Origin of the sequence: Vibrio sp. J1-1 (assembly GCF_021728395.1) — a bacterium.
Classification (GTDB): Bacteria; Pseudomonadota; Gammaproteobacteria; order Enterobacterales; family Vibrionaceae; genus Vibrio.
Genome location: NZ_JAKKCM010000002.1, coordinates 1 through 115,343, shown reverse-complemented (window position 1 = coordinate 115,343; position 115,343 = coordinate 1). Strand labels below are relative to the sequence as shown.

Below are 115,343 nucleotides of genomic sequence, written 5' to 3'. Positions count from 1 at the left end.
ACAGATTCATCCTTAGCTTGTGCTTTCGCCAAGACTGCGCGAGCTATTTTGGGGCTCTTGAGTTGACCATATGGACAGGTTTTTAACAATAATGAATAGAGGAAGTTATGTTAGAGCTCATGATTAATAATGATGTCGTTACAGTGACATCAGCAAAAGCAGACACCATGCTTTTGAACTACTTGCGTGAACAAAAACACATGACAGGCTCTAAAGAAGGGTGTGCCAGTGGTGATTGTGGCGCTTGTACGGTAGTAGTCGTTGATACCGATGACGCAGATAAACTGAGTTATCGACAAATCAACGCCTGCATCACCCCGATTCATGCTCTGCACGGTAAACAGATCATTACCGTGGAGCACCTAAAACAAAACGATCAGCTTCATCCTGTGCAGCAAACCGTTGTTGATCACCACGGTTCTCAATGCGGCTTTTGTACTCCAGGAATTGTGATGTCGCTCTACGCACTGTCAAAGCAAGAAGTAGCGCCGCATAACCCAGCTCACTTTCTGTCAGGCAACCTGTGTCGATGCACGGGCTACGGTCCACTGATTGAAGCAGCGAACTCGATTGCTGCAAGCCATATTGATGATCCGCTTAGCGTTCATGAAACAGCCGTCAAAGCATGGATGGCTTCAGTGGCAGAATCAAATGAGCCAAACTACGCGCGCCCAAAAAATCGTCAGCAACTCGCTCAGGCAATCAAAGAGATGCCAAAGGCAAAAATGATCGCGGGCGGTACGGATTTATCGCTAGAGGTGACACAGCAACACAAACCTCTGCCACAACTGATCGATTTGTCTCACGTCGATGACTTACTGACGATCACAGACACTTCGGCAGGTTGGCGTATTGGTGCAGCCGTGCCAATGACGCAAGTTCATGAGTTCATTAAACAACACTTCCCTACGGCTGATGAAGTGATTGAACGCTTAGGTAGCTTGACTATTCGCCACAGAGCAACGCTTGGTGGCAGTCTCGGCCACGCCTCACCAATTGGCGATATTGCCCCGCTACTTATCAGCCTGCATGGCCTGATTGAACTAGATGATGGCGAAGACAAAGTGCTGCTAGCCCCAGAGGAATACATTACTGGCTATCGTCAGACTGTACTTCAGCCTAACCAGTGGATCAGTGCGATTCACTTGCCTCAACTTGCTAAAAACGAGCGCCACGCCATCTATAAAGTCAGTAAACGCTACGAGGATGATATCGCCACGGTCACGTTAGGACTGAACATGGCATTTGATTCCAACCAATGCGTCACTCACTGCATCATTTCTGCTGGCGGAGTAGCCGCTAAGTCAGTGCGCCTCAGCAAATTAGAAGTCTTATTTGTTGGTAAACCATTGTCGCTTTCTGTCGTAGAGCAAGCGCAGGAAATGGTGCCTCATGTCATTCAGCCACTAAGTGATGTACGAGGCAGTAATACTTATCGAGTCAGGTTGGTTCAGAACCTACTTAAACGGTTTTATTTGGAGTCTCAGAGTATTGAGACAAGGTTGGTGCAAGATGCGTAAGTTAACTCAGGTTGAATCAGGACAAACCATACTCCCTGAATCCCAACAAGTCGTAGGGAAACCTTACAAGCATGAAAGTGCCGATAAACAGGTCAGCGGTGAAGCGCTTTTTGTCGATGACTACGCCATTCCGGCGGGATGTGTGCACGCGGCCGTTGTTACCAGTACCATCGCCAAAGGTCACATTACACAGCTCAACTTATCAGACGTTGAGCGCGCAGAAGGTGTCGTTAAAGTACTGACAGAGACCTCGATTCCCGGAGAAAAAGACATTGGTACCATTCTCAAAGGCGATCCATTACTGGCGATAGATAACGAGATTAAGTACTTCGGACAGCCTATTGCCCTAATTCTGGCGACGACGCACGAGCTGGCATGGAAAGCCGCAAGTCTGGCGAAGGTTGAGTACACCGAAACAGACGGCCTGGCGCTGACTTATCCAACAGCCGCATTACAAGCTCCCCTGTTGCCTTCGCACCAGATGGGTAAAAAAGTCGAACAACAAGTCTTTGACCAAGCGCCAGTTTATATTCAAGGCGACATCTATGTCGGCGGACAGGAACACTTCTATTTAGAAGGTCAGGTAAGTCTTGCGGAGCTAACCGAAGATGGCGGTATATTCTTACGTTCTTCAACCCAAAATCCGTCAGAAGTGCAGAAATTAGTCGCCGAAGTATTGGCTATAGACTTTAACCGCGTCACGGTTGATATGCGCCGTATGGGCGGAGGCTTTGGTGGTAAAGAAAGTCAGGCGGCTCAATGGGCGTGCCTGGCAGCTCTTGGGGCGCACCATACAAAACGCGCAGTAAAAATGCGCCTCCCTCGTTCACTGGATATGACGGCCACGGGTAAGCGTCACCCATTCTACAACCGTTACCAGCTTGCGGCAGACGCTCAAGGCCAGATCTTTGCCGCGAATATCGAAGTGAACGGTTTGTGTGGCCACTCTCCTGACTTGTCAGATGCGATTGTCGATCGTGCCATGTTCCACGCAGATAACGCTTACTCGTTAGGCCAAGCATGTGTAGTTGGGAACAGGCTAAAAACCGATATGGTTTCCCACACAGCATTCCGTGGATTCGGCGGACCTCAAGGCATGATCGCGATTGAAAAAGCAATACAAGATTTAGCGCTTCAGGTTGGACAGGATTCGCTCGATGTTCGTTACAAAAATCTGTATCGCGACGAAGCACACACCACACCGTATGGCATGGAAGTCGAACAGCGTGATGCAATGCTAGACATTATGCGACAGCTTGAGCAGCAAAGTGATTACCGCGCTCGTCGTGAATCAATCAAACAGTGGAACCAAAGTAACCCGGTACTGAAAAAAGGGCTGGCATTAACCCCAGTCAAATTCGGGATTGCGTTTACTGCAACACACCTTAACCAAGCGGGCGCGCTGATTCACGTCTACACCGATGGGACACTTCAGGTATCACACGGCGGGACAGAGATGGGACAAGGTCTGCATACGAAAATACAACAGATCGTTGCTCAGTCTTTCGGCATCGATATTAACAAAGTGCTTGTCACCTCAACCCGCACAGACAAAGTGCCGAACACCTCACCGACAGCCGCCTCTTCTGGTGCCGATCTTAACGGTATGGCGGCGCATAATGCAGCAATGACGATTAAACAACGCTTACTTGATTTCGCTTGTGAACATTATCAAGTCGAAGAGGCAGACATCGTCAACGGTGAGCTTGTCGGTATTGAATCATCACCGAAATACCAACAACCCGTCAGTTGGGCGGAGTTAGTTCAGTTGGCGTATATGAACCGTATTTCCCTTTCTTCAAGCGGATTCTACCAAACGCCAAAAATTGGTTATGACCGCAACACTGCCACTGGTCGTCCGTTCTTCTATTTCGCCCTGGGTGCCTCCTGCTCAGAAGTCACGATCGACACCCTAACAGGCGAAATGCGCGTAGAAAAAGTCGACATTCTTCATGATGTAGGTAACAGCCTGAACCCGGCAATCGATAAGGGACAAATTGAAGGCGCATTCATTCAGGGGATAGGCTGGTTAACCACAGAGGAGTTAGTCTGGGATGAAAATGGACATCTGCTGAGTAATAGCCCGATGAACTACAAAATCCCGACCATCGGTGACTACCCTAAACAGATGCACGTGGATCTGTACGATCAAGCCAATCCGGAATATAGCATTTACCGTTCCAAAGCAGTTGGCGAACCACCATTCATGCATGCGAACAGTGTCTGGTGTGCTATTTACGATGCCGTTGCCTCTATCAGTCAACATCAATGTACGCCAGCACTGCACGCGCCTGCAACGGGTGAAGAAATCCTAAATGCTTGTGAGCATCAGCAACAGTGGCTCGCGGAGCAGCCAATGCAGGAGGAATCTTATGTCGTCGAAGAATGAGGCCTACCTGTCTAACTCAGGTATGAACTGGTTAGCCGCCTGCCAGCAACTTGAGCAACAAGGTCAGGCTTACTGTATTGCAACGGTTCTGGCTTATGTGGGCTCTGTACCGCGCTCTAGTGGTGCGAAGATGGTTATCTCGGCTCAAGGTCAGTTCGATACTCTTGGCGGCGGTAACCTCGAATACCAGGTGATCGCCAAAGCGCGTGAAAACCTAGCGCTTCAACACGCTGAACCAATTATCGAACGCTTTGCCTTATCTGCGGATCTTGGGCAGTGTTGCGGCGGAGCGGTACAAGTGATGTTCGAATTCTTCCAGACGCAAACTCCGCAAGTGGTGATATTTGGTGCCGGACATATTTGTCAGGCACTCACCAGCATTCTCAATGGATTGCCTTGCCATGTAAAAGTCATCGATAGTCGCTCAGAATGGCTAGCGCCTTTATCGCAAAAAGGAATAGAGACAGCGCTACTTATTAATCCGGTCGATGCAATTGAAACACTGCAAGACCACACGTTCGTGTTGATCATGACTCAAGACCACGCGCTTGATTTTGAGCTGACTCAGCATGCGCTCGAAAGTCAGCGCTTCGCTTATGTGGGGTTAATTGGCTCGCAAGGTAAAAGCCAACGTTTCAGATTCCGCCTTCAAGAACAGCTGAGCAACGTCAACTTGCTCGACCAGCTCACCTGCCCGATTGGGAATCCAGACATCACTGGCAAATTACCAATGGAAGTGGCGGTCTCGGTTTCTGCCCAATTGATGGCACGGTTTAAGCAGCATCAAGCTAATAAACAACACAATGAAATGCAGCCAGACGTAAAACAACATAACGAAGAACAATGGCAACAAGCCAATCTTGCGCGCAAAAATATCAAGGAAAATCATCAATGAGTACAGTAAACCTTGCCTTGAACCTGAGTGACGAACAGCTAGAGAGAATTTGCACCAGCCAACGTTGGCAGCAAGAAATGAAAATCCGCATGCCGTTTGACTCAATAGATTCTTTACTTCGTAGCGCAGAGATTGCCTTTACCAAGTTAAAAGAAAACGACTGGCTGGAAGCATTTGCAGGTCACCCGATGATTGGTGATCTCAATAGCCTGAAAAAGAAATACTCACAAGGCAAAGACCTCAGCGAAAAAGAGCAAAAGAACGTTAAACAGGCTTCTACCGATGTGTTGCAAGAACTGCTTAAGCTCAACCGCGAATACCACGACAAATTTGGCTTCATTTTTATTGTGTGTGCCACCAACAAGACTGCAGAAGAGATGCTCATCCTACTCAAAGGCCGAATCAATCGCTCGCGGGAGGAAGAGCTACATCAAGCAGCAATAGAACAACAGAAAATCAGTAACATCAGAATGGAAGCCTTGTTATGAAACAACTCAGTTGCCACGTTTTAGATACCGCAAACGGAAAACCAGCCACCGGTATTCAAGTTCAACTATTTAGCCTCAATGACCAAACCTGTCTCGCAGAAGGCACCACCGATCAAGATGGTCGCGCCAAGTTCCCAGAAGTAATCCTGGAAAAACAGGGTTACACGCTGCGTTTTCTTGTTGCACCTTATTGTGATGCGCAATTTGGCAGCGCTTTCTTTCCTCTCATTGACGTGAATTTCAACGTTTCTGACGAGGGTAACTATCACATCCCTCTTCTACTTTCCCCATTCTCTTATTCGAGTTACCGGGGAAGTTAACAAGAGAGGATTGTGCTTCAGTGAGGCAGTTTGGCGAAGTCCCCTCGCAAAGCGCAATCCAACATCAATAGGACATAATTTCAAAGAGTAAGACGTTAATAAGGAATATTACGATGTGGCCACAACTTTATGAATGGCTGGCGCTGTTTATCAAATGGTTTCATGTGATCTGTGGCATAGCATGGATTGGAGCGAGCTTTTACTTTACTTGGTTGGATAACAACCTAGAAACACCGCCAAAATGGAAAAAAGACAAAGGCATCAAAGGCGACTTATGGGCGGTGCATGGCGGTGGATTTTACGAAGTCGCCAAGTATCAGGTAGGTCCGGAAAAAATCCCGGAAAAACTGCACTGGTTTAAATGGGAAGCTTACGCCACATGGCTAACTGGCTCTGCGTTGATGATTTGGATGTACTACTTCAACGCCCAAGCTTATCTGATTGACCCGCGTGTCATGGAGCTAACGTCTCTGCAAGCAGTCGGTATTGGCGTTGGTGGGATTCTATTGGGCGTGGTGGTTTATGAAGCGTTAATGCGTTCACCTTTGAGCCGTAACACGGCCCTATTCAGTGCAGCATTACTCGCGTTTGGTGCGCTATTTTTCTACGGCTTTACCCAGCTATTTAGTGGTCGTGGCGCATTTATTCATATGGGCGCACTGATCGGGTCGATTATGGTCAACAACGTGTTCCACAAGATCATTCCTGGCCAGAGAAAAATGGTGGCGCAAGTTACCGCAGGTGAAACCGTTGACCCAGCTCCGGGGTTAGAAGGTAAACGACGCTCAATTCATAACAACTACTTCACTCTGCCAGTAATCTTCTTGATGATCAGTAATCACTACCCAATGATCTATCAACATCCGCTGAACTGGCTGATTGGCTTTTTCGTTATGATCATCAGCGCGTATATCCGTCATTACTTTAACCTCAAACATATCGGGCAAAATCGACCAAGTGTCATTCTAAGCGGTGCTGGTGCAATGTTAGTGCTGGCCGTTGTTGTGAGTTGGCAGTCAACGTCGGGTAAAACGACACAAGATACAGTGACAAGTACAGAGGGCCATCATGAAGACGTCACCAGTCAGGTATCGCTCACTGAAGATCAGATGATTGCAAAAAAAATCATTGATAAGCGCTGTAGTCAATGCCATAGCTCAACACCAACGGATGATGTATTCAAGGTCGCGCCAAGCGGTGCCGTATTCGACAGCTGGCAAGATATCGAGCGTTGGAAAGCAAGAATTCTGGTTCGCTCGGTTGAAAGTGCTGATATGCCATTTTTGAATAAAACAAAGATGACTGACGAAGAGCGACAACGCCTAAAAGAAGTGCTGAATTAACCTCTCGATTCATTCATCAATTGAAGCCACCTGAATTCCAGGTGACTTTTTTATGATAAATTTTTTATGGAAAATTCAATCGATTAAGTGTGCGTAAAGCGGAAAAGTGACTGGTTGTGCATGCACTTAATTGAGCATTATTGCACCAATACAAAACAATATTTTCATTCAATTCAAGAGGGCTCTCTCCTAAACCACTGGAATAACTTGACTAACCAGTCAGGAAGTTTGTGGCACAAAGATTGCTCAGATGTATTCATAAAATAGTACACAATAATGAATACAAGGAAGTCAGTATGTCTCAACAGGAAACCCACGACCTCATTTATGGATTAGAAGACAAACCCAAAGCCGGCGCAGCATTTTATGCAGGTCTACAACACGTGCTTGCAAGTTTTGTCGGAATCATTACTCCTACCCTAATCATCGGCGGTGTGCTTGGATTAGGAGAACATGTCCCGTACCTCATTAGCATGGCGTTAATCGTTTCAGGGGTTGGTACATTTATTCAGGCACGCCGTATCGGCCCTGTTGGTGCGGGTTTAGTCTGCGTTCAGGGCACCAGTTTTGCGTTTCTGAGTTCTGTCTTGGCGGCTGGCTTCATCGTTAAATCTCAAGGTGGTAGCCCAGAAGATATTCTGGCAATGATCTTCGGGGTTTGCTTTGTCGGAGCGTTCGTCGAAATCATCCTTTCTCAGTTTATCAGCAAACTTAAACGTATCATCACCCCTGTCGTTGCGGGCATTGTAGTAACAACGATAGGTATTTCGCTGATAAAAGTTGGTATGACCGATCTTGCAGGTGGATTCAACGCGCCTGATTTTGGATCGTGGAACAACCTTGTTTTGGGGACAGTTGTTTTAACCACCATCATCGTGTTAAATCGCTCTAAAAACCTAATGGTAAGATTGTCGTCAATCCTGATCGGTATGGTTATTGGCTATGTCCTGGCGGCCTTTATGGGCATGGTCAACTTAGAAGGGGCCTTTAATCAGCCTTTGGTAAGCATTCCGGTTCCATTCAAGTACGGGTTTGATTTTGATTGGTTTGCATTCGTACCAATCGCTGTCATTTATGCCATCACGGCGATCGAGTCAGCAGGCGATATCACCGCGAACTGTATTATCACCAAACAACCCGTGTCGGGACCACAATACCTTAAACGAATTAAAGCCGGTATTCTTGGCGATGGTGTGAACTCACTGATTGCTGCGGTATTTAATACTTTTCCAAACACCACTTTCAGCCAGAATAACAGTGTGATTCACCTTACCGGCATAGCAAGTCGTTACGTTGGCTACTTTGTCGCGCTAATTTTGGTGGCTCTCGGACTGTTTCCACTCATCGGAGCGATCTTAACCACTATCCCTAAACCAGTGATCGGCGGAGCAACGTTAGTTATGTTTGGTACGGTCGCCGCAGCAGGTATCAAGATCATTGCCAATGAAGAGTTAGATCGCCGCAATTTAATGATCCTGGCGGTTTCCTTCGGTATCGGTTTTGGCGTAATGCTCGTCCCTGAAATTCTGGAAGGTATGCCAAAAATCATGCAGAGCGTTTTCGGCTCTCCGGTTACTACCAGCGGTATTGCGGCCATTATCATGACCATTGTGCTACCTCAAACATCAACAGAAAATGTGCAGGAAGCGAGTCATAAAGAAACACAAAAGACGCTTTCTAAACCAGCGTTAGAAAAGTAACAAAGCTGGAGCCAGTCAAAACTAAACCACAACGGCCACTCCGATGATAACTCACGGGGTGGCTTTTTATGACCTTACTGGGCTATTTGGCTATTTGAAACATAAACAATTACAACATTTCCGCGTCAAAACGAGCAGTTCGGGCTTGGGCAATAGTGCAGTTGGTCTCTGCCATTAACTCGGCCAAGGTAACATTGGGATTCTCGACAATTAAACGAATCAACTTCGCTTCCAGCGGCTCTAACTTATCTTGGTGCGCCGCGAGTCCGACTTCCATCTTATTGATAACAAATCGCAACGCTTCTGATTCTTCGGATTTAATGTGCTCAAGAAAGCGATGCAAATCCATTGCTTCACCTGTCACCATCCAATTCCTCGAACGTCGAACACGCTTCAACTCGCACTTCTTCTCCATCGCAATCATTTTGGCTCGTTTTGCGTGATCGCCACCAATACGGTGAACCAAAGAAGGCAATGAAATGGTGAGCTTGTTTGAATTCATAGAAGACGTCATATCATCAGAAATAGACGAACATTTTAAACTTAGCGAGCTGATTTTTCATCTTTTCGCCACACAGAGAATGAAATGTCGTTAACGCATTGAGTTAATAAAAAGGCCTACCTTGCTAAGCAAAGTAGACCTTGTTGTTTTAACGAAACGACTTTATCCGCAATTAAAGCTCTTCACCATAGATATCGAAGGAGAAGTATTTCGCGGCAATCTTGTCGTAAGTACCATTTGCTCGAATGGTTTTGATCGCTTGATTAAACTTCTCAGCCAATTCTTTGTCGTTTTTACGCAGTGCTAGTGCAGTGCCTTCTCCGATGTAAGCTTTATCTGTAACGGCTTCACCCACAAACTCATGGCCTTTACCGATGTCTTTTTCTAAGAACGCCAGCGCCAGTTGGTCTGAGTTGCCAAACGTAGCATCCAAACGACCATTGGCCATATCTAAATACACTTCATCTTGGCCTGAATAACGTTTGATGGTTGCAACCGATCCAAATTTGTCCGTCACGTACATATCGTGAATCGTACCGCTTTGCACACCAATCACTTTGTCTTTTAAGCCATCTTCACTGATTTCAATTTTACTGTCTGCTTTAGCCACAAAGCGCGCTGGCGTTTGGTAATACTTGTCAGTAAACAACACGCGTTTTTTACGATCCTCGGTAATACGCATCGAAGCCATGATCACATCGGACTTACGGGCAAGCAGATTCGGGATAAGAGAGTCCCACCCCTGTGACACCCAAGTGCACTCAAGCTTCGCTTCTGCACATAAAGCGTCTGCAATTTCGATATCAAAACCAACTGGGGCACCACTCGCATTCTTATAATTGAACGGTGGGTAAGTAAAGTCAGAAGCCAGACGAACTTCCTTTGCCATCAAAGGAGTCGATAGTAGTGCAGCGGTGCAAGCTAACGCGCTGAGCATTTTTTTCATGTGGAATATCCTTATTATTTCAATTGATGGTGTCAGTTGATTGGTTTGGTTGCAAGTTACAAATAATTTCTGCCACTTCCTGCATGCTCTTTTCCGAGCCGATAGTGATTCGAACACAGTTTTGCAAACTTGGCTCATGCGTTTGGTTACGCGTTACGATGCCTTGCTGGCGTAAGTATTCAAAAAGATTCACACCCGGTTTAGTGCGAATTAATACAAAGTTGGTCGCAGACGGATAAATCGTTTCTATCCACTCAAGCCCTTCGATGCTTTCAATAAAACGCTGACGAGATTCAATCAAGGTACGGGTATGAGCCGCTACCTTTTCTAGCCCTTCAGCACTTAATGCTTGGAGAACAATCTCTGCCGAGCTGTCCGGCATTGGATACGGTGGAATCAGCTTGTAGACATAATCCATAACCGATTGCTGAGCGATAACAAATCCACAGCGTACTGCAGCCAGACCAAAAGCCTTCGATAGAGTACGAACCACAACCAGGTTTGGATAACGGTCAATCAACTCAACGACACTTTGGTCAAGTTCAAATTCAATATAAGCCTCATCAACAACCACAATTGCGCTTTGCTGTGTCTGCTCTAACACGTCAACGATTTTTTGAGAGCTCAACAACTGACCGGTAGGATTGTTTGGCGAGCATAGGAATACCAGGTTCGCCTTCTCTGCTGCTTGAACAACGCTCTCAACGTCGAGTTCAAAGTTCGGTAAAACCAACGGACAGTCGATAACATCAATCGCCAATGATTCTGCACAAAACTCGTACATCGCATAAGTCGGACTGCATATCGCGATACTGTCTTTACCTGGCTGGCAGAAGGTTCGAATGAGCAAATCAATTGCTTCGTCCGCACCACGAACCGCCAATGTTGGCTGTGACGTTGAGCAGTAAGCTTGGTACGCAGATGCTATATCATGCGGCAAAAAATCCGGATAGCGGTGCAGCGGAGATTGGTGCTCTTTGTACAGCAGCGGCTCTTCCAATTCGTTCGCGTTAAGCCACAATCTCCCAGCGCCACCAATACGTCTTGCAGACTGATATGGTATTAACTTTTTTATGCTCTCAGGCGCTAACTTCTCAGCTAATGACATTATATTTATCACTCCAACATGAATACTTAATCATTTTTTAGCATTCAATCTGTATTAAATTTCTTTATTGGTAATAAATTAGTCAAGAATCGCTTTTGGTTAAATCGAATTAAAGGCATACTAGCCATGCAAAAAAATCATGGATAGATGAGATGCAAAGTAGACTCCCTTCGACAAAAAACCTGCAAGCGTTTTTAGCCACAGCGCAGCATCTGAATTTCACCCACGCAGCAGAAGCGCTTAACATGACTCAAGGCGCGATCAGCCGCCAAATCCAGTCGATAGAGAGTCTGATGGGTGTTGCATTGTTTTATCGTCAGGCACGAGGACTGGCTCTGACTCCAGAAGGCGCGAAGTTTATCCCTCTCGCAGAAGAGATCATTCATCGCTTACAAATGTCGATTCGTGAAGTGGTGGATAGTGCAAACCGAATCAAGCTGAACGCACCTAGCTGTATTACTTCCTGGCTGTTAGGTCACATCGCCGACTTTCAGCAAGCTTATCCTGATGTGAATGTCGAACTGACCTCAACCACCAAGCATCAGGCGATACCCAACTTCGACAGTTTTGACTTAGTCATCTCTTACGGTAAACCCATCCGCAATAAAACCATTGAACAAGTATTATTGTTCGATGAGCTTCTGGCTCCATTATGTGCGCCACTACTGTGGGAAAAGATAGCCTCGCAAGGGTCAGAAGAAACAATAGAAATAGATGAACTAAACCTACTCAAACGTTGTACTTGGCTTCATGCGAATACGGAGCAGTCAGACTGGTCGATGTGGCTGGCGTCGCGAGGATATCGCAACGTTCAGGGCAAAGGTAACCAGACTTTTGCCACGCTCGATCAGGCGGTAAATGCAGCCCAACAAGGTTTTGGCATGGCGATTGGTGACATTACGCTAGCTGAGCAAGACTTAAAATCAAAACGCTTAATTCAGCCGTTCGATAGCTACGTCGCTTCTGGAAATGGTTATCACCTGCTCAATCCAAAACACGAACGCAATACTATGGTAGGCAAACTGGTCAGTTGGTTAGCGGAGCAAAGCGAAAGAGAGCGTGACTAAAACTAGTTAGTTTCAAAAAATCACCTCTATTGGGAAAATCTTAGGCAAGCACTGGAAAAGAGGGCTGGGAGTTTGATTGATAATAAATGTGAATATATCGGGAACGTGATCATGATGCGGAATCTGGTGATACTTACACATCACAATCACCATAAGAACTCGATTTAGTTCTTTATAATATTACTGATTCTGTTTAAAGAAACGTTCAGCACTGGCAAAAAGAGATTCGCAGAGGTTTTTCTGCTTGTTGTACTCATCAGAACCTGCGTCCATTGAGTTTAGGACTTCTTTGGCATTATGGTATTCTTTAACCATCTGCTCAAACTTCGCTTCATAGCCGCTTTTTTTATATTTTCTTGGCGATTTATCTTGTCTTTTTCGCATTCTTGTTCCTGTTTGAACATATTTATCAAAAGTATATTAAACATGCAGGCTATATTTTATATATCCACCTGCAATGGCTTTAATAAGCCTGATTCAACATACTACTTTAGTAATCATTAACGATGATAAATAAGCGTTTCAATAAATGATAAGTTATCTAAATGATCATAACACTTACGACTGAAAGACCTTTCAGGTCATGTTCAGTTCTGAATGCTACTTTGTGACCTTCAGATAGAGACTTAAACATTCTGAAGCTACTTTTGAACCCTCGTTAATAGTTAAAAACAAAACTGAGACTATTTAATGGAAGATAAAGAATAAGTTGCTATGGGAGTTGTATAACGATATGACTCGAAAGAAAACTGAGAAGAGACTCGAACTATATGTTTCATCAATAGCTCACGTTTCGGAGCTGGGCTCACTATACACTCATTACAATAAATAGATAGATATTTTCTATTTTCCTCATAGAAGCAGAAGCTTCTCTAGGCTTTATACGGTTTTATCAAAAACCCAAAAAGCACCACTAACCCATAAAATCAGTATGTTAACCACAACTTCGAGCATAATCATAAAAATTTCTGAGTATGATTGCTTTACAGACGCTAGTGCTATGAAGCATTCACAGACTATAGTTTGACCTCTGCATTGCATTTTCTATCGCAAAGAACGAATGCTTAAAGTACAAGGGAAAATAAAAAATAAAAAGCTAGCCTTTATCAATTTTGTCGGTATACTGCACATCAGCTCTTAAGAAAAGAGCTATTTAATCATTTTAAGATCAAATTTCTCTCAGTTCCTCATCGATTTCCTCGTTTACGTTCCTGCGACAAAATATATCTCTAAATCATATAATAGCGCTTATTAGCTAATAAAATTAATATTAAAACTATCAAAAATAGAGGTATCTATGTCTAATAAATCAACTGGTTCAGTAAAGTGGTTCAACGAAACTAAAGGCTTTGGTTTTATTTCTCCTGAAAATGGTGGTGAAGACTTGTTTGTTCATTTTCAATCAATTGTCTCAACTGGTTTCAAAACACTAGCTGAAGGCCAAAAAGTCTCGTTTGTTGTCGAGCAAGGCAAAAAAGGCCTTCAAGCAGGCGAAGTTACTGTAATGTAATCAGCTATATGGCATCGACATTCGTTGGTGCCTCTTCTCTCCTCTTTACATCATCGCAAATCTTTCATTCAAATTTATATACCCAAGTAACTTGAACTTAAACGTTAAGATTCAGTTTTCAACGACAATAAACCTATAAAATAAGTCATTTCAGTATATATCTTTGGTGGAATGCCAATAAATAACCCCAAATAATAACTAATATGATTCATACATGAATCATTTCGCCTAGTGCTTTACTCATATAAATAGGTTTATATAAAAAGCGATTGGCGAATAAAAGAGAATTAAATGAAAATAAATATATCCGCTCAATCAATAAACCACACTACATATGACGACATTATTCCTAGCCGAGATTTTATTCTTAGCCTATTCGACAAAGTAAAAAGCTATTTAAGCCATGAACAGATTTCTCATTCTGCTGGCTTGGATGAGAAACCACAAAAAGACGCTTTAAAAAAACGTTTACGTGCAATGGAGCGAGATGGACAGTTGATTTTTACTCATCGCAGAGGTTACAAAAAAGTCGATCAGACTTTTTTAGTTTCAGGGAAAATAAGTACTCACGCAGACGGCTTTGGCTTTGTCACTTACGACAGCAATGAAAAAGACCTTTTCTTACCTAAACATCAACTAACTCATGTCTTCGACGGTGATGTCGTGCAGGTTTTGAAAGGCAACGCTCAACAACAAGGTCGTTCAAACCATCGCTTGATCAAGATCGTGGAACGTAAAACGACTCATATTGTGGGCTTGTTAAAGAAAAAAGGTTCTAACTTCTATTTAGTGCCAGAAAGCGCGAAACTGAATCAAACCATCCATGTCACCCCAAATGAACTGATAGCTAAAAATGTAGGTAAACTCGTTTATTGTAAAGTCACTGCATACCCAGATCACAGACAATCAACCACGGTTGAAGTCGCTGAAGTATTGGGTCGTGCAGGAGAGGCAGGCATCGAAGTTAAATTGGCGTTGCGTCGCCATGGCATCAATGACAAATGGGATAAAGAAGTACTGCATGCTGCTTCCGCATTTGGCTCTCATGTAGAAGAAAAAGACAAAACATCACGAGTGGATTATCGAGACTTACCTTTCGTCACCATCGATGGTGATGATGCTAAAGACTTTGACGATGCTGTTTATGGGTATCAAATGGATAATGGTCAGTGGAAGCTGTTCGTCGCAATCGCTGACGTATCTCATTATGTTCAACCAAACGACCATTTAGATCTTGAAGCACAGTCTCGTGCAACGTCCGTTTACTTCCCGGGATGTGTCGTGCCAATGCTACCAGAGTCATTATCTAATGGTTTGTGTTCACTTAATCCTAATGAAGACAGATTAGTGATGGTATGCGAGATGACCTTTGATGGCGATGGTAACATGCTAGATTCAGAGTTTTCTGAAGGGATCATTCACTCACATGCCAGATTAACGTACAACGAAGCTAACCGCATTGTTATGCAATCTCCGGCGAAAACGAAATACCAAAGCAGCAATCCCAAAAATAACATCTCTCAGCATTTGGTGAATCTTCATTGCCTATATCTGAACTTATCAGGTCAGCGTAAAATCCGCGGAGCCATTGATTTTGATACGCAAGAACTTGCTTTTACGTTAAACAACAAAAAGAAGATTGCTTCTATCGTTCCAGTCGTTCGAAATGACGCTCATCGAATGATCGAAGAGTTTATGCTGTGCGCCAACGTTGCGACAGCACAATTTTTAGAGCGACATAAAATACCGAGCCTATATCGCGTGCACTCTGGCCCTCAGATGAAAAAGTTATCTTCATTGAGAATGTTGCTTGCAGACAGAGGGCTAACGTTAGCGGGCGGTGATAAGCCAACTTCTCACGACTACAACTCTCTATTAGAACAAGTTCGAGATTTGGATGAGTGCGACATAATACGCACTTTACTATTGCGCTCTCAAAGCCAAGCTGAATATTCGCCTAAAAACATGGGCCACTTTGGTTTAGCGTATGATGCTTACTCACACTTTACCTCGCCAATTCGTCGTTATCCTGACTTACTCGTTCACCGAGCTATTCGCGCCAAACTTCGAGAGAAAAATATTGGCAAGCTACGTAGTTTGATAATGAAGCTTAAACCTATCCGTCAACTAACAGGCGTGGCGAATAACTATCCTTACGACACAAAAGAGATTGAGCAACTCAGCGCGCACTGTTCACATCAATCTCGCCAAGCTGATGAAGTAAGTCGAGAGGTAGAGTCAGCACTGAAGTGTCATTACATGAAACCATTCATTGGACAAAACTTCATGGGGACGGTTTCTGGAGTGACACACTTTGGTGTATTTGTAGAGCTAGAGGAAAACCGGATAGAAGGTCTCATACCTTTATCAAGTTTCCAAAATGGGGAGTTTGAATTTGATGCGATCAAACAAAAAATTTCCGGTCAATCCACTACCTTCACACTAGGTACTCAAGTCAAAGTTACCGTGAAAGAAGTCGATTCTAAGCAAAGAAAAATTATGTTTAATTTAACGGACTGCGTTGAATAGTCACTAAACCAAATGACTCTTTTTAGCACAAGAAAAAGTAGACCGAACCACTGCGCTTAGAACTGAACACACCGTAAAAAATGCCCTGCTCTGGCAGGGCATTTCTGGTTACTAGTGATTATCTCATTTCAACCCAGTACTCTTTATTCGCTTCAAGTAAATCTTCTAGAATATCTTTCGCTACTTTTGCACTTGGAATGGTCGCGGACAGAGTCAGCGCTTGCCACAGTTTTTGTTTAGAGCCTTCTACGTGTGCTTGCACAACCAGTTTTTCTACTGATACTTGTTGGTTCATCATGCCTTTTTGGAACTCTGGGATATCACCAATTTGCAGAGGTTTTGCGCCCGTATTGTCGACAATACATGGGATCTCAACCATCGCAGTTGGGTCAAAGTTACTAATTGCACCATTATTAGGGACAATAAGCAGCATACGCTCCTTGGTGTTAAACGCGATGGCTGTCGCTAAGTCAACAATGTACGAAGCGTGCTCTTCCACTTCGATGGTCGTATCTGTCGCAGTGCCATTAGCGATAATGCGGTGACACTCGGTAAACACTTCCTTCTCACGACCTTCCATAACTTCGTTCGCACGGGTGTGTTCTTTGTTCGAGTGTTCTACGACGTAATCAGGGTACATATAGTATTTCAGATACGTGTTTGGAATGGTTTCTGGATCCAACGCATAAACATCACGAACTTTTATGAAAGTCTCCTTCCAGGATTCGTCGGTATGCTGAGTGCCATTCATCGCACTTGGTGGCAAATAGCCATACTCTGTGATGTATTCTTTGATGCGCGGCATAAGATCTTCACCTGTTGCTGCGTCTTTGAATTCTTTCCACCAACCAAAATGGTTAAGGCCGTAGTACATGATGTCGAACTGTTTACGATCGTCATAACCTAGGATCTCTGCAATACGCGTCTCGATACCAATAGGCATGTCACAGATGTTAAGTACTTTTGAGTTAGGACGCATAACTCGGCAAGCTTCTGCAACAATTGCGGCTGGGTTTGAGTAGTTCAACATCCAAGCATTTGGCGAGTATTTCTCCATGTAATCAATCAATTCGATGACTGCAGGAATAGATCGTAGACCATAAGCCATACCACCAGCGCCACATGTTTCTTGCCCTATACAGCCGTGACGAAGTGGGATCTTCTCGTCTTGCTCACGCATGGCGTACAGGCCAGCTCTAATGTGAGCCATACAGAAATCAATATCAGTAAACGCTTCTTCTGGATCCGTTGTGTAAGAAAACTCGATATGCGGAGCACGTTCTTGAAGCAATATTTTACAAGCTTCAGCCACGGTTTCCTGGCGCGACGCAAAGTTATCGTAGAACTTCAGTTGACGGATAGGAAAACGCTCTTGGTTTTCTAGCAGCATCATGACGATGCCAGGAGTAAATGTTGAACCGCCGCCTGCAATAACAACTGAGAATTCTTTTTTCATAATATGCCTCTCTTTTATCGGGCGACGCCTCCGCCGCCCCTACAATACTGGTTTAAAATTCTTTGATTAATCGTCTGGTCTTAACGAGCCGGGCTAAGAGTTAATTCCGATGCTTGTTGTTCTGGCTCATACTCATTAACAATCTTTTCGCACTCCTCACGTAACTGGGGCACATTCAAACCGATGATGACTTGCACCGCATTGCCACTTTTTACTAAGTTCACCGCGCCAGTACTCATAAAGTATTCAGCGGACTCGACTTTATCTGCATCTTTCACCGTCACGCGTAAACGAGTCGCACAGTTACTTAAATCTGCTATGTTTTCGACACCACCTAATCCATGAATAGTCTCAAATGCTTGGATTTGTAGTGGGCTGCCACCTTGATAGCCTTTACCCGTAATCCCATGTTTTTTATTAAAGTCTTCTTTGGTATGCAGTTTCATCTCGGCCTCTCCTCGACCTGCAATTGGCACATCAAACTTGACGATCAAGTACTTAAATACGAAGTAGTAGAGAACTGTAAAACACAAGCCAATCGCGATTTGCGTCACCACCATACTGGTATGGTTACCTAGCAGTGGGATCCAGGTACCCGTAGCAAATTCAATTAAACCGCCTCCCATATTGCCCACCACACCGAAGCTGTACATCACCATAGCCATCGTGCCGGCAAGCAAAGCGTGAATGGCAAATAGCCATGGGGCAATAAAGAGAAAAGTGAATTCAAGTGGCTCAGTGATACCCACCAACACCGCGGTCAATGTGGCTGGGATAAGTAACGCAGCAACCTTTTGACGGTTTTCTGGTTTGGCAGTGTGGTACATCGCGAGTGCGATACCTGTGCAACCAAAGAGTTTGGAGTTTCCGTGTAATGCAAAGCCACCAGCTGGGAAAAGGTCTTTCATCGCTTGGCTAGATTGCGTGAACACTTCTAGATTGGTAAACCAGTCCACCGCAATTCCATTTGGCGTTGCTACATTACCGAACACAAAAGGGGCATACACAAAGTGATGTAAACCTGTTGGGATTAAGATGCGCTCAAGAAAGGTATATAACCAAACACCAAAGGAACCCGACTCAACCATAAAGTGCTGTAAATTTAAAATCCCATGTTGAATTGAAGGCCACACATACAACGTTAACCAAGCAGAAGGAAGCATAGCGAAGAACGAGAGCATCGCTACAAAAGAAGCACCTTGGAAAATGCCTAAATATGCGGGTAGCTGTTTTTCAAAGGTACGGTTATGAATCCAGGTAACCAAAGCGGAGATTATAATGGCGCCAAAAATACCAGTATCGATGGTTTTAATGCCCGCAATTTCGGTCAATCCTGAAGTGCCACCGATAGGTTGAGAAAAGTCGACACCGAAAAACTCTCCCCAGAAACCTCCCATTGCACCAATAAAGTAGTTGAAGGATAAGTACGAAACCATCACAACCATGGCAGCTCTGGCATGAGCGGTTTTTGCTAAACCAATTGGTAATCCAACGGCAAACAATAGCGCCATATTACGGAAGATGGTCCAGCCACCTTCTTCAATAACTTGTAACACTTGATAATAAAGACCGCTTTTATCGGCTAAATCACCAACAAAAACCGGGTTTTTAAGAACAATGGTTAGCCCTACTAATATCCCGACAAACGGAAATAGTAAAACTGGGGTAAACATTGCTCCGCCTAAACGTTGTATCGCACTCAACATGGCAGGATCCTTAATTTGTTATTTACTCATCTTCGCAGTGTTCCGTCTTTCGACACATTCAAATTACTCCCAGACACAAAAAGAGACAAATCAAATACAAGTAAAACGTGATCGAATACAAATAAAAGATATGTTTTGAGAAAAAGCTCACAAAACATAACCTATAGATAATCTTTATACGTATATTGTGTGCTTTAAAACCGAATAATTGCGATACAACTCAGTAAAGGTTATTGATTTGTATTATTTGCGATGTGATAATTTCATCAGATATTAGAGAGGTAACTTATGCTGTATAAACAAGTCATGCAGGAGCTAAAAAACCGAATTGATTCCGATGAATTCGCGATTGGTGACACGCTTCCAACTGAAAAGGCATTGGTTGATCAATACTCTGTCAGTCGCATTACCATCAGAAAAGCAATTGAAGAGTTAGTAAAGCTTGGTTTAGTGGAAAAGCGTCAAGGGGCCGGAACGACCATAATTGGAAAGACCATGGTCGGCTCTATGCTGGAATTGAAAAGTACAAGTGAATACTTTACGGATGCCAGTAGCAGTCTTGAGTACAAAATTGTTGAGTTTGCTTTTATTGATGCCGACGAAGATCTAGCCAAGATCTTAAACATTGAAAGTGGCGAAAAAATCTACTTTATCCGTCGTTTCAAACTAATTAATGGCGTGCCTTCTGTTTACGAAGACTCATACATGCCAATGGCGATGTACCCCAAAATGAAGGTGATGTCGCTAGAAGGCTCTAAATACGCCTATCTAGAAAACGAACTCGGTTTTGAAATTGATGGCGCATTTCAAGACTTTGAGGCCATAATGCCCACTCAACACATGTGTGAGATATTAGGCGTAAATGAGAACAAGCCGCTATTGTGTATCTCATCCGTTGGTATTCTTAAAGATGGACGCGTGTTTGAATATACACGCATTGTTTCGAAGCCAGAAACGATGTCTTACAAACATTACCTCAAACGCGGTAAATAACCGACCAGGCTCTCCGGTGAAATGCAACGATCCCAGCATTTTCGTTAAAAACGGCGCTAATATTGGGGTTACTCTCGCTATTTCAGACAACATCAAATACTAAAGACGCCACACAAGAGAGGCGTCTTTGGTCAGGTCACTTATCAACGTATCGTACTAATGAATACATAGCCTGACATTCTTGGTCAAAATGGAGTAGAAGTAGAATAAGACCACTTAAAACAAAGCATAGATTGCTGTTACATCCCGTAGCGAAATACCTTTCCCAAAGCGACCATATCACGATGAACTGGAGCCAATGCCCGCGCATAACTGGCGAGTAACGTCAGTGTATACTGATTACGCTGATGCATCGCTTGGTCGGTACATTGGTGGTCAGTAGTGATCAATTCCTCTACATTGCGAAAGATTAAGTGATCCGGTAAAAAGCACGCGTGGTTGTTCTTGTTTCCCGTCATGCGCAGTTCACTGATCGGATACACGCCATTTACACTAGCTGACACGCTGACTAAAAGTACTGGCTTGTGTGCCAATTCTTCATCGGTAGACAACAGCAAAAAGTTCTTGAGCGCTGGCGTCGCCATTCCATGCCACTCTGGGGTAATAAGAATCACAGCACCCGAGTGTTTAAGTGTCTCGGAAATTGGTGTCCATTGCTGCCACTCTTCAGTTTGTTGCCAAACACCTTCGTTCCAAAATGGAAGGTTAAGTTGATGCAAATCCAAAATGTCCGCGGTATTGAAATGCTCTAAAGAAAGTGACTTTAAATAGCGTGCAACTTGCAGACTTTGCGAGTTTGCACGTTGGCTACCAGATACAATTGTAATCTTCATATTAATTCCTTTTTAAAGCTTGGAGAAAGTAAGTCATTAGATTTATTAGATGACGCAGCCACGCGAGGAGCCGCCAGAACGATAGCAATTAGGACAAACATCGCCCCTAACAGCTGAAGCCAAGTAAGGGTTTGATCGAGCATGAGATAGCCCAATACACATGCAGATACGCTACTGAGAAAACCGAGAAAAGAAACCGTAATCGGTGGCAGCTTCTCGATTCCTCGAAACCATAGGGAGTAGCCTAAAATCGCACCAATCACACTTAGATACAAATACCCAATGTAATTTGGCAAGCTTAAGTATTCAGGTAGCCCTTCAACCCATAAAGCTATTGGCAGCAACATGAATCCACCAAAAAGCAGTTGCCAGCCCGTAAAGCCCAATAAGGTCATGCCTTGGGGTCTTTGCCACTTTTTCGTTAATACAACACCTGTCGCCATACTTAATGTGCCGACAGAAGCCACCGCCACCCCCGTCAAATTGATCTGTACAGCACTGTTGATGACTAATAAGACAATGCCCAATATTCCGACCGCACTAGCCAACATTTGACGTGATGATAGCTCTGATTCAAGCCACTTCCAGCTAAGTAGGATCACAACCATAGGCTGAATAGACATCACTATCGCCGCCATCCCCCCTGGTAAATAAGTAGCAGCGAAGAATAGACAGTAGAAAAACAAACCGATATTTAGAAAACCAAGTACCGCAAGACGCAGCAGCCATTTGCGATCAGGTAACGTCTTACTAATTAAGACTAAAAACAGACCTGCCGGCAAAGCTCGAATAGTCGATGCAAGCAACGGGCTTTCCGGTGGCAATAACTCTGTTGTAACAATATAAGTACTTCCCCAGACAATCGGTGCTATCGCGGTCAAACCGATTGTCTTTATCTGATGTAATCCTTGCATACTGACTTCTCCAAAATTCTTTTCTTAAAGTATCTTTTATGAAAGATACTTTTTATAAAGTAATAGATGTTTAATTTACAATCAAGTATCTTTTTAAAAAGATATTTACACAGGAGATAACAATGTCATTGGATAGTGTCGATTCCATTCTGGCTCAGTGGAAAAGTGTCAGACCAGATCTGGATTGTTCTTCTATGGGGGTTATTGGACGTTTGCGCCGAACCAGTAATGCTTGGAAAAGTAAGATGGATAAGGTGTTCAAAGAACATGGCTTAAGCAGCATCGAGTTCGACATCTTAGCAACGATGCGTCGCAGCGATCCTTCTGGTATCACACCCACAGAGTTATATAAGACACTCATGCTTTCTTCAGGTGCAGTCAGTACGCGTTTAGAGCAGTTGGTAAAAGAAGGGTTGGTAGAGCGTATTTCTAGCGAACAAGACCGACGAAGCTGCAAAGTCACCTTGACCTCAAAAGGTGTTGAGCTGGTTGATACTGCATTAAACGCGCATGTTGAAAACATGGATAACATGCTGAATGCATTAACTAAAAAAGAGCAAAATCAGCTAGCCGACTTACTACGTAAAGTATTGGTTTGTGAAGAAAACGAAAAATGATAGTGAAGTAAAAAGCTTCGGTTGAAAATCAGATAAATCGTTTTCGAAATCCTCGCGGAGTTAATCCAACAATATTGGTGAAGGCTTTTCGGCACGCGATACCATTACCAGCTAAGCCTGTCACCGAAGCAACTCAGAGATGATAGCTGCACTACATTGATATTCAGTTTTTATTTGCACGTAAGTCGAGAGGATCAACGATTCCAGCCACAATCGCCATACCCACTAATTCGGGTAGATGATTGGTCTCAAGGCGTTTCATAATACGAGAGCGGTATAAGTCGACCGTTTTGATACTAATTTCCAACTTTTCAGCGATCTCTCGGCTCGTATACCCTTGTATCAATGGCAAAAAAACATCCTGCTCACGAGGAGTAAGCGAAGCAAGCTTTCCCTCGATTATCTGTTGAGCATTATTTCTGATCACACTCGGCTCGCTTTGAAGACAATCCTGAACACTGTCTAGCAATAACTGATCGTTGTAGGGTTTTTCGATAAAGTCGACAGCACCCGACTTAAATGCACGCACAACAATGGGTACATCAGCGTGACCACTAACAAAAATGACTGGAAGATTAATGCCACGACGACGCATTTCTTCCTGTATGTGTAGCCCCCCTATACCCGGCATGCGGATATCAAGTAGAACACATGCATTGGCGTCGGGATCACATGACGACAAGAAATCTTGTCCGGAAGAAAACGGCACGGCTTTTAACCCTACCGACTCAAACAACCAAACCGTTGAATCCAGCATTCCCGGATCATCATCAACCACATATACAATCTGTTCACTCTGCATGTCTTACTCCTAACAAGCGTTGCTGCGGGGACCACTGTTCTCCCCTGATCTATCTTTATTGCTACGCAGTGGCAATGAGCAACAAAACGTTAATCCTCTACTATCAGAAGGCTCAACATCAAGACTGCCGCCAAAACCTTCCACGATTGTTCGACTCATCGATAACCCAAGCCCAAGTCCATCCGGTTTGCTGGTATAAAACGGGGTAAAAAGCTTGTCACTCTCATCCGGCTTTAGCCCTGGTCCCTGATCCTTAACGCGAATAAACAACCAATGCGGATTTGTACTCACATTAATCTCTACCTGGGAGTCTTGTTGGGGGTGCGCACTCCAGTTGGCATCAATGGCATTTCGCAGCAGATTAATCAACACCTGCTCCAACAATACGGCATCACCATATACAAGTGGACGTTTCTCATTTTCTGCATTTCGATAATTAATAGTGACTTTATACCGACTGGCTTCGATCGCACAAAGTCCCACGGCGTCCCACACAACCATATCAATATCTAACGGTTGAATATTTCGTGGGCTCTTGCGCAAAAAGCTTCGGAGTCGGTTAATGACAGCGGACGCATGACTAGCCTGGCCACAAATCAATTGAAGCCCTTCAGCTACACGAGCCACATTGTTAGGAGTCTGAGGAAGTGTTTCTAAATAACGCTGGCTAGCGTTAGCATAGTTAATCACGGCAGCTAGAGGCTGATTCAACTCATGAGCTATACCAGATGCCAATTCCCCCATCGTAACCAAGCGTGCAGTATGCGCCAACTCATCCTGATGGCGCCTCTGTTCTGCCTCGCGCAATTCTCGCTCAGTCATATCCCGAGCTACCAGCGATGAGTAATATTGTCCCCCGGCTCCTTTGTGAGCGAGTAATACTAACGATGCGACAAAACCTGTTTTCTGTTTCAGCGGGGTTAACTTCACTTCAGTGGTCCATGCGCCCTGCCGAATAGCCTCCGCCCAACCTTCCTGACAAAGCCTATCAAAATCCTGAGGGCTCAGAACCTCAGCCAGATTCGGCAGTTCAACCTCTTCACATATCCCCAACGCCTCACGAGCAGAAGGGTTCATCATGGTCAACTGCCACTTCGAATCCGTAAACAATACCAAATCCGTATTGGCCCTGACGACTTCCGCCAAGCGTCGATTTTCCTCTTCAGCTCTTACTCTGGCGGTGATATCCCGTGAAATACCGACAATTTCCACCACATCACCAGTATACGTTTCCCGAATGCCACGAAACGCAGTTTCAAACCACAAGTAGTGTCCATCACGATGGCGAATACGATAAGTCAAAGTCAGGTAGCCATCTCGCTCCAATGGTTCAAGCATTTGCAAAAGGAGTAAGTCTCTATCGCTAGGGTGCACCAACTCTCTAACTGACATGCTACGTAACTCTTCAGGCCAATATCCCAATAGAGTCCAAGAGGCCGCGGAAGCGTCCAAAAAGCCCCCATCGGGATTATGGCGGGAGATCAAGTCTGTCGTATTTTCCGTGATCAGGCGATAAAGCCTAGAGGCAGTTTCAGCCTCTCTTTTATTCAAAATCTCTTCCGTTGCATCTCGACAACGAACGATGACAGACCCCATTGAAGGGTCGGGGAAAAACTGCCATAGCAAGTACTGATCGTCTAATTTAGATTCTACTTCTCCGATGGCTCTTTCTTGATTAAGGCAAGAGGCGATTAATTGAACGTAGTTAACTGGCAACAGATCTGGCAGTGACAAATCAGCTCGACAAAACAGGAGATTCTGCATTGAAACATTCAGGGCCTTGGGCTTAGCTTGCTGATCAAAACACACCGTAGGAAACGGATCACTTTTCAGCAGTCCCTCAGATGGTTGCTCCGAGCGATTTGCCAGCAGAGTTTTTAATAAGGCTCCCATCGCAGCCAGAGGCTCGACATCACTAGGCTGCTTGGTTGAGATAACCAGTATCCCTTCCCCCTCGGCGGTTTGCCCCTTTGGCATCAGAGAAATCACCCCTCCGTTTGCTAAACCAGAACGACGTAAACGCCCGGCAAGCCAAGAGTCCCCAAGTCGAATATCTTGCAATGGCACACAGATTTGACTCTGCAATTGTTCGTGTATTCCAGCATCGCTGGCACGAAGCGGATTACCTTGCCCAGGCGGAAGAGCAGGCGCGCCATCATCATGAGTATAAACCTGATCAAACGGTTGCCAGGTGAGCCAAAAGGCCTTTTCAACACCAGGCCAAGTAGAGACATAGCGACGCAAGGCTGAGGCCTGCTCTGCGGCGGACCCTTGACTCAATAAACTCAGCCATAAATCGAGATAAAGTTGTGCACGTTCACTTTCCATGCCGTCTTCCAAAGATGCGGTTATCAAAACATTCATCCCTCAAACCTTACGCTATTTTGTACCTAGCATAAGGGTTTATAGGATAAATACTATAAGACTATAGGCTATTACTATAACTCGTATAGGTATGTTATAAATTACCACATGTTAATAAAACATTAAATTTAAAGAACTGAGTTGTTAACAGGAAGTATCTAACAACGGAATCACCAACAGCTAAAAAAGGATCTTTAATGTCAATCTATGATAACGATCTTACTCACTGCGCAGTGAATCACATTGCCCTCACTCCACTGAGCTTTTTGGAGCGAACTGCAAACGTCTACCCTGACTACCCTGCTGTCATTCATGGAAATATTCGCCGTAACTGGTCAGAAACGTATCAACGCTGCCGTCAACTCGCTTCGGCTTTATCCGGTCGTGGTATCGGCAAAGGTGATACCGTTTCAGTGATGCTACCGAATATACCAGCGATGCTAGAAGCCCATTTCGGTGTGCCTATGATCGGGGCGGTGCTCAACACTCTGAACGTCAGACTTGATGCCGAAACCATCGCTTTCATGCTGAAACATAGCGAAGCTAAAGTACTTATCTGCGACCGCGAATTTCATGCTGTGATTACGGAGGCGTTGGCTTTGATCGATAATCCGCCACTTATTATCGACGTCAACGATCCAGAGTACGGCGGAGAAGAAGCCACAAGTGATCTCGATTATGAAGCCTTTCTGGCTGAAGGCGATCCTAATTACGAATGGCAATGGCCAGAAGACGAATGGCAGGCGATTTCTCTCAACTACACATCAGGCACGACTGGTAACCCCAAGGGAGTCGTCTACCATCATCGTGGCGCTTACCTGAACTCACTCGGCAACCAAATGACTTGGTCAATGGGGCATCACCCTGTATACCTCTGGACCCTGCCGATGTTCCACTGTAACGGCTGGTGTTACCCGTGGACCATTACCGCTTTAGCTGGAGTACATGTGTTCCTTCGCCGAGTTGACCCACAAAAAGTGCTGACTCTGATCCGTGAGCATAAAGTCAGCCACTTATGTGGGGCACCCATTGTTCTTAATGCTCTGGTTAACATGCCCGATGAAGCCAAAGCAGCAATCGATCACCCGGTTAACGCTATGGTTGCTGGCGCAGCGCCACCAGCAAAAGTCATTGGCGATGTGGAAAAAATGGGCATCAATATTACCCATGTTTATGGTTTAACCGAAGTCTATGGGCCTGTCACTGTCTGCGCATGGCACGAAAGCTGGGATGAATTCAGTCTTGAAGAGCGCGCGACGCTAAAATCGCGTCAGGGCGTACGCTACCCTACCCTTGAAGGTGTCATGGTGGCAGACACGCAAACGCTCAAACCAGTCGCCAAAGACGGCAAAACGATCGGTGAAGTTTTCATGCGAGGTAACACCGTAATGAAAGGCTATCTGAAAAACCCGGTCGCTACAGCAGAAGCCTTTGAGGGTGGTTGGTTCCATACCGGAGACTTAGGAGTATGCCACCCTAACGGCTATATAGAGATCAAGGACCGCCTTAAAGACATTATCATCTCAGGCGGAGAAAACATTTCCACCATCGAACTGGAAGACGTTCTCTACAAACATCCCGATATTCTCGAGGTTTCCGTCGTCGCTAAACCAGATGAACGCTGGGGCGAGTCGCCATGTGCTTTTATCACGCTTAAGCAAAATAAATTCACGAGTGAAAATGAAATACTCGATTACTGCCGTGAGCATTTGGCTGGCTTTAAAGTTCCGAAGACCATTGTCTTCACCAACTTACCCAAAACGTCCACAGGGAAAGTGCAGAAGTACATTCTTCGCGACTGGGCAAAAGAAATCTAACTAAATAATAAGTCTAAATAAATAAGTAAAGCGGGAGGCATTGCTTCCCCACCTTTTACTGCAACACAGCAAAGTAATACTCCCCCGATCACGTCAACAAGGAAGACGCCATGCAAGTTTATAAACGACAGCAGGGAACCGAACAACCATACTGGCCACTGGGGCCTTTTAAAATTCGACTGCCTTTCATTCACTACCGCTGGGAATTTGCGGAAATGCTACAAGCGTTAATTATGTTTGTAGTGAGCTTAGCGATGATCCCCCTTTTAGAGAAATATCTCGGACTACCTTATGACATCGCTCTGGCCTACGTAGTGGTATGCGGAATTGGCTTTATGATTCCAGCGATGTTAGGTGTACCGTTTGTGCCAGGCTGGATCACTCCGGGTATTCCGGTGGTTTTACTGTTTCTTGGAGACTTCAAGCCGGGGCCAGAAGCGATACAAGCCCTGTTCGCTCTTCAACTACTGGTATTTATCATCTTCTTAGTCCTAGGCGTGACTCGTTTAGGCTCCGCCATGGTTAAACTGGTGCCGAACTCGCTCAAGGCAGGGATCATCATCGGTGCCGGGATCGCGGCGATAATGGGAGAGATCTCCAGCGGCGGACGCCTGGCTGCCACTCCTATCTCTCTGAGCATTGGTAGTTTGGTCTGCCTGTATTTGATGTTCTCAGTCTCTTTCAAAGGATTGATTGATAGAGTGCCACTGGCGAAAAAAATCGTTAATTACGGCATGGTACCGGGCATGCTCATTGCCATTTCGGTGGGCATTTTGGTCGGTGAATACCCAATGCCTGATATCCAATGGGGAATCACTCAACCAGACTTTGTCGGAATGTGGCAGTACTTACCAATCAATATTGGTTTCCCGGATTTAGATGTATTCCTGATGGCTATTCCAACTGCAGTCATTGCTTACATTATTGCCTTCGGGGACATCATTGTAGGTCAATCATTGATGCAGCGAGCGGATGAACTGCGTACCGATGAAGTGATTGAAAACAATATCGACCGTGTTCATTTAGTCACCGCTATTCGTAACGCCTTGCACGCTTTCTTCGCGCCATACCCAGGGCTAGCCGGACCACTGTGGACAGCGGTTGCTGCGACGATGGCCGAACGCTATAAACACGGACGCGAAGCGATGGATTCTATCTACAGCGGCGCTGGTACATTCTGGATCACCGGTTTTATTGCTCTTTTTGCGCTTCCACTGGTTAGTTTCTTCCAACCTGTATTACCTATCGCGCTGTCGTTAACTCTGCTATTAACGGGTTACATCTGCCTGATGGTAGGACTAGAGCAGCTCAACAACAATACCGAACGTGGTATTGCCGGAATGATGGGCGTTGTTCTTGCTGTCTATGGTGCAAGCTGGGGACTAGTAACTGGGGTTGTCCTTTATGTTCTTATCGAGCGTACCCATATACTGCGTTTTCAGGTCAATAAGAAAGATAGAGAAACCGTAAGCGACAACTGATAGCTTAAACCAGTAAATAAACGCAACAGGTAATGTTCCCCTGCTGCGTTTCTAACATCACCTTCACCGTCATGTTTACCCCACACCTTCGATCCTCGATCAACTTACCACCGACACATTTTCTCCGACCCAAGTCAGCAAATGCTTGGCCGCTTTGGATAACACCTGATTCTGGCGCACGATGTAGCCAAAGTCTGTGTTAGGGAAGCTTGGCAACGGTATCACTTCTCTAGTTAACTTCAGCCTTGGATCAATTGAAAAGTCCGGAACAATCGCGGTACCAAAACCGGCTTCCGCCCAGTCTATTTGTGCTTCCACACTGCCTACTTCCATCACTCGGTGCTTTGGCAGCTTCAGTTCCGGCAAAGAAGCATCGATCAGTTCACGGGTACGTGTATCGTGCCCAAGCAGAATCAGTGTCTGGCTTTCCTTTTTGTTTTCTTGCCACTTAAAGATATTGTCGCCAAAAGCACACCAATGAATTTGGGTAAGAGGGGTAAAGTGGAGTGGTTGACTCTCTTTTTGAGCAATAACAAAACCGATATCTGCACGAGCACGTTTAACTAAATCCACCGCTTGAGATGAAGTGGTGTTAAATAGTGCTAAATCGATGCCCGGATACTCATTTTTGAATTTTTGAAATGGCTTGATAAGTAACAAGCGCGAGACAATATCGCTGGCAGCAATCGAAAGTGTTCCCTGAGTAAGATCATTAATCGCATTAAGATCTGACTGACAGATCTGCAGCTCGTTCAGCATGTGTTGCGCGGTTTTCAGCAACCGCTTTCCAGCTTGAGTAAGTTGTACAGGGTTTCGTTCAATTAATTTAGTGCGTGTTGCTTGCTCAAGTTGCTTGATATGCAGGCTTACATTTGGCTGAGTCATATGCAGCTCTGTTGCCGTTTTACCGAAATGCTTAACTTCAGCCAACGTGACAAACGTCCTCAACCAATTCAAATCCAACATTGCTCACCACCCGATATGAAATTCTTATCAAGGTAATGAGTATAATTAATTTCTCTTATTAAGGCGAACAACATAAGATTTTTCGGTCTGTTATTGGAGTACAAATTATGTCGTCTATCGTTGTTGTGGGTGCAAACTGGGGTGATGAAGGCAAAGGCCGCATCGTTGACTTTTTGGCAGAGCAAGCTTCTGCGAGTATTCGTTTCCAAGGTGGTAACAACGCGGGTCACACCGTCGTTAACGACCTAGGCACGTTTAAGCTACACCAGCTTCCAAGTGGCGTATTCAACCCAGACTGTTTGGCAGTTTTAGGTCCGGGTATGGTTATCAGCCCTGCGTTGCTGTCTCAGGAGATTGCGGAAGTTGAAGAAGCGGGCGTAAAAGTGAATATGCGCATTTCTGATCGCGCAACACTGTGTCTACCTCTACATGCACTTGAAGATACGCTAGAAGAACAGCGTTTAGGCGACAAAGCATATGGTTCTACTCGTCAAGGTATTGCACCTGCGTACGGTGACCGTGTGATGAAAAAAGGCATTCTTGTTGGTTGGTTAAAGCAACCAGAAGTATTAGTTGAACGTCTTCAATTTATGATGGATTGGAAACTACCTCAACTACGTGCGCTTTACCCTACATTTGAGTTTGAACAGACGGCAGAAGAGTTAGCGAACTGGTTACTAGAAGTATCTGCACCTTGGCGTGATGCGATCTGTAACGTAACGCTTCCACTTAAAGAGCTGCAAGCAGAAGACAAGACACTGCTATTCGAAGCGCAGCTTGGTGCTGGCCGTGACCTAGTTTACGGTGAATACCCATGGACAACGTCTTCAAATGTTGTCTCTATGTATGCAGGTATCGGTAGTGGCCTACCAGCCCTTCGTCCAGAGCGTGTGATTGCGGTGGCGAAAGCATTCAGTTCATCAGTAGGTACTGGCACTCTGATTACTGCAATGGAAGAGCAAGATGCCTTCCGCGAACTTGCAGGTGAGTTCGGCGCGACAACAGGCCGTCCACGCGACATGGGTTACTTTGACGCAGTCGCAACCAAAAACGGGGTTGAGCTGCAAGCAGCGACTGAAATCGCACTAACCAAAGTAGACTGTCTGACTGGTCTTAACGATCTTAAAATCTGTGTTGGCTACGAAGGCGACCACAGCGAAAACCCAATCTGGCCTCAAACGGCGGCACTGGCACCAATCTACGAGAAAATGGAAAGCTGGAGCGAAGACATCACAGGATGTCGTCAGTTTGAAGAGCTACCAGTAGCGGCACAGAAATACGTACTGCGTATTGAAGAACTAATGGGTGTACCAGTGAAGATGGTGTCTGTTGGTCCTGGTCGTGAGCAAATGATTATGCGTTAAGACGTGACTTAACACGTCTTTTGGCAGCGGCTTCTATCTGTTCCGGGGTGAAGCCGCTTTTTTTTATCGTTTGAAACCTGACTGAAAGCCGTTTCGTTTTAGAACGGTTTCCTTTTAAACCAACCGGCGCTTCATTCCGGCCTTTTCCAGAATTCGAGTCGAAATTTCCTCAACCGAAAGCGAGGAGGTATTGATATAAGGAATCGCTTCTCTTCGGAACAACGCTTCAACCGTATTCAACTCCAACTTACACTGCTCTTCACTGGCGTAGTCACTGCCCGATAAACGATTTTCACGAATTTCATTCAAACGTTCAGGGGTTATGGTCAAGCCAAATAGCTTATGACGATGCACCTCAAACTCAGGCAATAAACGCAGCATTTTTACGTCTTCCGCAATAAACGGGTAGTTCACCACACGCAAACCAAATTGCATTGCCATATATAAGCTGGTTGGGGTTTTGCCACTGCGCGATACACCCAGAAGAATGATATCTGCCTGCTCCAAACCTTTTAATGTAATGCCATCATCATGGGCGAGCGTATATTCGATTGCAGCAATGCGATCAAAGTAGGTATCGGAGTCTTTCCCCACACTTCGTGAACGCTGTAACTTTGGCGCGGGTGCCATCTGAATGTCGTCCTGAACCTTTTGCACAATACTTTCAAGCACATCGTAACTGAAAGCCGGGGCAGCGTGCAGCATTTCCCGTATTTGTGGCACAACTATTGAGAAAAACACCAGAGGTTTAACGCCATTTCGACGATAGGAAGCTTCTATTTCTTTTACAACATCCAATCCTTTGTCTGGTGTTTCCACAAAAGGAAAGGTTTTTTCATTAGGAATGAATGAAAATTGACCGAGAACAACATGGCCTAATGTCTCACATGTTATCGCCGTACCATCAGAAACATAGAATACATCACGACTTTGGGTATTTGTTTGCATTTTTGTTTAATATTTCAAAATATTTTGAGTAGGATGGTCAACATAATATTAATAAATCAGTTTGGCTTTCAGTTAGGTTCCCCACAGCTTTGAAAATTCGTTGAGTTTTTTTTAGCAAGAACGTAATCGATTGCCTTTGATATCAACCTGAACAAGTAAATGGTCGAAAATTGTGCGGAAAAAGTCGCTCATAGTGAATCATAGATTGCCGTAGCTCATTACTCTGGTTACACAATTTATAACAACACCATCAGTAATTTTAACTGACAATAACGAGTAAGCATTTGTTTAGATTGACTTAAGTCCCCCTACAAAAGCTGCAATGTTTCTGGAGAAAGACATGCAAAAGAACACCCTCTGGTTCAATGGCCTATCCATGAATGATGTCGACAAAGTCGGCGGTAAGAACGCTTCGCTTGGTGAAATGGTTTCTAACCTAGCTAACGTTGGCGTTTCTGTTCCAAATGGTTTTGCGACAACCTCATACGCGTTCAATAAATTTCTGGACCATGAAGGTTTGGATGATCGTATTCACCAACTACTCGATGAACTGGATGTTGAGGATGTGGAAGCTCTGCGTAAGACAGGCGCAACCATCCGTCAATGGGTTTTAGATGCCCCTTTCCCGGCGGATCTTGAACAAGATATCCGTGAAAACTATCAAGAATTGGTTGAAGGTAACCCTGAACTTTCAGTTGCAGTTCGCTCTTCTGCAACAGCGGAAGACCTACCTGATGCATCCTTTGCTGGTCAGCAAGAAACCTTTCTAAACGTAAAGGGTATTGACGCAGTAATGGAAGCAACGAAGCACGTTTACGCTTCTCTATTTAATGACCGCGCTATCTCTTACCGTGTACACCAAGGTTTTGACCACCGTGGTATCTCGCTGTCAGCAGGTATTCAGCGCATGGTGCGTTCTGACAAAGCTTCTTCAGGCGTAATGTTTACTCTGGACACAGAATCTGGCTTCGACCAAGTGGTATTCATCACTTCGTCTTGGGGTCTGGGTGAAATGGTGGTTCAGGGTGCCGTTAACCCAGATGAGTTTTACGTTCACAAGCCAATGTTAGAAGCGGGTGCTCACCCAATCGTGAAGAAAACATTCGGTTCTAAACAAATCAAAATGATCTACTCAAACAACCAAGAGATTGGTAAACAAGTAGACATCATTGATACGTCAGATGAAGAGCGCAACACTTTCTCTCTAAACGACGAAGAAATCAAAGAGCTTGCAAAACAAGCGATGATCATCGAAAAACACTACAAACGTCCAATGGACATTGAGTGGGCTAAAGATGGCATCGACGGTAAGCTTTACATCGTTCAGGCTCGTCCAGAGACCGTATGCTCTCAAAGCGAGAAGAACGTTATCGAGCGTTACGAGCTAAACAACAAAGCAGACGTTTTAGTTGAAGGTCGTGCGATCGGTCAACGCATCGGTAAAGGTAAGGTACGTTTAGTAGATTCGCTAGACCAAATGTCACTGGTTAAAGACGGCGACGTACTGGTTACTGACATGACTGACCCAGATTGGGAACCAGTAATGAAAAAGGCGTCGGCTATCGTAACTAACCGTGGCGGCCGTACTTGTCACGCAGCGATCATCGCACGTGAACTTGGCATCCCGGCTATCGTAGGTTGTGGTGATGCAACCAGCAAACTGACTGACGGTATCGAAGTGACCGTTTCTTGTGCAGAAGGTGAAACAGGTTACGTTTACCAAGGTGACCTTGATTTTGAAGTGAAACGTTCTTCTGTCGATGAACTGCCATTGTTACCAACCAAAGTAATGATGAACGTGGGTAACCCAGATCGTGCATTCGACTTCGCTCAGATTCCAAACGAAGGTGTTGGTCTTGCGCGTCTTGAATTCATCATCAACAAGATGATCGGTATTCACCCGAAAGCGCTACTGAACTTTGACGATCAAAGCGATGAGCTAAAAGCGGAAATCACACAGCGTATCCGTGGTTACAAAGATCCTATCGATTTCTACGTAAGCAAGCTGACAGAAGGCATCGCGACTATCGCTTCAGCTTTCTGGCCAAAACGCGTCATCGTTCGTATGTCTGACTTTAAGTCGAACGAATACAGCAACTTGGTTGGTGGTAAATCATACGAACCACATGAAGAGAACCCAATGCTGGGCTTCCGTGGTGCATCTCGTTACATCTCACCAGTGTTTGAAGACTGTTTCGAGCTAGAAACGCAAGCAATCAAACGTGTTCGTAACGAAATGGGCCTGAAGAACGTCGAGATCATGATCCCATTCGTTCGTACTCCAAGCGAAGCAGCGTCAGTTATTGACCTATTGGCTAAGTTCGACCTACGTCGTGGCGACCAAGGTCTGAAAGTCATCATGATGTGTGAGCTACCGTCAAACGCGCTACTGGCTGATGAGTTCTTGAAGTACTTCGATGGCTTCTCTATCGGTTCAAACGATATGACTCAGCTAACGCTTGGTCTGGACCGTGACTCTGGTGATGTCGCTCACCTGTTTGATGAGCGTAACGCAGCAGTTAAAATCATGCTGAAAATGGCAATCGACGCTGCAACCAAAGCAGGTAAATACGTAGGTATTTGTGGTCAAGGTCCTTCTGACCATGAAGATTTAGCGGAATGGTTGATGGAACACGGCATCAGCTCAGTATCACTTAACCCAGATACGGTTATCGATACTTGGTTACAGCTAGGTAAAGTTAGCAAATAATTCGCTGTAGCGTTACCTAATCTTAAGCCCTCAAACTTCGGTTTGGGGGCTTTTTGCATTCTGTAGCAAGATATTATGTCAATATTGCGTGAGTTCGTGACAATATTCTCAACCTAGAGTCACCCATAATTTTCCCACTGCGAATTTTCACCTAGAATGAAAAGAAATCCATTTCGCAAGAGATTGAAGCCGATGAAAAAGCCGATCGTTATCTTAACAACACTTATGTTACTTGCCTCACCCGCCCACGCAGACTGGGATAAAATCTCCACTAAAATGTCTGAACTGGGTGATGCGGTTGCAGAAGGCGCGCAAGAGGCTTGGGACAGTACTAAAACGTTTTCCAAACAAGCTTGGCAAGATTTTATGAACTGGTCAGAAGAAGCGATAAATACGGCTGGTGAATGGACAGATGCAAGTATTGAAAAGAGCAAAGAATGGATTGATATCGCGGATAAAAAGATTGATGAACTGATGGAGGGCGACACGCCAGAAGAAGCACGACAAGCAGTCGATTTGATGGCTGACAGCACCATGTTCAAACTCTTCAATGAAAATCCGGAAGCGAAAACACTCTACGACCAAGCATATGGCTACGCGGTATTTGACTCTCGCAAGTTGTCTTTACTGTTCCACACCAACTCAGGCTCTGGCGTGGCAGTAAATAAAGAGACAGAGAAACGCACGTACATGAATTTGTTCGGGATGGGCTTAGCACTCGGCGCTGGCGGCAAGTTTTATCAACAAGTGGTTCTTTTTGAAAACCAAAAAGATTTCGACTCTTTCATCAGTGATGGCTGGGAAGCGTCCAGCGAAGCAACGGCCCTTGCAGGCGAAGAGGGTGAAGAACTCAGCACGCACTTTAACAGTGGTGTAGCGGTATACCAGTTGAACTCAAAGGGCCTGTTAATCGATGCCAATGTGTCTGGCTCTAAATACTGGGTCAACGAGGAGCTAACCAACTCTCAATAAGCAAGCTATGAAATAGAAAATAGAAACTAAGGGGAGCATCGTCAAAGCAAACGGCGACGCCCCCCTTTCTCGATGAATCGGTTTTCGTTATGCTTACATGAAATCACTTCATTTCAACTTCGCATGCCTGACACTCACTTTAACCCGCTACTCGCAGATGCTATTTCTGCCTTAAATACGCCCAACTTCACTCCGAAGTTAATGCGGGTGATCAGCGCTTTATTCGATTTTGATTGCGCAGTGATACTGGGGTATCGTGAAAACAAACACCCTATTTATCTTTATGATTCGATTGAAAATGAACGTGAACTTTTATTCCAGCGTTACCTCACAGCGTCATTCCAAAACGACCCTTTCTATCAAAAGCTAGATGCCAACAAAGAACAAGGCATCTTCACGCTCAAAGATGTAGTACGTAAAGACCTCGATTACCAAGCGTATTGCGAGCAGTTCTACCATCAAACAGGTTGGAAGGACGAACTTAGCATGCTGATAGAGATAGAGCCAACGCGTTGGGTGATGCTCTACTTCGGCTTTATGCGAGAAGACAAGCGCTTCACCAAGCCACACGTCGCGAAGCTCAAATCTTACTTCGTTATCATCCAATCTTTATGTCAACAGCACTGGAAACAAACGGAGTTCACCCTCGCCGAGCCCGTGTTCAGTCCTAATGCTTATTCAGGACAAATGCGCGCGGCAATTGAATCTGCATTGGCGTCTTTTGGGCAAACGCTGCTAACCAAGCGTGAGCAGGAAGTCGCCACACTGCTTGTTCAGGGGTTTGATACTAAAGAAATTGCGACTCGACTGGATCTGGTGCAAGGCACCGTCAAAAATCATAGAAAACGCATCTACTCGCAACTAAAAATCTCTTCACTTGGCGAGCTGTTTCAACTGTTTTTAAATCACCTGATTACCCGTAAGAGATAACAAACTATCCCTTTAGGGATATGTCGATCAGTACTGTCGCGCATTAGTCTGAATGAAACAATAATTCATGCGGATAAGACAATGACATTGATTGAAGATTTACAAGCGCGAGGACTCATCGCACAGGCCAGTGATTTAGAACAAATTCACACTCTTTTGTCAGAGCCACAAACCATATACTGTGGTTTCGATCCAACCGCAGGCAGCCTGCATATAGGACATCTTGTACCGCTAATTATGCTCAAGCGCTTTCAAGATGCAGGACATCAAGCGATCGCTTTGATTGGCGGTGCAACAGGCATGATTGGCGACCCTAGCTTTAAAGCCACCGAGCGCAGTCTTAATTCAGAACAAACCGTTGCTGGCTGGGTAAATGACCTTTCCACTCAAATCCAAAAATTGATGAACCCTCAACTGGCGACGCCAATGCTGTTGGTTAACAATGCAAACTGGATGCAGCAGATCAATGTGATCGACTTCTTTCGCGATGTGGGTAAGCACTTCTCTATCAATACTATGATCAACCGTGATTCAGTGAAACAACGCCTGCAGCGCCCTGAGCAAGGGATCTCTTTTACAGAGTTTAGTTACGCGCTTTTACAATCTTACGATTTTGCCGAACTCAACCGTCAACACGGCTGTCGATTACAGATCGGCGGAAATGATCAATGGGGTAACATTATCAGCGGAATAGACTTAACACGACGTCAAAATGGTGAGCAAGTGTTTGGCTTAACATTACCGCTTATTACCAAATCCGATGGCACCAAATTTGGCAAAACCGAAGGCGGCGCAGTTTGGTTAGATCCAAGCAAAACCTCTCCTTACGCGTTTTACCAGTTTTGGCTGGCAGCGGAAGACGCCGATGTATACCACTTCTTACGCTACTACACGTTCTTAAGTTGTGAAGAGATTGCCGCAATAGAGTCAAAAGATAAATCAAGCCAAGGTAAGCCCCAAGCACAACGCATTCTTGCGGAACAAATGACACTCTTTGTTCACGGTGAAGCAGGCTTAGCGAGTGCCGAGCGCATTACTCAAGCGCTGTTTAGTGGTGATGTACAACAATTGAGTTTAAGTGAATTAAAACAGCTTGAGTTGGATGGCTTACCAGGCATTAAAAGTAATCAACAAGATTTGGTGGAACTGCTGATTGAATCAGGCTTAGCAAGTTCAAAACGCATCGCCAGAGAGCTGATTGGGAACAATGCCATTAGTGTTAACGGAGAAAAAGTCTCCAGCGAGAAGCCGAGTCTGAGTTTTCCACTTTTCGACCAATACTGGCTACTACAGCGCGGCAAGAAGCATTTCTGTTTGGTGACGCGAGCCGTTTAGTAGATAAAAAATACCCCTCATCACATCAATGATGAGGGGTGTTCAGAGTCCTGAACGAAGCGATTTCAAGTTGGCGCAATCGCGCCTGTTATCGTTATTGAGTTCTTAAGTTCTGCCAATATTTCTCATAAATCGCCAAAGTTTCAGCGCCAACATCGTTAATGAACTCGCCTTTTTCCAAGTCGTCTTCCGCAGGGAAAATAGTCGCGTTATTTTTCAGTTCATCAGGCAACAGATTACGTCCAGCATTCGTTGCAGAGGCGTATCCTAAACTATTGACGATTTCTGCTTGGTTTTGCGGCTGGTACATAAAGTTAATGAACTTATGAGCCAACACTTTATTTTCGCTACCTGATGGAATGGTGAAATTATCCATCCACAACACTGCCCCTTCTGCTGGCATCACGAACTTCAGCTCTGGCATTTCTGCCTGACCTTGGTAAGCATTACCGTTCCACTGCATTCCAACCGAGGTTTCTCCCGACACATACGGAACCTGTGGTGCATCTGAATTATAAAGCAGTACATTGTTTTTCAACGCCACCAGCGATTCATAAGCTTGCTTGATTTCCGCTTCATTTTTGCTGTTCACACTGTGGCCGTTCATTTTTAAAGCCATGCCGAAAACATCGCGAATGTCATCAATCAACATCACCTGTTGCTCATACTGCGCATCCCATAAGTCTGCCCATTTTGTCACAGGTTGCTCTACCATCGATTCGTTGTAACTGATCCCAGAGACGCCCCAAATATACGGCAGTGAGTAATCATTGTTAGGATCGTGAGCTTGCCCTAGCAAACCTTGCATTGTGTCTTGCATGTTTGGCACCTGCTCATGGTCGATCTTAGCTAACAGGCCTTCTCTTCCCATTTTTTCAATGAAGTACGCAGAGGCAAACACAACGTCATAACCTGAGCCTTTGAGTAATTTCAGCTTGGTATACATTGATTCATTATTCTCAAAGGTCGAATAGTTAACCGTCACACCTTCTTGTTTTTCAAATGCTTTTAATGACGCTTCCGGCAAATATCCGCCCCACGCATAAACGTTCAGTGTTTTCGTTTCTGCATGAGCAAACATACTGAGAACAAGTGCACTCAGCCCCAATCCTTTGATAATAAGTTTCATGGTATGCAATCCAACCAGTCCAGCGACGCGCTGGGATTCGGGTGCATAATTAGTTAATAATTAACCAAATAAAAGAAAAATAAATTAATCTTTAAAAGTAAAAATTTTTATACTCGAGCGATCTCAAGATGCAGGCTTCAGAGCTTCATCACTTTAGAAACGCCCAAGTGACGGGCACCTTGAAGTCGTTTGGATATAAATGTTTAAATTGACGTTTAAATATTGGAGTACTCTGATGAGAGTTGATGATTTAAAACTGTTCACGAAAGTGGTTGAACTAGGCAGTTTTACGGCTGCTGCACATGCTCTCGATCTTCCTCGCGCCAATGTCAGTCGACGCATTGGCGAACTAGAACGCCATCTTGGTACTCAACTGTTTCACCGCACCACGCGAAGCTTGTCACTCACGAACAAAGGCAATGTGTATTACCAGGATCTGCAAAAAGCTTTGACATTACTCGACTCCGCCAATGAACAAGCCAGTAGTGAAAGCGTAGAAGTACGAGGCAAAGTGAAACTGGGTCTTTTACCAGAGACCTATGAGTTGATTCAGCCCATATTGTTTGACTTTCAAGATCAATACCCTCAGGTCGAGTTGGATGTGCGCAACATTACTAATGGCTTTATCGATATGTTCCAACAGGGGTTGGACATTGCGGTTCATGGTGGCGCATTGTTTGATTCTGATATCGTGGCGCGAAAAATTTTGACCTTAGATCGCTGTGTGGTTGCGTCACCTAAATACCTCAAGAAACATGGCACGCCAACAACTTTGGAAGAGCTGAGTGAACACCAATCCATTTGTTTTCGTTGGCCAAGCGGCGCTATAGATAATAATTGGCACTTCCAAGAACAAAATATTGTGGTGAACCCCAAGCTTATCTCCAACAATATTGGCTTTATTAAGAGCTCTACAGTCCTTGATCGAGGCATTAGTTACATCGCCAAAGTACTGGTCGAAAAAGAGATCGAATCAGGGGCTTTAGTGCAAGTATTGCCTCACTACTCTGTCACTAAAGAGACGGGCTGGCTTCTTTACCCTCAACCAAAGACATTGAATCAGGCCAGTCGATTACTTATCGAACATTTGTGCAATAGAATACCAAAACATCTGTAGCACGTTTTTATTGTCACAATTTTCGTGACATTGATTCATGCTCACACATGATTATCTAAGAACCTCCCATCTATAAGATAGCGCCGAACTTATGGAGCTATCTTATGAATCACGTAATAAAAACAGCAGCACTGAGTAGTGTTGCTTTTGCTTTGTTTGGCTGTAACCAAACGCAACAACCTCTTCAGGAATCCTTTGTATCACGACCAATCCAAGTAATTGAGGTATCTGGCGACAATTCAACGCTGGAAAAATCATTCAGTGGGATTGTCGAAGCCAAAGACATAGCGGCTCTCTCTTTCCGAGTACCGGGCACATTATCCAGCGTATTGGTAAAAAAAGGGGATCATGTCGAGAAAGGGCAAGTGATCGCTCGTCTTGATCCACATGACTACCAAGTGTCGCTAGATGAACTTGAAGCACGCATGTTAGAAGCAAAATCGGCTCATAAGTTAGCGAAAGCGGAGTTAAAGCGTGTTAGACAAGCCACATCGGAAGATGCCATTGCAAGCGTGAACCTTGACCGTGCGATCAGCAACTACGAACGCAGTGTGTCGTCGGTGAAAGTGGTTGAGAAAAATATTCAACGTGCGAAAGACTCACTGGGTTACACCGAGTTACGCGCTCCGTTCTCTGGCATCATTGGCGAAGTCAACGTAGAACAATTTGAGCAAACCAGTCCGGGACTATCGGTTGTGACGCTACAGCAGGATGGAAACTGGGAAGTCGATATCGATGTACCAGAGAACATGATTCAAGATTTCTCCTTAGGTCAAGATGCTGCGTTAACCTGGTATGGTACAGAACAATCCTATAGCGCTATTGTCAGTGAAATTGCACCTAAGAAACACATGCTGAAACAAACCTATACCGTGACTTTAGATGTCGACTCAGCATCTACCGACTTGTTTAACGGTAAAGCGGTGACGGTGAATACCCACTTCACGCAACAGGCATCGAGTCACTGTTTCCCTTACTCTGCCGTATTGGGCGAAAAAGCTAGCCTGCACGTCAATGTCGTACGCGACCAAATTGTACACGAAGAACCCGTGAATCTGGAATCAATCGACGCCTATCAAGCATGTGTCACTGGCAACTTTGTGCAAGGTGACTATGTCGTCGTCAGTGGCAGCCACTACCTGAGCGAGGGTGACGTCACCCCAACGCTAACCATCAAGACCCTATAGGTGCGACTCCATGATCAATTTAGCTGAATTCGCTATTCGTCAGCGCAAATTCGTACTCTTCTTCATCGTATTAAGTGTGATTGCGGGTATCTATTCATACTTTGACTTAGGTAAGTTGGAAGACCCAAGCTTTACAGTAAAAACAGCCGTTGTTGTCACGCTCTACCCAGGCGCTTCGGCAGAAGAAGTCGAACAACAAGTGACCGACACCATCGAAACCAAATTGCAGGAAATGGCTGAGCTCGATAAGTTACGTTCTCTCTCTCGTCCAGGTCTTTCGATGGTGTTTGTCGACCTCAACGAGAGCCTCAATTCCAAAGGACTCCCTCAGCAGTGGGATTTACTGAGACGAAAAGTCGAGGACGTGAAACTCCAACTGCCATCTTCAGCTCAAATCAGCATTGTGCAGGATGAGTTTTCGGAAGTGTATGGCATGCTTTTCTCCATCCACAGTAAAGATGCCGCTCCAGAAGAGCTACGTCGTTACGCGGAAGAGTTACAACGTCAAATCAAAGCCGTTGATGGGATCAAAAAAATCGAACTGCATGGCGTACAACCGCGTGTGGTTAACATAGACATGCCTGACGAACGTCTGGCGCAGTACGGTCTGTCTATTGCTCAGGTTTGGAATCAGCTTAACTCGCAAAACACCACCTTTGAAGCGGGCAAATTTGATGCGGGCACTGAACGTATTCGCATCGCGCAAACCAGTGAGTTTCAGTCTCTGGAAGACATCCGCAATCTGGTGATCAATGGCGGTACCGGTGACCTTGGCTCTGGCTTAATCCGATTGGGCGATATCGCCGATATTACCATGGGCTACCAAACACCAGCCTTGTCAGAGAATCGCTACAACGGTGAACCCGCCGTGACTCTGGCGGTTAGTCCCGTTGAGGGCATCAACGTGGTCTCTCTTGGCGATACGATTCAAGACATCATTGCTAATTACCAAGCGTCACTTCCACTGGGAGTCGATATTTCAACGGTCGCCTATCAGCCAGAAGAAGTGCAAAAGTCGATTGATGACTTCGTGGGTAACTTGCTTGAGAGTGTGCTGATTGTTTTTGTGGTATTGCTCGTCTTTATGGGCTTTAAGAGTGCAACCATTGTTGGAGCGAGCTTACTACTGACAATTTTGCTGACGTTGAGCTACATGAACATTGCAGGCATTGATTTGCACCGAGTTTCGCTCGGTACGTTTATCCTTGCTCTGGGTATGCTGGTAGATAACGCCATTGTTATCACCGATATGATGATAGTGAAACTCAACAAGGGCATTGAGCGCACTCGCGCAGCGATTGATTCAGTCAAAGAAACCGCGATACCACTACTAGGCGCAACGGTGATTGCGATAATGGGCGCCAGTCCGGTTCTATTCTCAAAGACAGATTCTGCAGAATTCGCCAGCTCGGTATTTTACATTATGGCGTCTTCACTGCTGCTTTCATGGATTGTGGCAATGACTTTTACCGTGCTGATGGTTTGGATGTTCGTTAAACCAAAAGCGGTAAAAGAAGAATCCAAACCAAGCCGTTATAAGCAATTGGTCTTTTGGACAGTCGACAACCCAGTTAAAGCGTTATCAGCGTTAGTTCCACTGATCATTGCGACGGCATTAGCGGTCCCTTATGTGGCAGTGAACTTCATTCCGCAATCTGATCGCTCAATTGTGTTCTTAGATTACTGGTTGCCAAATGGTGCGAAGATCGAACAAACCTCGGCAGATATGCGCAAGGTCGAGAAATGGCTGGTCGAACAGCCAGAAGTCGAAAGTATCTCAAGCTATATCGGAACAAGTGCCCCACGTTTCTCTGTAACGGTAGAGCCCGAGCCACTTGACCCTGCATATGGTCAGGTACTGATTAACACCAAAGACTACCCGGGCATCAGCAGCTTAGTTGCTCGCGGTGATGAATGGCTTAAAAATGAGTTTCCGAATGCAGAACCTCGTTTCCGCGCCCTGAAACTCGCAACAAAAGACAAGTTTGCTGTAGAAGCCCGCTTTTCTGGACCTGATGAGGACGTATTGCATCAATTAGCCGCAAAAGCGAAGACGATTTTTGCCTCTCTCCCAGATGCAAAATACATCCGCGACGATTGGCGCCAAGAAAGCAAGGTGCTCAAGCCAACCCTAAATCAGGACAAGATGCGTCACGCTGGCATCAATCGTACAGACGTAGCATTCGCATTGAAACGCGCTTCGGACGGTATGCCGTTGGGTCAGATGAACCTTAATGACGAGCTTATCCCAATCCAATTGCGTGGTACTTCGCAGACTATGGCTTCGCTAGAAACGTTGCCAGTACGTTCGCTGATAGGGTTCAGCAGCGTTCCGCTTGGTCAGATCGTCGATGGTTTTGAGCTCGTCACCGAAGAGAGCATGATTTGGCGTCGTGACCGCGTGAAAACCATAACGGTTCAGGCAGGAGTTAACCGAGAGTCAACGCCAGCCAACGTTAGAAACGCGATTAAAGATCAAATTGAAGCGATTGAACTGCCTTCTGGCTACAGCATGGAATGGGGCGGTGAATACTATGATGAAAACAAATCCGTCACGGACATCATGAAGCAGCAACCGAAAGCCATGCTGATCATGGTGATCATTCTGGTGGCAATGTTTAACGGCTTCAAACAGCCAATCATCATCTTGGCGACTCTGCCATTGGCAGCGTCAGGGGCGGCTTTTGCTCTGCTCGGGTTTGATAAACCATTTGGTTTTATGGCGATAATCGGTGCGATTACGTTAACGGGGATGATCATTAAAAACGGAATCGTATTAATGGATCAAATTGAGCTGGAACGAGCAAACGGTATGAACCTGTCAGACGCTATTAAAGAAGCGACAGTGAACCGAACCATGGCGATCTCGATGGGCGCATTAACAACGGCGCTGGGCATGATTCCGCTACTTTCGGATCTGCTGTTTGACCAAATGGCAGCAACCATCATCGGTGGTTTAGCAGCGGCAACGGTATTGTCTTTGTTCGTAATGCCTGCACTTTATCGCCTTGCTTACAAAGACAAAGAGCCAATAACCCAAACCAACACTAAGCCACAGGAGGCGTCATCATGAAAAAATTCATCCTTGCGCCAATTGTTCTGGCACTGAGTTTAACTGGTTGTGCGGTGGGTCCCGATTATCAGGGTCCAACCACCAGCATTGCAGAGACTTACCTTAACAGCCAGGACTCGGGGCTAAGCACCGAGTCGCAAACCATTCAGTTTTGGTGGACGGAATTCAACGACCCAATCTTAAATCAACTGGTTCAAGATATGCAGAGTCAAAGTATTCCGCTTAAAGTCGCCGCGGAGCGTGTAAAAATGGCCAACAGCTATAAGACGATGGTGGAATCGTTTAAAGTGCCGACCATCAGTCTCAGCGCGGGCTATATGAATTATCGGTTCAGCAAGAATGACTCATCAATGGGCCCAATTTTAAATCCGTTAAGTGATTCGGTATCAGGCTTACCGCCACAAGTTGGCAATGTCACCTTGATGGATAATCAGCACGATGGTGTCTTTGCCGGAGCGAATATCTCGTGGGAGATGGATTTATTTGGGCGAATTGACCGTCAAGCGAATGCGGCGCAAATTCGCCTGGAGCAAGCTGAAATTTATCAAAGTGGCTTAACCACGGTGATTACGGCTGATTTAATTCATAACTACCTTCAGTACCAAGGTGCGAGCGAACGCCTTGAACTGGCGAAGTCAAACTTAGACGATCAGAAACGTACAATGAACCTGGTCGAGAAAGTGGTGCAAAGCGGCTATGGCTCTGACCTTGATTTAGCACAAGCGAAAGCAACGCTCGCAGCCATGGAGGCGATCATTCCTCAGCTAGAAATTGCTCAACAAACGCATAAACATCGTATTACGGTGCTACTTGGCGAACCACTGACAAAGGTTGAAACTCGTTTGGCACAAAGCCATGGTGTGCCGAGCATGCAGAATATGGTGCCCGTCGGTTTACCCTCGGATTTATTGAAGCGCCGTACCGATATTCGTCTGGCTGAGCGTGAAATGGCTGCATTGAATGAAGAACTCGCGGCTAGTATTGCCGATCAATACCCTAAGTTTTTCTTAACGGGAGCTCCGGGCTTGTCCGCATCGAGCTTTGATGATCTGTTCAGTAGTGACTCTTTCGGCTGGATGGGCGCTGCAGGCGTAAGTTGGAACTTGTTTGACGGCGGGCGTGGGGAAGCAATTGAAGCCATTAACCAAGCACGATTTGATTCGGCGACATTGTCTTATCAGCATACGGTGGATGCAGCATTGGCGGAAACTGAATCAACACTGTTCGCCTACGGCAGAAGTCAGGAGAACCAGCGTCGAGTCAATGATGCGCTGAAGGCGACGGATAACGCAGTGAGCAAAGCGAAGTCACTTTACCGCGCTGGTCTGATTGACCATTTATCGGTGTTAGACGCTCAGCGCCAGCAACGAATGATGCAAGACCGACGTGTCGCGGCAAAACTACAAACGGCGCAAGCGACGATTGCGCTTTACAAATCGCTTGGTGGGAATTGGACACTCAATCAGCCGACCAACTCAGAAGGTTGATTGCCCGTCAACGTTGATTCTTCGAACTAACTGGAATCAGACTCCATTTGTCCATAAAGAGGTTGCTTCAGTAACCTCTTACTTTACGCCTACAAAACTACTATTAATCCGATAACTGCCCAAATAACCACACACCTCGTGGTTATTTGGGTATATAATACCGACCCTGAAATATTTTGTTACGTTACTTAAGTAACACTTGAGAATAAACATGAACAACAGCAGATGGTTCGGCTTATTGAGCGGCGTGATCTTTCTCCTTAGCACAGTGCTGCTTTTTGGGTCTTCGGTCCATATTGCTTGGTACGACTTTCCTGTGGAAGCGGTCAACGGCATTGCGTTTACATTCGCCTTTGGCATTGGCCTTAACCGAACTCTCGCCTACACCGCAGCGTCAATGACACTCGCTGCTCTATTTTACATCGGTTATGTGTTTGGTTATCGCATACATCAAAAGCTAAGAGAATCCTCTTAACTTCAACGTCATCTACTCCAAAAATCAGTGTCTTGGCTGATACACGAACAATGAACTTAAATCTACGGTTAAATTCATTATCTCGACATGCTAATATCTGCGACTTTTTGAAGTCCTTCACACTTTTCATTGACTGGATGTGAGGGGAAATACACGGCCTCCGAGCCCTCAAAAGCGAAGTACTTATGTCAAATATGACGAATACCGCCTCCCATGCTCCTGTTCAGGAAGCAGACTATGCCGCGATCCACCCTCCGTCCCTAATTAAGCGACTCGAACTCACTAACCCAGTATTTTGGTTAAGTGGTAGCTTTCTTACTCTGTTCGTTCTGCTAGCTCTGACGAGTACAGACTCTCTAACCGCAATGGTTAACAATGGCTTTGGATTTGCCACAAAATATTTCGGCGCTTACTGGCAGGTATTGCTTCTTCTCAATTTTTTAATTGGTTTGGCTCTCGCTTTTGGACGTACTGGTGATGTACGTTTAGGAAGTTTAGCGGAACCAGAAATCGATAATTTCAAATGGCTATCGATTGTACTCTGCACCCTACTCGCTGGTGGCGGTGTTTTTTGGGCAGCGGCTGAGCCTATCGCCCATTTCGTTACTGCTCCACCACTCTATGGTGACGCCTCTCCCAAAACCGCCGCAATCAATGCGTTATCTCAGTCCTTTATGCATTGGGGTTTCTTAGCCTGGGCGATCCTTGGTGGCCTTTCCTCTATTGTTTTGATGCACCTCCACTACGACAAGGGGCTACCATTAAAACCACGTACTCTGCTGTACCCTGTTTTAGGCGATAAAGCCATCAATGGCTGGATTGGTAACTTAGCTGATGCGTGCAGTATCATCGCGGTAGCCGCTGGCACGATCGGTCCTATTGGTTTTCTTGGCCTACAAATCAGTTACGCCCTGAATTCACTATTTGGATTGCCAGATACCTTCTTTACGCAGAGCATGGTGATCATTGCTGCCATTCTGATGTACACCCTTTCCGCGCTAAGTGGCGTAAGTAAAGGCATTCAAATTGTCAGTCGTTACAACATCATCTTATCCGTTGTTTTGATTGGATATATTTTGGCCGTAGGCCCAACCACGTTTATTGTCGACGGCTATGTCCAAGGTATTGGCCGTTTGGTAGATAACTTCTTTCCAATGGCACTCTACCGTGGTGACACAGACTGGTTAAGCTGGTGGACCGTTTTCTTCTGGGGTTGGTTTATTGGTTATGGCCCAATGATGGCGATCTTTATTGCGCGTATCTCTCGTGGTCGCACGATCCGTCAATTAATAATGTCAATTAGCATTGCTGCACCGCTCATCACCTGCTTCTGGTTCAGCATTGTTGGCGGTAGTGGACTGGCGTTTGAGTTAAGCAATCCAGGTGTAATTTCATCCGCTTTCGAAGGCTTCAATCTTCCTGCTGTATTACTGGCGATCACATCAGAACTGCCATTCCCGATGATCATTTCGGTGCTTTTCCTTATTTTAACCACGACCTTCATTGTCACCACTGGTGACTCGATGACGTACACCATCAGCGTTGTAATGACAGGCTCTACGGAACCTAACGCGATAATTCGTACGTTTTGGGGCTTGATCATGGGCTTAGTAGCGATTGCTCTGATTTCGATGGGATCAGGTGGCATCTCGGCGTTGCAGTCCTTCATCGTGATTACCGCAGTGCCAGTATCTTTGATCATATTGCCAAGTATTTGGAAAGCACCAAGCATTGCAAAGCAGATGGCGAAAGAGCAAGGTTTAACTTAGTTGCTTAATTTATGATTCCCGGTAATTTTTTGAAAAATATCGGGAATCTCTTACTCACTCCACGCTGTCAATGCGTATTCTCACCGCATCCGGACGCCAGTACTCCAGTTCACAGTCCATCAACTCCCCATCTTGGTTGTAGTTCACCCGACAGATTTTAAGAACAGGCTGCCCTTCAGCCAGATTCAGGGGCTTTGCAACATGAGCAGGGGCTGACGTTGGAATCACATCAAATCGGGAGCGTTTGGTTTCAATTCCAAATTTTTCCCGATAGATACCAGTCAGTGACAAGGTCAGGTTTTCCGCTAAGATTCCCTCAAACAATTCCGCCTTCAGGACATTTTCTACAAACAGCACCGCGCGGCCATCAATATGGCGTAATCGCTCGATAATATAAATTGGCGTGATCTGTTCGACTTCTAAAACCTTGGCATACTCACCAGACACCATTTCACTGCGCACATGGATTAACTTGGTTTCCGCTATGCGATTCTGTTCGCGAACCATTTGATGAAAATGTGCGCGGGACAATGGGTTGTAGCATACTCTTGAGGGAGACACATACCAGCCTCGTCGCTCCTCCCGGTAGATGATTCCCTCTGTTTCTAACGAAACTAAAGCATCCTTAATGGTGATTCTGGTCGTTGAAAAAAGCTCGCTTAATTCGCGCTCTGACGGCAATTTTTGCCCTTGCACGAGAATTCCTGAATGAATTTGTTCACGAAGCGTCGCTCTAATTTTTCCTAGTTGCGTACTTGACTGTTTTCCCGAGTAAGAGGTGACCAATGTATTCATTGTTGATCTAGTCCACAGATTATTTGATGGACAAGATAGGTCAGTTGGATAACAAAAATATGACAGCCAACAACTGGTTAGCCTGCATGCAGGTGAAATATAACTGCCACAGAAATTCAGCATAACTGTCAAATTATCTGCGCTAAATCGTCACACTCCATCCATAGGATAACAATCGAACTTACTGACCTAGTCCAGAAGGATGGAGACAATGAAAACTTTGCTTAGCCGTTCCGCTGTAGCATCAGCCACTCTGATTGCAGCAACACTATCTGCCTCTGCGTTTTCCGCAACACAAGACAAAGACGCCAACCTAGACACATTGGTAAAAGCTGCTCAACAAGAAGGCGCGGTTTACAGTGTGGGTATGCCTGGTAGTTGGGCAAACTGGAAAGACACATGGGCGGACTTGCAATCAAACTACGGTTTGAAGCACCAGGATACGGACATGAGCTCAGCTCAGGAGATCGCAAAATTTGAAGCTGAGAAGAAAAATGCGACTGCGGACATTGGTGATGTGGGTTTTGCCTTTGCGCGAGTAGCGGTAAAAAAAGGGGTAACACAGCCATATAAACCAACAACTTGGAACGATATCCCTGATTGGGCAAAAGATAAAGATGGTCACTGGGCACTTGCTTATACTGGCACAATCTCTTTCATCTCAAACAATAACCTAGTGAAAAACGCACCAAAAACCTGGGATGACCTACTAAAGGGCGACTACAAAGTAACGGTCGGTGATGTCGGTGTGGCCGCACAAGCCAACAATGCAATACTTGCGGCAGCGTTTGCCCATGGTGGTGACGAGTCAAACTTAACACCAGCTATCGAGTATTTTGCAAAATTAGCCAAGCAAGGTCGTTTGTCATTTACGGACCCAAGCATTGCAAACCTTGAAAAAGGTGAAGTCGAAGTTGCTATCCTTTGGGATTTTAACGCGTTGAACTACCGTGACCAGATTGACCGCGACCAATTTACCGTAAACATTCCTCAAGACGGTTCTGTGGTTTCGGGCTACACAACCATCATCAACAAATACGCGAAGAACCCGAATGCAGCGAAGCTAGCACGTGAATACATCTTCAGTGACCAAGGTCAGATAAACCTTGCAGAAGGTTATGCACGTCCGATTCGCAGCAACATCACCCTACCAAAATCCATTCAGGACAAGTTGATCTCTAACGACCAGTACACGAATGCTAAACCGGTTACGGATTTCTCTGCATGGGAAAAATCGGCACGTAAACTGCCGCGCCAATGGCAAGAGAACGTACTGATTCATCAGCAGTAATACCAAGCAAGAAGTAACGAGAAAATATCATGAGCAATAAGGTTATCCTTGTTGTTCTCGATGGACTGAATTATCAGGTAGCCCGTGATTGTATGGGCTACCTCAACGGTCTGTTAGAGCAACAACGCGCAACACTGTATCCAGTGCAATGTGAACTACCTTCGATGTCCCGCCCACTTTACGAGTGCATCCTAACTGGTGTTCGTCCGATTGATAGCGGCATCGTCAACAATCATATCGTTCGTTTGTCTAATCAGGATTCAATCTTCAGCTTGGCCAAGTCTCAAGGCAAAGTGACCGCAGCAGCAGCTTATCACTGGGTGAGCGAGCTTTATAATCGTGCCCCATATAACGCCGTCCGTGACCGCTTCACCAATGATGAAACACTGAATATCCAACATGGCTGTTTTTATCACTGGGACCAGTACCCTGATGAAGCTCTGTTTTTAGATGCTGAACATTTACGCCGTGCGCATCAGCCGGACTTCTTGCTGATTCACCCAATGAACATTGATGATACGGGCCACAAATTCGGCTTAGATTCTCGTCAATACCGCAATTGTGCGCGCGGCGCAGACATCATCCTTTCCAACTACATCGATCAGTGGCTTGCCGATGGTTACCAGATCATCGTGACCAGCGATCATGGCATGAACAACGATTTATCTCATGGCGGCGTACTGCCAGAAGAGAGAGAAGTACCGCTGTTTGTGATTGGCGATACGTTCACCCACCAAGATTGTCACGTTAAACAAACTGAGATTTGTGGCTCGGTTTGTCAGCTTCTCAACCTTGACCACTCGAAACCTTATACTCAGGAATTGTTAGCACTATGAGCAGTTCTGCCATCTCATCAACAACCAATAATGAAAGCACGAACAAGCGTCGAATGAGTTGTTGGTTAAAACGGAGTAAGCCTGCATTGTGGCTTGCGCCCTTCGCTCTGTTTTTCTACCTGTTTCAGCTTGCACCGATTGTTTGGGTGCTGATTAACAGCTTTATTTACGACGGCGAGTTCGCGTTCGATAACTATCTGGAAGTGTTTGATTCAACCTTCATGATGCAAGCTTTTGGCAACAGCTTATGGCTCTCATTTTGGTCGAGCATTGTTGGGTTACTGGTTGCAACCGTACTGGTTTCTTCATTACGTCGTGTCGATTCAAAAATCCGTGACGGTGTCATTGCCTTTACCAACATGAGCAGCAACTTCGCTGGCGTGCCTTTGGCGTTCGCATTCATCATCATTTTAGGCACAAACGGTGCGGTCACTTTACTGCTTAAACAATACGGTTTGCTCGGCGATTTCGACCTCTATGGCAAATGGGGATTGATGGCGATTTACATCTACTTCCAGATCCCATTAGCAGTATTGTTGCTCTACCCTGCATTCGATGCCCTAAGTGACGATTGGCAAGCGGCAGCAGCATTGCTTGGCGCAAAAACCTCACAATACTGGATACGCATCGCCTTGCCCGTGCTTTCTCCTGCGCTGCTGGGTACGTTAATCATCCTGATCGCAAATGCCGTTGGCGCTTATGCCAGTGTGTATGCGTTAACTTCCGGGAACTACAACCTCATCACCATTCGCATTGCGAGCTTGGTCTCGGGCGATCTGTTCCTTGAACCTAATCTCGCCGCAGCAATCTCGGTTATTTTGATGGCAATGCTGGCCTTTATCACTGTGATTAACCAATGGCTCATTACTAAGAGCTACGCAGGTAAACAAGCTAATGCAAAACGTTAATACTCGCTTCCACAAAACCGTGGTGTACTCCATTGTCGGCATTATGCTGATCCCAATATTGGCAACCTTCGTCTATTCGATATCTTCCCGCTGGGGAGCGACGATTCTGCCGGACGGATTTACGCTGGATTGGTACATCAAACTGCTGACCGATCCACGCTTCCTGCAAGCTTTTGGTCGCTCTCTATTTGTCTGTATTTCAGCACTGGCACTGAGTGTTGTTCTGATTCTGCCTGCGATTTTTGTGGTGTTTTACTACTTCCCAAAATTCGACAAACTGATGAATATTCTGATATTGCTTCCGTTTGCTGTACCGCCAGTGGTGTCGTCGGTTGGCCTTCTGCAACTTTATGCCAACAGCGACATTTCCTTAATTGGTACGCCTTGGATTTTGATTGGCACTTACTTCACTATCGCTTTACCTTTCATGTATCGAGCGATTTCAAACAGCTTCGAAGCCATCAACCTGCATGACTTGATGGACGCTGCGCATTTACTTGGTGCAAGCACAACCAAAGCATTTTTACTGATCATTTTGCCAAACTTGAAGAAAGGCTTAATGGCGTCGCTGTTTCTCTCTTTCTCCTTCCTGCTAGGTGAATTTGTGTTTGCCAATATTCTAGTCGGCACACGCTATGAAACTTTACAGATCTACTTGTACAACATGCGTCAGACAAGCGGGCACTTTACGTCTGCGTTGGTCATGACCTATTTCTTATTTATTTTCTTACTGACTTGGCTGGCAAGTCGTTTCAGTCGAGGCGCTAAATCATGAGCTACGTAACCGCAAAAAACCTAACCAAACGTTTTGGTGAGAATACCGTATTTGAAGGTATCCAATTCACTATCGAGCAAGGCGAGTTCATTACTCTTCTTGGCCCAAGCGGATGTGGCAAATCCACTCTTCTCCGCAGCCTGGCGGGGCTTAATCCTGTTGAAGGTGGGGAAATTTTGGTTAACGGTGAGGATATCACCCACCAAGTACCGCAAGAACGCGGCATCGGCATGGTGTTTCAGTCTTATGCTCTGTTTCCCAATATGACGGTTGAAGGAAACATTGCGTTTGGCCTGAAAATGAAGAAACTCGCCGCGGAAGACATCCAGCGTGAAGTGGCGAAAGTGATTGAGTTGGTAGACCTGAAAGGCAAAGAAAAGCAGTACCCGCATCAACTTTCAGGTGGGCAGCGTCAGCGCGTAGCATTAGCACGTGCCTTGGTCGTGAAACCACGTATTCTGCTGCTAGACGAACCTTTGTCAGCTCTGGATGCTAAAATCCGTAAGCACCTTCGCCAGCAAATTCGCGATATCCAGAAAGAGATGAACCTGACAACTATCTTCGTTACCCATGACCAAGAAGAGGCCATGATCATGTCTGATCGCATCTTTCTGATGAATAAAGGGGAAATCGTTCAGACTGGTACGCCCGAAGAGATTTACACGCAACCAGCCAACGAGTTTGTTGCCGGTTTTATGGGACACTACAACCTGGTAGAAGCCGACCACGCCAAACAGCTTTTTAATATCAATACTCAAAGCAAAGTAGCTATTCGCCCTGAGTCCATTTATGTCAAAGAGCAAGGCCGTCAGTATGGTAATCACATTTCCGCACCACAAAGCGGTACTATTAAAAATCACCAGTTATTGGGTAATGTGATCCGCTATCAGGTGCACGTTAACGAGTGCGAACTCACCGTTGATTTACTCAACCGTTCATCTGAGCGACTATTAGCAAATGGCAGCCAGTTAGAACTACTCTTTAACCTAAACGAAATTCAACCAGTGAGAGCTTAAGATGTCCAAACCTTTGTATGTTTTTGATATGGACGAAACCTTAATCAACGCTGACTGCGCGATGATTTGGAACGCATTTTTGGTCGAAAAAGGCATTGCGACACAGCCTAACTTCATCGAAGAAGATCATCGCCTCATGAAGCTCTACGCAGAGGGGAAAATGGACATGGAAGACTACCTTGAGTTTTGCATGGCACCACTTTCCGACATGCCTATCGAGCAAGTAAAAACCTTGGTTGCAGAGTGTGTAGACGAGCAGATTCTACCCAAGCAGTTTAAAGAGTCCAAAACGTTAATCGAGCAACTCACCCGTGATGGTATTGATATGGTGATCATTTCCGCCAGTGTAACTTTCTTAGTCGAAGCAGTAGGGCAACGTTTGGGAATTCCAACTGCACTTGGCATCGACTTGATTGAGCAAAAAGGCACTTATAGCGCTGCAATTTCGGGCATACCTAGCTATCGAGAAGGTAAGGTTACCAGACTGCAAAAATGGTTAGAGGAGCAGTCAGAGTCGTATTCAGAAATTCACTTTTATACGGATTCGATCAACGACTTACCGCTCTGTCAGCACGCAGACTACGCCTATCTGGTCAATCCATGTCCTCGCCTGAGAGAGCATGCAAACCAGCCAAACTGGACGGTATTAAGTTGGAATTAGATAACCATATTTGGATGATATTTCACCTCAAGCCAACCAAAAAGAGCAGTACGGAAACTGCTCTTTTTCTTCGCGTAAAATAGCCTAAGCATCCGCAAGATGAATGCGTCACAGCCAAAACATGCTGTTAACAAAATCAATCAATTTAGTCGCTTTACGCAGGAGAAATATAACCCATCACCATACACAACTGAACTCACATAAATAAAAAACACAATTAATATACCGTTTACAAATCGAAATGTTATCAAAACCTTAGCCTTAGCCTTAGCCTTAGCACACACAAAATACAGAACAACAACATATTCGCAATTATAGGTAACAATAATGAAATCATTGATTGAGAAATTAACATTTCAACAATCGTTACAACAATGTTAACTTTAGCCCAGTTGGTCGCGCTGGTGGTAAGCCTCTCACCAAGCTATTGTCAGTTTTATAAGGATGTTTGACCATCTCCATAATGAATAGACACCGAATTTGGTGCCCTTTTTCGCCCGCAAAGACTTTCCTTTGCGGGCTTTTTTCTGCCTGCTATTTAGCGATAGACACAAAAAAGCCAGCTTTTATAAGCTGGCAAGTAGAGCAACAAGATCAGCGCCTACTGCTAACTAGCGCTGAACATGTATTAGTCGTCATTCTTTATTTTGACAAAGGCCACTCAGAAACTATGACTTACTCGCTTCTGATTTTTGGCACGCAACCTTTACCAATTGTGCCTGTTCTTCTTTAATACGTTTAACGATTCGTGCATCTTGAGCATCAATCTCGTCCGTATTCATTTGCTGAACATCTGCTATCGCTTCGTGCTTCATTGCAGTAAAGTCTTGGCGTAAATCAGAGCTCCACTCCTCCTTGTCTAACGTGTTAGCAGCAGCGATTGGTGATGACATTACAGCAATAAGACCAAGAGTAGAAAGAAATACGCTTTTCATAGCAAGCTCCTTGAGGATTAGCAGTTTATTTTGGGTACGTGTTTTACATTGCACGTACGATGCCAACTTATTAACCCCATAATTTCAGTAACTTACTAAACTTTATATTTTATCACTGAAACCTTCATGGTAAATTTCGCACACTGAATGTTAAATTTGCCATGACTATATTTTCTTTTTATTCTATTCATTAAAGCTATAGCACAAATAATCCTTTCTCGTACTTTTGTGGCTGCTGCTATTGGAGAAAATAAAAAGAGCAGCCCGAAAGCTGCTCTTTTTATTATTAACGGAAAAGTAACTTAGTTAGAAGTATTAACGTGAGCTTCTGTCGCCTCATCCTGCTTTATGAAACGAGCAAACATGCGAGAGAAAAAGCGCTTAATCGCTCTGAAGATGTTCTTGATGTCCTCTAACATCAGATACAAACAAGGCACCAATACTAACGTCAATATCGTCGCATAAAGCACTGCGAAGCCTAACGCGGCCGCCATAGGAATGACGAAGCGCGCCTGTAAACTCGTCTCGAACATAATAGGCAGAACACCAGCAAACGTCGTAATTGAAGTTAGAGTGATCGCGCGAAAACGTGCACACCCCGCCTCAACAACCGCTTGTTTAATATTCATCCCTTTTTCTCGAACTTGGTTTACATAGTCCGTCATGACAAGCGAGTCATTAATTACCACGCCCGCAGCCGCAATAAGGCCAAATGTCGACATCATACTGATGTCTAAGCCCAGCCAGAAATGCCCCCAAATCGCGCCCGTCAAACTGAAAGGAATCACCGACATCACAATCAGCGGCTGCGTGTAACTCTTCAGTGGCACCGCAAGTAGGATATAAACGATGATCATCCCGGCAATAAAGAAGAGAATCTGCTCGTTGCGCTGCGCAGCTTGCTCCTCGATGTCCCCACCCAACTCAGTTTTAACACTTGGGTACTGTTCCTTCATATCGGGCATGATGCTTTCATCGATGATTTTCACCACTTCTTCTGGCTCAATCAGCTCTTCATCAATGGAACCATAAACGTAAACCGTTTGATATCCGCCCTCACGACGAATCGTGCTCACGCCCGGTTGTTCATTGATTTGGACTACATCACCCAGCATGACTTTTTTACCTGCTGGCGTTGTGATGACGGCATAGCGCAGCGATGAGAAGGCTTCACGCGTTAATTGCGGATAACGAACCATCACTTTGATTTCTTCGCCGTCACGGATCAATCGCTGTGCTTCACCACCATAGAAACTGCCACCCACTTGCTGAGCAATCATGGTGAGATCCAAACCAAGATCGTAGGCAACAGGCGCTAGCGAAAGAAGCACTTCTTTACTACCTGAATCAATCGAAGATGAAATATCGTACAGACCGTCCTGCTGCTGCAGTCGGTCAATTAAATAACGTCCCGCTTCATTCAGCTCATTGATATTCGAGCCAAACAACAGATATCCGAATTCATCTCGATCACCACCACCCGCACTCTGATCACGAATTTTAATGCTCTTCATTCCCGGTATGGTTGGCATAGCTTCACGCCAACGACGGGCAAGTTCGAACGTGTTGAAAGGACGCAGTTCCTCATCAACAAGCGGAGCCAGAACACGGCCTTCGGTACGGCTTCCGTTGTACGAAAGGACATCACGAATCATTCCCTGACCATGCTCTTCGATAGTCTGAGCTTCGACCTCCTGCATGACACGCTCTATAGTTTTGAGTGCACCAATGGTCTGCTCGCTCGATACGGTATCATTCATTTCAATCGTGATAGACGGATAGTCGGTCGGTACCTTCGGGTTGGGAATGACACGTACGTAGTTTGAGTTTACTAAAGCGGCGCTGATTGCCAGTAAACCACAGAACACGGCGAAAACACTCCAACGCCAATGAGTACACAGAGTGACAAAACGGCGATAAGTACCTTTAACAAAGCCAAAGAAGCGCGTATTGAAACGATCTCGCCATCCACCAACCTTAATCGGTTTGAAATGCGTGTGCGCAAGGTGGGCAGGCAAGATTAGCTTTGACTCAATCAGACTAAAAATTAGACATAAGATAACTACGCCTGCAATGCCGTAGAAAAATGCGCTATCAATACCGCTAGAGAGTAAGAAAGGAGCAAATACAGCGATGGTCGTCAGGACACCAAATGTCGCGGGCGTCGCGACACGTTTAACACCACGTACAACGTTCTCGACACCTCCACCGTTTGCCTCAATTTCAGTGTAGGCGCTTTCTCCCATGACGATGGCATCATCAACGACGATTCCCAAAACCATAATAAAGGCAAATAGAGAGACAATATTCACGGTAATGCCTAACGCGGGCATTAACATGACCGCACCAAGGAAACATACCGGTAAGCCAATCATAACCCACATGGCCAAGCGGAAGCGCAAGAAAATGCTCAGCATAATCGCCACCAGCGCCGCACCCTGCAACAGGTTTTTCAGCATCATGTCGAGACGACCGTTAAGGTAATAGGTCATGTCGACCAGAACCTTAAGCTGAACATCACTTGGCAGTGTTTTGTTTTTCGCCTCAATATATTTATGAACTGACTCAGCAACCGGAATAATATTCTGATCGCGCGTCGCTTTCACGGACATATAAGTCGCGTTTTGTCCCGAATACTCAAAGTAACGCTCTTCTTCAGTAAAGCCATCTTTGATTGTTGCAATATCCTGCAGCAGAACTTTCGCGCCGTTTGCCCCTAACTTCACCGGAATATTTCTGAACTCATCACCGTGGTAGTACTGGTTCTCAATACGTACTGCAATCATCCCAGAGTTGGTTTTGACTTCACCAGCAGAGAAGTTGGCAGAGTAACGTCGAATCGCGTCACTCACATCATTCAACGTGAGGTCGTACTTACGCAGCACAAGAGGATCGACTTCAATTGCAATCTCTTCTTCAGGTGCGCTTAAATATACCAACATGACGTTTTTCAGTTGCAGAAGCTCATCTTCAATTTGCTTTGCGATTGGCTTTAACTCTTCGAGTGACCTATCGCCAACGAGGACCATCTCAATCACTTCCTGACGCCACTCAACCTGATAGACATTAATTGGCTCCATACCTGCAGGTAAATTGGATAATGTATCAATCCGTTGATTCACATCATCAAGCACACGTTTGATGTCAGCATTTACGTCAACTTCGATGGAGACATAAGCACTGCCTCGACTTGCTCGGGCGACGACTTTCTTTATGCCCGTAACGTCTTTGATCGACTCTTCTACTTTGACGAGAATACTCTCCTCTATTTCCTGAGGAGAGGCACCAGGATAGGTTGCTCGTACATCAATGTAGTTAACTTCGATGTTAGGGAACATCTGTCTTTGAATGAATAGATAACTCACGATACCCATGATGATGATGAATACCATCAGCAGGTTTGCGGCCACAGGGTTATTCGCAAAATAGGCAATTAAGCCCTTTTGATTGGTCTGTTCCATGACAAACTCCTACTTATTGTACGACGGTTTCGGAGTCGTCATTCTTTTTTGCGATTTGCACCGCCATTCCTTTTTGCGGGTACTCAGGCAGAGTTAACACAAGTTTATCGCTCTGTTCTAAACCATCCCCCACCAACATAAACTCACCTTCGGTTCTGAGTACTGTCACAGTTCGTGGCTGAAGTTCGTTTTCATCATTGACTACCCAAACAGTACGATTCTTAACCAACTCTTGAGGGAGACGATAAATGTGTTTGAGCTCTTTACCTGTAAAACTGACTTCTACATAAGAGCCAAATTTGATTGGTGGCTTTTTACTATCAATACCGTACGGATCTTCAACTTGGATCACCATATTGATCATACGTGTCGCACTGTCGATCATACCCAAGTCACGGACCACCTTGCCTTCACGTGTTGTCGACAAAATGCCTTGCTGAGTAACAGTGGCATGGAGCTCATTAATGGATTCCGGTAAGAACGCACTATCAAAACCGGCAATCGGCACATGTATTTCCGCGACCTCAATATTGTTGAGAGTAGCAATACGCGCTCCGGATGTGACAAACTGACCGACACCAATATCGCGCTCAACAACTAACGCATCGTATGGCGCAATGACTTTACAATTTTCAAGATCACGCTTAGCGCGTTTCAATGACGCCTGCGCAGATTTCACCTGTGCTTCTGCACTTAACACATGTGGCTTACGTAAATACAAGTCCGTTACTTGCTTATCACTGAGTTGCTTGGCCTGACGTTTTGCTACTTCTGCTTTCGCTTGCTCCTCGATCAATGTTGCGCGAGCACTAGCCAAATCAGCTTCAGCTTGAAGCACTGCCGCTTCGTAGTTATCGCTTTCAATCGTAAACAACACTTCACCGCGCTTCACAATACCACCAGTGACAAAATTAGGATGCCAACTGATGACTTCACCGCTCACTTGTGCGGAGAGATGAGTTTTCTCAAATGGAACCATTTCGCCATGACTGGTTATCACCACTTTGTGGTCGGTAGGAAAAAGTGAAGATGCTTGAACAGTCGGTTCTGCAATGGTTTCTTTCGTTGACTCTTTTTCTGGTGCGGTTGCGGCTATTGCGGCGTAACCTGCATAGGAGCCACCAGCGACAACGAATGGTAAAAGCCAACGTAACATAGGTTTTGATAACATCAAAAAATCCTTTTTATTGTTTTTTTCACCGCGCAATACTTGAACCGACTTACAGTTGTAACAGTCTGTTAGCCAACTCAAGTACCTCTGAAAGCGGTGAGGTAGTGATAGCAATCTAAATAAGTCGTTAGGAATTTTTGTTGGTCAAAATCGCTTGACCATATACTTATCCAAATTGCTATTGCATCTGAAATAGACAATTTCTGTTCATCTCCAAGTAACGGTAAACATTGAAGTAACACCACTACTTGGGCTAAATAAGGAACAACATTTACAAAGGTTTAAGACCCTTAAACACGGTAAATTATCCTTTAAAAGTTTATAAAATTAACAAAATTTTAACTCATTTCGCAAGTTGTGTTCTCTTACTCACACATCACAGAAGCAAGCAGCATGCCAGCCAAATAACCATTAAAAATCAATGCCTTAACCAAATTGGCGCAATTGCTCTAGTCATGTATAGGTAAGAAATGCCAGATATTAGTGAATCCAACCAATTAGAGTAAAGACATTAATTAAATAAATGATTTTGTGCGTCTTAAAAAGCGAGCAAGCACAAAGTTCTGATAGAAAAAATCAACTTGAGTCATAACTAATTTGGTTCTTAATCACCCACAGCTAAAATTCTCTAACTAATGTGCGTGATTGTGTATTGAACCCTGCACGTTGAAATCATTTGCGTATATACTCAGCCTAAGTAACGTTTTGTATTACAAGGATATGTTCATTGTCTCATATATTTACTAAGCTCATTTTCACCTGCATGTTTACTTTTCTGTCGGCTTGTTCAGCAATTGAGTACAGAGAGCCTAGTGAGAAGTCCACTACATTTCAGTACGGTTACCAGTCGGATTCAGCACTGGCACAATATTTTGAGGTGTACGGAAAAGACCCGAAAACGGAGACTGGTTTTTATCCTCTAAACCAAGGTCACGATGCACTTCTTGCACGTACCTCACTGATTGAATCCGCTCAGAAAAGCTTGGATCTTCAGTACTATATCTATCGAGGTGATGAGACCAGTAATTTCATTACGTGGCGACTGTACGAAGCCGCAAAACGAGGGGTTCGAATTCGCTTACTGCTTGATGACATGCAAAAGCGTAACGATAAAATGATGGCCGCGATGAACGCCCATCCAAACATCGAAATCCGTCTGTTTAATCCTCATCAATTTCGCTCTGCACGGTTATTTGGGTTTGCGACAGACTTTGACCGTCTGAACCGCCGCATGCACAATAAATCACTCATCGCTGACAGTGTTGCAGCGGTAGTAGGCGGAAGAAATATAGGTAATGAATATTTCTCTTTTGAGTCTGAAGTCTCATTTGGCGACTTCGACCTGCTGCTTTATGGAGAAGCAGTTCAACAAACGGCGGACCAATTTGATCTCTACTGGAACAGCGCTTATGCCGTGCCGATGGAGTGGGTTTACCCAGGCTCTGAACAAATATCGGAAGCCACGATTCAAAAGCAAGTCGATAAACTTCAACTGACAGATAAATTTACCCAGGGTCGGTATAACTTCAATATGCTCGACATGTATCAAGAGTTGAAGAAAGGCCAACTCACACTTTATTGGGGTAAAGGAGAAATCTGGTTCGACTTACCAGATAAAATAGCAACACAGGAAAGCCAACTGGTTAGTAACTTGACCGAGTTACTCAAAAGTGTGGACCACTCGTTTGTGCTTATCTCCCCATATTTCGTTCCAACCGAGGCAGGAACAAAAGCGCTGACCAACGCTGCTAAACGAGGCGTGGATATTACGATCGTCACCAACAGCCTCGCTTCTAACGATGTTTTTGCTGTGCATGGTTGGTATTCAAAGTACCGAGAAGACCTCCTCGCCTCTGGTATCAAACTATGGGAAGTAAAATCCAGCGCCAAGCTTAAGAGCAAATGGAGTTTAACGGGTAGCAGCCGCGCAAGTTTGCATGCCAAAGCGATGCTAATAGATAAAGAGACGCTTTTTGTGGGTTCTATGAACTGGGATCCACGCTCGGCCAAACTCAACACCGAAATGGCTGTCGTAATTAAGCAACCTGAATACGTGCAAGATTTTTTAGCCGCCTTACCTGAAATACTAAATAACAATGCGTATCGCGTGACACTCCATGACGGTGATATGGTATGGACTGATCATAAAACAGGAAAGGAATATAACTCCGAACCCGAAGCGAGCATGTGGCGTAAAGTGGGCTCTTGGTTCTCAGGAGTTTTACCTATCGAAGATCAGCTTTAACTTACTGCGATCTTAAACAGCGCCCTTAGTTGGCGCTGTTTTTTATTTAATCCAAAGGATAAACGACTTTAAACCGCTCTAAGACCAACAATCGTTGCTCATGCCACTGAATACCCAACTCATCGCATTCTGCTTGGAAGAAGCGGGTATGGGCTTCGCGCCACCACTGTAGCGTTCTATCCCCTTCACCTTCTGCTCTTGCAAAGTCCTCTCCTACCTCGATGTATGGGCTGGTAGAAACTTCGGTAATTTCAATCACACAAACTGGTTCACCATCCCAGTTAGTCACGACCTGAAGGTGCCCAGCTTTAGGCATGGCCTCTCCGTGCTCGCTATACCAAAGCTCCATGCTGCAAGACGCTGTTTTTTGCCCCGTGCGAACCAGCTCCGCGCATATATTCGCGTTGTATTCATCGGCACAGTAATAATCCGCACTCATTGATGGAATGGCTGCTCGTTGCTGAGAATTAAGCAATACTAAGTATTGATCGAGGTAACTTTTAGCTTTGATGTCCATAACAATTTCCATAACAATCAATAAGGTGGAAGAAGTTTAACGGCTCATAGAGTAAAGAACAATATTCTAGAATCTAAAAGGTGAACCGTACTCTGCTGTCAAAGCGTACAGTTGAACTGCGAAGGCAACGGAAAGTAAGGTAAATATTTCTTTTGTGAGAACTTTGCTAAACGTTTGTGCTATTTGCTATTGTTGCATGGTCTATCTGTATTCCTAACGCAAAAGGACGTTTTATGCGCTTATTCATCGGTATTTTTTTTACACTGATTCTGTCACTGCCAACCTTGGCGTCTGAAGAAAAATATTCAGAATCCGACTTGTTAGATAGACCGCTTATGGAGCGCTATATTTTAGACGAGCTTAAAGCGCTGCGTCAGGACTTCCAAAGCTTAGAAAAACGCACGATTACCGAAATCACCGACCGTGAACTTAGCGTCGCTGATAAATCGTTAAACTACGCCAATGTAACCGTGACGTACTTCTTTTACATCATCGCAGGTGTGGCATCGCTGATTGCTTTCGTTGGTTGGCAGTCACTGCGTGAATTTAAACATAACACCAAAGAGATGGCAGATAAGCGACTCGACAAGATCGCGAGCGAATATGAGAAAAAGTTTGTTGCACTGGAAAGAGACTTAAAACGCAAGACTCGCATCATCAGTGAAAACAACAAAGAAATCGAGAAAATAAACGAAATCCATAACTTATGGCTGCGAGCACAAAGCTCACAAACGCCAGAGCAACGAATTGAGGTTTATGATGAAATTTTGGTTATTCGTCCAGGTGATTTGGAGGCGCTCACTTACAAAGCAGACGCCGCAATGGAAATCAACGAGTACCATTGGGCCCTGAGCATATGTAATCGTGTTTTAGAAGTGGACTACACTAATGGCCCAGCACTTTATCAACGCGCCTGTGCCTATTCTCGATTAGGTGTTGAAGAACAAGCCATTGAAGATTTAGAACGTGCAATTGAGTACAGCCCTTCGATTCGTGACCTGCTAGCAGAAGAGCGCGATCTTGAATTTCTGCACGGCAACGAACGATTTGAGAAGCTGTTGCAACTCCATCACGAGTAACGGAATAAACCTCATGAGTCGTCACTTTAATCTAGAAGATGCCAGCCAAGTATTGGTTGGCGCTTTTGCCCTTGCAGTACCGATTTCTTTTTCAGAAGAAGCATGGCGTTTGGGTGAAAGTTTACCGATGGCAAATCTGATCATGTTGTTAAGCCTCTCGGTCATCTTCCTCAGTTTTTTCGCTTATCAGAGTGTGTTTCAAGGTCGGATTCGGCACCGAGTATCCATCTTTATTTTCCGCGTTTTCATCGCGTACTCAATTGCTGCGGTTGTGGTTGCACTGGTACTGCTTTGCCTCGATAAACTTCCAATACTGACAGAGCCTTTGGTGGCGATAAAACGTATTATTGTTATCACGATGCCGGCATCAATGGGGGCTATTGTCGTAGACAGCTTCGACAAAGAGTAAAGCCGTTTTACTCATCCAACGTCAGGTTTGAGCCTGAATGGTCTTTGCCCAATACATCTTCTGGGTTACGCAAAGTGCACGTTTCAAGTGACAAACAACCACAGCCAATACATCCACCCAAATCATTTTGTAACGCTTTCAACTTCTGAATTTTTTGCTCTAATTGTTCGTGCCACTGGCTCGCCATACTTTCCCATTGCGCTTTATTAGGCGCTTGATGCTTGGGCAAGTTATCCAGCGCTTGTTTTATCTCTTCTAAAGATAGTCCCACCTGCTGCGCTGCCTTAATTACGGCAACACGGCGTAACACACTTCGATGATAACGACGTTGATTCCCCTGATTGCGCCAACTCGAAATTAAACCTTTTTGTTCATAAAAATGCAGTGCCGACACTTTTACTCCAGAACGTTTCGCAACTTCACCTACGCTGATTTCCATCCCTGACTCCCATACCAATCATTTTTTGTATAAAAACACTTTACCTCAAGTTTACTTGAGGTTTTAGAGTAAGGCCAAATGAATTAGCGAGGCACAAATATGAAAAACAAAACTCAGCCTTATTTAATAGGAAGGTTCTTCGACAGTATATCGTCAGGCTTATTTATGATGGCGCTTCCATGGGTGATGCTGGCTTCCCCTGGAATGGGGACATTTGTCGCGTTGGTTTCGCTTAGCTGTACGGCCGTTGCTTTCTTGGTCACGCCTTTCTTTTCCACTTTGACTGACCGCCATTCGCGTAAAACACTGCTGATTGTTAATCAATGGGTACAAGCGGGAATGGCCCTGATGGTATTTGTTGCTTACTGGCTTGATCTAGAGTCCCACTGGCTATTAGCTTTTGCACAACTGGTGTACTGGGTTTCCAGTAATTTTGCCTGGGCAACCAATAATGCGTTTACTCAAGAGAACTACCAGCAACATGAATACGCCAAGGTCTCTAGCCAACAGGAAATCGTTATGCAATCCACGACTCTGGGCGCTGGTTCGCTTGGCATCATATTGTTAGAAAAGTGGGGAATGATGGAATTCGCTCTGTTTGCCGCTACCGCTTCATCGTTGGCCGCCATTTTCTATATGGTAACCCCCTATGCACGCCGATTGCAGGAGTCACATTCGATTTCTTTCATGAGCCAACTAAAAGAGAGTAAGCATATCTTTAACCGTGAGCCTTACTTTTTCGGGTTCATTTTACTTTCCTGCCTTTCTTATCCGGTACTGACGTACTTGAGCAAGTTAGTCCCGATTTGGTTCTCAGAGCAAGGTATTACTGGTGATTGGTTTGCAGGCTTTAACATCAGCTTTGGGTTAGGCTCTTTGTTTACCGGGCTGATTGTCACCAAAATACTCAATCGTCTGCCACACGGCAGCATTATCTTGGCATCCATGACCGTATTGTCCTTAACCCTAGTAGGTATGAGTTTCTCAATGTCTCCTTTAGGTATATTGATGTTGATAGCCCTATTTGGTGTATTTAACGCATTAAACCGAATTGCGAGAATTAATTGGATGCATCACACAGTGTCGATCGATCAGCGCGGTCGAGTTGATGGCGGAATCAGCATGTTCAGTACGACGGTGCAGTCACTTAGCTATGTCGTCATTGCCGTGCTGAGCCACTATGACATGACACGCTATGGCTTTCTCTGCGCCGCGGTAGGAATGATGGCAGCAGTAGGAGCGATGTGGATACTGCATAAACATATTACGCACAGTAACGAGTTCGCCCTCCAAACTATAATGAGATGAGCCGAACTTAACTTCATAAATAAAAAGGATGGCAGCCAAAACTGTCATCCTTTTTGTTGTTAAAACTTAAACTAGCAAAACCTTAGAACCAAGTTTCCATCTGTAGAGCAAACACGGTCTCACCACCACGTCCCATCGTGCTTGCGCTGTCATCTACGCTCACTGAGAAGTTATTTAGATCATCACTCCAGTCAACATAGCTTACCGCGAAGCGCAGTTCAGGACGGTCAAAGAAACCCGCAGCCGTCGCTAACTTAAGCGTTGGTGCTACCGTCGCTTTGTAGAAACCGCCACTCGCTTGCTCAACACTGTTGTCCAAGTCCATGTACTGATAGGTTCCTTCATAAACCATTTCAAAGTTTTCTGTAAGCTCTTGAGCCAAACGAACGTTTAGAGATGCCCACATAAACTCATCATCAGTTTTCACACGATCTTGGCTGTACTCCGCCATCAGCGCTGGTGCGATTCTCCAGTTATCCGCAAAACGAGTCACACCGTATGAAAACGCTCGAACCGCCTGTGCATCATCATTCAAATCGCCATTTGAACCAATGCCTTTTAGCTCAGCACCTAGTCCCTGACCAATCGAGAAACCCGTTTTAGAGAAGCCGTCATTCACACCGTAAAAACTATCAGCATGATATGCAAACAGAGCATGAACACCGTTTTCTGCACGCTCAGTTGGTGACGTGTTGCTAGATGTTCTATCTTCATTGTCAGACGATACCATACCACTCAACATCACCTGGATGTTGCCAATGCGGTTATTCGTCGTCGCAATGTAATTTTCGATATCAGTACTTGAGCTGTCTATCTCACCGAAGTCACGACCATAGATAGAGAAGTTCGACTTCCACTCATCGGAGATCTGAACATCATAAATACCCGCACCAGTACCAGCTAGGAACACAATATCCGAATCGAAAAAGTGAATATCAAAGTTGTCACGGTCAAATCGTTTACCAGCCCAAACTGTCGCATTATCAAATGCGCCACTGAAAGAAGGTAAGTTTTTCAGCTCTGCATACACCTGACGAACATTTAATTGGCTATCGCCAGCTGTCCAATCGTTGCTGCTTTCAACACTGTCCGCCAACATGATATGGAATCTAGCACTCGAACCATCATCCATATAACGGTTGTGGATCAGGTTTGCTTCTAAGTAGTTATCATCCTCCAAACCTAAACGGCCAACCGGAGCACCAATCGCGCCAGCGGCAGTCATGTAAGGTCCTGTTCCTGTAGCTCCGTTCAGGTCATCATTAATCAAAATACCTGCACGCGCATATCCATGGAACTCGAATTGCGACGCTGTGCTGTCAGCCTTGTTCGCGACCTGCTCAGTTTGCTCTAGTCTGGATTCCAACTCGCTAATACGAGCCTCCAAAGCATCCATACCTTCATTTGCGTAGGCAAATGTTGTAGGTAACAGGGCTGTTGCGATACTTAGTGCCAATACATTCGCTTTCATTATTTATTTCTCCAACATTAAATTGATTATTTCGAGATTGGGCAAACGTTCCCGACAAAATCGATTAAATGTGGAATTAAACTCAATAATAAAGACTAAAAACCTATCAATAGTCATCCTTACTATGAGTCAACGCCATAAATAACTCGTAAATGACTATATAAAACAATTCGGGAACGATCCCGATTATTGATAAGAAATATTAACACCATCACGATTTATTGAGTGAACACTTGGTACTGATCACAGATTTGCAAGGCTGCTAGAGTCTGTTCAACTTTGTCAGTCAATTTCTGTTCAAACCAGGACATTCACAAGAACTTTCAAGTTTATGATCTCGATTAGAAAACAATCAGCACCAGCATGAAATAAGTCACATAAAAAACAAGGGTTTTAAGCCATGCTATATAAAACCAAGTGAATTATTTTTGTATGAATGCGCTGATTTCTGCCAACAAATTGCTTTAAAACTGGTCAGCAACTTCTAATATCGTAATAACTCTAGTCTGCTTCCCTTAGTAAGGCGGTTGTATGCATAAAGTCATCCGGAAAATGACATGGAAGACGAATAGGCGGTAAACCCGCCCTACTCCAATGCAGTTCGTGACCTAATAACAGGTTCCCTCACGTCATCTTGCAAGGAGGCTTTATGCCTATCAATAACATCCGCAACATCGCTTTTGTTGGTCAGACAGGAACCGGCAAAACGACTCTCGTCGAAAAACTGCTCTTCACATGTGAAGCAACCCACCAATTGGGAAGCGTAGAAAAAGGCGATACCGTTACCGACTTCGACCCCCAATCTATTCAATATCGACACAGTATCGAAGCAACCCCTGTCGCGTTACGCTGGAACAACCACCGTCTGAATATCATTGACACTCCAGGGCAGAGTGAATTACTCGGCAGAACGCTCAGTGTTTTTCCGGCCGTTGAAACCACTGCACTTATTGTCGACCCACAAACCCCACTCAACCAAACCTCCGACCGCTTATTTGCCTTTGCCCAAGAGCAGCAAAAGTGTCAGATGATCATCATTAACAAGCTCGACAACCAAGGTAACCAGTTACAAAAACTGATGGATGACATCGTTGAGCATTTTGGTGATAAATGTTTACCAATTAACCTACCTTCTGCCGATGGTCAGTCCGTTATCGATTGTTATTTTGAGCCTGAACTAGAGCGAGAAACACAGTTGGCAAAAGTGACTCAAGCGCATGAAACCTTAATTGACCAAGTCATCGAAGTTGATGAAGAGTTAATGGAACTGTATTTAGAACAAGGCTCAGAACTCACAGCAGAACAACTGCATGACCCCTTTGAAGAAGCGCTGAGAACAGGCCACGTCATCCCCATTTGCTTCGTTTCTGCACAAACGGGGGCTGGGATCGAACTCCTGCTTCGGACTTTAGCTGAAATCATGCCGATGCCAAATGAGGGTAATCCGCCACTGCTTGAAAAAAACGGCAAGAAAATCAAAGTCAATTGTGAGTCTCTGGAACATACCGTGGCACATGTTTATAAGGTTAGTGTCGATCCTTATATGGGTAAACTTGCTTACCTACGAGTATATCAAGGTGAGATTAATGCCGGCAGTCAACTTTACATCGGTGAGAGTAATAAGGCGTTCAAGGTTGGACACTTGTACCAGCTACAAGGTAAAGAGCGGACAGAGATTCCCCGTGCGATTGCAGGTGACTTCTGTGTATTAGCTAAAGTGGATGATCTTGAATTTGACTCTATCGTTCATGATTCACATGACGAAGATGGCGTTGAGCTAAAAACACTCAATTTCCCAGACTCTATGTACTCTCTGTGCTTAAAACCCCTAAAACGCGGGGATGAGCAAAAACTGGGCGACGTACTTAACAAAATCGCCAGTGAAGATCCTTCATTACGCATTGAACATCGTGCAAGAACCAACGAAACCATCATCAGTGGTCAAGGCGAATTCCATCTCAAAGTTGCATTAGAGAAAATGGCTAACATATACAAGCTAGATGTCGAAACATGTCAACCAAGTGTCGAGTACTTCGAGACCATAACTAAACCTGCCGAAGGCCATTATAGGCATAAGAAACAGAGTGGCGGTGCAGGTCAGTTTGGCGAAGTTCAACTAAGAGTTCGCCCTCTAGAGCGTGGAGCTGGGTTCACGTTCATCAATAAAGTGGTTGGTGGCGCAATTCCTACCGCCCTTATTCCTGCCGTAGAGAAAGGAATACTACAAGCTCTGGAAGAAGGTGCTATCTCTGGTAACCCTATCAAAGATCTTGAAGTAACGGTCTATGATGGCAAATACCATTCGGTCGACTCTAAAGAGATAGCCTTTATCATTGCGGGTAAAAAGGCGTTCTTAGATGCTGTTAATAATGCCGATCCGATTGTTCTTGAACCTATCATTCAGATGGAATTACACATTCCAACCATTAACGTAGGGGATGTATCAGGTGATTTGTCTGGTAACCGAGGATTAATTGAAGGCACTGAGCCTGTGGATAATAACTTCACTCTGATCAGAGCCAAGTCTCCAGTGAATGAGCTTCAAGACTACGCCCGAAGATTACGTGCGATTACCGGGGGTGAAGGCAGTTTCAGCATGACGTTAAGTCACTACGAACCCGCGCCACCAGCGGTGCAGAAACAAGTATGTCAGAGCAGTACCCAACAGAACTAATTACTGAATAAAACGCCGTAAATGAAAGCGCCCTCATATTGAGGGCGCTTTCTTTCGATTTGTGTCAGTGACCATTAATCCAGTCACTTTCAGACATAGCTATTTATCGAGCGACAATCCAATTTGACTGATTTTACTTTCGAACTCTTCGATACTTTCCGCTTTATAAGTCGGTGAACCGTTAAAGTAACGTGGTTTCTCTGGCAGCATCGCATTTTTCAGCTCTATTTCTTGATCATGATTATCATGATAAACCGTCACACGATGTGGAATATCCTGCTTCATTACAGCCATATTGGTTCTCCTTTGTTAACACGAATTTTAAGCGTAGACCGAAATATGGAGACCGACAAAACCCTAGAGCAAAATTTAGACACTCATAGAAATCAAAATTCAATCGATTGCATATTTTCATCGCTAAATTGGCATCAACAACACAGATAATGAGACAGGGCTAGGTCAAGTTTACCTGACTGGGTCGAGGGCATGAGTGGCCGGGCGACCAATTAATTACTACGATCGGTATTCGGCTCTGAAATTTGATACAAGCGACGCTTAGATTCAGAACATGTAGTTTCACAGTCACACACTTTATCGACACCAACATTATTCAGGCCACCACAGCTGCCTTGAATGCGCTTGTTGTGAAAAATTACGCCAAGTGACATCAACAAAATAATTAGGAGAAAACCAACAAAGGTAAATACCCAGACCATGTTAACCAACCTTGTTATCCGATACCTTTAAACTAAGTATAGCGGGGCTGGAGTTTGCTGCGAATAACGCACCGGTCTGCTGCGGACGAGCCAACAGCGACGGTTTGGATTGTTTACCACCACAACCACTTGAACCACAAGCACCTTTTTTGTTGTGACTAGCCGAAGGTCGACCTTGATACGCGTCGGTCAGCGGTGTTCTGGCAACGCCCAAAACGTCTTCTATAGAGCTACGAGTAGACAACCGAAATACCTGCTTTCCATTACGCAGTAATTTTTCCAGCGCTCGTTCACCAATATTACGAACTAACACTGCATCGACGTTGTACTGATTCAATGACTGGATCATCTGAGATTTTGCTTTACAGCCAGACTGCGGCATCGCAGCAATATTCGCTAAATTTTGCAGCATTCCATCTTCATCGGAATAAATAGCGATATAGGGCGCTTTGACAAAGTGGTTGGCTACGCGCTCACCATCATTAGGAATAGCATAAATCATAAGTTCGACTCCTCATTGGGAAAAACCAGTGCATGACCTTCAACTAAACTTTTTGCAACTTTAAATCGTGCTCTTTTTACCGTGTTGCCAAAAGTTTGTCTCGAAATACCCATTTGATCGGCGGCTTGCTGTTGACTTAACCCTTCTAAATCAGCGAGACGCAGTGCTTCGAGTTCTTCGGGCAGTATGTTGACTTTTTCCAACTGCTGAAACGGCACACCATTTGGTTTGAAGCAATGATGGGCAGCTCGTCCGCATATTTTCCGTTCTATTTTTGGCCTAGCCATCGCCATTCCTCTTAATTCTCAACAAACCCAATAACTCCAAGAAACAGGTTATTGGCATACACGTTACGCCCGTTTATGGCATACGCCAACAATATTATTGGCATATGCCATAAAGCTAAGTTTGCAAAAATCGTAGTTAAAGAGAAAACAGGAAGCGTCTTATAAGGGTAAACAGTCTAAATTAGTGACACTTTTGATACTTGTGCAAAATAAATACGCAATAAACCCGTAAGACGCCACAACTTTACACTGCTCTGATTGTTCTGACATTTTCATGCCAGTAACTGATTCTTATTGACACAACGATATCATTCCCTTGCTTTGTTATGACGTAAATTTCATAAGTGGGGCTAACATTAACGGTATACATAATCTTTATTGAAAGAGGGATAAAATGAAAAAGACAATGTTGGCAGTAACGAGTGCGGTTATTATTCTTGCGGGCTGCCAAGACGAAAAACCAGCAGAGATGACTGCGGTAGAAACACCTCAAGTAGAAGAAATGCAAGTCGCTGAAGCAACTGACGCAATGCCAGCACCAGAAGAGCAAGCAGTAGAAGAACAAGGCATTTCAGCAGAAACGTTTGTCGACAATGAACATAATGCAAGTAACGCTCTTGATTGGAATGGCACTTACCAAGGTACACTTCCATGCGCAGACTGCTCTGGCATTGATATCAGCATCACTCTAAATCAAGATGGTACTTACCTGCTTGAACAAAGCTACCAAGGCAAAGAAGATGGTCAGTTGAAGTCTGAAGGTCAATTTAGCTGGAATGAAAGTGGCAACACGGTAACTCTGACTAACGAAGATTCACCGAATCAATACTTCGTAGGCGAGAATATGCTTATGAAACTAGACATGAACGGCGAGAAAGTACCAGGTGAACTTGCCTCTAACTACAACTTAATCAAGCAACAATAAGATCTACGCTTTTTGATTAAGCTTCGAAGCCGAGCATCCCCCGCTCGGCTTTTTCATTTCAATTTAGTTTTTTTTGCGCTCTAAGACCTCTCATTAGCGACGCAGATGATTGCAGCCAGACGGCCATTCACTTATCTACAAGCATTGCTGCTTCAACCAGTTGGTTAACTTTATGATCTCGGCTTGCTTCGCTCGACTCTTCTTATGCACAAAGTAAAAACTGTCGCCCGTATCTAAGCCATGAGACGGTATATAAACCAGATCATGCGCCATATCGCGCTCATTGAGCATAAAGTCGTTCGCGAATGCGATACCTTGGTCATAACGCGCAGCCTCTATCGCTAACAGCATATGGCTAAAATGCTGCATATCGACATTACTTGGCAAAGTAAGTCCGCCCGCTTTACACCACTCAGACCAATCCTTTCCGCGCTCGCGATAGACAGAGTCGGTGGATAGAAGTGGATACTGCCAAAAAGCTTCTGGCATCGGCTTCTCTTGCATCTCTTTCCATATTTTATGGCTACAAACGGGATATAAAATGTCTTTATACAAGTGAACAGAGACATAGTTTCGCTTTGGTTTTTGCACTGTGATGAAACAATCTCCAACACTCTCCGTTTGCTCTGGATCTCCCGCCATCATGTTAAGCGTAAGCTCAATCTCGGGATGCAAGCGTTTAAAATCAGACAAACGCGGAATCAGCCATTTCACCGCTAGCGAGCTATAAATCGCCAAACGAATGCTGCCCTTTTCACCTTCACGAACCTTCTGGCTCGCCATTGCGATGGCGGTGATTGCAGGGCTGATATCTTCCAGATATTGCGTACCAGTATCAGACAAAGAAAGCTTCCTACCTTGGCGAATAAACAACGACTCTCCAAGGTAATCCTCGAGCAAACGTATCTGATGACTCACGGCACTTTGCGTCACATTGAGCTCTTCAGCAGCAAGTGAAAAGCTCAAATTTCGCGCCACGGATTCGAAGCAGTGAACCGATCTTAGAGGGGGTAATTTCATTATCTAAAAATCTCATACTTAAACCAATAAATATCACTTCACTTCATCCTATGACATCACCTACTCTTGCGCAAAGAATGAGGAGATAAAAAGTGAAAGTCACATCTGTCGGAGCAGCAATGCTGCTATTAATTGTTGGAAACCTTATTGCGGTAATTTCAGACGCTTTGATTAAAAGCGTCGGTAAGGATGTACCTGTGTTTCAGTTCGTGCTATTCCGACAAGTTTCGGCTGTGCTGTTTCTGCTGCCTTTTTGTTTACTGAGTCGACCAACTCATTTTATGGAAGGGTTTAAATGGCACGCTATTCGTGCTCATGTATGGCTACTGGGAGCCGTATTCATGGTCTTTGCAATTTCTTCTTTGCCCCTAGCGACTGCGAACGCTATTTTCTATGCCGCCCCATTAATTATGTTGCCTATTGCAGCACTGTTTTTCAAAGAGCAGCTTTCGAAACAATCCGTCGCAGCTGCCATCATGGGCTTTTTAGGCGTGTTAGTCATCATTCGTCCAGACCACATCGACTGGGCGGCGATTTCAGCATTTGTTGTGGCGGTGTGTATTGCAATCAATAACTTATTGATTCGTAAAGTACCTAGAGAACAGTCCGTGATGCATACTTTACTTATGACTAATCTAGCGGGCGTTCCAGTCGCACTGTTGCTTGTATTCATTGAAGCAAAACCTTGGGATTGGAGTGCTTTTCCAGTTGCCGCAGGTTCCAGCTTATTTATCATGATATATGCGGCGACGTGCGTACTCGCATACCGTTCAATAGAAAGTAATAAGATAGCCAGTGCGGAATACAGTGGCTTGATTGGCGCGGCCGTCATTGGCTTTATTTGGTTCGACGAATTGCCCGATATTTTCATGGCCATTGGCACGATCATGATAATAGTACCGTTGATTTGGCTATCGAAGCGGGAACGTCGTATTCGAAAACAACAAGCTCAAATTCAAGTCAATCAGGAACAGCAACGACCGCAGGTTACCTGATAGCAAATAAATAAAAACCCCTTTGTCCAAAAGACAAAGGGGTTTTTATTTATATTTACCCTGAAGCCCAATTATTGTGGTAGAACGACATTACCATCTTGGATTGGGAAGCTCTTCGTCGCAGGCTTACTTGCTAAACGAACCGTTGTCGGTGTACCTGCAACTTCATAGGTGACATCATAGCCAATCACTTTTTCTGACGTTGTATATTCAGTGTGACATTGCTGCTTCGTCGTCGTAACCACATCGCCTTTTTGTACATTTTCTTGGATCTTACGACCTGTTAATGCGCCAGCAATAGTCCCTGCTGCCGTAGCAATGATCTTACCGGAACCACCACCAATCTGGTTGCCGAGCGCAGCACCCGCCGCAGCGCCACCAACAGTACCAAGAATTTTATTGTCATCTGTTGGTGCAACTTGCTGTGTTACCACCACATCTTTACACACTTGATGAGGGTTCTTAACTGTTTCTGTGACTGCCTCAATCAAAGTGATGTTAGCTTGAGTCGGAGCTGGCGGCGTTTTCTCCTTACAGCCTGCTAATACAGCAACAACCACGGCCGCAATTGCAATAGATTTAGTATTCATGGTTTACATCCCAGCATAGTTTATTCTATGTCCGGTATAGTAAGTCGGAAGTAAAAATACACATCAAGCGAACATGGGCGCTCTGTCATTAGAACGTTAAAAAACAGCGTTTTTTAAAAATGGCGTTAAGAAATAACTAACGGTATGTCAATTGAGCCGACATTGCATCAACGACACCTATCACTGATGCAATCTCATTAAGCAAAACTGATTGATACTGAAGTTCAGGCTAAACTGAGGAACAGTTCATCGTCTGATAAGTATTTATGTCGGTGACTCATGCTACGTAGGTGCATAAACATAAAATCTGGAAACCCCGGGGCAATAATGTTGTTTGGTTCCCAACACAAACCACCAACAAAAATGTAGCGGTCTTGTTTTTCATCATCATGGAGCGGGTTATTAATAGGCGAAGATAGCTCCGCACGGCAGCCTTCAACTACGCACACGATTTGTCCTTTGAACAGGCCAATTACCCGTCTCACCAAGTTGGCTTTGATCCCACATTTCCAAGCCTGACGAGTCGCCATTTCATAGCCGTATTTTCTTATTGCTTTCTTCTGCAAATGTACAACTAGATTCATTTTTTACTCCTGATTCAAGCTATTACGTTGAAGCCCAAAGTCATCAAGAAGCAGTTAGACACACAGTTAAGCGAACTCGCTGTGGGTAACGTTGGGTAACGCTACTATAACGAAATCACCCTCTACGTTAGCCTAACTAATTTTTGTCGACACGATAGAGGGTGGTTATCAAGTAGGCATATAGAATGGAGATTAGGCATCAATCAGATAGTTTTGCCCTTCATTCTCTAAGCGATCAATGAGATCACGGCACTCATCCAAATCTAAAGGCTGTTCAAAGCGACGCTTTAGATTCATCAAAAAGAAAATGTCTTCACACATCGCTTTTTCTGGTTCGTCACTAATTTTCGCGACAGGTGAGTCGTTGCAGGAGACCATTTTAATCACCATGGATAAAGGCTTATAAGCCTCGCCTTTGCCATTAATATAATCGCCCATGTCGTTGGCCAAGAAAGTACCAATACCGAAGCTAACCTGAACTCGACCCTGAAAATGCTCACAAATGTCTAATGCTTGTTCAAAATTAAGCCCGTCGGTAAATACCAGAGTCTTGGTCATAGGATCGATATTCAAAGATCGATAGTGCTCAATCATTTTTTCGCCCCAAGCATACGGACAACTACTGTCGTGACGCACGCCAAAATAGGCATTACTAAACTCTTCATCAAAGTCTTTAAGGAAAGCATCAATACCGATCGTATCCGTCAGTGCAATGCCTAACGCACCGTTAAACACTTCCTGCCAACGTTGCAACGCTATTTTCTGCGAGTCACGGACATTCACTAACGCCTGATGCGCCATGAACCACTCATGAGCCACAGTACCAATCGGGGTGAGGTTCATTTTGCGCGCTAAATGGTAATTACTCGTTCCTGTCAGGCAATCTGGTAACTCCTGACACAGATACTCCAACATGGTTTTCTGAGCCTTAAAAGAAAATCGTCGACGAGTCGACATATCAGAAAACTTAAAACTGGTGATATTGCGACGCTTCAGTTCAGATTTAAGATAACGAACTTTATCTTGCAAAACCGTCTGGAACTGCTGTAACGGAATATCAGACCAGCGCAGACGACTGCGAACTTCAGAAACGATACTCATGATGATGGTTTCGTACAAAATGGTCTCTTTCCACAACCCTCTGATCGTGATGCGTAGTTGGCTTGAACCATCTGCCATGGTTTTATTATGCAAAGACACATCATTTTGGGGATTAAAGCGGAAGTGGCGTAATGCATCGACAAACTCTGGCTTGAGGTGTGGTGCGGCACCTTTCATATACCTGATTTCATCGTCTGTAAAACAAAGGTCTTGAAGCTTAAGGATTTCTGCTTCTACCTCAGGCAATAAATCAGACAGATCTTCTTCACTACGCACGATAAATTTGTATGACACCATCGCATCAGGATACAGAGCAGCAACAGCGCTCATCATATTCACTTTGTAGACATCAAAGTCCAAAGCACTTTGAATGATGCGAGAAGAAAATAGATTGGTTGTCATTCGGTGCCCTTCCACATACCCTTACCTGAGTATATAACTTTTTGTTACTAACTAATTTGCGTAAACAATAAACACCCATCTTTAGTTTGTCAACTTTTGTTACTAACCACTCTTTTTAATAAGGTTTTTATCTTTAAGAAACGGATACCAGTTGTGAATAACTCAAAAATATCGTTAATCTCATCCCCAAACTGAACCCTCAACAAAGCAAAAATGGTTACGAACAAATTGTTACTTACCCATTGAATGAACACTTATTATGCGCTAGATTACTTACAACTTATTATTAGGACCCAACCATGATCGTAACTGTCGACATCATTCCATTCAGACTTTCTGGCTGTGCCAATAAAGGATTGGAAGTGTTGCTGATTAAACGTTCAAATCCGAACCGACCATACCATGGCGTATGGGCCTTGCCGGGAGGATTTGTCTTTGATAAAGATTTGACTCATGAAGGCGGACGTCCAGCAGATGAAAATTTCGAAGCAGCACGTCGCCGTATTTGCCGAGAAAAAATCCATACTTACCCTCGTCATTTTAGTGAAGCGTTTATTGACGGTGATCCGAAACGAGATCCAGACGACTGGAGTTTGAATATCACCCACTACGCATTAGTGGACCGAAATAATGTCGAGCAAATCAATAACGCTGGTGTTGCAGAATGCCACCTAAAATGGTTCCCGTTGCAGGCCATCTTAGATGGTGAGGAAACGCTGGCTTTTGACCATCAAAATACCATCGAAAAAGCCTGGCAAAAGTTGCGTGCTTCTATCGAATACACCTCCGTGCTTCTGTTCGCGTTAGACAAAGAGTTTTTGGTTGCCGACATCATTTCTGCTTATCAGGAATTTGGAATCGACATCAGCCGTATGACCATCAAACGCCGTTTGATCGACTCAGGCGTACTGAAACCAACCAACAAAGTCGCTTCCACCAACAAAGGCAAAGGTGGTAAACCGGCCATGGTGTACACACTCACTAGCGACGAAGTCACTTTTTTCCAAAACTGTTTGCGTGGATAAGCGCAGGCAACCAGACAGACAAGGAGTCTGCCATGACTGTTCGAGTTAACTATCAAACCACTGCGGTATTCGATGTGGATCCTGAGAAAGGATTCAGTGAGCTTTGCCCTGACGAACTACCCGTAGAAGGCGCCCTTAAAATAGTACCGGAACTACTCAAGAATCACGCAAAGGGTCGTTTAAAATTGGTGAGCCGCGACTTACACCCACCTAAAGCAGCTTGGGACGCAGAAACGCCAGCCAATATGCTAGAGCCCGTTGGTTTGCCAAACGTCGACGTAAAATGGAATCGTCACTGCGTACTAGGCACGGCAGGTGTGGAACTGTTAGACGGATTACCGCCTGTTCTGGAGTATGATTTTCAGGTCAACAAAGGGATGGATCCAGATGCGCATCCATACGGGGTTTTCTTCCATGACGTCGCTGATACCAAAACGACTGGTGCGAATGAGTTCCTGAAATGTCACGATATCGATACGCTTGTTGTCGGTGGCTTAGCGCTCGATTTCTGCGTCAAAAAATCGGTGATGCAGGCATTAGATCTCGGGTTTAAAGTCGTTGTGAATCTTGCTTCAACACGTGCAGTACTACCGGATACCGTTGAGAGTGTCGTCGCAGAGATGGAAGAAAAGGGAGCGGTATTTGTAGACAATGCAGATGAGATCATCGTAGAAAAGTTTGCGTAGCAAGCAAATAATAGGAAAATCACGATGCATCAACACGAAAAGTTAAACTACGTAGAGTTTGGCAGCACAGATTTGAGTGCGACAAAGAATTTCTTTGAGCAAGTATTTGGCTGGACGTTTATCGACTATGGTCCAGATTACACGGCGTTTTCTGATCAGGGCTTAGACGGCGGATTTTTTAAATCCGAATCAGTTAGTAACACAGAAAATGGTGCTGCACTGCTGGTTTTTTACAGCTCAGACATTCATGCAACATTGTCCAAGGTGGAACAACATGGTGGGCATATTCTTCGCCCCATCTTTGAGTTTCCCGGCGGCTGCCGATTCCACTTTGCAGAGCCAAGTGGTAATGAGTTTGCGGTTTGGTCAGAAAGTCACTAACTCAACCGCCATAAAAGTACTCTGGTGGTCTGATTAGCAAGTCACGCCTTGCACTTGACTCTGTTGCCACGACATAATGCGCCAAACTTACAAGTAGACAGATTTATGCAAGAGATTTACTTTGCGGGCGGTTGCCTGTGGGGCGTGCAAGAATTTATGCGCCACCTTCCTGGTGTAATTGCAACTGAAGCCGGTCGTGCAAACGGCACCACAAACTCCACATCAACTGACTACGACGGTTATGCGGAATGTGTGCGCACTCAGTTCGACCCTTCACTAGTTTCACTGGAAGAACTGATGGGGTACTTCTTTGAAATCATCGACCCTTACAGTGTCAATAAACAAGGCGAAGACGTCGGTGAAAAATACCGAACCGGAGTGTACAGCCAAAGTCCGCAACACCTCGACAGAGTAAGAAGCTACATCGAAAAAAGAGAAGATGCCGACAAGATCGTGGTCGAAATACGTGAGTTAACCAACTACGTGCCAAGTGATGACGAACACCAAGACAGGCTAACTCGCTTTCCGAACGATTACTGTCATATTCCTTTGGACTTATTACATAAGTATAAGAACCGCTAACAACCAGTATTAGCTGAGTATTTTTCAGATGGATTTAAAAATAACAAAGGGAGCACAGGGCTCCCTTTTGTTTTTTTACAATCGTGACTGCTTAGCGAAATTTAACGAGCACCTTCTGCTTCCAATTCCTGTTCCGCCACTGACAACATCGCAAACTCTTCTTCGGCAGTAGTCGCAACCAGTTTGTTGCGGCTGTAGAGTCCGTAATACGCCCCACCGATAACAAACAGTCCCATGGTCATAAAGAACGCTGAAGGATCGAAAGCGTATACGCCAGTCATCGCAACTAAAGAAAGCACCAGTGAAATACCAGAAGTAACAATACCACCTGGTGTTTTGTATGGACGCTCCATTTCCGGTTGCTTGATTCGCAGTAAGATATGGCTCAGTGACATCAAGGCGTACGATACCGTTGCACCCACGACAGCCATTGCCAGAATCAAGTCACCTTCACCTGTCAACGAGACCAAGAAGCCAAATACACCCGGTACAAATAGCGCTCTTGAAGGTACTTTTTTCTCTGTCGTCAGTGACAGGCTTTGTGGCAAGTAGCCTGCACGAGAAAGCGCGAATACCAAACGGCTATAGCCGTAAATGATTGAGAAGAAAGATGCAATCAAACCAGCTAATCCAAGAATATTGACGGCCGTTGCAAGCGTCGGGTTACCCGTCAGTTTCAGTGCATCAACCAAAGGCACCGCACTGTCACCGATAACTTGTGAACCTACCGCACCAGCTAATAGCACAACCACAAGAGTCGCAGTAAGTAGAAGGAATAGCATTGCACCTATAATGCCTTTTGGCACATCTTTCGCTGGGTTTTTCGCTTCTTCTGCTGCTAAAGGTACGCCTTCAACCGCGAGGAATAACCACATTGCAAATGGCAGTGCGGCCCAAACACCATACCAACCAAACGGCAGTACCTCAGTCGCCTGCGCAGTGGCTGGCGCGATATCAAACAGATTATTCATGTCGAAATCGCCAATCAGTACACCTGCCGTCACCAAAATCGCCAACACTGCTAAGCCGCTGATGACCATCATGACCTTAAGTGCTTCACCCACACCAGCCATGTGAATTCCGATAAAGACGGCATAAAAAAGTGCGTAGACAACAGGGCCATCAATACCAATCAATTCATTCACCGCCGATCCAATGAATATCACAATCGCAGCAGGAGCAAGCGCGTATTCAATAAGCACAGACAAACCGGTGAAAAAACCGCCCGTCGGTCCCATTGCCTGACGTGCAAAGCTATAGCCACCACCAGCAGCCGGAATCGCCGCCGACATTTCTGCCAATGATAAAACCAGCGTTAGGTACATCACCGCCATCGCAATCGCTGCGATAAGGAAACCACCCCAGCCTGCCTGAGCGATACCAAAGTTCCATCCGGCAAAATCACCGGAAATAACATACGATACGCCCAGCCCCGCAAGCAGAATCCAGCCTGCGGTCCCTCTTTTTAACTGTCTTTTAGCCAGATATTCCTGATGATTAGACATAGTAAATCCCTCTACATTTTAGAAATTAAGAAATTGTTGTTGTGCTTATCTTCGAGGTCGCTACCACTCTCTTCGTCAATGGCAGAACGGTCCTTTAAGTTCACGCCTGAGAGTTGGAGTCTTCTAGCCTCTTTAAGCAAATAGAATGCGCGCTGACAGGCATCGTCATAATTGAGCCCTTGCGGTCGCACGTTAGAAATACAGTTTCGGTCGGAGTCCTTCGAGCCGCGTTTCGCTCCCCAAGTCAGGTACATGCCCATACTGTCTGGCGATGTTAGTCCCGGCCTTTCGCCGATAAGAACCAACACGGCTTTGGCATGAAAACACTCGCCAACATCGTCTCCGACCGCGACTCGCCCCTGCTTCACGACAGCAATTGGAGCTAAATTCCATTGGTGTTCTTCGTCGCCACTCAATAGAGAAACTAAACGGCTGATAACCGCTACGGCATGGTTCTGGATCGCAACAGAAGAGAGCCCATCAGCGACAACGATTGCCAAATCGAGCTCAGCATTGTGCTCTTTGGTAACGGCTGCAAGTTTTTTCCAAGAGGCTTCATCGAGCTGGCGCCCTAAATCTGGTCGCTGCAAATACATGAATCGATCAGTGACCTTACTCGTCACGACAACAGGTGGCTCAAGCGTCTGTTTAAGAATCGAGTACGAATCTGTCAGTTGAGCGACCAATGAATCCACATTGAGCGAGCAATGCACCGCGTCCATCGCTTTCGCGTGATCAAGCTGAAAAGAGAGCAATTCATCCGTCGGAACACTGTTGCCACTGCGACCCAGAGCGATACGCGCAGAAGTAAACTCACGTAATTTATCCCAAGGATTGCGTGTCACGACTTTTGCCGTTGCGCCATCTGAGATAGAAACCACTTTACCCATGAGAACGCCCCTTATTCAGCTGTGAAATTGCTCCGGCAAACGAATGGGAAATGCGGTCGTTTAAACGCACCTCGTGTACGTCTTCGAAAATTTGCATGTCGGTAAGCCACTGTTCAAACTCAGGCGCTGGCTTTAAGCCCAACACTTTCCTCGCGTATAACGCGTCGTGGAATGAAGTGGTTTGATAGTTGAGCATGATGTCATCTGACCCGGGAATGCCCATGATGAAAGAACACTCAGCAACGCCTAATAGTGTCAGCAGATTGTCCATGTCATTTTGATCAGCATAAGCGTGATTGGTGTAGCAGATATCGCACCCCATCGGCAGCCCGAGTAGCTTGCCACAGAAGTGATCTTCCAACCCGGCTCGAATGATCTGTTTTCCATCAAACAAGTATTCAGGCCCGATAAAACCAACCACCGTGTTCACCAACAAAGGATCAAACTGCCTTGCGACGGCATACGCACGAGTTTCACAGGTTTGCTGATCGACACCATGGAAAGCGTTTGCTGACAAAGCCGTGCCCTGTCCGGTCTCGAAATACATCACGTTGTTACCAACCGAACCTCGGTTAAGTGAAAGCGCTGCTTCGTGCGCTTCTTTTAATACAGCCAAGTTGATACCAAACGTGTCGTTGGTGCCTTGTGTGCCACCGATTGACTGGAAAACCAGATCGACTGGTGCACCCATCTCGATTGCCTCGATGGTGTTTGTCACGTGAGTCAAAACGCAAGACTGGGTGGGAATTTGATAGTGCTGAATTACCTCATCCATCAACTTCATCAATTTAACTGCCTGAGGTACGTTGTCGGTTGCCGGGTTGATGCCAATTACTGCATCACCGTTGCCATACATCAGACCATCAAAGATCGTCGCGGCAATGCCATTAAGAGAGTCGGTCGGATGGTTGGGCTGCAAGCGAGTGGATAAGCGGCTCGGTAATCCGATGGTGTTACGAAATGCCGTCACTATCTGGCACTTTTTCGCAACCAGAATCAGGTCCTGATTACGCATAATTTTGCTCACTGCCGCCACCATTTCAGGCGTTAGACCGGGACGAATTTTGGCTAAAGTGACACTATCAGCTTGCTCACTTAGCAACCAGTTACGAAAATCACCAACCGTCAGGTGTTCTATCGGTTGAAAAGCTTCACGGTCATGAGTGTCAATAATCAAGCGTGTGATTTCATCGCTTTCATAAGGGATCACCACTTCGTTTAGAAAGGTTTTTAGTGGCAGTTCGGATAATGTCATTTGCGCCACTACGCGCTCTGCAGAAGACTCTGCACACACACCAGCTAGCGCATCTCCTGAGCGCTCCGGAGTTGCTTTCGCCATCAAGTCCGCCAATGACTCAAAGGTATACACCATACTTCCCTGTTGCCGACGATAAGTTGCGGTCATGATTCTTCCCCTTCAACTACATGGTTCAGTTTTTGCAGTTTTTTTTGCTGATAGTTCTATAAGTTTCTATAGGGATTAAAGCGAAATGCATTCCCGATGATTATCAAAAAACGGCAATGTTAAAAAAGGCTTTTTAAACAGTACATTAACTATGCTTTGCCCTACTTTGATTCACTAAACAGGCATCGGAAGTAAATATGATGAATGATGAACAGATCTCGGTCGCACCAACTTTGTGCACAAATCCCACAAAAGATGCAAACCAACAAGCGGCAAGCCTGATCAATTGGCAACAGGAATACGACCAAATCAGTGATGGTCGCTTCCTAGGGCAAATCAGAGAGCGACGATTCAACAGTGTGCATGTATTTCGTGAAGACAGTAACCGCGCACTGAGACAGCAATGCCGTATCGAGGAAGGGGGGGTTTGGCTGGGGATAAGCGTTGAAAATAAAGCGCTGCATATCAATCATTCGCAACTTGATGCCGACAAGCTATTACTCCGCCACGGGGGAGTAGACTTCGAGTTAATTACGCCAGAAGCATTTTCGATTTATGGTATGGTGCTAAAGCAAGACTTTGTTCAGAAGCTTGAAGAGCAACTTGAGCTTGACGATGTTAAAGGGCAAGAACTCTACTTGTCAGGCTTAAGCGAACGCCACACTCAACAACTCAAATACTACTTGGGCATATTGCTTGATCCCAACCAGGCTCGATGGTCGTGCGAAACGCATCAAACTGTCGTCAAAGATGTCCTGATGGAACTGTTTTCGTTAAGCTCACAGCAGGAAGTCTCGCCAAGAGCATCCTCTCAGAGACAAGTTGTGATGAACCGCATTCGACAATATTTGGAAAATCAGGATTACAGAACCCCTATTACCGTAAGTGAACTGTGTGAGGCTGTACATGTTAGCCGTCGAACATTGCAATATACGTTTGAAGCGTGCTGCGATACTTCTCCGAAACAATTTATTCATCGAATGCGACTGAATCAGATACGCCGTATACTGCAAAACCCTCAAGAGACTCGTAACATCGCAGAGATAGCCTTTGATTTTGGCTTTTTTCATCTCGGCCAATTCGGCCAAAGTTACAAGCAACTGTTTGGTGAAACTCCCTCAGAAACAAGTCAATGCATCTGATGAAATGAGATTTTTCAGAAGTAAGTAATCACTTCGGCTAAAGCTCTTTCAATCTATACACGCTTGCAAGGCTTAGATATTCTGAGCAATACGCCACAGACCACAACTTGGGTCAACGTATTAACCAATTTACGTTCCTAAAGTGGCATTGCCACTCATTCGTTCTAATATCGGGATATAGAGACACAAAAGCTCGGTAGATTCTTTACACAAACGGAACTTACTCTTAGCTTAACGTGATTAATAGGAATCACTTCCGGTAGATAGAAACTCTGCCAATATAAAAGTCAAAGGATAGAATAGTAATGAATAAGGTAATATCTCTCTTTCTAGCGATAATCGCGACCTGTCTGCTAGCTCCAACTGCAATAGCTTCTGAGCGCGCGGAACAAGGTTGGCAGCTGATTGAACAAGGCGCAATGATCGTTGATGTTCGTACACCCCAAGAGTTCGCAGAAGGCCACTTAGACGATGCGGTTAACTTTCCGCTTTCAGAACTAGACAAACATTTTAAAGACGTGAAAAAGGATCAACTGATAGTTTTATACTGCCGCAGTGGTTACCGCTCAGGTCAAGCTTATCAGCATCTCCAATCACAGGGCTTTACTAATCTGCACAATGCTGGCGGTTTAGATGAACTGCAACAAGCAAAATAGAGCAGAGCTGCAATTATAAAAACGGAGCACAACATTTTTGAGCTCCGTTTTTACAACTCGCTTCGGGCGTATTTCTATTTTGGTCCTTCTTCAAACTGAGTCAGGTTGTCAGAAATGAAGTAAGCTTGTTGATATAAGAAAGCCAAGCAGCGAGCTTGGCTTTTGGAGATAAACATTGAGCGTTTTCAGCTCAATTAGAAAATACAGTGTTTCGTGTAGCTAGATGCTTCATTCGCTGTCCAGTCGCCTTTTGGCTTCTCTTTCAGGTCTTTACACCACTGTTCACTACCCACGCCATCTTGAAGGACACAATGCTTGGCAAAATCCATAGCACCTTCTGTTGTCCACTCAGTTTTTGGTTTGTCTCGCATGTCGTTACACCAACTCTCGGTGCCAACTTCGTCGCTACAAGCAGTTAAAGCCGCAGATGCCAACAGTAGCATTACCAGTTTTTTCATAAGATTTAAGTTCCAGTGTCAAATAATATTCTAGACAAGTAACGCCCAGATGAGGCAATCCGACATAGCTGTCGAACACAACATCTTGAAGCGAGTTTTGTATAAACTATAACTAAATTATCAGCCTACGTGTTAAGACATCGACAATTTATCTAAAAATCATTGGGGTAGCGCACACATAGTCGTTTAACTATAAACGCTTCGCTGTAGGCAAAGAAAATAGATTCGCAGATCCTGTTCCGAAACACGCTAAACGTAATTCCAGTGCCATTTGTTCGAAATGCTCAACAACGTTTTGAGTACTTATTGTCGCAGCTTTAAGCACAGCGCCAGCCTGGCCAACCAAGTTGGCACCCAAGTGGATAGCTTTGGCTGCCTCTAGCCCGTTGTGAATACCTCCAGATGCGATTAAAGGTAACGCAGGGTACTGAGCGCGAATTTGTTCAAGACAAGTAGCGGTTGGTATTCCCCAGTCACGAAACAGCTCAGCTGCACGCTTCATACGGGCATTATCCTGACAGAAACCTTCGACAGCACTCCAACTGGTGCCGCCTGCTCCGGCAACGTCAATGGCTTTAACACCTGCGTCTACCAGTTTTTCAGCCATCGAACCGCTAATCCCAAACCCCACTTCCTTCACAAGGATCGGTACATCCACTCGTGATTGTAGTTTTTCAATCGCATGAATGACACCAACCCAGTTGTGGTCGCCGTTTGCCTGAAAAGCTTCTTGCATCGGGTTCACATGCACGATGAGAGCATCGGCTTGAATTGCATCTACCGCTCGTTGTGCATTGTCCAAATTCTCTTTATCACGCAGTTGAGCCGCACCTAAGTTAGAATACAGAGGCACACCTTTCGCCAACTCTCGAATCGTTCGGCCTAAACCTGCGTTCAAACTCTGTTCCAGACTAATACGTTGAGACCCTACGCCCATCGCAATGCCTAGTTCACTTGCCGCTTCAGCCAAACGGCAGTTGATCGCTTCCGCATCTTTCGCTCCACCTGTCATCGAACTGATTAAGAATGGCAGAGCCAGTCTTCGACCTAAGAACTCGGTAGACAGATCGATGGCGTTAAAGTCACATTCTGGCAGCGCACAGTGCTCAAATTCGACAGACTCGAAGCCCGCCGTTTTATGTTTCATGCTCATGTCATGATGTAAAACAGCGTCTAGATGTAAATCTTTTCGATTAGTTTGCGAAGCCATAATGTCACCCTAAAGTAAATCAGTCGCGCAGTATTGCGATCCTTGTCAGTAACGTCAATGCGAAATTTCTGAAATAGCCGCAGTACTTTTCTCAAACCCGCAGAGGCTATTGATTTACGCTGGTGTTTTGCTCTACAGGTTTAAAACGCGTGAGACTAGCAACTGTTATAAGCTTGGATAACAAATTAGCAAGATGCCAATACATTGATATCTAAAAATGCTATTGGCCGTTGTTTGGCATAATCAAAGACACAACCGTGCTAGTCGTAGCTGGTGCAAACTGTTCGGGATCATCACAGAAGTAAATTTTGCCCTTTTCTTCCACATGAAACAGAGGAATGATCAAATTGCTGTTGTGATGCGCCATATAATCCTGATAGGTGAAACTGCCACTTAGCTTAGTATGTTTTATTTCCGCACCACGGCTCAACAAGCTCGCCAATTGGCTGTAACTGACATTACCGCCCATCAGTAACCTGCCATGATATTCCTGTGCAACAGTGTGTTTTTCATTGCCATTGCCGTTTGTTTTGTTTTTTTGCAGACAATGTACTTTATCTTCGCCGAATTCGTCGACAAACTGCATGCAAGCCATAATATTGAAGTGTTGATCCGGTGTTAGGGCAACAACCTGACCAATACCAATTAGGTTGAGGTTATCGTCTGCATGGCTGGATATCGGATTCCCGTAGTAATAGTCCAAACCGAGCATACGAACTTGACTGATGTATTCCCAGTTTGAATCCGTCATGAGAACACGCCTGTCATAACGCGCTAATGCCTGACCGATTTCTCTAGCCACTCGGTTCGCGCCAATCAGTAAGAAACCTCTCGGCGCTGGCTCTGCAACCCCCAAGGCAATCGCGACAGGGCGAGCCGTGGCACTTTGTAGCACAACGGTTCCAATAATCACCATGAAGGTCATTGGTACAAGCAGGCTAGCGCCGCTGACACCATATTCGATTAGCTTGATAGCAAAAAGAGACGAGATAGAGGCCGCTACAATACCGCGCGGTGCAACCCATGACAGAAACAGTTTTTCGTTGAGACCTAAATTACTACGCATCGTAGCAAGGAATATTGATAACGGACGCGAGACCAGCTGCATAAATACAAACAGCAACAGTGCACCGCTACCAAGCGCCGCAAAGTCATCCAAGCTGATGCGAGCCGCGAGGAAGATGAACAGACCAGTAATGAGTAAAATGGTCAAGTGCTCTTTGAAGTGCAAGATCTGCTGGATATTGATCTCTTTTGCATTCGCGAGCCACATCCCCATAACGGTGACGGTAAGCAGCCCTGCTTCAGACTCTAAATGATTTGAAACCGAGAATACTCCAAGTACCACCATTAACACGGCAAACGGCTGCAAATATTCTGGCAACCATGCCCTACGTAATACAGCTGAAACTGCGGCGCCAGATGTAACACCAAGAATGACACCAACCGCGATGATCTTGGCAAATACTTCGACGCTATTTACCGCGCTGTGTGACACGATGAACTCGTAAATCATGACGACAAATAACGCCCCAAGCGGGTCAATCAGAATACCTTCCCAACGCAGAATATTTGCCAGCTTGCTGTTTGGTCTCACGGTTCTTAGCAGCGGAACAATCACGGTAGGCCCCGTGACAACGGTTAAGCTACCGAACAGCATTGCCAGTTCCCATGAAAAACCCAAAAAATAATGTGTCGCCACACTCGTTACTGCCCAAGAGACAATCGCGCCAAAAGAGACAATACTCCATACTGAGCCGCTCACTCCGCGAATTTCTTTAAAGTTTAACGTTAAGCTTCCCTCAAACAGAATGACCGCCACGGCCAACGAAACCAAAGGAAAGAGTAAGTTTCCTAATATTTCATCCGGCTTTAGCCACTGCATTAATGGTCCAACAACAAGGCCAGCCAAAAGTAAAAACAGTATCGCTGGCAAACGCAGTCGCCAGGCCAGCCACTGACAACCTAAACCAATCACCCCAACCGCTGAAAGCACCAGCGCTTCATTACCAACTTGCATTTATCGTCACCTATTTTTATCGTTGTTTTCGCGTAAACACGCAAGAGACAATCTTATTCCTTGAAATTACTAATATAGTTGAGTTCACGTTTACTCCACCGTTCAACACACTAAAAATCACGATAAAGAGAAATATGAACCCCAAATCATCGCACAAGCATATGAATTAACGGCATTTTTCCCTACAGATACTTACCCACACAGATTCGACATGTAGAATGATCATTCAGTGTTTCTAAAAATTTCAGGCGGAACCTAACATCCCAACGCTCACAGGTATAGACCGTGAACTAAGCTTTAACTTGGGTGCTCAAAGTTAAGAATCCTCATGAAGCAGCTGAAAGACCAAGATAGGGAGAAAAGCACTTGTTGACTTCATTAGCGGTGATAATGGCGTTCTTTGCCTTGCTGATTACATTGAAAGCAGTAAAACGAATTTCAAACCTGGAAGACAAAATAACGCAGCTCCACAAAGAGCTGTCGGATTTCCGTTCACGATGGTTAGATCAACAGAGCCAACCAAATACAGGTGAAATGCCTTCCCCCGTGGCTTCTGAAATCACTACCGAGACTTCAAGCCAAACGGAGATTCACTACGCAGGACCGTCGCAATCTCAAGCAGAACTTGGTGATACCCTAGAGTCACCTGCAGAGCCGCTATTCGCGCAGCAGACAAATCAGGAAGATATTCAAATTGCGAGCTTAGCCTCTGACGACGCAAGTCAATGGGACAAACAAACCGGAAAACTACTCTCCAGTATTCAAGAAAACTGGCTAGTATGGGTAGGCGCTCTTGCTATGCTGATTGGTGGTGGATATCTGGTACAAGTCATTGGCAGCCACATCGAGTTTTCGCCCTTCATCCGTGTCGCTTTTGCTTTTACCCTGTCTTTTGCCATGATTGCTGCAGGCGAGTGGTTTCACCGAAAAGAACAGTGCAATCCAGAGCGAGCAAAACGAGCTCAAGGTTTTACTTATGTTCCAGCAGCCATCACGGGAACTGGCCTGACTGGCGTTTACTGTACGGTTATTTTTGCGTTTGTTGTCTATCAGATGCTGACACCAAGTATCTCATTATTGATCTTAGCCGCCGCTGCATTTTCCAGCCTAGCTTTGTCATTACGACAAGGACCATTAATGGCAGTTCTGGGATTAATCGGCGGCTACACAGCGCCGTTATGGATCAGCGGTACTGATCCCGATTATTTCCTGTTGGCGGGTTACATCAGCGCAATCTCCATTGCAGCCACTTTGCTTATGCAGAAGGTACGCAGAGCCTGGATCTCACCAGGTAGTTCCATACCACATACGCTGTGGATGCTCATTCTTATAGAGAGTATTCCGACAGAAAGTTTATTCTCCTGGAGTTATATTTACTTATCGCTCACGTTGTATCTGATTTATGCTGTGCCGAGGTTAGGTTGGACACTCAACCCTCGTTATCGCCATTGCCAGAATAAATGGACAAGCCCTCCCATCATTACGTCTCTGGCTATCGTATTACTGACCTTTTCTGCAATTACTAGAATGCCTGAGCTTAACGTCTTCCAAATGGCGTATTGCTACATCTTGCTTGTTGCGACTATCTGGCTGCCCGCCTTGCGTGAGGGTTGGTCAATGCGAGTTTTCCTGCCTTCGATACTGGTATCAACAACCGCTATCTTGGTTGTATCAATCGCTTTTGACACACTCTATATGTCACAGAGTGAGGCTAGTATTCTGCTAGCGTTAGCACTGAGTATTGTTTTTGTCGTGTTAAGAACCTACTTACAAGGGCTCAATGACCGTTCCCCGATGAGCAGTATATTGTTGCTTACCCTCGCGCCTTCGATGACGCTAATCGTCCTATTTTACGCACACGAGTTTATGCACAGTCACGCTTGGTACTGGACATTTTATACGGCTTTAATTGCGGTCTGCTATGTTCATTTTGGCCTGCGTTTAAGGCAACTCGCCTACGAATGTTCAGCGGTCATCCACGTCATCATCGCTGGTTGTTCTTTTGTATGGCTTAGTGATACGTGGCTAACTACTGCGATTTCGGCACAAGTGGCGTTGATGGCTTTGCAAATACAGGCTGGTTATTTTCGTCCTGCCAGTTGGGCGGTCAAAATAATGATGGGCGCTTTGGTTGTCCGCCTGACGCTACTGCCATTTATTCCTGAGTGGCAGCCTGTCGAAACGGGGCACTGGGCGTGGGTGCTACTCAGTTATCTACCTGCACTAGTTATCCTTGCTTATGCTCGCTCTGTGCTAACCAGAACAGACGTTGATCTCGCCAATTGGTTTGAAGGTGCATTTCTGCACGTCTTTTTAATGGCGCTTTTCACACAAACCAACTACTGGTTAACGGGCCAATATGGCTACCTAGGCCACATCGACTTTACCAGTACCATTGTCTTTGCGAACCAGGCTTTAGTCATGGGCTTTGTATACAGTTATCGCAGTCAGTTCGCCCAGCAACTCACTTACGTGTACCAGACTTACAGTTACTTACTCTGGAGCATATTTGCTTTGATGACCTTCTTGCTCAATACGATTGAATCGCCTTTAAACGTTGATAACGTCTCCGCTCAAGCAATTCCTGTTTTCAATATGTTGAGTTTAGGTTGGCTGCTTCCAGCATGCGTTCTTACCATCACAGTATCTAGGAAATGGAACACATTACGTATTCACCCTCATGTGATTTCAAGTATCGGGTTTACTCTTGCAGCATTATGGTTAGGCATGTCTATCCGACAGTTCTGGCAAACGAGCTCTATGACGTTGTATCAACCGACTAGTATGGCGGAACTGTTCAGTTATTCAGTGGCAGGGTTGCTTGTCGGAGGTTTACTGACATGGGCAGGTGTGATGCGCAAATCAATGAACTTGCAGCATATCGGTCTTATCATCCTAGCGTGTGTCGCTCTAAAAGTGTTCCTTTGGGATGTGCGTTCTCTGGATGGTTTCTGGCGCGCGATTAGCTTCCTCGGCTTGGGCGCATCTTTAATTGCACTTGGGTGGCTATTCCAGAAATTTAATCGCTCCGTCTCCGAGCCTTCGAAACCTTGAGTAAAATCCGAGATTCCTGACGAGCCAAATCCAGCCGTCCTGAATCTCTTTTATATTTTCCGATGAGGCGTTCAAATGCACTCATCGACTTTAGCCGACTTGCTCCATTGTTTAGCTTGGATGAGAAGTCATTCAACAAATAAATGTCAGGGTAAAGTTAAAAATATAAAAATCTTCGTTGCTAAATTAATAACTCGTGATCTCAATGCAAGCGTGTTAACCAAAGTTAAGGTATTGTATCTCAAAGATAAGAAAGAGCAGTGGTTTACTGATAGTTCTCCAGATTACACATGTAATTGGATGGATACACTTCTCATCAGTGATTAAAAAAAACCGTTAGACCAAATAACCATTTACACAACAAATATAAAACGGCTATTGTTCTATTAACGCGATAACAAATTCGAATACCGAGATGACGCTTCGCTTGCGCGTCTGGAATAGGTCCGGGTTCCGGGGGGGAGCTCGGACTTTTTTATTAGGCTAACGTTATGGAGTCGGCACTGCCATTACGCTGCGCAAACCTATGGATAGTTAAAGCAGCTCTTTGGCGATCAGTTGTAATAAAAAGGTTTCCCTCTCTATACTCATGCCTTTTTTCGTGCTCTCTGCGATAGTTTGCTCATTGTGTGTAATCGCTTCATAGATATTCATCCATACAGGACGCATACCGTTTTTGACCTCGTAATCTTCATACGCGGTCTCTCCTAACTCTCGGTCAATTCTACAGGTGTAGCAGTAAGAGATCATATGCATCACATCGGCGTCCTCTTTGTACCAAGGCCGAAACTCTTCAAAAAGACCAAATGGCTTAATGCCATGTATATTGTTTGCTCCAGTCTCTTCCTCTAACTCTCGAACCATTCCGGCAATGATATCCTCACCATCGTCAATGCCACCGCCAGGTAACGTGTAATCGTGGTAACGCTCCGTGTAGAGCAGTAATACATTTTCACCATCAAGAACGATGGCACGTGCAGCATTACGCTTAAAAATGATTTTATCGTCGAGATGGTTAATATCTGGATGAATCGTTGTTTTTAAGTGTCTCATTGAAGGTTCCGTAGTGAATACTTTTGCGCGAATACTACCTAAGTTGACTCACTTTCCCAAGTGACAATTCCTAACTTATTTCCCCCACGAATTTGATGCTCATATCAATTTTACTCAGTAGATGGTGAGGCCATTTTGGTGTTCGAACTTCTAGCTCCTTCATACTTTTCACATCGTTGAGATAATAACCTGTGAATGTTTCCTATAATCAATACAGTACTCTTCCATCCCATGCGGAGAATAATAATGAATAAGACAAGTTTAATGATGATTATGGCAGTAACGGCAGGTCTCGCTGGTTGTTCCACATACGATGGCGCGACTCGCTCAACTGAGTATACATCCGCAGCAAATCCGGCTTCCGTCTACTGTGTTCAACAAGGCGGAGAGCTTGAAACCGTCACAGAGAACGGTGAACGAGTAACCTATTGTGTCTTTTCAGATGATAAACGCGTTGAGCAATGGGGGTATTATCAGGAGAACCATCAACAAGATGAGGGCTACTGATCTTCCGCGAGTTAATTGTGAACGACATTAATCAGTGAGGATCCACAGGCGCCTTTTATTTGTGTAAATTATTGTATTTTGGCCACTTTGTACGAATCCTCTGACATTCTTGACATTTACATGACATAACTTTCCAGTTGGACAATAAAATTCGCGATATATATCACATAAATTCACGATTTTTCCACATTTCTGGAGTGGGTGGTCAATATGAAAACACAAACAGTTAAGAAGACCAAAACAGCACAAACAGTTAACAAGACCAAAACAGTACAAACCAACGTTATCACTGATGAATCAAAACACACCATTTATCGAGCCTGTTTGAGCGCGTTGATGATGGCTGCGATCAGCATTGTCGTCAATCTGAGTATTCGCCTTGATTACGTTATATTAGGTTCAAATCTGGGCGAGTTATCGGTAACGGAAACACTTCAGTTGGTCATGCTAGCAATCGCATCATGGTCATTTTTCAGCTTATCAAAACGTACACCTGAGCTGAAACACGCTGCAGTCCTGATTTCTGGCTTTTTTGTCGTACTCATGATTCGTGAAATGGATTACTGGATGGATATGATTCATCATGGTTCTTGGGTATACCCTGCGCTAGCCGTTACTGCTTTAGCCTGTGCTAGAGCATATCAAGGCGGTAAAGACACCGTGAATGAAATGGCGAGAATCCTACAAAATCCACATATGAAGCTATTAATCGGCTCAGTTGTACTACTGCTGGTTTTTTCACGCCTTTACGGAATGGGCAGTTTTTGGCGCCATGTTATGGATGAAAGCTACATCCGCGACGTTAAAAATATCTCTGAAGAAGGGATCGAGCTACTGTGTTACTGCTTGATTGCTCTGAGCGCATTTCGCACTAGTCATGAAATTAAAGCGCAGACTCAGGATCGATAGTTCGGTTCATCACGGTTAGGAGTGGGTGTAAAATATCTAAAGCCCGCTGAACCACATTCAAATTGTCATCTAAGGCTGTCATTGCGACAGCCTTTTTTATGGCCTCAATGTTCTTTAAGGATTCATGATCTAAAGGGAGCATCTCTAGTTTTTCTATCGCGGTTTGAGCAATATGCAAGGGCTTCGCTCTTACAGCAGCTAAGTCTTGGGTAAACACCCCGCGTATCACGCCTTCTAAATAAACTCGATAGGTAGTCAGCTCATCAAGCAGTAAAAACGCCTCGGAAGATACCCCATGATGAGGGTATGGAACGCTAATGTGCTTATCTATATCTAAAGGAATAGTAAGCACCAGTCCCATTGAAGCACACCGTGTTTTAAGCACGCTCAGTAAGCCCTGTTCATCCATTAACGTTTGAATATCTATAATTCGTTCCAGATGATAGTCGTTAGAAACAAGGGTCACTCTAATCGGGGATTGATAATGCTTGGCAGCTTGAAATAGGCCACTATTACACAATTCTGCCGCCGCATTATTCATGTTCTGCAAGGTATTCAAAGAACGATTTTCAATCAGAACCTGATTTTCTGGGAATGGCCGTAAGAGTGCATTATTGAGTGTCTGGAAATAACTGAACATCGCATCCGCCTCTGCAATGTCTTGCCCTTGAGTTTTGCCTCCACAAAATAAGAGTGCAGTGTTTTCCATAGACATTGAACCGAGTGCAGTCACTAGTGCTTTCACCCTTGAAATCCCTTCCGGGCTTAGTTTGTTCTTGACGAGCCGTTTACCAAGAACAATAACCACATTGTCTAATTTCATACTACGATCTCTATTGATCTCTTGGCCGCATAACGCCTAAGTTGGCAATAATATAAAAATCTTCTTTGCCAACCGCCTCCTAGGGATTAACATCCGCTTAACAGTCATACTCTAGAGACCTATGAAAGGTCCACTGCTAAAGGAAGTCAATAATGCTGTCGATTTTCGATATTTTTAAAGTTGGTGTCGGACCTTCAAGTTCCCACACTAACGGTCCAATGCTCGCCGGGTTCAACTTTACTCAGTTACTTCAAGACTCTATGGCGAAAGTGCATAGAGTTCAAGTCGACTTGTATGGTTCGTTATCACTCACTGGTAGAGGTCACCACACCGATAGAGCCACCGTGCTGGGCTTGATGGGTAATAAGCCCGATAACATCAAAATGACCAGTGCAAAAAGCGCACTTCAACATACCATTGAAACCAATACTTTATTGTTGGCCGGAACCCACGAAATTACCTTTAGCTACGATCATGACATCGTTTTTCATAGCGAAAACCTTCCTTTGCATGAAAACGGCATGACCATCACTGCTTTAGATGAATCTGGCGAACAACTTGCGTTTGAGATTTATTACTCTATTGGTGGTGGTTTTATTGCAACGGCAGATGAGCTGGAAAATGGTACACAACAAGCTGAGGTTGAAGTCCCTTTCCCATTCAAGTCAGCTGATGAAATGCTTGAAAAAGCTGAAGCACACGGCTTTAGTTTAGGTGGAATGATTCTACAAAATGAATTGGCGTTTCGTTCCGAAGAAGAGGTCAATCAAAGGGCAGAACAGATCTGGAAAGTCATGTCCCTTTGCATGCAGCGTGGCTTTGATACAGAAGGTATTCTGGAGGGCGGACTCAATGTCACTCGCCGAGCTCCGAACCTGTTGAAAAAACTGGAAGCAAACGCAGCGGTTGAAAATGATCCAATGGAGATCATGGACTGGATTAACTTGTTTGCTTTCGCTGTCAGTGAAGAAAATGCAGCCGGTGGGCAAGTCGTCACCTCTCCAACCAATGGCGCTGCTGGCGTTATTCCAGCAGTGTTGATGTATTACCACCGCTTTATTAAAGAGCTCGACATCAAACAGCTCAAAGACTTCCTGGCCGTGGCTGGTGCGATTGGTATTTTATACAAAACCAATGCTTCTATTTCTGGTGCTGAAGTTGGTTGTCAGGGTGAAGTAGGAGTCTCTTCGTCTATGGCCGCTGCTGGCTTGACGGCACTAAGAGGTGGCAGCAACGAGCAAATTTGTATCGCTGCAGAGATTGCAATGGAACACTCTCTCGGCATGACTTGCGATCCTATTGGTGGACTGGTGCAAGTACCTTGTATTGAACGAAATGCGATGGGAGCAATGAAAGCGATCAACGCATCCCGAATGGCATTAAAGAGAACAAGTAAGTGCCTAATTTCTTTAGATAAAGTTATCGAAACTATGTACCAAACAGGTAAGGATATGAACAAGAAATATCGCGAAACTTCTTTGGGTGGCTTAGCTGTAATCCATATGGCCCCGCCATGTGAATAAGCACCATACATACAGGATCAAAAAAGCCAGCGATTTACGCTGGCTTTAAAGAGACGTTTACTAAAGCAGCAAATTATTCTGCTTGTTCAGTTGTCTCGTATTTAAATTCTGGAACAACGACTTCTACACGACGGTTCATTTCACGACCAGGACGAGTATCGTTGCTAGCAACTGGGTTTGCTTCACCCATGCCTTTCACAGTCATACGCTCTGCTGTAATACCTTGAGCTTGGAACTCTTCAGCAACCGCTTTAGCACGTTTTTCTGTAAGCTGTTGGTTGTATTCAGCAGTACCTGTTGTATCACTGTAACCCGTAATCTCTACTTGAGCTTGTGGGTAAGTGTTCATTACATTGATTGTCTCAGATAATGCTGAAGTATCTTTCACTTCTGCACTTTCAAGACCAAATTGTACTGTTGTAGTTTGTGCTGGGTATACGTGCTCAACAATGTTTGTTGCCGGACGAGTTTCTACCACTTCTTCCTGAACCACTGGCTCAGAACCGAATTTGTAGTTAAAACCAATACCGTAGTAGTCTGCATCCATGTCATCAATGATGTCGTCAGACATATCTTGGTAACGTTGGTATTCAGCACGTAGGCTCCAGTTGTAGTTGATTTGGTACTCAGCACCTAGAGAGCCAGTAGGAACGAAGTCTTTTTCGTCACCAGCCATCATGTATGCAGCACCTACTTTCGCGAACAGATTCCAAGAATCCGTCAGCGGAAGGTTGAATTTAGGCGCTAGAGTCAATGCCCAAAGCTCGCCATCAACTGTATTTTTGCCTGCTTTGTTGAAGTTTGCTTTGAAATCACCAAGGTAATCAACACCGTATTCAGCATCGATGTAGTCATTGAAGCTGTAACCAAGGTGCATTGACGCAGCAAAGCTGTCATCGTCACAAGACGTATCTAGGTAACACGCATCATTCAGAGTGTTATAACCTAGCTTACCGCCAATGTAAGTGTCAGCAAGCGCAACGTTAGAGATAACACCACCAGCAAGTACAGTCGCCACTGCAAAAGCAATTTTTTTCATTCTTTTTTCCTATTTGTATACCAAGCCACACATCAAACGCGAAGGAGTGCGTTATCAATATGAAGCTGCAACTTTCTCTTTATTATTTGAGACAACCTAGCTAGATAACACCGGAAGAAAGTAAATGTGGTGTTCATCACCAATGCCAAAAAACATGTCATCATTCATATTCACGCATGTGTTCTAACCACTTGCATGAGCAAAAATAATGCATCTGCATTGATATAGCCATAATCAACTCAGTGCGCAGAATATCATATCTTTTCCTTAAATGTGTGACAAAATTCACATTAATTTGTAAATTTCTTATTATTAAGATTCTATTTATAAGGTATTGATCGGATGGAAATATTTACCAATTGACAAGTAGAACCAAACAAAAAAGCAGCTCATCTAGGATGAACTGCTTATGTGTTCGATTGATTTTAGGGAACTAAACCAATTAAATATTGTCCATAACCGCTAACGTTGCTGCCAACACATCTTGGCCAAATAGCACACTACGTTCAGGTGACCATCCATACAGCGGATCAGGGTGGTTATTGTTGTCTTTAAATGGCATCTCTATGGTGTAAGACAAACATTTAAATTGCTCTGCAACCCAGTTAGAACCAACCGTTAAGTTCGCTTTGCCAGGTTCGTCTTTATCGTAGCCTACTTTATCTTGAAACTCTGGCGTGATGGTCAACAGCGCTTGTTTAAATGCATGCTCCAGAGTAGCTAAGCTTTCATCATAAGATGGGATACCCTCAGATCCTGCAACAAAGTTGTATGGAAGCGCTTCATCACCATGAATATCTAGGAACATGTCTACACCCGTTTCCAGCATACGCTGACGAACCAAGAAAACTTCAGGGCTTTTTTCCATCGAAGGGGTTTGCCACTCACGGTTTAGGTTTACACCGACCGCATTAGTACGCAGATGCCCACGAATGCCGCCATCAGGGTTCATGTTTGGTACAACGTAGAGTACCGCCTTCTCAAGAAGAGCTCGCGCGACGGTATCGTTTTCATCCAACAAACGCTGAATCATACCTTCCATAAACCACTCTGCCATGGTTTCACCCGGGTGCTGACGTGCAATCATCCAGATTTTCTTTTTGCCTTCTTCTGGCTCGCCGAATGTCAGCAGGCTCATGTCATTACCATCAAGGGTATGACCTAGCGTTTCCAACTGACAATGGTGCGCGCTTTGTGCCATGTGTAGTAAATCAAGGTGGCGATCGTACGTATAAGGCGCGAAGTAAGCAAAGTAGATAGAACTGCGTTCAGGAATAACCGTAAATGTGAGCGAATCACCATCAAAGTCAGCGGGTATACGGAACCACTCTTCACGATCATAAGATGCCACAACATCATAGCCTTGCCATCCTTCTGGGTAAGCAGATTTAGCTAAGTCTAACAGCTTAATGGTATGTGACTGTTCAGCCTCAGTCTCTAAACGGAAGTGGAACCATTGGTAGAATTCCGACATATTATCGTTAGGAATTTTAAGTTGGATGTCGTTTTTATCATCCGCTTTAACTACGTGAATGCTACCGCTATCGAAGTTGCTGAATATTTTCATTCTATTACTCACTTTTTGAATCTGACCTTGAAAGAAAGAGGCTAACACAGGGCTAAAGTGCCCCCTATTACTTTCACTTCAAAATTTATCGTTTGTGGCTGAAGTCATCAGTTTAGTCGAGTTGATTAACAGGCATTCGCAAAGACTTCGGTAATGAATAAAGCGAACGTTAGTGATTAAGCTCTACCACCGACTCAATACTGATGGCGTCGTGGCGCCAGTACTCAATATCGCAACTAATCAACTCACCATGTTGGTTGTAGTTTGTACGCTCAACAACCATAGCTGGAGTACCTGACGTCGCTCTTAACGCTTGTGCAACTTCACCGAGAAGTGTGCTGGTAGAAATTCGATAACGCGTTTTTTGATACACCACTCCAAAGTGCTCACGATAAATGTCGGTAAGCGAATTGGTAAGGTCGAAACTCAATAAATTGGGAAAGATCTCGGGACGAATATAGTTAGTCACATACACCACTGGCCTGTCTTCCAAATATCGAACGCGGTCTACTCGATAGACATCCGAGAACGGCTGCAGTTGTAACAAACGCGCAGACTGTTTGTTGGCCAGAGTACCTTTTGCCGCGATCAGCTCCGTTTTTGGGACGCGACTCTGCGCTTTCGCCATGTTTGGGAAATTAAGTGTTTGGGTTGGATCGTAGCGAAGTGGCTCAGGTGAAATAAACCAGCCTCTGCGATCTTCACGATAGATTCGCCCTTCGGCTTCCAATAACGACAACGCTTCTCGTAACGTAACTCGTGTTGTGTCGAACGACTCCGCCAGCTTGCGTTCCGCAGGCAGTTTTTGACGAGGCGAAAGCATGCCCGCTTCAATCTGTTCAACAATCGAATCTTTAATTTTTACGTACTGCACGAGGTGTCCTTATCTTTTACGCCAAGCCTGTGTGCTATTTTCTAACAACTTACCCAACGTCATCTGCACGATCTTCGCGATTGCGGCTGACATAATGATCATCACCGCCATCGCGGCGGAAGCTCCTGTTTGACCCGCATCATCCCTATCCAGAATCGATGCCGAAGCAGGAATCGTATCGGTTGAGTATAGGAATACTACCGCAGAAGTGGTGGTCAATGCATTAACAAACAGGTAGCTAACAATGTCCAAAACGGCAGGCAAAACAACACTAGATGCTTAGATGCTGCCCGTGAGAAAGTGCGCGAAAAACTTATCAAGAGTTCACAAAATTACTTGATTGACACGATCGCTGATCTGCCAGAAGTGATTGCAGATATCGAGCGTCGTTTGGAAGCTGGTGAGCGTCCGTAATTAGTTTGTTCAACAGAAATAAAACGCCCCTCGTTTTAGAGGGGCATTTTCCTTATTGTGACAATAACTTTCTCGTTGGTTCTTGCTCGGAGTATTCAACCGATTCATGACCAGATAGCTTATCGACGTCCGCTTGTTCGCCGGTCACTACTAGTACCTGTTGCTTCACCAAAGCATCGACAACTGCAAGGTTATGCTGACGAAGAAGTGCTCTTACTTCGCTTTCTTTCCCTTTGTGATACTTTACAAAGTAACGTGCAGGTTGTTGCTCAGCTTGTTCAGAACGTTCATCCACGAGCGGAAATCCTTGATTGTTCGCCAAGCTGGCCGAGCTCAGTCCGAATGCCAATAGTGCGGTTGCACCCACCGCAGACAGAGAAAGTAAGGTCGACTTCTTCATGGCCACTCCTTATTGAAAAGTCAGAGTCCAGCTGTTGATTGTGCCTGTGTCTCTTCTGGCACTGTCCACGGCTTTTAGTTCCCAAGAACCTTGTGATTCAAAACCAGAGAAATCCGCTTGGAAAGTGGCTTTGATATCGTTAGCGCTTCCGCCTGTATTGTCATGCAGCACAACTTGTCCACCAGTTGGTGAAGTCAGCGTCACTCGCAGGTCGCCGATGTAAGTATGGCTAATATCAACGTCAATACTCACCGTGCCTGAATCACCAGTGCGATCGACATCAAGTGCGCTGATTGCACCTGATGCTTTGTTATCAGGAATCGCCACAGGATCCGTGTTTGAGTAGCTTGAATCAGAAGCGCTACCTCCGCCATCAGGGCCGTTACAGCCTGCATCCAGGAACTGCTTCGCCGCTTCTGCATTCACCAGCCCGTAACCAGTACGATTGTCTCGACCTGCCACATCGATATCTGTCGCAGTTTGAACGAGAGCATTACGCACTTGTGCCGCAGTACATGTTGGGTGGTAACTCCACACCAAACCCGCCACGCCAGTCACGTGAGGTGTCGCCATCGATGTACCATTGTAGTACTCGTAGTCTTCACCTGTCGTTGTGGACACAGTGATCTCTTGCCCTACGTAGCCAAGCAGCTCTTGACCAAATGCTCGATCAACGGTCACTGATACCATGCGATACGCATTATTTTGGTCAACTAAAAACGGATTTTGTAAACCAGGCAAGTCAGCATTACTGTACACAATTGCAGCACTAGCGCCGGCATTGTAACAAGCCTGCACAGCGTCCACTTCTGGGTAGTTACCTGAAGATTGGTTACCAATGCGCTCAGCCAGACAGATTTTTCCTGACATATCGCCGCAATTGAAGTTACCACCAGATACATCACAACTCTCTAAGGCAGCCGTCACAGCACCAGCCACTGGATCTGGTACATAAGACGTGCCGTTATTGATCAAACGATTGTGTGGGACGATACCGCGATCAAACTGGCTTACACCATTAAGAGTGATGTCCGACAGTTTACCCTCACCGACGGTAACGGTAGAAAGGATAGCAACACCCGGTCCGGCGACTTCAACCTGATCCGTCGCTTGTGAAAACGCCGCATGATCATTTTGATTATCCACGGCTGCAATCGACATGACCGAGTCGTAAGATGCCGGGTAACTGTGTGCCGTGTTGCCATCATTGCCCGCTGCGGCAATAAGAAGCACACCCTGGTCATAAATATCTTGCAGTGCATTTTGCTCGGTTCGGCTAGATTGGCTACCACCGAGGCTCATATTCACCACGTTTGCGCCATTATCCGCGCACGTTTGAATCGCTTTCACTAAACCGGAAGAGTAACCCCAGCCAGATTCGTTAAACACTTTCACAATGTGTAAATTAACGTTTTGATTTGGCATTACTCCCTTAATACCCTCGGTATTCGCAATCGCCGCAATAGTACCCGCAACGTGAGTGCCGTGAGCGTTATTATTCCCTGGATCACTCCATGAGCCCGTACCGCTGTCGTTTGTACCAGCTACGCGGTTGCCGCTAAGATCGTTATGTGAAAGATCGTATCCAGAGTCAATGATACACACGGTACGATTGCCTGCGTTAAAGTCATCCAACTGCTGAGCATTGACTGCGTTATAGCCCCATGGTGTCATTTCACTGAGCAAGTAACGCGGTGGATCGACTTCCACATATTCCACATCGCTGCGGTTGCGAAGTTGCGTGAGTTCATCAGCATCGATTTCCACGCTGTAGATAGCACGGTTACCCAGCTTCTCAACTTTTCGTGCTTTTACCTGTTTTAAAACAGATTCTTGTGCTATTCGCGGTCCCCAAAATGCGTTGCCTTGCATGGAAGAACCACCAGCCTCGTCCTCAGTAAACTTGACGATATATTTCTTCGGTAACTTGGATTCATCAAATCCCATCGGTGGAGCCGAGTACGCCGACAAAGAAGTCGTTAGCGCAACGGCCAAGGCAGACAATGATAACAAGCCCTGTTTTTTAGTTGTTGTGTAATGCATTTGCTCTATTCCTTATATGAGCTGATTTTTTATTCACTATATCCTCATGAAAAATCACCAAATCGGTGTTCACATGAGAGACTCAGCTATAGCTCATCACCTAAAAATGCCAAATAATTCGGTTCATGAATGTGATTTTTTGTACAAAAGATCATTCAATAAACATTTTCAGTTAGCATTAAAAACACAAACAAACAATTATAAAGCAAAGACTTATATAAACAAAAAGTGAATGTTAAATTAATGTTATCGAGTAATTATTCTATATTTTGGTTGCCTTTATCATTTCCATACTGAATGCGTTTTTTGACCATGGTGCCAAAAGGAAAATATTGAATATTCAGATGTTGACCATGTAGAGTTTTTACTCAAGGTTATACATTGTAGTGAGAGAAATTCTCATTTGATTACTTTTATAACCCGGTATTTTTCCAATTGCTTGGAACAATAACCAAAACGAGAAGAGTGAAAGATGAAACGAACAATCACACTGTTAACCGCGTTGCTCCCGCTTGCTTCTGCTGTCGCCGAACAACCAGCGTTATCACCAGAAATGATTTCAGCGTCCGAAGTGGTCAGCGCGCAAGAAAACCAAACCTACACGTACGTCCGCTGTTGGTATCGCACTAGTTATTCTAAAGATGATGTTGCCACTGATTGGGAATGGGCAAAAAATGAAGATGGGAGTTATTTCACTATTGACGGCTATTGGTGGAGTGCTGTTTCGTTTAAAAATATGTTTTATACCAACACGACTCAAAATGTCATCCGTCAACGATGTGAATCGACACTGGATTTAGCCAACGAAAACGCAGATATCACCTTCTTTGCTGCTAATAATCGCTTCTCGTTCAACCATACCATTTGGAGCAACGATGCGGCGATGCAGCCGGACCAAATCAATAAGGTGGTTGCTCTGGGGGATAGTTTATCTGACACCGGTAACATCTTTAATGCTTCACAATGGCGCTTTCCTAATCCAAACAGCTGGTTTCTGGGCCACTTTTCAAATGGCTTTGTATGGACGGAATACATCGCAAAAGCAAAAAACCTACCGCTCTACAACTGGGCTGTCGGTGGCGCTGCGGGTGAAAATCAGTACATCGCACTAACTGGTGTTGGCGAACAAGTCTCTTCTTACTTAACTTATGCAAAGCTAGCCAAAAACTACAAACCCGCCAATACCTTATTCACCCTTGAGTTTGGGCTGAATGATTTCATGAATTACGACCGCAGTGTGCCAGAAGTGAAATCGGACTATGCAGAAGCATTGATTCGTTTGACAGATGCAGGGGCGCAAAACTTTTTATTAATGACACTGCCAGATGCAACGAAAGCACCTCAGTTCAAATACTCTACGCAGGAAGAAATCGAAAAGATTCGCGCAAAAGTGTTAGAGATGAACGAGTTCATTAAAAAGCAGGAGATATATTACAAAGCTCAGGGTTACAACATCACACTGTTTGATACACATGGGCTATTTGAGGCCCTGACGTCAGTGCCCGCAGAGCATGGTTTTGTTAATGCAACAGAGCCTTGTTTGGACATCAATCGTTCCTCTTCAATGGATTACCTCTACTCACATGCTTTACGCTCCGAGTGTGCGAGCTCTGGCTCTGAGAAGTTTGTTTTCTGGGACGTCACTCACCCAACAACCGCTACACATCGCTATGTGGCGGAGAAAATGCTCGAGAGTAGCAACAACTTAGAACAACACCATTTCTAAGCTTTGATCAAAATGGCCACGCTAAAACGTGGCCATTTTATGTTTGTACTTTTACACGGGGATTTACAACGGCGCTATGTCCGTATCACCTAATGATTGATATAGCGTTACCTGGTTGTATCTTGAGATTCTTCACTCAAAAATCTAAATAGCCTAGCTAAATTAAATCGTTAGATTTTCATTCCTGAACTACACTAAGCGGTGGATTTATAAAAAGAAAACCGGCTTACTTCGCTCAAATTTAAAATTGGTACGTCTTGTTTTTAAGACAAAGCAAGTTTTTGACAGGAAGAGAGCACAGTGTCCATCGAATTGAATTAAAAAACGTCTAAGTTTATTGCGAGGAAAATATATGAAACTACTGAAAGCCATCTCACTCTGCCTTTTAGCGGCTTGTGCGTCATTTCAATCGGTCGCGAGTGATAGTGATTGGGACAAAATTGCAGAAAAAACCGTCAGCTTTAAATCGGAGACAGACACCGTAAAACCGCTATCCCCGTTTGCGAATGCTCACTTTAGCCACATAAAGATCAAATGTACGCAAGGTACGGTGAATCTGAAAAGCATTAAAGTAATCATGAAAGACGGCAAAGAAAAGACATTCGACAGCTTGGGAATTCTTACAAGTGGCATGTCATCTCGCAACCTGAGTCTGCCAACAAAAGATGACGCCAAGTTAGATAAAATCGAATTGAATTACGAGTCTGTCGGTAGCACAGCCTTACAAGTTACAGGCGTAACTAAAAAAGCACATGTGGAAATCTTAGGTAAAAAAGTCGACGATTAAGCGATAACTCACTGTTTATACAGCGGTACTATGCCGCTGTATTACATCAAAACAAAAAATAGTGTTTGTTTTAATTAAATCAATTTCTTAAGCTTCGCCAAACCATAAGCGGCAATGGTCACGCTGTCTTTTATCGTGCCATCGATCATCATTTGCTCAAACTCTTCTACCGGGAACGCTCGGGAAATAAGATCCTCTTCTTCGCTATCAAGCTGGTTACCAACTTCAGCAAGATCACTGGCAAAGTAAACATGGCAAGTCTGATTTAAAAAGCCGTAAGCAATAAACTGTGCGCCAACGTATTCCATCGTTCCAGCCAGCATGCCAGTTTCTTCCCGTAGTTCGCCTTTCGCCAGCTCTAAGGGATCGACATCAGGACTGGATTCCCAAGCACCTTGCGGGATCTCCCAACAGCGCTGCCCTACGGTATAACGAAACTGTTCCACTAAATGAATCTGACTATTGTCGATAGCTAGGATCGCGGCGCAGTCTGGTTTGTCGACGACACCATAGATGCCTTCCGCACCACTTGGACGCAAAATTTTATCTTCACGAACCGTCATCCATTTATTTTGATAGACAACTTTGCTGTCTAGTTGCTTGATATCTGACATGGTGATTCCTTAGTTCCAAAACCCTATTTAATGGCTATCTACGCAACCAAAATGTTCTTTAGCTCGCTCAACGATTCTACGGTATAACTTGGTGCGATACGGTCATCCACACTTGCGCCAGTTGTATTCAACCAACAGGTTTCAATACCAAAGTTATTACCACCTAAGATGTCTGAATGCAGGTTATCTCCCACCATTAAAACGCGTGTTTTACATGGCTGCCCCATTTGCTGCATTGCGTATTCGAAAATGCCTAAGTCCGGTTTTGCGACACCGACTTGCTCGGAAATCACGATTTGATCAAAGTAGTCGACCATCCCCGTACGTTCAAGGCGGATAGCTTGAAGTTCGGTAAAACCGTTGGTGATGATGCCCATTTTAGCTTTACCTTGCAGCGCTTCCATCAGCTCTTTCGCGCCAGGCAGCAAGCTACAAATGTCAGCCATGGCTTCTAAAAATGCGCTGTTTAACTCCGCGGTAGTGGTATTGAGCTTTTCTGCCCACTCGTTAAATCGTTTGTGTTTCAGCTCATCCGCTGTCACTTTTCCATCTTGATAATCAACCCACAATGGCTTATTTATCTTTTGGTAGTGAGTAAAATCTTGTGGAGTAAAATCTACGCCTTTGCGAGAAAACATCAGCTGCAAACCTTTGAAAGCGTCAAAGTGAAACAAGGTCTCGTCAGCATCAAACAGAATCCAATCATACTTCATTTTATTCATTCCCAAATCAAGGTCGTAATACTGGTGCATAGTCTAGATTGTTTTCTTCTTGAAGATAATCTCTATAATTGGAAATTAATTGTATCCATATAATCAACAGTTATACCCAATGCAAAGGAGATTGATGTGAACGCGATAGCCTCCCTGCCCGTATTTGTGGCAGTCGTTGAGTGCGGCAGCTTTTCGCTAGCGGCCAAACAACTTAATCTGACTAAATCTGCTATTAGCAAACGTATCAATCAGCTAGAAGATGACTTGGGTATCCGCCTGCTTAATCGAACCACCCGAAAACTAAGCCTGACTGAAGCGGGAAGACGCTATTTTGAATATGCGTCTCAAGCCGTTAATCTTGCCCAGCAAGGGGTCGATGCGGTATCTGAACTGCAAGGATCCCCACAAGGTAAGCTCAAAATTACCGTGCCGATGTCGTTTGGTGTGCTGCATATCGCGCCTTTAATCAGTGAGTTTCTTACGCGCTACCCTAAAGTAGAAGTGGATTTAAACCTCGAAGACAAAATGGTCGACTTGGTCAAAGAGAGCTTTGATTTAGGGATTCGTATTGGCGAATTAGCCTCATCCAACCTGGTCGCCAAACGTCTCGCACCGTGTAAAAGCGTCCTCTGTGCATCGCCTGATTACCTTGTTGAGTTTGGTACGCCACAAAAGCCTAGTGATTTGGTTGCACATAACTGCCTACGCTATTCCTATTTTCGTGGTGGTGTCGAATGGATGTTTATCAACAACAGCAGTGAGTACAAAGTGCTTCCTAGAGGAAACTTTGTGGTGAACAACAGCGAAGCGATTCGCCAATTGCTTTTACGAGGCTCAGGAATTGCTCAGCTACCCACTTTTATCGCATCAAGAGACATTGCGGCTGGTAGCCTAAAAGTGGTAATGGAAGACTACGCTCTACCAGAGCACGCCATTTACGCCGTTTTTCCAGAACGCAAACACATGCCGTTAAAAGTGAGAGTATTTATCGACTTTATCAGCGAGAAGCTCGGTACTGATTTACCCTACTGGGACCGCTACAGCAGTCTAGAAAATTAGTCCGGCAAGATAGAACTCCGTGAGTTTTTGTTCTAAGTGGAGACTAGACCAACATAAGATAAACATCAGCCACTTAGGTGCCCTCAGCAATAATAAAGGCCTGCGATGCGGCAGGCCTTTGCTTTAAGTTTCTGGCAATCGTTTATTCAAAGTCACTTGCTTCGGGTAAGCGATCTAGCATCTCATAGTATTTACCAGCGACAGCGCCGATATCACCACTCAGATACGCTTGAATCATATCCAGGTCTTTTAACCACAACTCTTTATGCGTATCAGAGGATGTGGTGTAGCCCGCATACACATTGTCGACAGCAGACATCATTTCTTGGGTGTACCCATTGAAGATCAAAAGCATCGCATCTGAGTAAGCCTCGAACGCTTTGAAGTCACTGTGCGCTTTGCCACCTTGGTAGCTCAATGTTTTCGCATTAGCGTCAAATACGAGATCTCCTGAAGCAATGTTTGCATTCACAAAGTTGATGAATGAGTCGCTAAACGTCAGCACACCTGCTGCTATATCGGCATCAATCGTCGCTTTCATTGCGTTGACCATTGGCGCATCAAGTAGCAGTACGGCATCATGAAATGCAGGAATAATTGACGTACGGAATGGTCCCCATGCGCTACTGATACCGGAGGCAACCGCGCTCAGCTCTTCTTGCTCATAGCCATCCAAGTAAGTTTTCAGGTCGTAGCCTTCCGACGTGACCAACTGGTTTGAATAGTCATAAGCCAGCTTGTTTGCTTTAGTAGCGACAAACTTTTTACCATCAATAACGAACTCGACTTTATCGCCTGCAATAATGTCATAACGATCTTGCTGCTTGGTGAAAGCATCAAACTGAGCTTTACCACGCGTCTTCACTTTGTAATCGTCAGACTGCATTTGACGCACACCCATTCTTAGCAGAACATCCCCGATACGCTCACGGCTTCGGCTATCAATATCTAAGAATTCAGCGATACCACGAGGCATTGGTGGCAAAGATTCCATCTGTTCGGTTAGATGAAGGTTCACCGTTACACCTTTGAGATCTAGGTATTCCTCTCCGTCTTTATCAATCAATGCGACTGGCGTGTTTAGGGCATTATTCACCAAAATGTTATTCATAATGTCTTCGTACTCTGACTGTACACCCGGAATATCAAGCAATGATGCAAAGCTCACTTCATCGGTATAACGGTTAGAGAATCGACGCGCCAAGAAATAACTTGCCAATGCTTTGTCCGGCCAGTGCCCCAAAACAGAGATGGAATTTGACCAAGGGTAATCTGGGTCAAAGCTACCAATGGAGTTTAAGAAGCGGCTATTTGCTGTTTCAGCCACTGCGGTATAACCACTTTCTGCATCTTCAATAAAGCCAGCAACCAGGTCATCAAAGCAGCTTGTGGTTTGAAGATCGTAGTCGGCAGGAATTAGGTAAGAGTTACTATCTAACAATTGACCAAAAGAAATAACTTTTTGATTGCCTGCTGCATTTTCAATCACACATTGGTGTTCAGGTGTACGCAACACATCAAGGAAGAATGCCGCCGATTTTTTCGCACCAAAGGCATAATCACAGAACCACTTATTGTCTGCGCTGTCTTCAGTACAGTGTTCAGGGTTTGATGCAAGGCGTAACAAGAAGTCACCCGGTTTGTCAGTGCTCGATGTTAACCCCAGATTCGTGTACAAGTTGTCAATGCGCTCTAGATCTTCCATCTTATCTCGAATGGCGCTCATTTCCCTGAAACGACGAACTAGGTAGCTTGGATAATCAGATAAGTACAGGCCGTTTGTACCGTACAAATCTAAGTTGCGACGATCATAACTATCAAGATAGCTTTGCCATTCATACGATACGATCTCTTCTAAGTCTGTGCCTTCATCAAAACGGTTACAGTCACTGTTTAGTGACACGTTACCATCGGTACAGAAGTCGTAAGGCTTGCGCTCAATCTCGTTCACCTTATCTAAGTAGTAAAGCACACCGTAACGAGTCTTAGCGTTCAACTCTCCATCATCAGACAACGCCGCCGCATCAAATCGGCTAAAGTCACAGTTGTACAATGACTTACCTTCATCATCGCCCGATAGCGCCTTAACTTCCGAGCACACCATGAGAGAATCGTTGTCTGGATTGTCACCGAACTTGTACGCAAAGCCCTGTTGGTATGCATTCAGCTCAGTAAGATAGCGCTCGTATGCTGATTTTTCTTCATCACTCGCACTGTCTGCTGGTTTTACAACTGGCACAGGAGCCGCACCTGACGAATCTTGAATAGTTTCGACTTTACGGCCATAAGCAAACTTGAATGCCGCAATATCATACAGACCCCAAGTTGGCGTTTCATCCAACATGCTTGGCGCGTAGTCCATTGTAGAGCTGTACGCTGGAATGTTATTTAAGCCAAGTTGATGTGCTTGCTCCAAAGTGTAGTAGTTCGCTTTATCATTCGAAGCCTTGAAGTTATGACGCAGACCCACGTTGTGACCAAGTTCATGAACAAGCGTATTGCTGTAAGTCGCCACCGTAATTGCATTGGCGGCTTCTACTTGTAAATCTTTTGGTAGGTACTTCCATCGCTTCAGATGACGAGACGTTTCATTACCCACATCATCAAGTTTGATCTCAAAATAGCGGTCATCATTGAGTTGCAAGTTATCGAGCATCGCTTTGTTGCTTGATGACACCCACGATGCTTCGATTGGATATACGTTGTTTTCTGCCCAGAAAGACAAACGGTTTTCTTCTGCCGCTACAACGTCCTCAAATGCCATATCATCATTGAAGTCAGCAAGCAGTTGCGTTGGGCTCTTAGTTGCCGCTTTACCAGAGACCATTTCCTCTTTCGAAACGAAGGGCGCATGAACATTCTCATCAACGTTCAGCTTTTCCATTGCCGCCATGGTCGAAAGTGCTGCAACTCTTTTCGAAACGTCTGTTTTTACCTCGCCCTCACTGGTTTGTAACGGCTCCAATCCATCCAAATCCAACTGGTTACGATTGTAGAATCGAGCCAAGTTATCCCAGTAGAAAGGCACACCCGTTCTGGCGACGCCAGCATATTGGTTAACGTGTGCTTTGATAATCTCGCCTGTCATCGGGTTAGAAACCGAAGGTCCATACCCCAATAAACCATTAGCGAGTGGTTCATCAATCAGGTTTATCACGTTGTAACGTAAATCACCAGGATGGATGCCCGCCGCTTGGGTTTTGTTTACAATCTCAATTTCTGGCTTGCTTGAATCTGAACCAAATACTCTTAACGTTTGATTCATTTTATCGATCGACTGAAGCGTAGCATCGAGAAATAGTTTGTTCTTCTCTTCGAAGAAATTGTCGCTCAAGTAGTATTTAATTGAGTCTTGATCTGGGTTGAAGCGGTTCAGGTAAACCACCTCTCTGTCGTACTTGTTCGTTATCGGATTCAGTTTTTTGGTCGCTGTGGTGAAAAAGCCAATGTCGTTCTCATCACCGACTGGGTACAGAATTGGCTGGTAGCCATCTGTCGCGATTTCACTTTCGTGTACCAAAGAGTAATAGAAACGAGATTTGAATGCGCCATCAACAAGAGCTTCTTCCAAGCTCGCTTTAGTCGCAAAGTTGATGTAATTCGATAACTTATCTAAATCAACACGGAACGTACGCTCTAATTCGAAGTTCAGTACGCCTTTCTCAGGGTCAAAGTCCCAAGAAATGAGTCGTGGCGTACCTTGTTCCGAGATACCGTCATTAACCCCATACAGATCTTCCTTATTGAACTCAGCAACCTCGAGTTCCTCTGGATTAGGAGTAAAGTGGGTTTTCTGCTTGTAGTCCAAGCTATCATCTTCATTGATTTCTTCTTGGTTGGTGCAGTCACCGTATGAGTCTTCGTCACAGCGATAGGCAGCAAAATCCCCCGGAATGGTTAACACCTGAGCAAAGTTTACATCGTCGTCATCTGCGACAAACTTCTCGTCACCACAGTAGTTGTTTACGTCTTTAGAAAGATTTGTATCAGGGTAATTTTTATCGTAACTACGAACTTCCAGGCCCTCTTTCGTAAAACACAATTCAACGTAACGAGGGGAGCCTTGTAAGAAAGGAAATTGGTTTAAAGCAAATCGTGGAGCTGCACCTGTTGTCGGCACATAGAACCAACGACCGTCTTTCAGATCCTTAACCGCAACCTCTTTTGCATCTCTTTCAACATAGTCATAAGCTTGATCGTCTGCTCCACAACCAACCAGCGCGGCTGTAATTGCTGACACCAGCGTCAATTTTTTAAACATTATTTGGATATCCTTAATATTCTTTTATTTTCCTAGAACGAATAACTTACTTCGGCGATGTAGGAGGTTTTCTCTTGGTTTAACAAATCAATGTTGCCCAATGTGCCTCGCTCCGCGTCTTGATAGAAACCTGTTGATGACGCAGCCAGTAGCAAAGACCAATCGTCATCAAACTTGTATGCGCCATATAAAGCACTTTCGTACTTCCAACTGGTTCTGCGAGTACCTTGATAACTAATGGTGTTTCCACCTAAAGCGGTCACCCCTAGAGAAAACGATTCCCACGACTTTTCCGCTAAAGTGAACACTGAATAACTCCACTCCGTCAGAGAGCGTCCCCCCATGGTTTTGTAGTCGTGAAAATTTTTTCTGACTCTCGGGGAAATGGAGAAGTCGATACTCCAAACAGAAAAGGAAATAGGCACTGCCAAACGAAATGCTGTTTTCAATTCATCTTTACGTGAGTTTTCTGAGGTAGGGATAGTGAACTGACCTGCAATTCCGACTTTTCCCGTATCACCGAAATGGTAGAGGTTCGAGTATTGCAAACCTAGCACTGAGTCCGTCGCATAAGTGCCGACTTCGTCCTCTAGTGCTCGATAACCACCCGTAGAAAAGTAGGCTTTTACATCGCGAGAAACGGAATAATTGAGAACGCCTCCCCAAGAGAAATTGCGGACGGAGCGATGATCGTCTCTATCGTAAATGTTTGTATCGTAAGATAGGTAAACAGACCCACTTAACTTGCAAACAAAACAGGACGTCTCTCCTTCATTGTGTGTAGATTTTGGCCCTCTGCTATCGAATACACTTATTTCCTCAGCTAGTGAAGACATTGAAAATAGCGTACCCAACAACATTGCTAGCGGCGTCATCATCCACTTTGTTGTGTGCTGCATGTTTTAGAACTTCCATGAAAATTAAGTTTGTTAGAATAAACTTAAATACAAACAGATTATTGGGATGAAATTCCATTAAAACACCCCAATAAGCCTATCAACCACAAGATTAATCTTATGGTTAAATCCTTAATTATTTTTAAATATTATTTATCTTGATTAAAAGATAACTATTTTTAGTATAAACCTAAACTTTATTGGTTAATTTATATGAATTTGGCACCTAAAAATCTAACACCAAAAAACACAAGCTTTTGTAATTAAAACAAAAACATCAAAACACAAAAAACCAATATAAATTTTAGATATAAACTCCAGTTATGACAATCACATGTTCATAAACACCCAACCAATAAGGGCGTTATATTAATACGTACCAACTATCTATTCTTAAATATAGTGAATGACGAATACAATAGACATCAACAATATCATTATTTATTAATTTAACAGTTGTTAATAATTAATTTCTCATTTAATACAAAAGATATAAATAAGATCAAATTCGATTTTTCTAATATATTGATATAACACTTCCCCTGTATGAATAGAAAATCATTCTTCTAAAGAATCAAACAAATTACATTTATTCACACCATGAATAGCTAATGGCAGCCTGATCGATTAGCAGACCGAATGTGCTGCATAATTTAGAATAAAAATTCATCCAGGACGTTTTTTTATAAATTAAAACAAAATGCGATTCAATTCACATGTAAGTAAAAAATCAACTATATTAATAATTTACAGAGAAAACAGAGAAATCACCACTGAGATCAAATCCGATTTTTAAACATTTCAAAAACGCAAAAATCGTCTTTATCGAACTCACAACCCTCTGATTGATTTTCAATGATTGAGTATTAGAAAACAGTAAGTTCGTCACCTAGGTATTGAAGGGTTTTGATGTGAGGGAGTTGTTAGCAGTAACAGAGAGGGTCGGGTACTTAGGACAGATTTTATTGCACTGCGCTTCTCTCTGCATGTGACGTGCCTAATGTTAGAAATAAGAAATATTCAAATTTACGTTTTTATGGCTAGCACCGCGCTGAAAGAGCAACAGTGCTAACCAAAGTATAAATACCCTTCCAACAATGAACACCTGGAGCTTTAGGCGGCTTTGTTGCGGAAATCGAATGAACTAAATCAAAATCTTACGATCAGATCAGGGACATTCATTCACTGACTTTGATTAGATGCCGAAGCCTCGCTACAAAACCACTAACTGGTGCAAGTACAATAA

96 protein-coding genes and 2 pseudogenes are annotated in these 115,343 nt (G+C 44.7%); 52 read left to right on the top strand and 46 right to left on the bottom strand.

Going from position 1 to position 115,343, the window contains the following annotated elements; all coding sequences use genetic code 11:
* Positions 1-107 precede the first annotated feature (107 nt).
* From xdhA to L3V31_RS03155, 7 genes are all read left to right on the top strand, one after another.
* Complete coding sequence (gene xdhA, locus L3V31_RS03185) at positions 108-1,520, top strand: xanthine dehydrogenase small subunit (RefSeq protein ID WP_237314646.1); 1,413 nt, start codon at positions 108-110, stop codon at positions 1,518-1,520.
* Positions 1,513-3,909 carry a xanthine dehydrogenase molybdopterin binding subunit gene (gene xdhB / locus L3V31_RS03180; protein WP_237314644.1) on the top strand — a complete coding sequence of 799 codons (2,397 nt, stop codon included), beginning with the start codon at positions 1,513-1,515 and terminating at the stop codon, positions 3,907-3,909. The genes xdhA and xdhB overlap by 8 nt, the downstream gene beginning before the upstream one ends.
* The gene (gene xdhC, locus L3V31_RS03175; RefSeq protein ID WP_237314643.1) at positions 3,893-4,804 is read left to right on the top strand and encodes a xanthine dehydrogenase accessory protein XdhC; all 912 of its coding nucleotides are present in this window, start codon (positions 3,893-3,895) and stop codon (positions 4,802-4,804) included. The genes xdhB and xdhC overlap by 17 nt, the downstream gene beginning before the upstream one ends.
* A complete protein-coding gene (locus L3V31_RS03170; protein WP_237314641.1) occupies positions 4,801-5,292 on the top strand; it encodes a 2-oxo-4-hydroxy-4-carboxy-5-ureidoimidazoline decarboxylase in 492 nt (163 codons plus the stop codon). Before xdhC ends, L3V31_RS03170 begins: the two co-directional genes overlap by 4 nt.
* On the top strand, positions 5,289-5,612 hold the full coding sequence (uraH, locus tag L3V31_RS03165) for a hydroxyisourate hydrolase (RefSeq protein ID WP_237314639.1): 324 nt from the start codon (positions 5,289-5,291) through the stop codon (positions 5,610-5,612). The genes L3V31_RS03170 and uraH overlap by 4 nt, the downstream gene beginning before the upstream one ends.
* A 113-nt stretch (positions 5,613-5,725) precedes the next feature.
* Entirely contained in the window at positions 5,726-6,955 is a 1,230-nt protein-coding gene (locus tag L3V31_RS03160) for a urate hydroxylase PuuD (protein WP_237314637.1), read from the top strand.
* Between the two features lie 296 nt (positions 6,956-7,251).
* Positions 7,252-8,655 (top strand): nucleobase:cation symporter-2 family protein, encoded by a 1,404-nt coding sequence (locus L3V31_RS03155; RefSeq protein ID WP_237314635.1) that lies wholly within the window; start codon positions 7,252-7,254, stop codon positions 8,653-8,655.
* 109 nt (positions 8,656-8,764) lie between these two features.
* Here the strand turns inward: L3V31_RS03155 and L3V31_RS03150 are convergent, their stop codons facing one another.
* From L3V31_RS03150 to hisC, 3 genes are all read right to left on the bottom strand, one after another.
* The gene (locus L3V31_RS03150; protein WP_237314633.1) at positions 8,765-9,157 is read right to left on the bottom strand and encodes a ribosome recycling factor family protein; all 393 of its coding nucleotides are present in this window, start codon (positions 9,155-9,157) and stop codon (positions 8,765-8,767) included.
* A 172-nt stretch (positions 9,158-9,329) separates the two neighbouring features.
* Positions 9,330-10,103, bottom strand: a complete 774-nt coding sequence (locus L3V31_RS03145) for an ABC transporter substrate-binding protein (protein WP_237314631.1) — start codon at positions 10,101-10,103, stop codon at positions 9,330-9,332.
* A gap of 19 nt (positions 10,104-10,122) precedes the next feature.
* Entirely contained in the window at positions 10,123-11,214 is a 1,092-nt protein-coding gene (gene hisC / locus L3V31_RS03140) for a histidinol-phosphate transaminase (RefSeq protein ID WP_237314997.1), read from the bottom strand.
* A gap of 149 nt (positions 11,215-11,363) precedes the next feature.
* Between hisC and L3V31_RS03135 the strand changes: the two genes are divergently transcribed.
* Positions 11,364-12,278, top strand: a complete 915-nt coding sequence (locus L3V31_RS03135) for a LysR family transcriptional regulator (protein WP_237314629.1) — start codon at positions 11,364-11,366, stop codon at positions 12,276-12,278.
* Between the two features lie 180 nt (positions 12,279-12,458).
* Here the strand turns inward: L3V31_RS03135 and L3V31_RS03130 are convergent, their stop codons facing one another.
* Positions 12,459-12,662: a hypothetical protein gene (locus L3V31_RS03130; protein WP_237314627.1), complete on the bottom strand. Its 204-nt coding sequence runs from the start codon at positions 12,660-12,662 to the stop codon at positions 12,459-12,461.
* A gap of 913 nt (positions 12,663-13,575) precedes the next feature.
* Here L3V31_RS03130 and L3V31_RS03125 point away from each other — a divergent pair.
* The gene (locus tag L3V31_RS03125; protein WP_237314625.1) at positions 13,576-13,788 is read left to right on the top strand and encodes a cold-shock protein; all 213 of its coding nucleotides are present in this window, start codon (positions 13,576-13,578) and stop codon (positions 13,786-13,788) included.
* Positions 13,789-14,079: 291 nt separating this feature from the next.
* Complete coding sequence (gene rnr / locus L3V31_RS03120) at positions 14,080-16,317, top strand: ribonuclease R (RefSeq protein ID WP_237314622.1); 2,238 nt, start codon at positions 14,080-14,082, stop codon at positions 16,315-16,317.
* Positions 16,318-16,435: 118 nt separating this feature from the next.
* Here the strand turns inward: rnr and L3V31_RS03115 are convergent, their stop codons facing one another.
* Both L3V31_RS03115 and L3V31_RS03110 read right to left on the bottom strand, forming a co-directional pair.
* Positions 16,436-17,773, bottom strand: a complete 1,338-nt coding sequence (locus tag L3V31_RS03115; RefSeq protein ID WP_267135881.1) for a 6-phospho-alpha-glucosidase — start codon at positions 17,771-17,773, stop codon at positions 16,436-16,438.
* Between the two features lie 80 nt (positions 17,774-17,853).
* On the bottom strand, positions 17,854-19,479 hold the full coding sequence (locus L3V31_RS03110) for an alpha-glucoside-specific PTS transporter subunit IIBC (RefSeq protein WP_237314620.1): 1,626 nt from the start codon (positions 19,477-19,479) through the stop codon (positions 17,854-17,856).
* Between the two features lie 288 nt (positions 19,480-19,767).
* Between L3V31_RS03110 and L3V31_RS03105 the strand changes: the two genes are divergently transcribed.
* The gene (locus L3V31_RS03105) at positions 19,768-20,472 is read left to right on the top strand and encodes a GntR family transcriptional regulator (protein ID WP_237314618.1); all 705 of its coding nucleotides are present in this window, start codon (positions 19,768-19,770) and stop codon (positions 20,470-20,472) included.
* 239 nt (positions 20,473-20,711) lie between these two features.
* Here L3V31_RS03105 and L3V31_RS03100 read toward each other — a convergent pair whose 3' ends face one another.
* Entirely contained in the window at positions 20,712-21,305 is a 594-nt protein-coding gene (locus L3V31_RS03100) for an NAD(P)H-dependent oxidoreductase (RefSeq protein ID WP_237314617.1), read from the bottom strand.
* The gene (locus L3V31_RS03095; RefSeq protein WP_237314616.1) at positions 21,302-22,219 is read right to left on the bottom strand and encodes a DMT family transporter; all 918 of its coding nucleotides are present in this window, start codon (positions 22,217-22,219) and stop codon (positions 21,302-21,304) included. Before L3V31_RS03095 ends, L3V31_RS03100 begins: the two co-directional genes overlap by 4 nt.
* A gap of 122 nt (positions 22,220-22,341) precedes the next feature.
* Between L3V31_RS03095 and L3V31_RS03090 the strand changes: the two genes are divergently transcribed.
* Positions 22,342-22,836, top strand: a complete 495-nt coding sequence (locus tag L3V31_RS03090; RefSeq protein WP_237314615.1) for a MarR family transcriptional regulator — start codon at positions 22,342-22,344, stop codon at positions 22,834-22,836.
* 163 nt (positions 22,837-22,999) lie between these two features.
* Here the strand turns inward: L3V31_RS03090 and L3V31_RS03085 are convergent, their stop codons facing one another.
* Both L3V31_RS03085 and L3V31_RS03080 read right to left on the bottom strand, forming a co-directional pair.
* The gene (locus L3V31_RS03085) at positions 23,000-23,638 is read right to left on the bottom strand and encodes a response regulator (RefSeq protein WP_237314614.1); all 639 of its coding nucleotides are present in this window, start codon (positions 23,636-23,638) and stop codon (positions 23,000-23,002) included.
* Positions 23,639-23,647: 9 nt separating this feature from the next.
* A complete protein-coding gene (locus tag L3V31_RS03080; RefSeq protein WP_237314613.1) occupies positions 23,648-26,002 on the bottom strand; it encodes an ATP-binding protein in 2,355 nt (784 codons plus the stop codon).
* Between the two features lie 197 nt (positions 26,003-26,199).
* Here L3V31_RS03080 and L3V31_RS03075 point away from each other — a divergent pair, with 197 nt between their 5' ends.
* Positions 26,200-27,819 carry an acyl-CoA synthetase gene (locus L3V31_RS03075; RefSeq protein WP_237314612.1) on the top strand — a complete coding sequence of 540 codons (1,620 nt, stop codon included), beginning with the start codon at positions 26,200-26,202 and terminating at the stop codon, positions 27,817-27,819.
* Between the two features lie 110 nt (positions 27,820-27,929).
* Positions 27,930-29,300 (top strand): xanthine/uracil/vitamin C permease, encoded by a 1,371-nt coding sequence (locus L3V31_RS03070; protein WP_237314611.1) that lies wholly within the window; start codon positions 27,930-27,932, stop codon positions 29,298-29,300.
* A gap of 99 nt (positions 29,301-29,399) precedes the next feature.
* On the opposite strand, the gene L3V31_RS03065 is transcribed toward L3V31_RS03070, so the two are convergent.
* Entirely contained in the window at positions 29,400-30,266 is an 867-nt protein-coding gene (locus L3V31_RS03065; RefSeq protein WP_237314610.1) for a LysR family transcriptional regulator, read from the bottom strand.
* Positions 30,267-30,373: 107 nt separating this feature from the next.
* On the opposite strand from L3V31_RS03065, the gene L3V31_RS03060 reads away from it, so the two are divergent.
* The gene (locus L3V31_RS03060; protein WP_029825740.1) at positions 30,374-31,630 is read left to right on the top strand and encodes an adenylosuccinate synthase; all 1,257 of its coding nucleotides are present in this window, start codon (positions 30,374-30,376) and stop codon (positions 31,628-31,630) included.
* Positions 31,631-31,744: 114 nt separating this feature from the next.
* Here the strand turns inward: L3V31_RS03060 and L3V31_RS03055 are convergent, their stop codons facing one another.
* Positions 31,745-32,578: a pyruvate, water dikinase regulatory protein gene (locus L3V31_RS03055; protein WP_237314609.1), complete on the bottom strand. Its 834-nt coding sequence runs from the start codon at positions 32,576-32,578 to the stop codon at positions 31,745-31,747.
* Between the two features lie 340 nt (positions 32,579-32,918).
* Here L3V31_RS03055 and ppsA point away from each other — a divergent pair, with 340 nt between their 5' ends.
* From ppsA to tyrS, 4 genes are all read left to right on the top strand, one after another.
* Entirely contained in the window at positions 32,919-35,288 is a 2,370-nt protein-coding gene (ppsA, locus tag L3V31_RS03050) for a phosphoenolpyruvate synthase (protein ID WP_237314608.1), read from the top strand.
* Between the two features lie 192 nt (positions 35,289-35,480).
* A complete protein-coding gene (locus tag L3V31_RS03045) occupies positions 35,481-36,260 on the top strand; it encodes a hypothetical protein (RefSeq protein WP_237314607.1) in 780 nt (259 codons plus the stop codon).
* 123 nt (positions 36,261-36,383) lie between these two features.
* Complete coding sequence (locus L3V31_RS03040) at positions 36,384-37,190, top strand: LuxR family transcriptional regulator (RefSeq protein WP_237314606.1); 807 nt, start codon at positions 36,384-36,386, stop codon at positions 37,188-37,190.
* 81 nt (positions 37,191-37,271) lie between these two features.
* Positions 37,272-38,525, top strand: coding sequence for a tyrosine--tRNA ligase (gene tyrS, locus L3V31_RS03035; protein ID WP_237314605.1), 1,254 nt, complete (start codon positions 37,272-37,274; stop codon positions 38,523-38,525).
* A gap of 94 nt (positions 38,526-38,619) precedes the next feature.
* Here tyrS and L3V31_RS03030 read toward each other — a convergent pair whose 3' ends face one another.
* A complete protein-coding gene (locus L3V31_RS03030) occupies positions 38,620-39,654 on the bottom strand; it encodes a spermidine/putrescine ABC transporter substrate-binding protein (RefSeq protein WP_237314604.1) in 1,035 nt (344 codons plus the stop codon).
* A gap of 235 nt (positions 39,655-39,889) precedes the next feature.
* Here L3V31_RS03030 and L3V31_RS03025 point away from each other — a divergent pair, with 235 nt between their 5' ends.
* From L3V31_RS03025 to L3V31_RS03000, 6 genes are all read left to right on the top strand, one after another.
* Complete coding sequence (locus tag L3V31_RS03025) at positions 39,890-40,771, top strand: LysR family transcriptional regulator (protein WP_237314603.1); 882 nt, start codon at positions 39,890-39,892, stop codon at positions 40,769-40,771.
* Positions 40,772-40,875: 104 nt separating this feature from the next.
* Positions 40,876-41,958, top strand: coding sequence for an efflux RND transporter periplasmic adaptor subunit (locus tag L3V31_RS03020; protein WP_237314602.1), 1,083 nt, complete (start codon positions 40,876-40,878; stop codon positions 41,956-41,958).
* Positions 41,959-41,968: 10 nt separating this feature from the next.
* Positions 41,969-45,031 carry an efflux RND transporter permease subunit gene (locus tag L3V31_RS03015; RefSeq protein ID WP_237314601.1) on the top strand — a complete coding sequence of 1,021 codons (3,063 nt, stop codon included), beginning with the start codon at positions 41,969-41,971 and terminating at the stop codon, positions 45,029-45,031.
* Entirely contained in the window at positions 45,028-46,518 is a 1,491-nt protein-coding gene (locus L3V31_RS03010; RefSeq protein ID WP_237314600.1) for an efflux transporter outer membrane subunit, read from the top strand. Before L3V31_RS03015 ends, L3V31_RS03010 begins: the two co-directional genes overlap by 4 nt.
* Positions 46,519-46,729: 211 nt before the next feature.
* Positions 46,730-46,993 (top strand): hypothetical protein, encoded by a 264-nt coding sequence (locus L3V31_RS03005; protein WP_237314599.1) that lies wholly within the window; start codon positions 46,730-46,732, stop codon positions 46,991-46,993.
* Positions 46,994-47,178: 185 nt separating this feature from the next.
* Entirely contained in the window at positions 47,179-48,762 is a 1,584-nt protein-coding gene (locus tag L3V31_RS03000) for a BCCT family transporter (RefSeq protein ID WP_237314598.1), read from the top strand.
* Positions 48,763-48,816: 54 nt separating this feature from the next.
* On the opposite strand, the gene L3V31_RS02995 is transcribed toward L3V31_RS03000, so the two are convergent.
* Entirely contained in the window at positions 48,817-49,557 is a 741-nt protein-coding gene (locus L3V31_RS02995) for a UTRA domain-containing protein (RefSeq protein WP_237314597.1), read from the bottom strand.
* Positions 49,558-49,768: 211 nt separating this feature from the next.
* Here L3V31_RS02995 and L3V31_RS02990 point away from each other — a divergent pair, with 211 nt between their 5' ends.
* The 6 genes from L3V31_RS02990 to L3V31_RS02965 are packed head-to-tail and all read left to right on the top strand — an operon-like array spanning position 49,769 to position 55,044.
* Entirely contained in the window at positions 49,769-50,848 is a 1,080-nt protein-coding gene (locus L3V31_RS02990; RefSeq protein WP_237314596.1) for an ABC transporter substrate-binding protein, read from the top strand.
* A gap of 29 nt (positions 50,849-50,877) precedes the next feature.
* Positions 50,878-51,684: an alkaline phosphatase family protein gene (locus L3V31_RS02985; RefSeq protein WP_237314595.1), complete on the top strand. Its 807-nt coding sequence runs from the start codon at positions 50,878-50,880 to the stop codon at positions 51,682-51,684.
* A complete protein-coding gene (locus L3V31_RS02980; protein WP_237314594.1) occupies positions 51,681-52,592 on the top strand; it encodes an ABC transporter permease subunit in 912 nt (303 codons plus the stop codon). The genes L3V31_RS02985 and L3V31_RS02980 overlap by 4 nt, the downstream gene beginning before the upstream one ends.
* Positions 52,579-53,367, top strand: a complete 789-nt coding sequence (locus L3V31_RS02975; protein WP_237314593.1) for an ABC transporter permease — start codon at positions 52,579-52,581, stop codon at positions 53,365-53,367. The genes L3V31_RS02980 and L3V31_RS02975 overlap by 14 nt, the downstream gene beginning before the upstream one ends.
* On the top strand, positions 53,364-54,383 hold the full coding sequence (locus tag L3V31_RS02970; protein WP_237314592.1) for an ABC transporter ATP-binding protein: 1,020 nt from the start codon (positions 53,364-53,366) through the stop codon (positions 54,381-54,383). The genes L3V31_RS02975 and L3V31_RS02970 overlap by 4 nt, the downstream gene beginning before the upstream one ends.
* A gap of 1 nt (position 54,384) precedes the next feature.
* Positions 54,385-55,044 carry an HAD family hydrolase gene (locus tag L3V31_RS02965; protein ID WP_237314591.1) on the top strand — a complete coding sequence of 220 codons (660 nt, stop codon included), beginning with the start codon at positions 54,385-54,387 and terminating at the stop codon, positions 55,042-55,044.
* A gap of 668 nt (positions 55,045-55,712) precedes the next feature.
* On the opposite strand, the gene L3V31_RS02960 is transcribed toward L3V31_RS02965, so the two are convergent.
* The 3 genes from L3V31_RS02960 to L3V31_RS02950 all read right to left on the bottom strand — a co-directional run bounded on the left by L3V31_RS02960 (position 55,713) and on the right by L3V31_RS02950 (position 60,611).
* Complete coding sequence (locus tag L3V31_RS02960; RefSeq protein WP_237314590.1) at positions 55,713-55,979, bottom strand: hypothetical protein; 267 nt, start codon at positions 55,977-55,979, stop codon at positions 55,713-55,715.
* Between the two features lie 302 nt (positions 55,980-56,281).
* The gene (locus tag L3V31_RS02955; protein ID WP_237314589.1) at positions 56,282-59,440 is read right to left on the bottom strand and encodes an efflux RND transporter permease subunit; all 3,159 of its coding nucleotides are present in this window, start codon (positions 59,438-59,440) and stop codon (positions 56,282-56,284) included.
* A gap of 13 nt (positions 59,441-59,453) precedes the next feature.
* On the bottom strand, positions 59,454-60,611 hold the full coding sequence (locus L3V31_RS02950; RefSeq protein WP_237314588.1) for an efflux RND transporter periplasmic adaptor subunit: 1,158 nt from the start codon (positions 60,609-60,611) through the stop codon (positions 59,454-59,456).
* Between the two features lie 763 nt (positions 60,612-61,374).
* Here L3V31_RS02950 and L3V31_RS02945 point away from each other — a divergent pair.
* Positions 61,375-62,856 carry a phospholipase D family protein gene (locus L3V31_RS02945; RefSeq protein ID WP_237314995.1) on the top strand — a complete coding sequence of 494 codons (1,482 nt, stop codon included), beginning with the start codon at positions 61,375-61,377 and terminating at the stop codon, positions 62,854-62,856.
* A 46-nt stretch (positions 62,857-62,902) separates the two neighbouring features.
* On the opposite strand, the gene L3V31_RS02940 is transcribed toward L3V31_RS02945, so the two are convergent.
* Positions 62,903-63,373: an ASCH domain-containing protein gene (locus L3V31_RS02940; protein WP_237314587.1), complete on the bottom strand. Its 471-nt coding sequence runs from the start codon at positions 63,371-63,373 to the stop codon at positions 62,903-62,905.
* A gap of 233 nt (positions 63,374-63,606) precedes the next feature.
* On the opposite strand from L3V31_RS02940, the gene L3V31_RS02935 reads away from it, so the two are divergent.
* Positions 63,607-64,452: a tetratricopeptide repeat protein gene (locus tag L3V31_RS02935; protein ID WP_237314586.1), complete on the top strand. Its 846-nt coding sequence runs from the start codon at positions 63,607-63,609 to the stop codon at positions 64,450-64,452.
* Between the two features lie 13 nt (positions 64,453-64,465).
* Complete coding sequence (locus L3V31_RS02930; RefSeq protein ID WP_237314585.1) at positions 64,466-64,861, top strand: DUF2391 family protein; 396 nt, start codon at positions 64,466-64,468, stop codon at positions 64,859-64,861.
* A gap of 7 nt (positions 64,862-64,868) precedes the next feature.
* On the opposite strand, the gene soxR is transcribed toward L3V31_RS02930, so the two are convergent.
* A complete protein-coding gene (gene soxR / locus L3V31_RS02925; protein WP_237314584.1) occupies positions 64,869-65,300 on the bottom strand; it encodes a redox-sensitive transcriptional activator SoxR in 432 nt (143 codons plus the stop codon).
* Positions 65,301-65,399: 99 nt separating this feature from the next.
* On the opposite strand from soxR, the gene L3V31_RS02920 reads away from it, so the two are divergent.
* On the top strand, positions 65,400-66,608 hold the full coding sequence (locus L3V31_RS02920; protein ID WP_237314583.1) for an MFS transporter: 1,209 nt from the start codon (positions 65,400-65,402) through the stop codon (positions 66,606-66,608).
* An 82-nt stretch (positions 66,609-66,690) separates the two neighbouring features.
* On the opposite strand, the gene L3V31_RS02915 is transcribed toward L3V31_RS02920, so the two are convergent.
* Positions 66,691-68,079, bottom strand: a complete 1,389-nt coding sequence (locus tag L3V31_RS02915) for a carbohydrate porin (RefSeq protein WP_237314582.1) — start codon at positions 68,077-68,079, stop codon at positions 66,691-66,693.
* A 649-nt stretch (positions 68,080-68,728) separates the two neighbouring features.
* Here L3V31_RS02915 and fusA point away from each other — a divergent pair.
* Positions 68,729-70,753 carry an elongation factor G gene (gene fusA / locus L3V31_RS02910; RefSeq protein ID WP_237314581.1) on the top strand — a complete coding sequence of 675 codons (2,025 nt, stop codon included), beginning with the start codon at positions 68,729-68,731 and terminating at the stop codon, positions 70,751-70,753.
* A 99-nt stretch (positions 70,754-70,852) separates the two neighbouring features.
* Here the strand turns inward: fusA and L3V31_RS02905 are convergent, their stop codons facing one another.
* From L3V31_RS02905 to L3V31_RS02890, 4 genes are all read right to left on the bottom strand, one after another.
* Entirely contained in the window at positions 70,853-71,047 is a 195-nt protein-coding gene (locus L3V31_RS02905; RefSeq protein WP_237314580.1) for a hypothetical protein, read from the bottom strand.
* A 212-nt stretch (positions 71,048-71,259) separates the two neighbouring features.
* On the bottom strand, positions 71,260-71,469 hold the full coding sequence (gene nqrM, locus L3V31_RS02900; RefSeq protein WP_237314579.1) for a (Na+)-NQR maturation NqrM: 210 nt from the start codon (positions 71,467-71,469) through the stop codon (positions 71,260-71,262).
* A gap of 1 nt (position 71,470) precedes the next feature.
* Positions 71,471-71,971, bottom strand: coding sequence for a NifB/NifX family molybdenum-iron cluster-binding protein (locus L3V31_RS02895; protein WP_237314578.1), 501 nt, complete (start codon positions 71,969-71,971; stop codon positions 71,471-71,473).
* Entirely contained in the window at positions 71,968-72,258 is a 291-nt protein-coding gene (locus L3V31_RS02890) for a DUF134 domain-containing protein (protein WP_237314577.1), read from the bottom strand. Before L3V31_RS02890 ends, L3V31_RS02895 begins: the two co-directional genes overlap by 4 nt.
* Positions 72,259-72,652: 394 nt before the next feature.
* On the opposite strand from L3V31_RS02890, the gene L3V31_RS02885 reads away from it, so the two are divergent.
* Positions 72,653-73,183, top strand: a complete 531-nt coding sequence (locus L3V31_RS02885; protein ID WP_237314576.1) for a copper resistance protein NlpE — start codon at positions 72,653-72,655, stop codon at positions 73,181-73,183.
* A gap of 135 nt (positions 73,184-73,318) precedes the next feature.
* Here L3V31_RS02885 and L3V31_RS02880 read toward each other — a convergent pair whose 3' ends face one another.
* Positions 73,319-74,203: a LysR family transcriptional regulator gene (locus tag L3V31_RS02880; protein ID WP_237314575.1), complete on the bottom strand. Its 885-nt coding sequence runs from the start codon at positions 74,201-74,203 to the stop codon at positions 73,319-73,321.
* A 92-nt stretch (positions 74,204-74,295) separates the two neighbouring features.
* On the opposite strand from L3V31_RS02880, the gene L3V31_RS02875 reads away from it, so the two are divergent.
* The gene (locus L3V31_RS02875) at positions 74,296-75,198 is read left to right on the top strand and encodes a DMT family transporter (RefSeq protein WP_237314574.1); all 903 of its coding nucleotides are present in this window, start codon (positions 74,296-74,298) and stop codon (positions 75,196-75,198) included.
* A 71-nt stretch (positions 75,199-75,269) separates the two neighbouring features.
* On the opposite strand, the gene L3V31_RS02870 is transcribed toward L3V31_RS02875, so the two are convergent.
* From L3V31_RS02870 to pncB, 3 genes are all read right to left on the bottom strand, one after another.
* Complete coding sequence (locus L3V31_RS02870; protein WP_237314573.1) at positions 75,270-75,788, bottom strand: glycine zipper 2TM domain-containing protein; 519 nt, start codon at positions 75,786-75,788, stop codon at positions 75,270-75,272.
* Positions 75,789-76,012: 224 nt separating this feature from the next.
* The gene (locus L3V31_RS02865; RefSeq protein ID WP_237314572.1) at positions 76,013-76,372 is read right to left on the bottom strand and encodes an acyl-CoA synthetase; all 360 of its coding nucleotides are present in this window, start codon (positions 76,370-76,372) and stop codon (positions 76,013-76,015) included.
* A gap of 192 nt (positions 76,373-76,564) precedes the next feature.
* A complete protein-coding gene (gene pncB / locus L3V31_RS02860) occupies positions 76,565-77,875 on the bottom strand; it encodes a nicotinate phosphoribosyltransferase (protein WP_237314571.1) in 1,311 nt (436 codons plus the stop codon).
* 299 nt (positions 77,876-78,174) lie between these two features.
* On the opposite strand from pncB, the gene L3V31_RS02855 reads away from it, so the two are divergent.
* The 4 genes from L3V31_RS02855 to L3V31_RS02840 all read left to right on the top strand — a co-directional run bounded on the left by L3V31_RS02855 (position 78,175) and on the right by L3V31_RS02840 (position 80,549).
* Positions 78,175-78,900: an NUDIX domain-containing protein gene (locus L3V31_RS02855; RefSeq protein WP_237314570.1), complete on the top strand. Its 726-nt coding sequence runs from the start codon at positions 78,175-78,177 to the stop codon at positions 78,898-78,900.
* Positions 78,901-78,932: 32 nt separating this feature from the next.
* Positions 78,933-79,586: a nicotinamidase gene (locus tag L3V31_RS02850; RefSeq protein WP_237314569.1), complete on the top strand. Its 654-nt coding sequence runs from the start codon at positions 78,933-78,935 to the stop codon at positions 79,584-79,586.
* 24 nt (positions 79,587-79,610) lie between these two features.
* Positions 79,611-79,967, top strand: a complete 357-nt coding sequence (locus tag L3V31_RS02845; protein WP_237314568.1) for a VOC family protein — start codon at positions 79,611-79,613, stop codon at positions 79,965-79,967.
* Between the two features lie 105 nt (positions 79,968-80,072).
* Positions 80,073-80,549: a peptide-methionine (S)-S-oxide reductase gene (locus L3V31_RS02840; protein WP_237314567.1), complete on the top strand. Its 477-nt coding sequence runs from the start codon at positions 80,073-80,075 to the stop codon at positions 80,547-80,549.
* 101 nt (positions 80,550-80,650) lie between these two features.
* On the opposite strand, the gene eat is transcribed toward L3V31_RS02840, so the two are convergent.
* Genes eat through L3V31_RS02825 form a run of 3 tightly spaced genes read right to left on the bottom strand, consistent with a single transcriptional unit; the run spans position 80,651 to position 84,349 of the window.
* Entirely contained in the window at positions 80,651-82,054 is a 1,404-nt protein-coding gene (gene eat, locus L3V31_RS02835) for an ethanolamine permease (protein ID WP_237314566.1), read from the bottom strand.
* Positions 82,055-82,065: 11 nt separating this feature from the next.
* A complete protein-coding gene (gene eutC / locus L3V31_RS02830) occupies positions 82,066-82,944 on the bottom strand; it encodes an ethanolamine ammonia-lyase subunit EutC (RefSeq protein ID WP_237314565.1) in 879 nt (292 codons plus the stop codon).
* Positions 82,937-84,349, bottom strand: a complete 1,413-nt coding sequence (locus tag L3V31_RS02825) for an ethanolamine ammonia-lyase subunit EutB (RefSeq protein WP_237314564.1) — start codon at positions 84,347-84,349, stop codon at positions 82,937-82,939. Before L3V31_RS02825 ends, eutC begins: the two co-directional genes overlap by 8 nt.
* 197 nt (positions 84,350-84,546) lie before the next feature.
* On the opposite strand from L3V31_RS02825, the gene L3V31_RS02820 reads away from it, so the two are divergent.
* Positions 84,547-85,491, top strand: coding sequence for a helix-turn-helix domain-containing protein (locus tag L3V31_RS02820; RefSeq protein WP_237314563.1), 945 nt, complete (start codon positions 84,547-84,549; stop codon positions 85,489-85,491).
* 305 nt (positions 85,492-85,796) lie between these two features.
* Complete coding sequence (locus L3V31_RS02815) at positions 85,797-86,147, top strand: rhodanese-like domain-containing protein (protein ID WP_237314562.1); 351 nt, start codon at positions 85,797-85,799, stop codon at positions 86,145-86,147.
* 194 nt (positions 86,148-86,341) lie between these two features.
* On the opposite strand, the gene L3V31_RS02810 is transcribed toward L3V31_RS02815, so the two are convergent.
* From L3V31_RS02810 to L3V31_RS02800, 3 genes are all read right to left on the bottom strand, one after another.
* A complete protein-coding gene (locus tag L3V31_RS02810) occupies positions 86,342-86,605 on the bottom strand; it encodes a DUF3012 domain-containing protein (RefSeq protein ID WP_237314561.1) in 264 nt (87 codons plus the stop codon).
* Between the two features lie 190 nt (positions 86,606-86,795).
* Positions 86,796-87,815 (bottom strand): type 2 isopentenyl-diphosphate Delta-isomerase, encoded by a 1,020-nt coding sequence (gene fni, locus L3V31_RS02805; RefSeq protein WP_237314560.1) that lies wholly within the window; start codon positions 87,813-87,815, stop codon positions 86,796-86,798.
* A 220-nt stretch (positions 87,816-88,035) separates the two neighbouring features.
* Positions 88,036-89,835, bottom strand: coding sequence for a sodium:proton antiporter (locus L3V31_RS02800; protein ID WP_237314559.1), 1,800 nt, complete (start codon positions 89,833-89,835; stop codon positions 88,036-88,038).
* 366 nt (positions 89,836-90,201) lie between these two features.
* On the opposite strand from L3V31_RS02800, the gene L3V31_RS02795 reads away from it, so the two are divergent.
* Positions 90,202-92,889 (top strand): DUF2339 domain-containing protein, encoded by a 2,688-nt coding sequence (locus tag L3V31_RS02795; RefSeq protein WP_237314558.1) that lies wholly within the window; start codon positions 90,202-90,204, stop codon positions 92,887-92,889.
* Positions 92,890-93,423: 534 nt separating this feature from the next.
* Here the strand turns inward: L3V31_RS02795 and L3V31_RS02790 are convergent.
* Positions 93,424-93,942 (bottom strand): NUDIX hydrolase, encoded by a 519-nt coding sequence (locus L3V31_RS02790; protein ID WP_237314557.1) that lies wholly within the window; start codon positions 93,940-93,942, stop codon positions 93,424-93,426.
* Between the two features lie 246 nt (positions 93,943-94,188).
* On the opposite strand from L3V31_RS02790, the gene L3V31_RS02785 reads away from it, so the two are divergent.
* Together L3V31_RS02785 and L3V31_RS02780 are read left to right on the top strand one after the other, a co-directional pair.
* Positions 94,189-94,449, top strand: coding sequence for a DUF333 domain-containing protein (locus tag L3V31_RS02785; RefSeq protein ID WP_237314556.1), 261 nt, complete (start codon positions 94,189-94,191; stop codon positions 94,447-94,449).
* A 210-nt stretch (positions 94,450-94,659) separates the two neighbouring features.
* Complete coding sequence (locus tag L3V31_RS02780) at positions 94,660-95,358, top strand: hypothetical protein (RefSeq protein ID WP_237314555.1); 699 nt, start codon at positions 94,660-94,662, stop codon at positions 95,356-95,358.
* Here L3V31_RS02780 and L3V31_RS02775 read toward each other — a convergent pair.
* Positions 95,333-96,181: a YdcF family protein gene (locus tag L3V31_RS02775; RefSeq protein WP_237314554.1), complete on the bottom strand. Its 849-nt coding sequence runs from the start codon at positions 96,179-96,181 to the stop codon at positions 95,333-95,335. The two genes, L3V31_RS02780 and L3V31_RS02775, sit on opposite strands and share 26 nt — an antisense overlap.
* 152 nt (positions 96,182-96,333) lie before the next feature.
* Here L3V31_RS02775 and L3V31_RS02770 point away from each other — a divergent pair, with 152 nt between their 5' ends.
* Positions 96,334-97,704 carry an L-serine ammonia-lyase gene (locus tag L3V31_RS02770; RefSeq protein WP_237314553.1) on the top strand — a complete coding sequence of 457 codons (1,371 nt, stop codon included), beginning with the start codon at positions 96,334-96,336 and terminating at the stop codon, positions 97,702-97,704.
* A 73-nt stretch (positions 97,705-97,777) separates the two neighbouring features.
* Here the strand turns inward: L3V31_RS02770 and L3V31_RS02765 are convergent, their stop codons facing one another.
* The 4 genes and pseudogenes from L3V31_RS02765 to L3V31_RS02750 form a co-directional block, all read right to left on the bottom strand.
* The gene (locus L3V31_RS02765) at positions 97,778-98,743 is read right to left on the bottom strand and encodes an OmpA family protein (RefSeq protein WP_237314552.1); all 966 of its coding nucleotides are present in this window, start codon (positions 98,741-98,743) and stop codon (positions 97,778-97,780) included.
* Positions 98,744-99,185: 442 nt separating this feature from the next.
* Positions 99,186-100,310 (bottom strand): M14-type cytosolic carboxypeptidase, encoded by a 1,125-nt coding sequence (locus L3V31_RS02760; protein ID WP_237314551.1) that lies wholly within the window; start codon positions 100,308-100,310, stop codon positions 99,186-99,188.
* A gap of 169 nt (positions 100,311-100,479) precedes the next feature.
* Entirely contained in the window at positions 100,480-101,184 is a 705-nt protein-coding gene (gene phnR / locus L3V31_RS02755; RefSeq protein ID WP_237314550.1) for a phosphonate utilization transcriptional regulator PhnR, read from the bottom strand.
* A 9-nt stretch (positions 101,185-101,193) separates the two neighbouring features.
* Positions 101,194-101,445: pseudogene (locus L3V31_RS02750) on the bottom strand (putative 2-aminoethylphosphonate ABC transporter permease subunit); the annotation flags it as partial.
* Positions 101,446-101,463: 18 nt separating this feature from the next.
* On the opposite strand from L3V31_RS02750, the pseudogene L3V31_RS02745 reads away from it, so the two are divergent.
* Positions 101,464-101,598 (top strand): annotated as a pseudogene (locus L3V31_RS02745) (phosphonoacetaldehyde hydrolase); the annotation flags it as partial.
* Positions 101,599-101,650: 52 nt separating this feature from the next.
* On the opposite strand, the gene L3V31_RS02740 reads toward L3V31_RS02745, so the two are convergent.
* Complete coding sequence (locus tag L3V31_RS02740; RefSeq protein ID WP_237314549.1) at positions 101,651-101,998, bottom strand: ATPase; 348 nt, start codon at positions 101,996-101,998, stop codon at positions 101,651-101,653.
* Positions 101,999-102,007: 9 nt separating this feature from the next.
* A complete protein-coding gene (locus L3V31_RS02735; RefSeq protein WP_237314548.1) occupies positions 102,008-104,041 on the bottom strand; it encodes a S8 family serine peptidase in 2,034 nt (677 codons plus the stop codon).
* A gap of 472 nt (positions 104,042-104,513) precedes the next feature.
* On the opposite strand from L3V31_RS02735, the gene L3V31_RS02730 reads away from it, so the two are divergent.
* Positions 104,514-105,767, top strand: coding sequence for an SGNH/GDSL hydrolase family protein (locus L3V31_RS02730; protein WP_237314547.1), 1,254 nt, complete (start codon positions 104,514-104,516; stop codon positions 105,765-105,767).
* Between the two features lie 352 nt (positions 105,768-106,119).
* Complete coding sequence (locus tag L3V31_RS02725) at positions 106,120-106,554, top strand: hypothetical protein (RefSeq protein ID WP_237314546.1); 435 nt, start codon at positions 106,120-106,122, stop codon at positions 106,552-106,554.
* A gap of 74 nt (positions 106,555-106,628) precedes the next feature.
* Here the strand turns inward: L3V31_RS02725 and L3V31_RS02720 are convergent, their stop codons facing one another.
* Positions 106,629-107,168 carry an NUDIX hydrolase gene (locus L3V31_RS02720; protein WP_237314545.1) on the bottom strand — a complete coding sequence of 180 codons (540 nt, stop codon included), beginning with the start codon at positions 107,166-107,168 and terminating at the stop codon, positions 106,629-106,631.
* 38 nt (positions 107,169-107,206) lie between these two features.
* On the bottom strand, positions 107,207-107,881 hold the full coding sequence (gene yjjG, locus L3V31_RS02715) for a pyrimidine 5'-nucleotidase (protein WP_237314544.1): 675 nt from the start codon (positions 107,879-107,881) through the stop codon (positions 107,207-107,209).
* Between the two features lie 135 nt (positions 107,882-108,016).
* Here yjjG and L3V31_RS02710 point away from each other — a divergent pair, with 135 nt between their 5' ends.
* Complete coding sequence (locus tag L3V31_RS02710) at positions 108,017-108,940, top strand: LysR family transcriptional regulator (protein WP_237314543.1); 924 nt, start codon at positions 108,017-108,019, stop codon at positions 108,938-108,940.
* Positions 108,941-109,082: 142 nt separating this feature from the next.
* On the opposite strand, the gene L3V31_RS02705 is transcribed toward L3V31_RS02710, so the two are convergent.
* Together L3V31_RS02705 and L3V31_RS02700 are read right to left on the bottom strand one after the other, a co-directional pair.
* Positions 109,083-113,201 carry a MoxR-like ATPase gene (locus tag L3V31_RS02705; RefSeq protein ID WP_237314542.1) on the bottom strand — a complete coding sequence of 1,373 codons (4,119 nt, stop codon included), beginning with the start codon at positions 113,199-113,201 and terminating at the stop codon, positions 109,083-109,085.
* Positions 113,202-113,233: 32 nt separating this feature from the next.
* Positions 113,234-114,100, bottom strand: a complete 867-nt coding sequence (locus L3V31_RS02700; protein ID WP_237314541.1) for a hypothetical protein — start codon at positions 114,098-114,100, stop codon at positions 113,234-113,236.
* Positions 114,101-115,343 lie beyond the last annotated feature (1,243 nt).

Excerpts from the sequence above, each read along its gene's own strand:
- L3V31_RS02880 (WP_237314575.1), bottom strand. The coding sequence starts at position 74,203 with ATGAAATTACCCCCTCTAAGATCGGTTCACTGCTTCGAATCCGTGGCG.
- L3V31_RS02740 (WP_237314549.1), bottom strand. The coding sequence starts at position 101,998 with ATGAAGAAGTCGACCTTACTTTCTCTGTCTGCGGTGGGTGCAACCGCA.
- L3V31_RS02950 (WP_237314588.1), bottom strand. The coding sequence starts at position 60,611 with ATGTTATCAAAACCTATGTTACGTTGGCTTTTACCATTCGTTGTCGCT.
- L3V31_RS02760 (WP_237314551.1), bottom strand. The coding sequence starts at position 100,310 with ATGAAAATATTCAGCAACTTCGATAGCGGTAGCATTCACGTAGTTAAA.
- xdhA (WP_237314646.1), top strand. The coding sequence starts at position 108 with ATGTTAGAGCTCATGATTAATAATGATGTCGTTACAGTGACATCAGCA.
- L3V31_RS02725 (WP_237314546.1), top strand. The coding sequence starts at position 106,120 with ATGAAACTACTGAAAGCCATCTCACTCTGCCTTTTAGCGGCTTGTGCG.
- L3V31_RS02930 (WP_237314585.1), top strand. The coding sequence starts at position 64,466 with ATGAGTCGTCACTTTAATCTAGAAGATGCCAGCCAAGTATTGGTTGGC.
- fusA (WP_237314581.1), top strand. The coding sequence starts at position 68,729 with ATGCCTATCAATAACATCCGCAACATCGCTTTTGTTGGTCAGACAGGA.
- L3V31_RS03105 (WP_237314618.1), top strand. The coding sequence starts at position 19,768 with ATGCTGTATAAACAAGTCATGCAGGAGCTAAAAAACCGAATTGATTCC.
- L3V31_RS03055 (WP_237314609.1), bottom strand. The coding sequence starts at position 32,578 with ATGCAAACAAATACCCAAAGTCGTGATGTATTCTATGTTTCTGATGGT.
- L3V31_RS03155 (WP_237314635.1), top strand. The coding sequence starts at position 7,252 with ATGTCTCAACAGGAAACCCACGACCTCATTTATGGATTAGAAGACAAA.
- eutC (WP_237314565.1), bottom strand. The coding sequence starts at position 82,944 with ATGGGTAAAGTGGTTTCTATCTCAGATGGCGCAACGGCAAAAGTCGTG.
- xdhC (WP_237314643.1), top strand. The coding sequence starts at position 3,893 with ATGTCGTCGAAGAATGAGGCCTACCTGTCTAACTCAGGTATGAACTGG.
- L3V31_RS03095 (WP_237314616.1), bottom strand. The coding sequence starts at position 22,219 with ATGCAAGGATTACATCAGATAAAGACAATCGGTTTGACCGCGATAGCA.
- L3V31_RS02720 (WP_237314545.1), bottom strand. The coding sequence starts at position 107,168 with ATGTCAGATATCAAGCAACTAGACAGCAAAGTTGTCTATCAAAATAAA.
- L3V31_RS02845 (WP_237314568.1), top strand. The coding sequence starts at position 79,611 with ATGCATCAACACGAAAAGTTAAACTACGTAGAGTTTGGCAGCACAGAT.
- L3V31_RS03080 (WP_237314613.1), bottom strand. The coding sequence starts at position 26,002 with ATGAATGTTTTGATAACCGCATCTTTGGAAGACGGCATGGAAAGTGAA.
- L3V31_RS02990 (WP_237314596.1), top strand. The coding sequence starts at position 49,769 with ATGAAAACTTTGCTTAGCCGTTCCGCTGTAGCATCAGCCACTCTGATT.
- pncB (WP_237314571.1), bottom strand. The coding sequence starts at position 77,875 with ATGACAACCAATCTATTTTCTTCTCGCATCATTCAAAGTGCTTTGGAC.
- L3V31_RS02785 (WP_237314556.1), top strand. The coding sequence starts at position 94,189 with ATGAATAAGACAAGTTTAATGATGATTATGGCAGTAACGGCAGGTCTC.
- L3V31_RS02940 (WP_237314587.1), bottom strand. The coding sequence starts at position 63,373 with ATGGACATCAAAGCTAAAAGTTACCTCGATCAATACTTAGTATTGCTT.
- L3V31_RS02960 (WP_237314590.1), bottom strand. The coding sequence starts at position 55,979 with ATGAAAAGCGTATTTCTTTCTACTCTTGGTCTTATTGCTGTAATGTCA.
- L3V31_RS02945 (WP_237314995.1), top strand. The coding sequence starts at position 61,375 with ATGTTTACTTTTCTGTCGGCTTGTTCAGCAATTGAGTACAGAGAGCCT.
- L3V31_RS02730 (WP_237314547.1), top strand. The coding sequence starts at position 104,514 with ATGAAACGAACAATCACACTGTTAACCGCGTTGCTCCCGCTTGCTTCT.
- L3V31_RS03130 (WP_237314627.1), bottom strand. The coding sequence starts at position 12,662 with ATGCGAAAAAGACAAGATAAATCGCCAAGAAAATATAAAAAAAGCGGC.
- L3V31_RS03115 (WP_267135881.1), bottom strand. The coding sequence starts at position 17,773 with ATGAAAAAAGAATTCTCAGTTGTTATTGCAGGCGGCGGTTCAACATTT.
- L3V31_RS02895 (WP_237314578.1), bottom strand. The coding sequence starts at position 71,971 with ATGATTTATGCTATTCCTAATGATGGTGAGCGCGTAGCCAACCACTTT.
- L3V31_RS03005 (WP_237314599.1), top strand. The coding sequence starts at position 46,730 with ATGAACAACAGCAGATGGTTCGGCTTATTGAGCGGCGTGATCTTTCTC.
- L3V31_RS02980 (WP_237314594.1), top strand. The coding sequence starts at position 51,681 with ATGAGCAGTTCTGCCATCTCATCAACAACCAATAATGAAAGCACGAAC.
- L3V31_RS02885 (WP_237314576.1), top strand. The coding sequence starts at position 72,653 with ATGAAAAAGACAATGTTGGCAGTAACGAGTGCGGTTATTATTCTTGCG.
- L3V31_RS02955 (WP_237314589.1), bottom strand. The coding sequence starts at position 59,440 with ATGGAACAGACCAATCAAAAGGGCTTAATTGCCTATTTTGCGAATAAC.
- L3V31_RS02920 (WP_237314583.1), top strand. The coding sequence starts at position 65,400 with ATGAAAAACAAAACTCAGCCTTATTTAATAGGAAGGTTCTTCGACAGT.
- L3V31_RS03125 (WP_237314625.1), top strand. The coding sequence starts at position 13,576 with ATGTCTAATAAATCAACTGGTTCAGTAAAGTGGTTCAACGAAACTAAA.
- soxR (WP_237314584.1), bottom strand. The coding sequence starts at position 65,300 with ATGGAAATCAGCGTAGGTGAAGTTGCGAAACGTTCTGGAGTAAAAGTG.
- L3V31_RS03045 (WP_237314607.1), top strand. The coding sequence starts at position 35,481 with ATGAAAAAGCCGATCGTTATCTTAACAACACTTATGTTACTTGCCTCA.
- L3V31_RS02705 (WP_237314542.1), bottom strand. The coding sequence starts at position 113,201 with ATGTTTAAAAAATTGACGCTGGTGTCAGCAATTACAGCCGCGCTGGTT.
- L3V31_RS02870 (WP_237314573.1), bottom strand. The coding sequence starts at position 75,788 with ATGAATACTAAATCTATTGCAATTGCGGCCGTGGTTGTTGCTGTATTA.
- L3V31_RS03040 (WP_237314606.1), top strand. The coding sequence starts at position 36,384 with ATGCCTGACACTCACTTTAACCCGCTACTCGCAGATGCTATTTCTGCC.
- L3V31_RS03135 (WP_237314629.1), top strand. The coding sequence starts at position 11,364 with ATGCAAAGTAGACTCCCTTCGACAAAAAACCTGCAAGCGTTTTTAGCC.
- L3V31_RS02800 (WP_237314559.1), bottom strand. The coding sequence starts at position 89,835 with ATGCAAGTTGGTAATGAAGCGCTGGTGCTTTCAGCGGTTGGGGTGATT.
- L3V31_RS03145 (WP_237314631.1), bottom strand. The coding sequence starts at position 10,103 with ATGAAAAAAATGCTCAGCGCGTTAGCTTGCACCGCTGCACTACTATCG.
- L3V31_RS02965 (WP_237314591.1), top strand. The coding sequence starts at position 54,385 with ATGTCCAAACCTTTGTATGTTTTTGATATGGACGAAACCTTAATCAAC.
- tyrS (WP_237314605.1), top strand. The coding sequence starts at position 37,272 with ATGACATTGATTGAAGATTTACAAGCGCGAGGACTCATCGCACAGGCC.
- L3V31_RS03015 (WP_237314601.1), top strand. The coding sequence starts at position 41,969 with ATGATCAATTTAGCTGAATTCGCTATTCGTCAGCGCAAATTCGTACTC.
- L3V31_RS03110 (WP_237314620.1), bottom strand. The coding sequence starts at position 19,479 with ATGTTGAGTGCGATACAACGTTTAGGCGGAGCAATGTTTACCCCAGTT.
- L3V31_RS02700 (WP_237314541.1), bottom strand. The coding sequence starts at position 114,100 with ATGCAGCACACAACAAAGTGGATGATGACGCCGCTAGCAATGTTGTTG.
- L3V31_RS03075 (WP_237314612.1), top strand. The coding sequence starts at position 26,200 with ATGTCAATCTATGATAACGATCTTACTCACTGCGCAGTGAATCACATT.
- L3V31_RS03170 (WP_237314641.1), top strand. The coding sequence starts at position 4,801 with ATGAGTACAGTAAACCTTGCCTTGAACCTGAGTGACGAACAGCTAGAG.
- nqrM (WP_237314579.1), bottom strand. The coding sequence starts at position 71,469 with ATGGTCTGGGTATTTACCTTTGTTGGTTTTCTCCTAATTATTTTGTTG.
- L3V31_RS02975 (WP_237314593.1), top strand. The coding sequence starts at position 52,579 with ATGCAAAACGTTAATACTCGCTTCCACAAAACCGTGGTGTACTCCATT.
- L3V31_RS03160 (WP_237314637.1), top strand. The coding sequence starts at position 5,726 with ATGTGGCCACAACTTTATGAATGGCTGGCGCTGTTTATCAAATGGTTT.
- L3V31_RS03100 (WP_237314617.1), bottom strand. The coding sequence starts at position 21,305 with ATGAAGATTACAATTGTATCTGGTAGCCAACGTGCAAACTCGCAAAGT.
- L3V31_RS02790 (WP_237314557.1), bottom strand. The coding sequence starts at position 93,942 with ATGAGACACTTAAAAACAACGATTCATCCAGATATTAACCATCTCGAC.
- yjjG (WP_237314544.1), bottom strand. The coding sequence starts at position 107,881 with ATGAAGTATGATTGGATTCTGTTTGATGCTGACGAGACCTTGTTTCAC.
- L3V31_RS03020 (WP_237314602.1), top strand. The coding sequence starts at position 40,876 with ATGAATCACGTAATAAAAACAGCAGCACTGAGTAGTGTTGCTTTTGCT.
- L3V31_RS03085 (WP_237314614.1), bottom strand. The coding sequence starts at position 23,638 with ATGCAGAGTGAACAGATTGTATATGTGGTTGATGATGATCCGGGAATG.
- L3V31_RS02970 (WP_237314592.1), top strand. The coding sequence starts at position 53,364 with ATGAGCTACGTAACCGCAAAAAACCTAACCAAACGTTTTGGTGAGAAT.
- L3V31_RS02890 (WP_237314577.1), bottom strand. The coding sequence starts at position 72,258 with ATGGCTAGGCCAAAAATAGAACGGAAAATATGCGGACGAGCTGCCCAT.
- L3V31_RS02820 (WP_237314563.1), top strand. The coding sequence starts at position 84,547 with ATGATGAATGATGAACAGATCTCGGTCGCACCAACTTTGTGCACAAAT.
- L3V31_RS02985 (WP_237314595.1), top strand. The coding sequence starts at position 50,878 with ATGAGCAATAAGGTTATCCTTGTTGTTCTCGATGGACTGAATTATCAG.
- L3V31_RS02995 (WP_237314597.1), bottom strand. The coding sequence starts at position 49,557 with ATGAATACATTGGTCACCTCTTACTCGGGAAAACAGTCAAGTACGCAA.
- L3V31_RS02865 (WP_237314572.1), bottom strand. The coding sequence starts at position 76,372 with ATGAATCTAGTTGTACATTTGCAGAAGAAAGCAATAAGAAAATACGGC.
- L3V31_RS03025 (WP_237314603.1), top strand. The coding sequence starts at position 39,890 with ATGAGAGTTGATGATTTAAAACTGTTCACGAAAGTGGTTGAACTAGGC.
- rnr (WP_237314622.1), top strand. The coding sequence starts at position 14,080 with ATGAAAATAAATATATCCGCTCAATCAATAAACCACACTACATATGAC.
- L3V31_RS03030 (WP_237314604.1), bottom strand. The coding sequence starts at position 39,654 with ATGAAACTTATTATCAAAGGATTGGGGCTGAGTGCACTTGTTCTCAGT.
- L3V31_RS02775 (WP_237314554.1), bottom strand. The coding sequence starts at position 96,181 with ATGAAATTAGACAATGTGGTTATTGTTCTTGGTAAACGGCTCGTCAAG.
- L3V31_RS03090 (WP_237314615.1), top strand. The coding sequence starts at position 22,342 with ATGTCATTGGATAGTGTCGATTCCATTCTGGCTCAGTGGAAAAGTGTC.
- eat (WP_237314566.1), bottom strand. The coding sequence starts at position 82,054 with ATGTCTAATCATCAGGAATATCTGGCTAAAAGACAGTTAAAAAGAGGG.
- L3V31_RS03000 (WP_237314598.1), top strand. The coding sequence starts at position 47,179 with ATGTCAAATATGACGAATACCGCCTCCCATGCTCCTGTTCAGGAAGCA.
- L3V31_RS02905 (WP_237314580.1), bottom strand. The coding sequence starts at position 71,047 with ATGGCTGTAATGAAGCAGGATATTCCACATCGTGTGACGGTTTATCAT.
- L3V31_RS02855 (WP_237314570.1), top strand. The coding sequence starts at position 78,175 with ATGATCGTAACTGTCGACATCATTCCATTCAGACTTTCTGGCTGTGCC.
- L3V31_RS02810 (WP_237314561.1), bottom strand. The coding sequence starts at position 86,605 with ATGAAAAAACTGGTAATGCTACTGTTGGCATCTGCGGCTTTAACTGCT.
- L3V31_RS02735 (WP_237314548.1), bottom strand. The coding sequence starts at position 104,041 with ATGCATTACACAACAACTAAAAAACAGGGCTTGTTATCATTGTCTGCC.
- L3V31_RS02815 (WP_237314562.1), top strand. The coding sequence starts at position 85,797 with ATGAATAAGGTAATATCTCTCTTTCTAGCGATAATCGCGACCTGTCTG.
- fni (WP_237314560.1), bottom strand. The coding sequence starts at position 87,815 with ATGGCTTCGCAAACTAATCGAAAAGATTTACATCTAGACGCTGTTTTA.
- L3V31_RS02770 (WP_237314553.1), top strand. The coding sequence starts at position 96,334 with ATGCTGTCGATTTTCGATATTTTTAAAGTTGGTGTCGGACCTTCAAGT.
- L3V31_RS02935 (WP_237314586.1), top strand. The coding sequence starts at position 63,607 with ATGCGCTTATTCATCGGTATTTTTTTTACACTGATTCTGTCACTGCCA.
- ppsA (WP_237314608.1), top strand. The coding sequence starts at position 32,919 with ATGCAAAAGAACACCCTCTGGTTCAATGGCCTATCCATGAATGATGTC.
- L3V31_RS03010 (WP_237314600.1), top strand. The coding sequence starts at position 45,028 with ATGAAAAAATTCATCCTTGCGCCAATTGTTCTGGCACTGAGTTTAACT.
- L3V31_RS02840 (WP_237314567.1), top strand. The coding sequence starts at position 80,073 with ATGCAAGAGATTTACTTTGCGGGCGGTTGCCTGTGGGGCGTGCAAGAA.
- L3V31_RS02780 (WP_237314555.1), top strand. The coding sequence starts at position 94,660 with ATGAAAACACAAACAGTTAAGAAGACCAAAACAGCACAAACAGTTAAC.
- L3V31_RS02850 (WP_237314569.1), top strand. The coding sequence starts at position 78,933 with ATGACTGTTCGAGTTAACTATCAAACCACTGCGGTATTCGATGTGGAT.
- L3V31_RS02915 (WP_237314582.1), bottom strand. The coding sequence starts at position 68,079 with ATGAAAGCGAATGTATTGGCACTAAGTATCGCAACAGCCCTGTTACCT.
- L3V31_RS02765 (WP_237314552.1), bottom strand. The coding sequence starts at position 98,743 with ATGAAAAAAATTGCTTTTGCAGTGGCGACTGTACTTGCTGGTGGTGTT.
- L3V31_RS02825 (WP_237314564.1), bottom strand. The coding sequence starts at position 84,349 with ATGACCGCAACTTATCGTCGGCAACAGGGAAGTATGGTGTATACCTTT.
- L3V31_RS03070 (WP_237314611.1), top strand. The coding sequence starts at position 27,930 with ATGCAAGTTTATAAACGACAGCAGGGAACCGAACAACCATACTGGCCA.
- L3V31_RS03065 (WP_237314610.1), bottom strand. The coding sequence starts at position 30,266 with ATGTTGGATTTGAATTGGTTGAGGACGTTTGTCACGTTGGCTGAAGTT.
- xdhB (WP_237314644.1), top strand. The coding sequence starts at position 1,513 with ATGCGTAAGTTAACTCAGGTTGAATCAGGACAAACCATACTCCCTGAA.
- L3V31_RS03150 (WP_237314633.1), bottom strand. The coding sequence starts at position 9,157 with ATGAATTCAAACAAGCTCACCATTTCATTGCCTTCTTTGGTTCACCGT.
- L3V31_RS03060 (WP_029825740.1), top strand. The coding sequence starts at position 30,374 with ATGTCGTCTATCGTTGTTGTGGGTGCAAACTGGGGTGATGAAGGCAAA.
- uraH (WP_237314639.1), top strand. The coding sequence starts at position 5,289 with ATGAAACAACTCAGTTGCCACGTTTTAGATACCGCAAACGGAAAACCA.